Origin of the sequence: Pseudovibrio exalbescens (assembly GCF_028737195.1) — a bacterium.
GTDB lineage: Bacteria > Pseudomonadota > Alphaproteobacteria > Rhizobiales > Stappiaceae > Pseudovibrio > Pseudovibrio zosterae.
This window is the reverse complement of the sequence record NZ_JAQZAJ010000006.1, coordinates 230449-324680: the sequence shown is the minus strand read 5'-3', so window position 1 is coordinate 324680 and position 94232 is coordinate 230449. Positions and strand designations below refer to the sequence as shown.

Below are 94232 nucleotides of genomic sequence, written 5' to 3'. Positions count from 1 at the left end.
TGAACCTAGATGTCCGATTTCGGACATTTCAGGAAGGACATCAGAACGATGAAGTGATCAATAAATTTCACAAAACCTAGCAGGTTTTACCTATTATTTCACAGAGGGATGAGCCTCTGCGGAATCCGCCATTTCCCACCTAACTATCTAGAATACCTATGTAAAATATCAGCCATCACCGAGATACATGAGAGGGGCATCAGGATTAACGCCAATCAGCTTTCGAAAAACAACATAGCTCTGTGCATATTTTGTCAATTTTGGCCCGGGAATTGGTCCATGACTGGAATTCATGGCGCACTCTGCTAGTCTCAATATGGGATTTCGGCACGCTTTTCGGGAGGAATCATGGAGGCCAAACAGGAAACGATACTGTCGCTACGGCACAGTACGGGTCATGACAAATCTCGATTCTCCCAGATAAACGTTGCTTTTCTCTCTTGTTTGCCGTGAGGCATCCAGAACAAAGGCCTACCTCAGATTGCAGAGCGATCGACTTGCCCTTTCAAATCTGCCACCCGAATGGGCAAAAACAACTAATCTACCCGCCAAAGTGATCATGATTGTCATTTTCTGTTCTTTTTCTGGAACATTCTTGACTTTTTATGTATGAAATGGACAGATATATGTATTAGCTCTGATAGATTGCGTTCATTTATCGACTTACTGTGACCGACGAATGAAGCCAACTTGGCGGGTCATTGCATCTGGAGGAGATGCCAGACCATTGGGGCGCTCTACGTCATTGATCCGCTGAGCCCATGGAGGAATAGAATGTCTGTAGAAAGACCCCGCATTGGTGTTGTAGCTCTGGGGCGCCCAACATTCGATGTGCCGTTTGCGGAAGAAATTCTCGCCAAAGCCTGGAAGACGCTTGAAGGCATCAACGCTGAACTGATTGGCCAGCCGGAACTCCTTTTCGACGCCGACGCCGTACGTGGCACGCTCCCTGCCCTAAAAGAACAGCAGCTCGACATGCTGCTCCTTCTGCAGGTTACCTTTACCGATGCGACCATGACAGTTGAGCTGGGCAAGGAAATTGATGCCCCCCTCGTCATGTGGTCGTTCCCTGAAGCGCGCACAGGCGGCCGTTTGCGCCTGAACTCCTTCTGCGGTGTGAACCTCGCAAGCCACGCGCTGAGCCGCAACGATCTGAGCATCGACTATGTTCACGCAGACGCGGACAGCGAAGCAGCCAAGGAAGAACTTTCCATCTTCGCCCGCGCTGGTGCAATCGCAAACGATCTGCGTGGCACCAAGTTGAAGCTCGTTGGCCAGCATCCAGACGGCTTCGACGCCTGTAACTTCAACGAAGAAGAACTTAAGTCCAAGTTCGGCGTTGAGGTAGACCGGATCCCGGTAATCGACTTCATCAACGAAGTTAAAGAGCTTCCTGACGAAGTAGCGGATGCCCCATATGAGCGCCGCGCAAAGGACTTCCCGAACCTTGCCGAGCTGGATCAGGACGCAACGCGCAAGACCCTGAAGGTTTACTCCAAGCTTCGCGCCGAAGCCGACGAGAAGGGGTACAAGGGCATCGCCGTTCGTTGCTGGCCTGACTTCTTCACCGAATACGGTTGTGCAGCCTGTGGTGCTCTGGCTCTGCTGAATGAAGACCGCACCCCTGCTGGCTGTGAAGCCGACATGATGGGTGTTGTCACCTCCCTGACCCTGCAACATGCTGCTGGCGGCAGCGTGTTCAACACCGACCTGGTGGACGTGAACACCGAAGACGACACCGTTGTATTCTGGCACTGCGGTCAGGCCCCCATCGACATGGCGGACACTGATCAGCCAATTCAGGGCACAATTCACTCAAACCGCAAGCTGCCACTGCTTTCTGAGTTCGCTCTGAAGCCTGGACGCATCACCATGGCCCGCTTTAGCCAAGGCCACGGCAAAATGCGCCTGCTGCTTGCAGGTGGCGAAATGATCAAGGCACCACTGGCTTTCTCCGGCACAGCGGGTACCGCAAAGCTGGACGTTCCGGTCAAGCAGTTCCTTGACACCATGATCAATGAAGGTCTGGAACACCACACCGCTCTGACTTACGGCGAACACCGCCCGGTTATGCGCGCTGTCGCCAAACGCCTTGGTATTGAGGTCGTTGAACTGACCTAATCCAGTGCGCGATGGGGAGCGATATTAATTTTGGCTCTGTCTGCTCCCCATCCCGTTGGCTTGGATTTCTAAAACAAGGAAATCTTACAATGTTAGAAGCCATTGAAAACGGGCTTAACAAGATCAACGAACCACTGGGCAAGCTCGGGAGCTGGATCGGGGGAAGCCTGCTGGTCATCATGACCCTTATCGTGCTGCTGCAGGTGCTGTTCCGCTACATACTGAACATGCCACTCAGCTGGACCGATGAGACCTCGCGTTTCATGATGATTTACATGACATACCTGTGTCTGCCGCTCATTTACTTGCAGGATAAAAACATTGCCATGACCTTCCTGATCGATGGTCTGAACGGCAAACGGGTGAAACATCTTCTGATGTTGTTCATCCATATCCTCGCAATCGCCGCTTTCCTCGTCTGGATCAAGTTTGGTTACGACTTCTACCTGAGAGGACAGAGCAACGCGGACAGCTTGCCAATCAAGATGTACGTCATCTATGCAATCCCGCCGCTCATGATGTCTGTGACGATCCTGTCAGCCATCCAGAAAATCATCAGCGAGCTTCGGTTGTTCGTGTACTTCCACTCACTCGATGAAAAGCCTGCGGCTTGATTGGTGCATGCGGACAATAAGGTAGAAACAACATGGTCTCTCCAATCTTTGCCCTCTACTTTCTGATCCTGCTGTTCGTCGGTGTCCCAGTGCTGTTCGCGCTTGGCCTCGCCCCAGCGATCGCCCTTTTCCAGGCAGATCAGATCCTCTTCATGAACATGCTGTATCAGCGTCTCTACGCTGGTCTGGACAACTTCCTGCTGCTGGCTTTGCCTTTCTTCATGCTGGCAGGTGAGTTCATGGTGAACGGCGGTATCACAAACCGTATCATCACCTTCTCCCAGACAATGGTGCAGCACATGCGCGGCGGCCTTGGTCACGTTGTGATCATTGCATCCACCCTGTTCGGCGCCCTCACCGGTTCTGCTGTGGCGGCAACCTCCGCCATTGGCAATATGATGATCCCGGAAATGGAACGCTACAAGTACGACCGTACTTACGCAGCTGCTCTGACTGCTGCAGCGACCGTTCTCGGCACCATCATTCCGCCCTCCGGCATCATGCTCATCTATGCCTTCGTCATGAACACCTCTGTTGCAGCGATGTTCATGTCCGGTATCGTTCCCGGCCTGCTGCTCTGCGGCGCGCTGATGCTGGTAAACCGTTGGCAGATCGTGAAGTATCCTGACGTTGAGCAGTTCCCTCGTGCAACGCCTGCTGAACGCATGGCGGGTTTCAAGGTCGCGATCCTGCCACTGCTGACCCCCGTTATCATTCTGGGCGGCATCTATGGCGGCATCTTCACCCCAACAGAAGCGGCTGCAGTTGCCGTACTCTACGCCTTCATTCTGTCTGTATTTATCATGCAGATCCTGAAGATGAAGGACGTGTTCCCAATGTTCATTCGCATCGCAATCAACGCGGCTGCGATCCTGATCATTGTGGCAGCAGCCAGTGGTTTTGCCTCGGCAATCAGCCTGTCCGGTGTTGCGAAGGATATCACCACCTTCTTCTATTCCATCACCGACAACCCGTATCTTCTGTTCTTCATCATGAACATCTTCCTGTTCATCGTTGGCATGTTCCTGGATGCGGGCCCGGCAATTCTGATTTTTGCACCTATCCTGGCACCAATCATGACCAATCTGGGCATTGATCCGGTTCACTTCGGTGTGGTCATGGTGGCCAACCTGTCCATCGGCCTCGCAACTCCACCAATGGGACTGGTGTTGTTCGTTGCCTCTGGTGTGTCAGGCGTGCCGCTTCAGAAGATCTCCAAAGCAATCATTCCATTCCTGATTGCAGAGTTCCTGGTGATCTTCCTGATTTCGTTCTTCCCAGTTCTTGTCATCGGTCTCCCTCAGATGCTGGGCATGATGTAAGGCGGGATTTCTCGGAGGAAGCTGGCGCTCAACCTGTTCAGCAAGCGCCAGCCACTCCACATATTACTTGGAGGTAAGTATGAAACTCAAAGCACTTGGTCTCTCTCTTCTGACCTCAGTTTTTCTTGCTGCGGGAGCACAGGCAGCAGATTACAAACTGACAGTGCCACACGTAACGAACATCGACAGCTATAACCACCAGTCGCTGCTCGTGTTCAAGAACTTCGTTGAATCCCGCTCCAACGGCGCGATTGAAGTCGAAATCTACCCGTCTGGTCAGCTCTGCTCCACGGCTCGTGAGTGTCTTGCTGGTGTACAGGCTGGCATGTTCGACTACTTCCAGACCACCATTCCAGAGCTCGCCAATTATTGGGCTCCAATGGGCGCATTCGACCTGCCTTACATGCTCCGCGATGACCGCGTTGCAGAGTGCGTATACGACAACGAAGACTTCCTGGCTGACATCCGCACAAACATTCTGGAAGAAACCCAGAACCTGCGCGTGATGATGGTTTCCAACTCCGGCGGTTGGCGTAACTTTGCAACCACCAAGACCCAGATCAAGTCACCTGACGATGTAAAGGGTCTGAAGCTGCGTACCGTTCCAGCTCCAATCCAGCAGGAACTGGTTAAGGCTCTCGGTGGCGCGCCTACCCCAATCTCTTGGCCAGAAGTTTACACCGCACTGTCTACCGGCGTTGTGGATGGTACAAAGAACGGTATCGTGGACATCACCACAATGAAGTTCGAGGAATCCCTGAAATACATCGTGCTCGACGGTCACGCATACATGGGTGGCGTCTGGGTCATGAACAACGAAAAGTTCAACGGCTTCCCAGAAGAACTTCAGCGCGTTGTAATTGACGGCGTACAGGCACAGAACCAGTTCCTGCGCTCCTATCCAAAGTGGAAAGAATTCGACGCTTACGAAGTATTCCGCAAGGCTGGTGGTACTGTTTACACCCCAACTGCAGAAGAAAAGAAGGCTTTCCAGGAAGCAACCGCACCAGTGCGTGAATTCTTTGCTAATGCAAGTGGTGAAGAAGGCCAGGTATGGCTCGCTCGCTTTGAAGATGAAATCAAGGCTTGTGAAACTTCTATCGAAGCAGACTACGCGACTGCTGCGAAGTAATGATCAAGAAGGGTGGGTTAAACCCACCCTTCACTTCTGAACAAGAAACCAGTGCTGCTTGAATACTTAGCGCACTATTCACCGATTTTCGGCTCGCCGCAGCTCGAACACGTTACGGTACACACTCATGCAAATCGAAAAACTCGAGGCCGGCTTCGTGCTTTCGCACAAGGGTCAGGTCATCCTTCGTCATAGCTTCGACAATCCTACTCTGTTCCTCGGCGCGGGCTCTGCGAACTTTGATATGTATCGCGGTAACTTCGACATTACCGACTACGTGATCGAACGCCTGCCAATGCGCGCCTTTACTATCGAAGAAGCAGCGGGCAAGGCCATCATTAATTTCAGCGCTGAGGGTCAGGACTACATCGTCTTTACCGCTGAAGAGACCGCTGAAGGCCGTTTGAAGATCGCATTCACCAGCAAAAAGCCGGAAATGAACCGCTTCTGGCTGCGCATTGCCGCAAGCGCTGAAGAGAAGGTGTATGGCTGTGGTGAACAGCTGACCTACTTCAATTTGCGTGGTCATAACTTCCCGCTGTGGACCTCCGAGCCAGGCGTTGGCCGCAACAAGGATACGTATGTCACATGGCAGGCGGACGTTAAGGACCGCGCCGGTGGTGACTACTACAACACCAACTATCCGCAGCCGACCTACGTCTCCAGCGACAAGTACTTTGCGCATCTGCAAACAACGGCTTATGCGGATTTCGACTTCCGTCACGCTGACTTCCACGAGCTTCAAGCCTGGGACATTCCAGAGTATCTGCTCGTTGGCAAAGAAGACACATTTGCTGAACTGGTCACCAACATTTGCGGCGTTTTCGGCAACCAGCCGGAGCTTCCAGACTGGGTTCTGGACGGTGTGATCCTCGGCATTCAGGGTGGTACCGACATCACCATCGAGAAGGTCAACCGCGCAAAGGAAGCTGGTGTTAAGGTCGCCGGCGCCTGGTGTCAGGACTGGCAGGGCATCAAGATGACCTCCTTCGGCAAGCGCTTGCAGTGGGACTGGCAGTGGAACAAAGATCTGTATCCAGGTCTCGACACCAAGATCCACGAGCTGAAGAAGGAAGGCGTTCGCTTCCTCGGGTACATCAACCCTTACGTTCTGGAGGACTTCCCGCTCTACAATGAAGCCAAGGAAAAAGGCTTCCTTGCCACAAAGGAAGACGGCAGCAAGTACGTTGTTGACTTTGGCGAGTTCTATTGCGGTGTTGTCGACTTCACCAACCCGGACGCTTTCGAATGGTACAAGGGCGTCATCAAGAAGAACATGATCGACTTCGGTCTGGACGGCTGGATGGCTGACTTTGGCGAATACTTGCCAACCGACTGTTACCTGTCCAACGGCAAATCCGCCGAGATCGAGCATAACAACTGGCCGACCCGCTGGGCACAGTGTAACCACGAAGCGATCGAGGAAGCAGGCAAGACCAACGACATCCTGTTCTTCATGCGTGCAGGTTACACCGGCATTCAGGGCTACTGCCACACCCTTTGGGGCGGTGACCAGTGTGTGAACTGGAACATTGACGATGGTATGCCATCCGTCATCAACGCAGCTCTGTCCTCCGGTTTGATGGGCAACGGCATCCACCATTCCGATATCGGCGGCTACACCACCTTGCACGGCATGAAGCGTGATCGTGAGCTGTTCATGCGTTGGGCTGAATTTTCTGCGTTCACGCCAATCATGCGCTCGCACGAAGGCAACCGCCCGGGCGACAACCATCAGTTCGACAGTGACGATGAAACCCTCGCGCATCTGGCAGCGATGACCCGCATCTTCACTCACCTGAAACCGTACATCAAGGCAGCTTCAAAGGAGAATGCTGAAACCGGTATGCCTGTGCAGCGTCCGCTGTTCATGCACTATGAGGACGATGCTGAATCCTATGATGTGATGTACGAGTACCTGTTCGGCCGGGACCTGCTGGTGGCTCCGGTTTACGAGCAGGGTGCAACCACGCGTAAGCTGTACCTCCCAGCCGACGAATGGGTGCACGTATGGAGCGGCGAAACCTTTACAGGCGGTTGGGTTGAAGTGAACGCCCCAATCGGTCAGCCACCAGTGTTCTATCGCAAGAACAGCGCTGACGTGGCGCTCCTTTCCAAGATCGCTGAAGCGGCTGACTATCAAGCCTAATCTTCCGAGCGATGTTTCAGAGCAAAAGAACCCGTTCTTCTTTCGAAGGACGGGTTTTTTGTTGTTTGAAACCTGAGCGTTTTTGGGAGGTCATCCCCTACGAGCGCGTTATTCCTCGGCGGTCCGGCCGGCTTTCATTCGCGCTGATATCAGCTTCATCAGCTTGCCGTTTCTTGGAAGTTTGTCGGCTGTTCCCATATCCATGCGCCAGTAAAAGTGACCGGCTTTCAGATCAGTCGGCAGCTCATAATCCATGCCTTCCCACTCATCTTCGCGAAACGCATAGAACGCCCAATGGCCTTCATGGGCATCGACGGCTTCCATCACATCCTCAAGATAAGTCGCGCAATCCTGCCACTGGCGCATACAGCCAAACTCAGCGGCCACAATGCGGTTCGCGCTCACCTGGTTCCTTTTTGCCCAATCGAAGGCCATGGAGATGTGCTGTTTGACAAGCTCTCTGTCCCAGGTAACCCATTGTCCGTCGTATTTTGTCACCGTACCGGGATAGCGATTTGGATCCTGACGCTTGAGGTTGGGCGCGCTCGTGGCATCATATGGCTCATACATGTGGAATGCATAAAGCACCTTGTCATCCATAAGCTTGGATGGCCAAGCGGCAAGGTTGCGCGGATTGGCGTAGTAGCCGGAATCCACCATGATGGGCGTCTCCTTGTCCACGCGGCGAATGCTTTTGATCACATTCTCATAAAAGCCGGGCAGATGCCGTGCCGACCCCACATTCTCGATTATGAACCCGCGCGCTTCTTCCAAACGGCCATTCTCCGTAACCCCGGCGGTCTTTTCAGGAGCAGGTTCATTGAGAATGTTGTAGGCGGCTATCGCAGGGTGGTCCTTCAACTCTGCCGCAAGGTCCTGCCAGAACTGCGCGCTTTGCTCCCAGTATTGAGTGTCAGACCACAACCGATCATCAAACTTCCCTCCGTTCTGCTGTGTCCAACGGGCGCCCGGCAAAGACAAAGGCACCAAGACCACCTTCATGCGCTCTTGATGGGCTGCGTCCAGCACATCCTTCAGCACTTTGAGGTCAGCTTTGACAAGGCCCGTATACTTGTCCGCGTTACCAATGAGGAAGTCACGTTTCGCCCCCTGCCATTTACTAAAAGTAAGGCGCACCCACGTCGCGCCGGTTTTCTTGAGCGCGCGGAAGTAATTGGCATCCGGGGGAGATGCATTAAAGCTGTTGCCGCCATGCTGGGGCGTATCCCAGAACGACATGAGCGGAGCCGCGGCGGCAGGTGTCAACATAACAGCGCACGCCAGAACAACTGTTGTACTGGCGACTTTGAGTGAATGTGTTGCAGCCCACATATCAACTCCAATCGAAATTAAGGTGAAAAGATGTTCCCTACGTCATGCTGCAACTTTATGGCGCAATTGTGCATGCTGCACAAGAACGTTGTTCTAGTTCTTTGGGCCCCTTTCCCTAAATGCCTTTGAGGGTGTCCTGCAGACTGCCGGTTGGAGTTACAATGTCATTGATCCGCCAACCAAATGGCAGCTTCTTGAGTTCATAACGCAACGCATACCGACTGTCGAAGTTCTGAAAAAAGACCTCAACCACGGCTGTGTCGCCGTCAATTTGGGCAGGTGTCAGCCGCAGGTTGGAGATCTGTATGTCGTTGCCCGGGACAATCGGGTTGAAGAACAGGCCCGGTGCCCCGTAAAGCAAATCGCCGCGTTGCTCAGCATAGGCGATCAAATTCAAAACGCGCGGCGTGAACCAGCTCTCGCGCAGCGGTTCGTCAAAAACCTCCGTCTTCGGTTCTTCCTCACCATAGATGGTGGCCAACATTTCGTCCGGGCCGGGTGACCCTTCTTTTTCCTTGGCGAGCGCGCGTTCAGCCGTGTCAAGCAGGTTCAAAAGCTCCTCCGACACCTCACCTTCAAAGGCTACATCCTCCAGCGCCGCATACTTTTCCAGTGCCTCTCTGGTCATGGGGCCCAACTTGCCATCAACTGGGCCAACCTCATATCCAAGGTGTTTCAAAATGCGCTGCGCCGCGAAGATCCGCAGACCTTCCTCGGTAAAAGGGGAGCTGGGCGGCGCGGAGGGCGTGCAAAGGCCCAAGTCCTCGTAGGTCTTGAGCGTCGGCGCGTACTGGAAACGGCTGTTTGTCCAACTGTCAACAATTGCACCGACACCCACATCTGCACCGCAACCGCTCACACACGCCTCACCGGTGGCAGAACGAAACAGAATGCCGTTCTCATCCTCAGTAAGCTCATACTTGCAAGCAAGGTCGTCGTAGCGCCAAATTCCGTCCTCGGACTTATTCATCTCGCCAAGCACCGAGCAGTTCAGCCCGTTCTCGAACCAGATATCATAGCCAAAGCTTCGGGCGTTTTCTTCAGGCTCTCCAAGAATGAAGGTCGCATCAGTCTCAAGCGGCGACACACAATCTTCTGTCACCTCCGCTGAGCAAAGCGTGGCCCCCTCCTTTGCTGCGTCTGCGCCAAACACGCGGGCATCACAAAAGATTGCACCGCGCCCTGCTTCAGGCTCAGGTATCAAACGATCTGCCTTTTGCGCAGCCGCCGCCGATGTAACCAGCGCCAGCAACATTGACAGCGCAAGATGGTTCGCCTTCAGTCCCGTCATGCCAATTTCCTTTGGCGTTCTCGTTTTCCGGTTCAGGCGGCCGTCCACCTCCCGCGCTTTGTGCGCCGGTTCTACTGAGGAACAGCCGCCGAGAGTTTACATAGAACCAAAATCCGAGACGAGAACAAATCCAACAGTTCTGAGGGACACATAGTCAAAGTAAACGAGACCTACACTGTGAGGTGGCGTTTCACCTCCGGAAGGTCCAGATCACTTCCAGGTCCAGAGTGAACAATCTCCCCCCGGTCGAGAATGTAGGCGGCATCTGCCAGTTCACGGCAAAAGTCCAGATACTGCTCGACAAGCAGGATGGTCAGCCCCTCACTTTTCAAGGCACTGATCGCACGCCCGATATCCTTGATGATCGAAGGCTGAATCCCTTCCGTGGGCTCATCGAGCACCAAAAGACGGGGCCGTGTTACCAAGGCCCGGCCGATGGCCAGTTGTTGCTGCTGCCCACCCGAAAGGTCACCGCCCCGACGAGAGAGCATGTCTGCAAGCACCGGAAAAAGCTCGAACACCTTTTCCGGAATGAAGCGGTCCTTGCGGGGCAGGCGCGCAAATCCTGTTTCAAGGTTCTCTCGCACGCTCAGAAGGGGGAAGATTTCTCGCCCCTGAGGCACATAAGCGATGCCTCTGCCTGCACGGTCATAAGGCTTGGTGGCACCAAGCCGTACGCCGTCTATGCAGATCCTGCCAGACTTGATGGCTTGATGGCCGGTGATAGCCTGCAAGAGCGATGTCTTACCCACGCCATTGCGACCAAGCACGCAAGTGATGCTGCCCGGTTCCGCATGCATGGTCACCCCATTGAGGGCGCGTGCGGCGCCGTAATAAAGATCAACGCCTTCTACATCCAGTGTCAGCATGGCCTCACCTTCCCAAATAGCTTTCAATGACCTTCGGATCGGCCGCCACGTGGGCCAGACTTCCCTCCGAAAGCACCGCGCCTTCGGCCAGGCAGGTCACCTTTACATCAAGGTCGCGAATAAAGCTCATGTCATGCTCCACCACGATTACAGAGTGGTTCCGGGAGATCTCGCGAAGCAGCTTGGCCGTCTCCACGGTCTCTGCATCCGTCATGCCTGCCACCGGTTCATCAACCAGAAGCAGCTTTGGGTCTTGCGCCAGCAGCATCCCAATCTCCAGCCACTGCTTCTGGCCATGAGACAAGTCCGCCGCCAACGCATCCTTGCGGTGTTCAAGCCGGATGATCTCAAGAATATCCGCGATGGAATTGCGCTCTTGCGCATCTTCTTGGTGAAACAGGGCAGAGAAGACACCGCGCTTGCCCTTCATGGACAGCACCAGATTGTCCATGACCGTGTGGCTTTCAAACACAGTGGGTTTTTGAAACTTGCGCCCGATGCCGAGGTTGGCGATGGCCGCCTCATCATGCTTGGTCAGGTCCGTATCGCCTTCAAAAAACACGGAGCCTTCGTCAGGGCGTGTCTTGCCGGTGATGATGTCCATCATGGTGGTCTTACCCGCTCCGTTCGGACCGATGATGGCGCGCATTTCGCCTTTCTCGATCACCATGGAGAGATTGTTGATCGCCTTGAAGCCATCAAAGCTCACCGACACCCCGTCCAGATAAAGCAGAGGTTTGCGTTCTTTCAGGCTCATTCGGCAGCCTCCGGTTTTGCAGGAAGGGGCTTGTCCGCATTCTTGCGCGGCATCTTTGAAGCAAGGCCTTTCAGTTGGCCCAAAAGACCAATCACGCCCTTTGGCATGAACAGGGTCACAATGACGAACAAGCCGCCGAGTGCGAACAGCCAGAGATCCGGGAACGCAGCGGTGAAGTAGCTTTTCCCGCCGCTGACAAGAAACGCGCCAATAATCGGGCCGATCAGGGTTCCACGCCCGCCAACGGCGGTCCAGATCACCACATCAATGGAGTTTGCCGGGGCAAATTCACCCGGATTGATGATCCCGACCTGCGGGACATAAAGCGCACCTGCAAGGCCCGCAATCATGGCGGACAGCACAAAGGCGAACAGCTTCACATGTTCCACGCGGTATCCCAAAAAGCGGGTCCGGCTTTCGGCATCCCGCACCGCAATCATCACCTTGCCCAGCTTGGAGCGCACGATCAAAGAGCACAACACCAGCGTCCCTGCCAGCGCCAAGGCCGAGAGCGCAAAGAGAACCGCCCGTGTGCCGCTCGATTGCAAAGAAAAGCCAAGGATATCCTTGAAATCCGTCAGACCGTTGTTGCCACCGAACCCCATATCATTTCGGAAAAACGCAAGCAGAAGAGCGTAAGTCATGGCCTGTGTGATAATGGAGAGGTAAACCCCGGTCACGCGAGAGCGGAAAGCCAACCAGCCAAGCACAAACGCCAACACCGCTGGCACCACAACCACCATAACCATGGCGAACCAGAATTGGTCAAAGCCATACCAGAACCATGGCAATTTTTCCCAGTTCAGGAAAACCATGAAGTCTGGAAGAACCGGGTTGGCATAAACCCCGCGATCTCCAATCTGGCGCATGAGATACATGCCCATGGCATAGCCGCCGAGCGCAAAGAACGCGCCGTGACCCAACGAGAGAATGCCGCAATACCCCCAGACCAGATCCAGCGCCAAAGCCAACATGGCATAGCACAGGTACTTGCCGAGCAGCCCAACAAGATAGTCCGGCACGTGAAGCGGGTGGCCGTCCGGCACCACCAGGTTTAACAGTGGCACCAGAACAGCAAACACCATCAGGGCAACGGCAACCCAAAACGCTCGTTTATCAAGCGCTTGAAACAGATAGCGGGAAATCATAGGTCCACCGCCCTTCCCTTCAGCGCGAACAGGCCGCGCGGTTTCTTCTGAATGAAGAGGATGATGAAGACCAACACCAGAATTTTTGCCAGAACCGCACCTGCGTATGGCTCAAGGAACTTGTTGGCAACGCCCAGTGTCATGGCCCCCACAAGCGTCCCCCACAAGTTCCCGACCCCGCCAAACACCACAACCATGAAGCTGTCGATGATGTAGGTCTGGCCCAAGTTTGGGGAGACGTTCGAGATTTGAGAAAGTGCGACGCCAGCCATGCCAGCAATGCCGGACCCCAGCGCAAACGTCCTGGCGTCCACCCACGGTGTGCGAATGCCCATGGACGCTGCCATGCGCCGGTTCTGGGTGACCGCGCGCATCTGCAAGCCGAAGTGTGTGCGCTTGAGCACCATGAGAAGGACCACGAACACCACCAGTGCGAACACCAAAATCCACAAACGGTTGGCCGTCAGCGCAAGTCCGCCAATCTCGAAAGCACCAGACATCCAATCTGGATTGCCCACTTCCTTGTTGGTGGGCCCGAAAATCGTCCGCACGGCTTGCTGCAAAATCAGCGAGACGCCCCAGGTTGCAAGTAGTGTCTCCAGCGGCCGACCATAGAGAAAGCGGATAATTCCCCGCTCCATGGCAAGGCCCACGCCTCCCGCAACAAGGAACGCCAGAGGCAGCGCGAACAGCAGAGAGAACTCAAAGAAGCCCGGAAAAGATTTGCGGATCACCTCCTGCACCACAAAGGTGGTGTAGGCGCCCAGCATCACCATCTCGCCGTGAGCCATGTTGATGACACCCATCACGCCAAAGGTAATGGCAAGACCAATCGCCGCCAGCAGCAAAACCGAGCCGAGAGACAGGCCATACCAAACATTCTCCACCGCATCCCACATGGCGAGGGACTTTTCGATAGATTGAATGGCAAGCGCCGCGGCTTCGCTTTCAGCTGCCGTTTTCGCTTGCGGCAGGAAACTGGAAACAAGAGCCAAAGCCTCTTGATCCCCTTGCGCTTTGAACTTGCCAAGCGCTTCAAGCCGTTCCGCTTCACTCGCTTTGACGTTCTTTAGCGTGATGGCCGCAATGGCGCGCTCCTGTGCGTCTTTGACGGTTTCATCAGTTTCTGCCGCTACGGCTGCCTTCAGCAGAGGAAGGGCCTCCAAGTCCTGGGATTTGTAAAGCGCATTCGCAGCTTCCAGACGCGTACCCGCATCGTGGCTCTGGACAGTCAGCCCAGCCACGGCGCCGCGGACCAAGCGCCGCAACTTGTTGTTTACTTTCACCTTCTTCAAGGATCGACTGCCAACGACCTCGCCCTCCTCCAAACTCAGCGGATCGAGCAGCTGAAGCCCGCCTTCCGCTTTGCGGGTGATGAACACGGTCTTATCTGACTTTTTGAAGTAAACATCCCCAGCGGCAAGCGCCTCCAGAAACGGGACCACTTGCGCATCACCCGTTGCGGCCAATGCCTCAATGTGGTTGCCCCTGTCTTTCAGTTTGGCGCTGGCCAGCGCGCTGATCGTCGCCTCGAGCGACGTGTCCGATGCTTTGCCATGCCCCGTCGATGCAACGGCGGCAAGGAAACTCAACAGCACAGCCACGGCCAGCTTTCTCAATTGCCTCATGTGTATCCCCGGTCCTTGCGAGCATGAATGCCAGCGGAAGCGGGCCTCTCGCCTCCGCTGGCTGTTCGTTTTGAGCTGTTGTTAGTTGGTGGCAGAGCCACCGCACTGACCGGTTTCAACGTTGAAGTTGCCGCAGGAGAACGGCTTGCGCCAATCGGAGATGAGCTTGGCGGATTCCGGCAGGAAGTCAGACCAGGCATCGCCAGCCACAAGACCATCGGTCTCAGCCACGATATCAAACTGGCCGTCTTCCTGAATCTCCCCGATCAAAACTGGCTTGGTGATGTGATGGTTCGGCATCATGGCGGAATAGCCACCTGAAAGGTTCGGGACGGCAACGCCTATGATTTCGTCAATTACCGTGTCGACATCTGTCGTTCCGGCCTTTTCAACCGCCTTCACCCACATGTTGAAGCCGATGTAATGCGCTTCCATCGGGTCGTTGGTGACGCGGTCTTCGTCGCCGATAAAGGCCTTCCAGGTTTCAATGAACTCGGCGTTGATCTCCGTATCAACGGATTGGAAATAGTTCCAAGCTGCCAAGTGACCAACCAGCGGCTCGGTGTCGAGGCCCGCAAGTTCTTCTTCGCCCACGGAAAACGCCACAACCGGAATATCTTCAGCAGAGATCCCTTGGTTTGCCAGTTCCTTGTAGAACGGCACGTTCGCGTCGCCATTGATGGTGGACACAACGGCTGTCTTCTTGCCAGCGGTCCCGAAGGCCTTGATGTCTGACACAATGGTCTGCCAGTCACTGTGGCCGAAAGGGGTGTAGTTGATCAGGATGTCTTCGTCAGCAACCCCTTTGGCCTTCAGATAGGCTTCAAGGATCTTGTTGGTCGTGCGCGGGTATACATAATCCGTTCCCGCAAGCACCCAGCGCTCCACCTCTTCGTTTTCAAGCAGATAGTCGACGGCCGGAATGGCCTGCTGATTTGGCGCTGCGCCGGTGTAGAACACGTTGCGCTGGCTTTCTTCGCCTTCATACTGCACCGGATAGAACAGGATGCCATTCAGCTCCTCAAAAACCGGCAGAACCGACTTGCGAGAAACTGAGGTCCAGTTGCCAAAGACAGCAGCAACCTCATGCACTTCAAGCAACTCACGCGCCTTTTCAGCAAACAACGGCCAATCGGAAGCTGGATCAACAACAACAGGTTCCAGCTGCTTGCCCAGAAGTCCACCCTTCTTGTTCTGCTCTTCAATGAGCATCAGCATCACGTCTTTCAACGTGGTTTCGGAAATCGCCATGGTCCCCGACAACGAATGCAAGATACCCACCTTAATGGTTTCTTCTGCATGCGACGCCGTTGTCATAACGGCTGAGGCCATAAGACCGAACAAGGCAGCAGACGCGACCTTCTTGCTGTGTTGAAACATTCCCACCTCCGGTTGATTGGAGGCGGCCCCTAAGGGAGAGCGCGGGGCCGCCTCGTTTGCGCTCGCCAACATTTCGAGCGTTGAATGCAACGCAAGCGGTGTGCCAAACCGGATAAATCAACCTAAGGTCGTCTGTAGTTCCTTGAATTTGTGAAGAAATTTCCAAGTAAAGTCGTGAGGCACCTAAAAATGTGCACGCTACAACAAAGAGTAATAAGACTAAATAATATGCAACTATTTGACGTGACTGTTTTTTAATCAGTCAATCTTCAGCCCAGTCTTTCTATCCAACTGCGCATATAAAAACCCCGGAGACCTGAGGCCTCCGGGGTCATGAAAATCAGATCAGCGCAGCGCCGATTAGAAGTTCTTGTAGACTTCTGCAATGCCGAGGAAGTCAGCAGCTTTCAAGGAAGCACCACCGACCAGCGCGCCGTTGACGTTAGGCAGTGCCAGCAGTTCAGCGGCGTTGGAAGGCTTCACAGAACCACCATAAAGCAGGCGGATCTTGGAACCATCTTCACCAAAGCGCTCTTCAAGGCTCTTGCGCAGGGCTGCATGCACTTCCGCAACGTCATCAGCGGTTGGCGTCTTGCCGGTACCGATCGCCCAGATTGGCTCATAGGCTACAACGGTGTTTTCGCTGTTGGAGGCGTCTGGCAGGCTCTTGGTAACCTGCTCGGTCACAACTGCGATTGTTTCGCCAGCTTCACGCTGCTCCAGGCTTTCACCGATGCAAACAACGGCAATAATGCCTGCGCGCCATGCGGCCTCTGCCTTCGCAGCAACATCCGCGTCGGTTTCGCCGTAGCCTTCGCGGCGCTCGGAGTGTCCAACGAGTACATATGTACCGCCAGCATCAGCAACCATTTCAGCGGAGATATCACCCGTAAACGCACCAGAAACGGCGCTGTGGCAGTTCTGCGCACCAACTGCGATGTTCTTAACTTCAGCGAACTTGGCAAGCAGTACAGCAGGAGGGCACACCAGCATGTCGATTTTCTCGGCAAGCGCAGCATCGTAGCCAGCTGCAATCTTGGAGAACTCTTCAAAGGACTCAAGAGCCCCGTTCATCTTCCAGTTACCAGCAACAAGTGGACGGACAGTCATTCTGGATTCTCTCCTGTAATCAAGGGTCCGGTTGAACCGGGGCACTCTGCCCGGGATGTGGTCAAGACCCGGGAATCGTTCAGGTCGCAGTATACGCGAGGAGCGACCATAGGCCTTTAGTTTAATCGGTTGAATCAACAGGCGCGAGACAAAGTCTACCCAATGGGAAGACCCGCGACATTTCAACTCAAGTCTATCCCCTGCAAACCGGAGGAAAAAGCGAAAGGCCCCGGACTTTTCCGAGGCCTTTCAATAGCTTATTTAAAGTCAGCAGCTTTGCCGGAGGAGCCGAAGATACGGATCTTTTCGATCACTTTTTCCTTCATCACTTCCTCACCGCGGCCCATAGAAGTCGCCAATACGAATTCTTCCGGATCCTTCGCCCAGATTTCCTGAACCCCGTAAGTGAAGGCCTGACGCAGCTCGGTGTCCACATTCACCTTGGCAACGCCAAGACGGATCGCTTCCTGAACCTGCTCATCCGGCACACCAGAACCGCCATGCAGAACCAGAGGCTTCTTGACGATTTCTTTGATCTCTTTGATGCGCTCGAAAGCCAGCTTCGGCTCGGACTTGTAAACGCCGTGCGCGGTACCGACAGAAATCGCCAGATAGTCAACGGTCGTGCGGCTGGCAAATTCCTGAGCTTCCTCAACGGTGGTGATCATCGCGTCTGCTTCATCAACGGTGATGTCATCTTCGGTACCGCCGATCTTACCGATCTCGCCTTCACAGCCAACGCCTAGAGCGTGCGCGACATCTGCAACAGCCTTGGTAATGCGAACGTTGTCTTCAAATGCGTAGCCGGAACCATCGAACATGAGAGAATGGAAGCCCGCGCGTGCGGCTGCCATGGTCTGCTCAAACTGACGGCTGTGATCGAGGTGGATACAAACCGGCGCAGTAATGTCGCGCATGAAGGTATCAATCATGTCCTTCATTTCCTGCAGACCCATGACAGAAATCACCTTCTGACCAACCTGGATCATGATTGGTGCCTGTTCTTCTTGAGCACCCTTCAGGATAGCGCGGATTGTCTCAGCGTTGTGTGCACTGAACGCGCCAATGGAATAACCATTCTCCCAAGCGCGCTGGATCATTTCTTTACCGGATACGTAAGCCATGTTGTTTCCTCGAACTGGGCTCCTAATGAACTTCCATAGAGTGGGGGGTGCCCGCCACCATCGTTCATTTTGGGTTGAGACACCCCGATCTGTTTCTTGTGTTGTTGCGTTCAACACTACCGCATTATGATCATTATCGAAAGCCTATATGATCATATATGAGCATTTAATGACACAAAAACACATTAATCTCCGTATTTCTACCAGAGATGAAGATTCTTGATGATCAACATCGCGCCCACCACCAGCAGCAAGCTATGAATGATGCCGTGATAGTTGATCTTGTATTTGTGCAAGAGGTGGTATGCGAACATGCCCACGGTCATGCCCACGATGAAAGCTGGCATCGCATAAGCGACGCGCTCCATCACATAAGCGTCGATCAGCCCCTTGCTCCAAAAGCCCGCAATCGCGCCAACCATCTGAAGCATGAAGAAGAACACCAAAGTGGACTTGGTCTGATCAGCGGTCCAAGGCTGCATGGATGTGTAGGCAATGACCGGCGGGCCCGGCTCCCCAACGCTGGCACCAAGAGCACCGGAGAAAAAGCCCGTACCAAGGGTGATTGGCGGCGAGGTTTTCTTGAAAAGTGGCGCCTTGGAAAACAGGGAATACAGGCTGGAAGCAATCAGCACGACACCCATCGTGATCAAGATCGCTTCGGCTGGCATGCGCTTCAAAAGGTCAGCCCCCAGAAACGAGCCTGGAAGAGAACCGACAAAAAGGATCAAACCGGTCTTCCATTGCACATGCTCGCGCATTTTCCAGACCAACGGAAAGGTCACGAGCCAGCCGAAGATACCGGCAATGGGCACAGCTGCTTTTACGTCAATTGCCATCGACAAAAGCGGCACGCTGACCAGCGCAAGACCAAAACCGGTCAAGCCCTGCGTAAAGCTGCCCAATGCGATGATCGCAGAGACGATGAGTATTTCGATATACATGATGGGTTCTCAAAACAGCGGCCCCGCCCGACTTACGGAGCCGCTTTCTTGTTGCCTGAATGATCAGCGAGTACCAAACCGGTGAATGGTCTTGTGCTCGTAGATCTCGCCTGGATTCAGACGTGGTGATGGGAAGTGCGCCTTGTTCGGGCTATCCGGGAAGCCTTGTGTTTCAAGGCACAGGCCGCCGAATGCTTCGTACTTGTAACCGTTGCGGCCAAACCAAGGTTTGTTGGAAAGCTTGAAGCCATTGTAGAACTGGATTGCTGGCTGGGTGGTCAGAACGGTCATGAAGCGACCAGATTCTGGATCATACAAATCAGCCGCGAAGGTGTATTCGCCTTCTTTCTTCGCGCCGTTCAGAATGAAGTTGAAGTCGAACGCACCGCCTTCAACCTTTTCCATGTTGTCGCCAATCTTGGCCGCAGTGCGGAAGTCCAGACCGGTGTCAGCTAGCTTCAGAATTTCCCCTGTCGGGATCATATTCTCAGCAACCGGGGTGTAGAAGTCTGCACCCAGTGTCAGCTGGTGGCCCGCCACGCTGCCGCTGTCATGACCGGCGAGGTTGTAGTAGCTGTGGTTGACGAGGTTGATCACCGTTGGCTTGTCGGTGTGCGCACGGAAGTTGTAGTGCAGCTGATTCTCTTCATCCAAGCCAATGGTGTGGGTCACATCCAGCGTGCCGGGATAGCCGGATTCGCCATCCACTGAGATACGATGGAAGTGAACAAGGATCGCGTCCTCGGTTTCTTCCAGATCATACCCCCAAACGTATTTGTCGAAACCCTTGGAGCCGCCGTGCAGGTGCTGAACAGTTGGCGGTTCGTTGGTTTCCAGCTGGTAGGTGTAGTCGTCCAGGCTGAACTTGCCGTCTTGGACGCGGTTGGCGAAGCGACCCGCAATTGCACCGAAGAACGGATGGCCAGCGAGGTACTTTTCAAGGGACTCATAACCGAGAACCACATCTGCCGCCTTGCCATCACGGCCAGGCACCTCGATGGAGGTTACGATACAGCCGTAGTTTGTAACGCTGACCTTCATGCCGTTTTTGTTGGACAGAGTGATGAGATCGACAACCTTGCCGTCAACCTCACCGAATTTCACGATGGTCTTTTCCATGGTGTTCGCTCCCTGTGCGCCTTACTTGGCTTTTGTTTCCAAGCCAGACAGCTGACGCAGCTGTTCCAGAACGGCTGTCCAGTCCTGACGACCGCGACCAGCAGAACGGCTGATGTTGTAAAGCTCACGAGAAGCAGCACCCATTGGCATTGGAACGCCAACCTGGTTTGCCAGATCCATTGCGATACCAAGATCCTTGTGCGCCAGATCGATCATGAACGCAGGATCGAGGTTGCCAGCCAGAACCTTGTTTGGCCATGTGGTGGTGAAATGGCCTTTGCCAGCCGGTGTTCCGCTCATCACAGACATGGCCGTATCGAAGTCGAGGCCAATCTTTTCTGCCAGAGCAATTGCCTCAGCTGACAGCGCGTTGAGCGCGATACTCATGTAATTGTTGATGATTTTTACGCGAATGCCTTTGCCGGGGCCGCCCGCATCTACAGTGTCAGAACCCATCAGATCAAACAGAGGCTGTGCCTTGGCGATCTGCTCCTTCGTGCCACCTGCGAGGATCAGCAGCGTACCGGCGATTGCATGGTCGGAGGTGCGGCCCACCGGCGCTTCCATCATTTCGACGCCCAGCTTTGCAAGGTCAGCAATGAGGGCATCGGTTTCCAGCGGATGAATGGTCGACATGTCAATAACCAGCGCATCCTTGGCAAGACGGGACACAACACCCTCTGCACCGAGCAGCACGTCACGCACAAGCGCCCCGTTAGGCAGCATGGTAATCACGAAGTCTGCGCCTTCTGCGGTCTCTGCAGGGGATGCACATGCATCCGCGCCCTGTGCACCAAGAGCAGCCACGGCTTCTTTATTGATGTCAAAAACCTTCAGGGCGTGGCCTCCCTTGATCAGGTTGGCAGCCATTGCGGCACCCATCTGACCCAGACCAACAAAACCAACAGTCGCCATACCAAGTCCTCGCTTGTGATCGTTTATGTTCGTTATCCAACATTAGACCCGATCACAGGCATAATTCAACACATTCTGATTGTTTTTTGGCGATTTTGATGGTATTTTTTCATCAAATGAGTGTTTATCCGTCAGTATTTGTATGTATTTTCGGCAAAACGACGCTCCCAAAGTCAGAAAAGGTAAGTCAATGACGATCGCATGCGTGGGGATCACCGTTCTCGACCGAGTGTTCCGAGTCTCTCAACTACCAACAACAGGCGGCAAGTTTGTTGCGAAAGACTATTTTGAAGTTGGCGGCGGGCCTGCAGCTACTGCGGCGGTCGCAATCAGCAAACTTGGTACACCGGTTGAGTTCATTGGCCGCGTAGGAAGCGATGACGTTGCGCAGACGATGCTTCGGGAGTTCACCAGCTACGGTGTTGGCCATTCTCACGTAAAGCAATTCGAGAATGCAGCCTCCTCGTTCTCCGCAATTTTGGTGGACGATGCCGGTGAGCGGATGATCATCAATTACCAATCCGCCCAACTGAGTCGTGATCCTGAGTGGCTCAAAAAGATCAGTTTCGAACAATTCCAATCAGTGTTGTGTGACGTGCGCTGGATACCGGGCGCCAAGTATGCACTAGAGCAAGCTAAGTCCCTTGGGATTCCAAGTGTTTTGGACGCTGACATTACACCGGAAGACATCACCGAACTGGTCGAATTGGCCGATCATGTTGCATTTTCCGAACCCGGATTGGCGAAATTCTCACAGGTTGATGATCCTTTAGAGGGATTGCGCATTGCTCAAACGAAAACCAATGGTAAAGTCTATGTAACTGTTGGCTCAAAAGGCTGCTACTGGCTGGAAAATGGCGAGCTTTGCCATCAACCGGGCTTCAAGGTTGATGTTGTCGACACCACCGGTGCTGGCGATGTGTTCCATGGTGCCTTTGCTCTGGCTGTCGCGGACAAGATGGATGCACGTGCTGCTGTCACTTTCTCCAGCGCCGTTGCCGCTTTGAAGTGCACCAAGCTTGGCGGCCGTGAAGGCGTGCCGGACCGGAGCACCGCTGAGGCGTTCATCAAGGCCAACACCTAAGAAATCACAGGGAGCTTCCCGCCATTGCAATTGATCTGGCACTTGGGCACCCTGTTCAGACTTGGAACAAAGACAGATGCCGGATGCCGTGATTGTAGGGAACCTTCGCCACGAAAAGCTGATCAAAGAGGTCAATGAGAAGGGATATGTCAGCGTTGAGGAGCTCGCCGAGCTGCTTGATGTGTCAGCCCAGACCATTCGCCGTGACATCAAGAAGCTGAGCGAGCAAAAGCTTGTTGTCCGCCATCACGGTGGCGCAGGCCGCAGCTCCAGCGTGGTGAATCTGGATTACGCTGTCCGTCAGGTTTCGGAAACGGAAGAAAAGGAAGCGATTGGCGCGGCCATTGCTGAGCAGATCCCGGACAATTCTTCCGTTTTCATTTCAATTGGCACCACAACCGAGATCATCGCGAAGCACCTCTTGAAGAAACAAGGCTTGCGCGTGATCACAAACAGCCTGCGCGTTGCCAATGTTCTCTACCAGAAGGCAGACTTCAACGTCATGGTGCCGGGCGGCAAGCTACGCAGCACCAATGGCGGCATCGTTGGCTCAACCGCGCTGGAGTTTGTCAACCATTTCCGCGTGGACTACCTGATCACCAGCTGTGGTTCCATTGATACCGACGGAACCCTTTTGGACTATGATTTCAATGAGGTCGTAGTGGTTCAAAGCATGATGAGGACAGCACGCAACGTGTTCATCGCGGCTGACTCCACCAAGTTCAGCACCACCGCTGCGGTGGAAGTGGGCCACATCAAGGATGCCACCGCGCTGTTCACGGACGCCACACCGCCAGCGGACATCAACATGCAGCTCAACCAGCACGGCGTGAAACTCGTTATCGTTCGCTAGGCGCACTCTCCATTTGTCAAAAAAAACCGCCGACGCATGTACGGCGGTTTTTCTTTTTTGAGCGAAACAATCACGCTTGGCTTGGCGCATCCTCTGATATCGGCCGGATCAGCACCTTGTCGATAGCCCGGCCATTCATGGCAGTCACTTCAAACTCCAGCGCACCGGCCTTAACCCGCTGCCCAACCTCCGGCAGGTGGCCAAGTTGCCACAGAATGTAGCCTGCCAGCGTTGCATACCGATCCGCGGCGTCCGACAGATCCACCTCAAGGGCATGAGAGATCTTGCGAATGTCAATCCAGCCGCTCACCAGCCACGACCCGTCGTCGTTCTTCTGCATCAGCAGCTGCTCTTCGTCTTCCTCCGGAAAGTCACCCGCGATCACTTCAAGAATATCGATTGGGGTGATGAGCCCCTCCATCTCGCCGTATTCGTCCACCACAACGGCCATTTGCAGCGGAGAGTTGCGCAGCTGTTCCATCAAACGCAGCACAGAGACGCTTTCATGCACGACCAAGGGTTGGCGCAAGGAGCGCTCGTAGTTGATCTCTCCATCCTCCAGAAGATCCCGCAGCAAGTCTTTGGCAAGTGCAACACCGAGGAATTCATCTAGCCGGCCGCGTGCGATTGGGTAACGGGTGTGGCCTCCCTCAAGGATCTTGCGGCGAATTTCGTCCTTGGGTGCAGTGACATCCAGCCATTCCACTTCAATGCGCGGCGTCACCGCAGAGATGGCCGGACGGTCCGCAAGTGTCAGAACGCCCTCGATCATCTCCTTTTCCTCCGAAGAGAACAGGTTGTTTTCCGCCGCGCGTTCCGCGATCAAGTCCGCGCTTCCGCCAAGAACCAGCTCCTCTCGCCCGCCGCCAAGCAGGCGCAGAACCGCCCCCGCCGTACGCTGGCGCAGGTCGCCTTGTGTTACCAGGCGATCTCTGTTGCGCCGCGCAACCTGATTGAGCGCCTCGATCAGGATGGAAAAACCAATCGCGGCATAGAGGTAGCCCTTCGGGATATAGAAGCCGAAGCCTTCAACCACCAACGAAAAGCCAATCATCATCAAGAAGCCAAGACACAGGATCACCACGGTCGGATGACGGGAAACGAAGTCCATCAAGGGTTTTGCCGCAAGCATCATGACGCCGATGGCAATTGTCACCGCGATCATCATCACGGAGAGTTCATCCATCATGCCAACAGCCGTAATCACGCTATCCAGCGAGAAGATTGCATCTAGCACCACGATCTGAACGATCACTTGCCAGAACACGGCGTGGCCCAGTTTGCCCTCACTTTTTTGAGTGATGCCTTCCAGGCGCTCGTGCAGCTCCTTTGTTCCTTTGAACAACAAGAACAAGCCGCCTAACAGCAGGATCAGGTCACGTCCGGAAAAGTCCATGCCAAACACAGAGAACAGCGGTGCCGTGAGCGTTACCAGCCAAGCGATCGATGTGAGCAACAGAAGGCGCATGATAAGGGCCAGAGACAGACCAATCAGGCGCGCTTTGTCGCGCTGATGAGGTGGCAGTTTGTCGGCCAAAATCGCGATGAACACGAGGTTGTCGATACCCAAAACAATTTCGAGTAACACAAGCGTTGCCAGACCTGCCCAGATAGCCGGGTCTGACATCCATTCAAACATCATATGTGTGTGTTCGGCGCGTTTTGGCGCTACCGCTCCTTTTCGTTGAATAGAGAGATAATGCTGATGCGAAGATGTGACAACGTGGTCACGTTCCGGCTAGAAATGCTCAGTTTCATCTAAAGTTGCAAACAGTTTCTGTTGGCACGACCCGTTAATCACACTCTGTTCCTTGATATAGGTAGAGCGCGTTTGTTTTCATCAGCCCCTTTGAGATGCAAAGAGCCGCCAAAAAATTCAAGGCCGTGGTCTTCCCAATATCGTCTGTCTTGCAAAACTTACTCAAAAGCGCCCTACTATAACTCTGAGATCACGCCGCTGTTCAGCATAGCCGGGTAAGGAGTTTTGTTCCATGAGCCGCATTCGTATTGCCGTTGTGGGCCTTGGCATGGCCGCCCGCCCTCATTTTTTAGCCCTCACCGCTTTACAAGACGAAGTGGAGCTGGCGGGCGTTTACAGCCGCACGCTGGAGACCACAGAGGCGCGAGCTGCCCGACTGGGGTGCAAAGCCTACACCAGCCCGCAGGCAATCGCTGAAGACCCGACGGTTGACGCAGTGCTGCTGCTCACGCCCCCGAACCAGCGGGTCGAACTGGTGAAGCTGTTCGCTGCGGCGGGAAAACACATCCTCTGCGAAAAGCCCCTAGAACGGGATTTGGAGGCGGCCCGGCAGATCGTTAAAATCTGCCACAAGACCAAGGTCAAGTTGGGCGTTGTTTTCCAGAACCGGTTCAAACCGGGGGCGCTGCACCTCAAGAAACTCATGGATGAGAACGCACTGGGAGATCTTGCTTTGGTCCGCGCGACGGTGCCGTGGTGGCGAGATCAGGCGTACTATGATGAGCCGGGTCGCGGCACCTATGAGCGCGATGGCGGCGGCGTTTTGATCACGCAGGCCATCCATCTTCTCGACATCATGTTGGATACCATCGGACCGGTCGCCCACGTTCAGGCCTTGTGCGGCACCAGCCGACTGCATGACTTGGAAGCGGAAGACTTTTGCAGCGCGGGCTTTGAGTTTGAAGGCGGTGCCCTCGGCAACCTTTTGGCGACCACGGCGACCTTCCCCAGCCAGCCGGAAAGCCTGATCATTGACGGCACCAAGGGAACAGCGCTGCTTCAAGGAGAACAGCTTGTTTTGCATTGGCGAGATGGCATCGAAGAGCGCATTGGCAACCCACCTGAGACCGGTGACGGAACCGACCCCATGGATTTTTCGAGCGCTTGGCACGAAGCCCTCATAAAAGACTTCGCCGGGGCAATCCGTGAAGACCGATCACCCAATGCTTCAGGTGGGGCGGCACTGGAAGTTCATGCCCTCATAGCCGCACTCACTGAATCATCCGAGAAAGGGACAAAACTCACGGTGCCCTCGACAGGCTTCTACAACAAGCGCCTTAGTCCTTGACTTTTCACCACATTCTTTGACTTGGGGGTGCGACGTCTTGCCCAAAACACAAAAAAAGCAGCCAAGCTGCTTTTTTAGTAAAGAGGTCGATGTCAGCTGCGGGCGCTGCTTCTTATATTTACCCTGACCACGTGCATAATTTTCTACGTTCTTGATGGGCGATCAGTTGATTTACCCTAGTATTACCTTAGTGATGATGCAAGTAAAATCTGGATAACTGAGCATTTGCATAAACTATAGGCATTACTATCGCTCACAGTTTACCGGCTCTTAACATTTGCCTCTGCGTTATTTTTGCCCGTATACACACTAAGGAAATCGTTTTCTCTGCGGCATAAGGTGCAATGCGTAGTTGAGTTCTCCAGTAAATACCGTAGTCCCCCTCTGTTAAATTGAGGTCGCGCAAGTATGCTGTGGTCTATTCAATATCTGGCACGACCGCCCCACCCCATAGGGAGAATCAACGATGCTGAAAGACAAACAGATCAATTACATAGAGTTGCCCGCAAGCGACCTTTACGCCATCAAGACGTTCTACGGCACCGTGTTCGGCTGGACCTTCAAGGATTTTGGCGAAGAGTATGCCGCCTTTAACGACGGCACCATGTATGGTGGCTTCTATCACGCCGACCTGAAATCTTCCTCACAAGAGGGGGCCGCGCTCGTGGTGCTCTATGCTGAGCAGCTGGAAGACATGCTGGAGCAGGTCCAGACACACGGCGGCACCATTGTGAAAGAGATCTTCTCTTTCCCGGGCGGACGCCGCTTCCATTTTGCAGACCCTTGCGGAAATGAACTGGCCATCTGGTCAGAAAAGTAACACCTGCCCTCAACCCGAACCGGTGGCCGCCTTTTCAGCGGCCACAAGTGTCATCAGCGATGCAGCACCCAGAATGGCAAATCCCATAACGATTGGGGTCAGGCTGTTATCGTAGAATGAACCGATAATCATCGACAAAAACAGACCAATAAAGGTGGAGACGCTGCCAACCATCGTGGCCGCGGTTCCTGCCACATGGCCAAGGGGCTCCATGGCCAACGCATTCAGATTGCCAAAAAGCAGAGGCAAAAAGAAAAAGGTCAACGTCAAGTAGACCATGAAGGTCCACAGTGGCGGCTGCCCGCCCAAAAGCATGACAGGCCCCAAAAACAGCATGGATATTACCACCACGCCGGAGAGCGCCACCTTGCACAGCAGCTGCATTCCAAAGCGGCGCACGATGCGACCATTCACAACCGAAGCTGCGCCAAAAACCAGCGCCAACGATGAGAAGTAAAGCGGGAACAACTCGTTGATGCCATAGATGCCGCTGAAAATCGGCTGAGCGGTCGCCAAATAGGTCATGAAGCTCGCAAAAATCAGTCCAGTCCCGACGGTATAAAGCATGGTCGGTCGGCACCTGGCGATTTCCAAGGCCGCCTGCCCGATGGCGCGCGGCGAAATGGGGCGGCGATGCTCAGGGGCCAAGGTCTCGGGCTGACGAAGCGCAAGCCACAGCGTCGCCACAGAAGCCTGCACCAGCATGGCATAAAAGATCGTCGGCCAATGGGCCACCATGAGGGTAATCTGGCCCATCATTGGTGCAACAGCTGGAACAGCAATGAATACCGCCATCACAAAGGACGTAATTCGCGCCATCTCGCGGCCCGAGTATTGATCGCGGATCAAGGCCACAATCACAACTTTCGGTGCCGCAGCGCCCGCCCCTTGCAAGAAGCGTCCCGCCAGCAGCATTGGCAGGCTTGTTGCCTGAGAGGCCAGCAAAGCCCCCGCCACAAAGATGCCCATGCCGATGTAGATGGCAGGTTTGCGGCCAATTCGATCGGATACCGGCCCAAAAACCAGCTGTCCGACCGACATACCCAGAAACACAAAGGTTACAAGAAACTGCAGGTGGTTTTGATCGGCCACATTCAGATCAGTCGCAATATAGGGAAACGCCGGCAAAATCGCGTCTACGGAAAGAGCAACAAGCGACGTAAGCAACGCCATCAGCGCAACGAATTCAGCAGTGCCAAGGGGCCTGCCTTGAGAGAGTACAGCCTGTGTCATGAAAACTCTTGTGGCGTGACCTACGTAATAGGACGGTTGCACACCCTATCCCGTCTTTGAAGGCAAGATCAAGACGCTGTTTACCAGCCAAAAGCCGTGCAATGGTGCCATCGGGCTCATCGCTGAGCACACCTCAATGGTGCACAGTGCACGGCAACAGGTGTCGCCGCCGCAGGACCATCAACAGTGATTGAATATCTCAGCCTTAACCCAAGTAAATTCTCTTTTATTGCAGATTTGTGAAAAAGACCGCCGCGGGCCTTCTTAATAGATCCAGTATATTCTTTGACACGCAAAATAAACTGATGCGGACCGTATCAGGCGCTTAAACGCATCACCACTAATAAACATGACGCATACGGCAACCTTACTGAATTACGAGCAATACTTGGAGTTTTCATAAAACTGGTTGTTTTACTTAGTTTCCCAAGGTAGCTTATTTTTAAAGACAAGTGATTAAACGCCCATTTCAACCTTGAGTAAGGGAGTTTGGTTCATGGAGACTCTGGAAAGAGCATTACTGTGCACTGAGAATTTTTCTATCGATCGCGTGTCCCACACGCGTGATTGGTATCTGGTCGGTGACCTCTGTATGGGGCACCTCTACATTGAAGAAACAACAACCAACTCCATGTGTTCCGGCAGCGGTGCCGGTTACAGCCTAACCCGCGCTCATTCTGTTATGGAGATACTTAACCGCTCCCCCATGGACGAGGTAAAGTCCGCGCTTGAAAGCCGCCTTTTTGACGTCTTTCGGGAGAGCGCCTGACAGTATTCACTGGCCCCATCGCGCCACACAATAGAAGGGCAGCGCAAGTCAAAGATGCGCTGCCTCACCATCCTCCGATGCAGGGGCTACCACTCCGCGATGGAACCATCCTCATGACGCCAGATCGGGTTCTTCCAGTTGCTGGCATCCTTGGAGCGCTCTTCAACAAACGCCTCGTTGATCTCCACACCGAGACCCGGCTTTTCAAGCAGCGGCAAATAGCCATCAACGATCTGAAGCGGTGAAGGATCGACCATGTAGTCGAGCACGTCGTTTTCCTTGTTGTAGTGGATCCCCATGCTTTGCTCCTGGATGAACGCATTGTGGGAGACGAAATCCACCGTCAAACAGGCAGCCAGCGCAATTGGCCCAAGAGGACAATGGGGCGCCAGCGCCACATCATAGGCTTCCGCCATTGTCGCGATCTTTCGCGCTTCGGTAATGCCGCCGCAATGCGACAGGTCCGGTTGCAGTACATCTACATATCCGCGCTCCAACACACCCCGGAACTCATAGCGAGAGAACATGCGCTCGCCCGTTGCAATCGGGTAGGAGACGTTTCCGGCGATCTCTGGCAAGGCGTGCAAGTGTTCCGCAAGCACGGGCTCTTCCACAAACATGGGGCGGAACGGCTCCAGCTCCTTCATAAGAATTTTGGCCATTGGCTTGTGCACGCGGCCATGGAAATCCACTGCAATGCCAACGCCCATGCCCACCGCTTCACGGGCTTCGGCGATACGCGCCACCGCATCATCAACCTTTTCATAGCTGTCTATGATCGCCATTTCCGGGGTGCCGTTCATCTTGAACGCCGTGAAACCTATCTCGACCACTTCCTTCGCCTGACGGCCAATCTCGTTGGGGCGATCCCCTCCGATCCAGCAGTACATGCGCATCTTGTCTCGCACAGCCCCGCCCAGCAGCTCGTGTACGGGCACACCGAGCGCCTTGCCTTTAATGTCCCAAAGCGCCTGATCAATGCCTGCGATTGCACTCATCAAGATCGGGCCACCACGGTAAAAACCACCGCGATAGAGCATTTGCCAGATGTCTTCCACACGGCGTGGATCCTTGCCAATGATGTACTCGGAAAGCTCATGGACCGCAGCTTCCACCGTTGCGGCACGCCCTTCCAGCACGGGCTCCCCCCAGCCATGTACGCCTTCATCTGTTTCAATCTTCAAAAAGCACCAGCGAGGTGGCACGCGCCACGTCTTGATCCCAGTGATCTTCATTGGTCATCTCCCTGTTTGACTTGAAATTGAATTGCCGTCCCGCTCTTCAGGATTTCAGCCGGGCATGGCGCATCTCGCCAATGGCCTCCGCGGTAAGGGTGTCACCGAGATCGTTGGCGCTGCGCAGCAGGATCTTGCAGGAACACTCAAAGGCGGCCTGCACATCACGAAGTCGAATGGCCTCAACCAGCGCGCGGTGCAGCTCCAGGCTGGATGTCATATCGCTCTCGGCCTGCTGTGTGGTACGGCGAATACTGCTGAAAAAAGCCGGGCGCAGGCTCTTGGAAAACTGAAGCCAGATCAGGCTTTGCGATGCACGATACACCGCTTCGTGCAGGTCAATATCCCACTCGCCCAGACTGCGCCCTTGATAGCTCTTCTTGCCGCTATCATGGGCTTGGACCATGCCCTCCAGAGCCGTTTCCATGGCAGCAAGGTCGCTCGCTTTTGCCTTGAGCGCCGCTTCTGCGGAAACATAAGGCTCGGTTGTCACGCGAAAACGGAACATCTCGCGGGAAAACGGCAGACTGTCATCACTATAAGCTGCAATCCACGACGCTACGGTTGGGGCCAGTATCATCCAGTCTTCATAGGGCTGAACATAGGTTCCCTGTCCCGAAGTGCGGCTCACGATGCCATAGGAAACCAGCTCACCAAGGCAACTGCGGATGGTTGCGCGGCTTACGGCATACTGTGCGCACAACTCCAACTCTTTCGGCAGCAGACCACCCGGCTTGATGCTCCCGGAGAACAAAAGTTGAGCCAGGCGTTCAAGCACCTGCGCCTTGCGGTCTGAAGCTCCAGTACCAGCCATGAACAATCCTCCCGAGCAATGTCAACATAATCTATGTTATGTCTGACATAGGTTCAAGATGTATCGTTCCCGCCACCGAAAGGCCATCTGGCAGTCGTCCATTACGGCTCTGTCACGCTCCAATCATGCCCATGGAGCGCGCAGTTGCGATGGCCTCGGACCGGCGTTTGCAGCCCAGTTTTCTGTAGGTGTTCTTGAGGTGAAACTTGACCGTAGCCTCTGAAAGACCAAGCATATTCGCGGCGTACTTGTTGGAGGCCCCCTCGGCAACAATCATCAGGACGCGCCGTTCCATGCGGGTCAGCGGATCGGTCTCGTCCTTGCGCTCCGCCCGTGCGTTTTCATCGGCCTTGGTCAGCGAGTTGAGCGCGTCCTGCAGCTGGTCGCGAGACAAGATGAACGAGCGGATCTGGCGGTCATTGACCAACTCCTCAAGGAAAATGATATCCTCGTAGAGCGAGCCGATGGAGTCCGATCGCGCGGCATCAGAAAGCAATTGCAGGAACACCGTCGACGCCAGCGTTGTGTTCTTCTGTCTGCGTGCCACAAATGCCTTGACCGAGGTCAGCATGCGGGCCTGATTGCGCGTCACCTCGTAATTGCCCAAGAACATGTCGAGCTGCTCCAGCAGCTCCGTTTTCTTTGGCCGCTCAAAGGCAATCTGGCGCATCCACGTAAGTGCCACCGAAATTTCGTTGGCATCTGTCAACTTGGCCAGTTCCTGCTTGGCGCTTTCAACCCACTGCCGGGTGATCCGCCCCTGAATGGCCTCAAGATGCTGCTCGGCTTCAATCCAGCGCCCGTTGTCTTGCAGCAGTTCCACGCGGCGCATGATCATGGTGAAGCGGAAATGCGGTGCCTGCCAGTGGTTGACGCGCCACCCTTCCAGGAAACTGCGCGCTGGCCCCATGCCGCGATGGCGGTTCAGGACCTGCGCGCCAAAGTAGACGGCAGAATCCGCAAGGCTAGGCCACATCTCGCCAATGGCAAAGGCTTCCATGTCCCGATCGATGAACGTCAAGAGCGGCTGCGGGTCGCCCCGTTCATAGGCAATGCATCCCTTCACCAAGCGGTTGAACCGGCGCTCGGTTTCGGCTTCCATACCCATGCTTTCGAGCAGCTTTTCCGCCTCTTCCTGCATGGCGGCCGCCCGCGGAATCTCCCCTTCCTTCAGCGCAATGTTGCACTGGTAGATGCGCACACTCACCATCAGCAGGGGCACTTCCGCCTGCTCGTAGTGATAAATCGCCCACTTGGCGATCTTCTCAGCCTCTTCCATCTCTCCCGTTCGCATGTGCAGCTCCATCATCGAGTGATAAAAGCTGCCGCGAGAGAAATGGTCCGTGCTCGGAATTTCGCGGATCAAACCATCCAGCAAATGAACGGTTTCCTCTGAGACCATCTGGTCTTCATAGGTCGCCAGAATAAGGCGGACAGAGCGCAGCAGCACGGAGAACTGCTGTGTGGCCCTGAACGCCGTGCTCAAGTCCGCATAGTCCTCGCCGAAGGCATCACTCATGATTTTCATGGCGCGACCGCTATCGCCTGCCTTCGCCGCAGCCAGTGCGCGGCTGGAGATCACCGCCTCGCTGCCATTGTCCGCTGCAAAGCCGCGCAGGACATCGGCAAATGCCTGCCGCCCATAGCGAAACAGAAAGAACGGCCCCCCGTGACGCGCAAACAGACGCGTTGCTTCTTCCTCACGCCCGGCCAATTGCAACTCGCATATGGCCTGCGGTACCATCTTGTTTTCATAGAGCAAGGAAGAGGTGACAAGGCGAACCGGGGTTTCCTCATGCTCCTTGATGCGCAACCCGACCGCGACGCGGGCCGCGTCAACAAGGCGCGGCAAGGCCCAGCACAGCTTGTCGCCGCGGGAGGTAATCAGTGGCTGAAAGTGCCGCTTCACTTCAAAGACCCGGTCTTTCAAAGCAGCGTCGCAGCTCAGCCCATCCTCGTGCTCCAGCACAAGACGCAGAACTGCCAGCTCCTCAAGGCTCGCCTGCTGCAAAAAGTAGGTCAGGAGAAACGAGACCGCCCGCTGTTCAGTCAGCGCACTGTCCTCCAACACGGCACGGATAAGCCACGGCCATCCGCGCGTATCGGCATAGAGCTGCTCCGCCTGTTCTTCCGGCAAGATCTCGCCCAGCTCTGCCCTGGACAAACAAAGGTCCTGCCACGAAAACACCCGCGCCGTCCCAAAGAGCACAAGCTTGTCGCACCAAGGCTGGTTCCAGTTGGGCCGGCGCGTCAAAATGCACTTTTCAAGCTGCTCATCCAGCACGCTGCGCGCCTGCACCTCCCCCATGAGAGTGCGCATATCGCAGATCGCCGCTTGGTGGTTTTTGCCAAGGCGATAGCTTGGCGCCAACGTCAACTCAACGTTCAGGCGTTCAGCTAGTCGCTGAACCAGCGTCGTCTTGCCACTTCCTGCGGGCGCTTCAATCACCGCGACAGGTTCCGGCGCGGCGATGATTTCTTCAATCAAAGCCGCGTGTTTTTCGTCAAGACGCACCCAAATCCGGTCGCGCTGGTCAGCAGGCAAGGCAAGCAACAGATCACTCATTCTTTGCAGGTTTCCTGCATATATGGTCATATTACGCAGAAAACCGGCAGATGTTTCCGTCAGGCTTCCAAAGCTTTCTTGCCCGACAAAAGCAAGTACCGCTTTTTCCTCGGGTTTCCTTCAATATGAGGGGATCGTAGCCTGACACAATAACAGGAAACCCGAGGGCACACTTGGTCATTGGTACTAGGCATTTCGCAGTCGCATGCTTCCTTTGTCTGCTGGCAGGCTGCCAGACGGATGAAGAAAGGCTGCCCAAGGCTTTCTCAACCGAGGTCGCAATCCCGCCGGGCGGCTATCTGCTCACAGTCGCCACCAATCCAATTGGCGCGCGCTGTCATCTGGCCGGACAGCCCAACACCCTTTTCATCGAGCCGACACCGGGCTACATGGTCGTCCCACCAGGCTATGAGAACAACGATCTCGTTTGCGCAGCGCAAGGCTACACCACTTTTCGCGGGGAATGGATCTCGCAGCCCTATCCAGCCACCAACAAAATCTTGATAGAGGTTCTGCTAAGCCCCGATGCCTAGCAAAAAGCCAGAGCGCGTGGCTCTGGCTTCAAGGGTCATCTAGGCCGCCGCGACGGGGTAATCGGTATAGCCCTTTTCATCACCGCCATAGAATGTGGCATGCGCATCATAGCCCACAGGCGTGAGTGCAATCCCGTTTCGCAGACGGTCAACAAAGTCCGGATTGGTAATGAACGGCTGACCGAATGCCACCAAATCCGCGTGGTTCTTGTCCAACAGCGCCTGCGCCTTTTCCTGTGTCAGCTTGCCTGCAACCATGATTGGGGCAGGATAGATCTTGCGCACCTCTTCGCGAAAGCTCTCCGGCACCTCGGTATAGTTGGAGATGTTCTCGCTGAAATGGATGTATGCCAGCTTGAGCGGTGCCATTTTTTCCAGCGCCTTCAGTGTCAGGTCAACAATCTCGTCATCAGGTTCGCCAAAGCCCTCCGTCACAAACGGAGAGAGGCGAATAGCCGTCTTGTCGGCACCAATTGCTCTCGCCACCGCCTCAACCGCCTCCAGCATGAAGCGCATGCGGTTCTCCTGAGTGCCTCCATAGGCATCTTCGCGGTGGTTGCTCGCCTTGCGAAGAAACTGGTCGATCAGGTAGCCATGGGCACCGTGAAGCTCCACGCCATCGAAACCCGCCGCAACGGCGTTCTTCGCCCCTTGCACAAAATCGGCAATCGTCCGCTCAATGTCTCTGCCGGTCATGGCCCGCGGAACGCCGGTTTCAATCATGCCGTAACCGCCTTCAGGAAGAGGCCCGAACACCTTGTCTTCGTCTTTCAGCGCCGAGGGCGCCACAGGCTGCGTGCCAGCAATGGTCTCATGAGAGCGACGGCCCACATGCCAAAGCTGAACAAAGATCTTGCCGCCTTTTTCATGGACTGCGGAAGTCACCTTCTTCCAGCCCTCGATCTGCTCAGGCGTATAGATGCCGGGCGTCATGGAATAGCCCCGCGCAACCGCTGAAATTGGTGTCCCCTCAGAAATGATGAGGCCCGCACTTGCGCGCTGTGCGTAGTAGGTGGCCATCATGTCATTGGGCCGATCGCCAGGCTGCGACGTGCGCGAGCGGGTCATTGGGGCCATGGCGATACGATTGGAGACCTCAAAGCCTCCATGGCTAAAACGTTCAAACAACATTTGGAAACTCCTTGCGCGGCACCGCCTCAATGAGCGGGAGGTGAAGCGGTGCCGGGCGTCAGGTCAGGCAGAAAAAGTCGGATAGTCGATCAAGCCTTTGGCACCGCCACCGAACAAGGTGTTCGGATCATGGGTCGCAAGGCTCTGGTTGTTCTTGATGCGCTCTGGCAAATCCGGGTTCGCCACAAAGGGCCGCCCGAATGCGATCATATCCGCAAGACCGTCCTGAAGCGCTTGTTCCGCGCTTTGCGGTGTATAGCGGCCCGCATAAATCAGCACGCCCTTAAACGCCTCACGCAGAGCACGCTTGAATTCAATCGGCGTGTCCGGCGCATCATCCCAGTCAACCTCCGCAATATGCAGATAAACGATCCCACGCGCATTCAGGAGCTTGGCAGCCGCCGTATAGGTTTCAATCGGGTTGGCATCAACAGTGCCGTTCAGCGTGGTCAATGGCGCAAGCCGCACCCCGACGCGGTCTGCACCAATGGCGTCGATCATGGCGCTCACAACTTCATCCAGAAAGCGCAGCCGGTTTTCAAGGCTGCCGCCATATTCATCAGTGCGCGCATTGGATTCTGAATCGATAAACTGGTTGATCAGATAGCCGTTGGCTGCATGCAGCTCGATGCCGTCAAAACCTGCCTCAATGGCGTTAAGCGCGGCCTGACGGTACTCGCCAACCACCTCTTTAATCTCGTCAACGGTCATCTCACGCGGCTTGGCGGAGAGCACAAAGCCGGGTGCATCCGTTCCGTTGTCGACAAACACCTTGACCCCTTCCGCCTGAATGGCTGAGGAAGAAATCGGCTGCCGGCCGCCAATGTTGTCGGGGTGCGTCACCCGGCCCACATGCCACAGCTGGGCGAACATGGTCCCGCCCTTGGCATGCACCGCATCCGTCACAGTGCGCCAACCGGCTATCTGCTCCGGGGTATAGATGCCCGGCGTCCAGGCATAGCCCTTGCCCATCTCTGAGATCTGCGTCCCTTCGGAAACGATCAGGCCCGCAGAAGCTCTTTGCGCGTAGTATTGTGCCATCAGGTCATTGGCCACATCTCCCGGCTGGCTCGCGCGGGAACGTGTCATTGGCGGCATGACGATCCGATTTGTGAGCTCCCGATCGCCAAGTTTGATAGGGTTGAACAGTGCAGCGGTCATTTTCTTTAATCCTCTAGCGATTTGAGCGCACCCTACTCCCCGCAGATCGCTTGATTAAGAGGAGCGCAGACAAATCAGTTTTGCGCCTCACGCAAAAAAGCGGCACCGCCAACCCCCAATACGCAAAAGAACGCAGAACGCCGCGGCTTGTAGTCTCTCAGCCAAACCCTTTCGGGACGGCGATGTTTCGCCTCACTTCATGCCCGAGAAACCCACCCTTGTCGCAATTGCTTAATTTATAGGCACAGACTTACCATCCCGCAAAACAGGCCGCGTGCATCAGGCCATACTCACAACCCTGAATCCCTCGTAGATTCAGTGGGTTGAAGGGCTACCAACTCCGCATTCTAGTATTGGCACGTAGCTTGCTAAACCCACCGAGGACGAACGCAGATTGGGCACGTTTTGGCTGTGTTCGGCCAAGGGAGACCTTTAGATCAAAAGATTGGATAATAACCATGACCGCACATAACCTGGCAGAAAAGCCGACCCCCGTTGCGGGGCTGCAGCGCACTGCCGGTGTGGGTCGTATTGCGTTTAAACCTGCACCATCTGAAGATCCAACAACAAGCGCCACACGCCTTGAAACCCTCTATCAAGAGGGAGCCGCCAAGGTGCGCCTGCCCAAAGTCTATAGCGACATGGCCGAGGCTGTGCTCATCAACACCAGCGGCGGTTTGACAGGCGGCGACGTACTCGATTGGTCGGTAGAAGCCGGGGTCAACACCCGCTCCGTTCTGACAACTCAGGCCTGTGAGAAAATCTACAAGGCCAGTGAGGGGACAGCCAATGTCACCTCGTTCCTCTCTTTGGACAAGGGATCGGAACTACATTGGCTCCCGCAGGAAACCATCCTGTTTGACCGCGCTTCCCTCTCCCGCCAGATGCATGTTCACATGGCAGAGGATGCCCGTTTTCTTGCGGTGGAGGCCGTCATTTTAGGGCGAGACGCCATGGGTGAGCAGGTGGAAATGGCCCATTTCAGCGACCGCTGGCGCATTCATCGTGGTGGCAAGCTTGTTCATGCGGACGACCTTCTGTTCTCTGGCGAGGTTACAAAAATCGCGGCAGGCAACAGCACTCTAGCCAGCCAACGGGCGTTTGCCTCCGTTGTTTATTTAGGGCCTGAAGATCAAGAGGTGCTTGAGGCGCGGTGTGACGCGCTGCGGCCCAAAACACCAGACCTTTCCTTTGGCATCAGCACTTTCAACGGCAAGATCACAGCGCGGCTCACTGCCGCCACAGGGTTTGATCTGCGCCAGAAGCTGATCCCGTTTTTGCAGGGCCTGCGCCCCGAGCGCGCATTGCCCAAGCTTTGGAGTTTGTAAGGAGTCCCAATGAACCTCACCCCTCGGGAAAAGGACAAACTGCTTGTCGCCATGGCCGCCATGGTTGCCCGCGCTCGCCTGGAGCGCGGGGTCAAGCTCAACCATCCAGAAGCTGTTGCCATTGTGACAGACTATGTTGTTGAAGGTGCCCGCGACGGCCGCAGCGTAGCCGATCTTATGGAAGCCGGTGCCCATGTGATCACCCGTGATCAGGTAATGGAAGGCATTCCAGAGATGATCCATGACATTCAAGTGGAAGCCACTTTTCCAGATGGCGTCAAACTGGTCACCGTCCACGAGCCCATTCGGTGAATGGTGACACAACACGGCGCAAAAGGAGGAAAGTGCCATGCTGGAAATGAGACCCGGTTGTGAATGCTGCGATCGCGATTTGCCCGCCGACCAACAAGGCGCCTTCATCTGCACTTTTGAGTGCACATTTTGTGCGCACTGTAACGACAGTGTCCTGAAGGGCACCTGCCCCAACTGCGGCGGTGAGCTTGTCCCTCGCCCTGCGCGTCCAACCGCCTTGCTTGGCAAGTTTCCAGCCCAAACCCGACGAACTCTAAAGCCTGAGGGCTGCGCCGCCTGATCGATCGAACTCAAGAACAACATTAGCAGGAACGCGGGCATCCAAAATAACCCGTTCATACCTGTCCATCCCGAGGGGAACCCGATGAAAAAGCTTATAGCACTCACCGCAATAGCCACTCTCGCTGGCGTCACGACCGCTGCGGCCCATGCGGGCCATGAAAACACATCCAGCTTTGTTTCCGGCCTCCTGCACCCGCTCGGGGGGCTGGACCACATGCTCGCCATGATCGCGGTGGGCATCTGGGCCGCTCTTGTCGGCGGAAACCGCATCTACTGGTGGCCTGTCTCGTTTGTCGCTGCCATGCTGCTTGGCTTTGGGCTCGCAGCTGCGGGTGTTTCCATCCCGCTCATCGAGCCGGGAATCCTTGCGTCCGTTGTTATAACCGGTCTGTTGATTGCATTGGCTCTGAAGCTGCCATGCGCCGTTGGTTGCATCATCGTTGGCCTGTTTGCTCTGTTTCACGGGGCAGCTCACGGTCTTGAAGCGCCGGGCGGAAGCCTTGTTGGCTACGCCCTCGGCTTTTCCGTTGCCACCTCCTGTTTGCTTCTTGCCGGGCTTGGCTTTGGCACAGTGGCAACTGGCAAGGCTGGCAAGACGATCCTTCGGGTCGTTGGTGGCCTGTTCGCTGCTGGCGGTCTTGCGCTCGCGTTTACCGCATAAGGAGCCTTCATGATCCCCGGAGAAGTTATTGTCGCCAGTGGCGACATCACCCTCAACGAGGGCGTGGACAGCATCACGCTCAAGGTGGCCAACACTGGCGACCGTCCGGTTCAGGTGGGCAGTCATTATCACTTTGCCGAGGTAAATGCCGCCCTCACCTTTGACCGAAAGGCCGCACATGGAAAGCGCCTCGACATTGCCCCCGGCACTGCCGTGCGCTTTGAGCCTGGGCAGACCCGCGAAGTTCACTTGATCCCCGTTGGGGGCACGCAGACCATTCAGGGCTTCCAGATCAAACCAAGCGGAGGGGCGTGACCATGGCAACTTCCATTTCTCGCGCCGCCTACGCAGACATGTTCGGCCCCACCGTGGGCGACAAGGTCCGCCTTGCTGATACGGAGCTTTTCATCGAGGTGGAGAAGGATTTCACCACTTACGGTGAGGAGGTGAAGTTCGGCGGCGGCAAGGTCATCCGCGATGGCATGGGCCAGAGCCAGCTGTCCCGCGCCGAAGGAGCCGTCGATACGGTCATCACCAACGCCTTGGTGGTGGACCATTCCGGCATCTACAAAGCCGACATCGGCCTCAAAGACGGCCGCATTGCCGCCATTGGCAAGGCAGGCAATCCGGACATGCAGAGCGGCGTCGACATCATCATTGGTCCGGGAACGGAGGCCATTGCCGGAGAAGGAAAGATCCTGACAGCCGGCGGCATGGACGCGCACATTCACTACATCTGCCCCCAGCAGATCGAGGAGGCCCTGACCTCCGGCGTCACCACCATGCTTGGCGGCGGCACGGGTCCGGCCCATGGCACCTTGGCAACCACCTGCACGCCCGGCCCGTGGCACATCGCCCGGATGATTGAGGCGGCAGACGCCTTTCCCATGAACCTTGCGTTTGCGGGCAAGGGCAACGCTTCCCACCCCAAGGCGCTGGAGGAAATGGTGCTTGGCGGGGCCTGCGCGCTGAAGCTTCATGAGGATTGGGGAACCACCCCATCGGCCATCGATACCTGCCTCAGCGTGGCAGACAGCTGCGACGTTCAGGTGATGATCCATACGGACACGCTGAATGAAAGCGGCTTCGTCGAGAACACCATCGATGCCCTGAAGGGCCGCACCATTCATGCCTTCCATACGGAAGGTGCAGGCGGGGGGCATGCGCCGGACATCATCAAGGTTTGCGGCCTTTCAAACGTCCTGCCATCCTCCACCAACCCGACACGTCCTTACACCCGCAACACCATTGCCGAGCATCTGGACATGCTCATGGTCTGCCACCATCTGGACACCAACATTCCCGAGGACGTGGCCTTTGCCGAAAGCCGCATCCGCAAGGAAACCATCGCCGCTGAGGACATTCTGCACGACATGGGCGCGTTCTCCATCATCGCCTCGGACAGTCAGGCCATGGGCCGCGTGGGCGAAGTGCTGATCCGCACCTGGCAGACCGCCGACAAGATGAAGCGCCAGCGCGGCGCTCTTCCGGAAGAAACCGGCGACAACGACAACGTTCGCGTCAAGCGTTACATCGCCAAGTACACCATCAACCCCGCCATCGCCCACGGGCTGTCACGGGAGATCGGTTCCATCGAAGTGGACAAACGCGCCGACCTGGTGCTCTGGACACCGGCCTTCTTCGGCGTGAAGCCAGACATGGTACTTACCGGCGGCACCATCGCCATGGCCATGATGGGCGACCCAAATGCCTCCATTCCAACACCGCAGCCCGTTCACTACCGGCCCATGTTCGGAGCCTATGGCAAGAGCCTGACAAACTCCTCTGTCACCTTTGTCAGCAAGGCGGCTCTGGATGCGGGTCTCCCGGAAAAACTGGGCACCGCCAAACAGATGCTCGCGGTCGACAACACCCGGTCGGGCATTTCAAAAGCCTCCATGATCCACAACAGCGCCACGCCGCACGTGGAGGTAGACCCAGAAACCTATGAGGTTCGCGCAAACGGTGAGCTTCTCACCTGCGAACCGGCAGAAGTGGTTCCCATGGCGCAAAGGTATTTCTTGTTCTGATGTTTACTGCACATACATACAAACGCGCCGGAGCGTATTCTGGCGAAGTTCTGGGCACCGTCACACTCTCCCATGACGAACGCCATTTGCGCCGCAAGGTGCTCACCACCGATACAGGAGTGAAAGTCCTGTTCGAAGTAGCTGATGCCGTCTCGTTTGATGAGGGCGACGCCATTGAAACAGAAGGCGGCAAGTTCGTCGTGATAAAGGCCGCTGTGGAGCCGCTTTACGAAGTCAAAGCCCGCGACGCCCTGCACCATGCCCAACTATGCTGGCATCTGGGCAACCGGCACCTGCCCTCGCAGATCGAGCTGGACCGCATCGTGATCCTAAAGGATCACGTCATCAAGGAAATGCTCGAAGGCCTCGGCGCGACCATCACCGAAATTGAAGGAGCGTTCTCACCGGTCCGCGGCGCTTATCACAAGTCCAACCGCAGCAGCTCTCATTCACACAGTCACGGCCACAGTCACCATCATTCGCATGACCACAGCCATGACTGATCCAGATGGCCGAAGGGCGCTTTTGCGGCTGCTCACATGGCTGTCGCCCGCGTTCCCGATCGGCGCATTCTCCTACAGTCACGGCGTGGAAACTGCCATCAATGCGGGGGTTATTCAAAACGCAGAAACGGCCAAGGAGTGGCTGCAAGGCGTACTCAACCATGGTTCGGGCTGGAACGATCTGCTGGTATTGGGACAAAGCCATGCAGCTGCCACAGAAAACGACAGCGCCCGGCTGGCAGAGGTGAACAGCCTTTGCCTTGCCATGGCACCCAGTGCGGAACGCTATTTTGAAACCCAGCGGCAGGGCACAGCATTTCTGACCTATGCGCAGCCGTGGATCGGGCAGTCAGACCCCATGGCAGCAGCGGTTGGAAAGAGTGCCGCGCTACCTGTGGCGGTTGGGCTTGCAGCGGCGCGAACACACATCCTCCTTGAGGAGCTGAAACTTGGCTACCTGCAGAGCTTCACCAGCAATCTGGTCTCGGTGTGCCTGCGCCTTGTGCCCCTAGGCCAATCGGAGGGCGTGCAATTGCTCGCCGATCTGGAACAGACCTTCATCAACCTCACAGAGCGTTCACAGGGGGCCACTTTGGATGCTCTTGGGAGCGCTGCCATCCTGTCAGACATCGCCAGCATGGCGCATGAAACCGAACCTACAAGGATTTTTCGATCATGAGCGGATCATACGGACCTTTGCGCGTCGGCATTGGAGGGCCTGTTGGTTCAGGCAAAACCACGCTGACGGAAAAGCTTTGCCTTGCCTTTCGCGATCAGTTTTCCATCGCTGTTGTGACCAACGACATCTACACCCGCGAAGACGCCACCGCGTTGGTGCGTGCGCAGGCCCTGCCTGAAGACCGGGTGCTGGGGGTAGAGACCGGCGGCTGCCCGCACACCGCCATTCGCGAAGACGCTACCATCAATCTGCAGGCCATTGATCAACTCATAGAGCGGCACCCCGATCTGGACATGGTCTTCATAGAAAGCGGCGGCGACAACCTAGCGGCCACCTTCTCACCGGATCTTGCAGACATCACCCTCTATGTGATCTCCGTGGCGCAGGGCGAGGAGATCCCGCGCAAAGGAGGCCCCGGCATCGTGCGCTCTGACATGCTCATCATCAACAAAAAGGACCTTGCGCCTTATGTGGAAGTCGACCTTGGCGTCATGGTGCGGGATGCAAAGAAAATGCGCGCCAGCAAGCCGTTTTGCTTCACCGACCTGAAGCGCGGGGATGGGGTCGACGAGGTCGTGACCTTCCTCAAGGAAGTCGGCGGTCTGGTTGCAGTGACGGGGACCAACGATTGATGCTGAACCTCAAGAAACTTGGCAGCGCAGATTTGCCACGGGCATTGGAACCGCTCACTCAAACACTCCACGCAGCAGTTCACGCCGGTGCCAGCATCAGCTTCATCCTGCCGTTTACACCAGAAGCCGCCCGTCGCTTCTGGCAAGAAAAGGTCTTTCCCGGCGTTGAGGCGAACCGCTGTTTGTTGCTCTGCGCCTATTGGAAGGAAGAGCTGGCAGGCACCGTTCAGCTTGACATCGACATGCCGCCCAATCAGGCCCACAGGGCAGAAGTGGCCAAACTGATCGTGCATCCTTCCCACCGCCGCAAGGGTATTGCGCGCGCGCTCATGATCGCACTGGAAGAAGAAGCCCGCGCCCAAGGCAAGACCTTGATCACGCTGGACACCCGAACCGGGGATAGCGCCGAGCCGCTCTATGCATCCCTCGGCTATGAGACAGCAGGCAGCATCCCAAACTTCGCCAAAGCCCCGGACAGCGACCGCCTCGACGCAACAACGTTCATGTACAAGATTCTATCGCATGCTGGTTGAAACAAGAACAGTCGTGGCGAGAGTTCAAGCGCTGGAAGCCCGAGCGCCTAGCCTCCGGCTTTATATGCGTTGACGAAGTAACCAATGACACCTGCAAAGGTAGCTCCAAACAGCACCCCTGCAACGGCATCATGCCCTAAGTAGGCCAAACCGGCTCCAGTAGCCAAAATGATCAAAAGCGCAGCCAGTCCACCGGAATACGAGATTAATCGGAAACGATTATCAGCATCCTGTTGTCTCTTGTGAGAGCGCAAGTATTCTTCTTGCTCCAGTTCAGCCATCTTGATGATGCGCTCAACAAGGCCCGGGTGCACACGTTCATACTCTGCCAAAGTTTCGGGAGAAGGAAGCGGCCCAGAATGCATGCGGGTCTCTTCATGCTGAGCGAGGAGGATAGAACCATCCTCATGTTCAACCAACTTTTTCGCAAACTTCGATGCAAACTGCGCAATCTGTTTTTTGGGAATTGTGCTGTCTGCAGACTCCCTGGCCAAGACCTCCAGCGCGCGGGTTACGTCTTTGCGATCTGGTCGACGCGCTTCATCCATGTTTCAAGGCGCTCTTCATGGAACGCGTAGCCGACTGTAGATAACCACCAGTTCTACTCCAAGCTGCATTTAAGCTTGCGCCCCGCGCTAATGGCTTTCCACCAACCGGAGGAACAACAACCAATGAAGTAGAGAGAAAGCCAAGCGCTGCAGTTTTACCATCGACTGCACTCCGACAAACCGGTTTTTTCGTCTTTTTGCTCATAGCCTCCTCCTTTCATCTAACCCCACGATTGTCACAGACATCGCAAACAAGCGGATAACAAAATTATATTATTGTTCGCTGACGCCTGATGTCGTTGCGTCCAATAGAAAACCCATCGGCGCAACTCATCCCGTTCGCAACAATCAGCTACCTTACAGCGTACACAAGTCTCATCAAGCCCAAGATCTCCTGAAGCTTTTCATAACATTACTATTTGGGCAAGCTAGATCATCACCGCAATATGCTCATTGCTCCTTGAGCAATGTCACGCCCCACTCTCCATGACCAGCATGATGCGGGCATGAGGGCTTAGGGCCTCATAAAGGTGTGGCTCATCTCCGGGGAACGCGTAGTAATCGCCTTGCTGCAGCACCTCTTCAGCACCTTTTGGTCCGGCCCGCACCTCCCCTTCCATCACGATCAGGTGCTCCAGCGTTCCGCGTGGATGGGCCTTGTTGCATTGAGGCTTCCCAGCAGAAAGCGCCACCTGATAAATGTCGTGGCGTGTCTGCGGTGCGCAAGAAGCCAGAAGCACGGCTTGAAACGCTGAGCTTTCCGCCTCAATGCGCTTGCCCTCTCCGGCACGGATCAAAGTCGTTCGTGCCGGTGGCGCTTCAAACAAGAAGCTGAACGGAATGCCAAGGGCCGTCGCGATCGCCCACAAGGTCTCGACACTCGGGTTCCCACCGCCCGCTTCCAACTGCGACAGCGTTGATTTTGACAGTCCCGCTTTGGCAGCAAGCGCAGAAAGGGACAGGCCAGCCTTGGTTCGCTCGCGGGTAATCGCAGCGGCAATGGCCGCCGTCATGGCCTTTTTCGCGCTTTTGCTCATGTCCATTCTTCCAATCCCTAATAAAAGCGTCTGTTTGCAGCGGCCATCAGGCGTAAGTGCGTAGCGCCCAAATCGCCACGATGCCAATGGCCATGGTAGCGGGCAAACTGCGCGTAAAAAGCGCCACCATAACTGCAATTCCACTGGCGATCAGCTCAGCGCTCTCGCCTTTCACAGTAAACAGAGCCACCAGCGCCACAATCAGGCACCCGGGCAGCGCAGAAAGAAACCGTGCCCAAAAGCCTGTCTGCGGCAACCGCTGCCCCAGTGCCCAGCCACAGAAGCGAATGAGAAACGTCAGCGCAGCAAGCCCGACGATGACCAGCCATGTCTCGCTCATCTGCGCACTCCCGCCACTGTTGTTCCTGCCAGCGCTGCGACGATCAACACCCACGTCTCGCTCAAGACACCGGAATAAAGCCCAAGCACAACAACGGCCACCACGCATAGCCATGGCAACAGATCCTGCGGCCCGCGCCAGAGTGAGCGCGCAATCGCGATGAACGCCGCTGTGAAGGCAAAGTCGAGGCCCAACGCTTTGGGGGATGGAATGGACGTTGCCACAACGACGCCAGCCACGGTGGAAACCAACCAGATCAAAAGTAGTGCCAATCCGCCGCCAACCAGATACCAATAGCCCGAGGCACCACCGCGCTTTTGCCGCGCCAACATCATGGCCCAGTTCTCATCGGTGGTCAGATGCAGCCCAAGCACCAGTTGCCACAGTGGCCTTTGAGAAAAAACGTTGCTGACAGAAGCCGTAATCAGCAGCAACCGAAGGTTCAACGCAAGACCTGCAATGATTGCGGCCGCCGCCCCGGCACCGGCCATCAGACGCTCCACCGCCACAATCTGCGCCGATCCCGCAAACACGAATGTGCCCATGAAGCCAACTTCAAGGCTCGACAGCCCCGCTTGAGCGGCCAGTAGACCGAACGCCAAACCGTAGAAGCCAACGCCGACAGCAAGAGGCGTTATCTCGATAAACCCCTTCCGCGCCTCGCTGAAATCCGATTGTTCCAAAACCATAGGGGGCACTCCACTCAACAAATCGTTCGATAAAGTGCACACACGTTCGTTTTAATGTCAACATTGTTCGCTATGTCGTACGCGACATCAACTCAATACGATTGCCCCAAGGATCCTCTGTAAAGAAACGGTCATAGCCTTTCAGGTGCGCATCATGCTGCATCGGGTAACCACTCGCTGCCAACGCCTTCTGCAAAGTGCTGAGATCATCGCATAGAAACGCCGGGTGCGCTTTCAAGTCGGGCTGGAACCTCTCATCCGCGCCCAGATGTAGGTTCACCTTTCCTGCACGAAGCCAAAGCCCACCTCGTTCCTTCAGGACAAGCGGCTTTTCGACTTCTTCAAAGCCCAGAAGGTCAATGTAGAATTTGCGGGCGGCGTCCTCCTGATTTTCAGGGATCGCAATCTGCACATGGTCCAGCGCCAATATTGCCATATACTTGCCCTCCAAGCTGGCTAATATGATTATTGAATACATCAGTATACAATTTAGCCACAAAATGCAGGGAGGGACAGCCATGATCGCCGTTATTTTTGAGGTGGAGCCAGAGCCCGGCCAGAAAACAGCCTACATGGAGATTGCAAAGCTGCTGCGAGAGGAGCTGGAGCGGGTGGATGGTTTTTTGTCCGTCGAGAGGTTTCAAAGCCTCACCAACGAAAACAAAATTCTGTCCTTGTCCTTCTTTCGCGACGAAGCCGCCGTCAAGGAATGGCGGAACAAAACCGCCCACCGGATCTCGCAGGCCCGCGGGCGCAATGGCATTTTCAAGGGCTATCGTCTGCGGGTTGCTCATGTACTGCGCGACTACGGCATGACCGATCGGGCACAGGCTCCTGACGACAGCCTGCACTACCACGATCACATGTAGCACTCATACTCAAGTGATGACATTGGTCGGGTGCCCACGCTTGTAGTTCTCGATGTGCCCGATCAGCTGGTCCCACAGGGTTTGCATGGCCTCCTCAGAGGCCCACGCCACATGGGGCGTGATGATCACATTCGGGCGCTTAGCAATTTTCATGAGCGGATTGTCACTTGCAGGGGGCTCGCTGGTAAGCACGTCAAAACCGGCACCGGCAATCAGCCCTCTGTTCAGCGCCTCTACGAGGGCCGCCTCATCAACCAGCCCACCCCGCGCCGTATTGATCAACAGCGGGCGCTGCGCCATCTGCTCGAACTCAGCCAAGGAGATCAAACCTTCCGTTTCCGGGGTCAACGGACAATGCAGGCTCAATACATCACTCGTGGCCAGGACCTCTTCAAAGGGCAGATAGCCCGGCTTTGAAACTTGTCCCCCTTTCCTCCCGGCGTAGACGACTTCCATTCCAAGCGCCCTGCCGATGGCACCTGTCGCCTCCCCAAGCGCACCGCCGCCAATGATGCCAAGCCGAGAGCCAGACAGATCTTTGATGGGGTGAGTGAAAAAACAGAACTGTCCGGATTTTTGCCAGACCCCATCGATGACATCCTGCCGGTAGCCGACCAGATTGCGTCGCAGTGCAAAAATCAACGCAAAAACGTGCTCAGGAACCGTCTTTTGTGCATACCGACGCACATTCGACGCAACCGCACCATGAGCCCGGCACGCCGCTACATCGAGAATGTTATAGCCGGTTGCAGCTACGGCGATCATCTTGAGGTCAGGAAGGTGTTCGAGATGATCTGCGCGAATTGGCACCTTGTTGGTGATGGCAATCTCTGCCCCCTTCAACCGTTGGACGACCTGGTCCGGTGCTGTTTGCTCAAACTCCTCCCAAGAATGCGCAAAGGAAGGGTGATTAATTGTGACCGTTGGTCCAATTGTTCCCCTGTCCAGAAAGACAATCTTAGTCATCTTCGCAAATCCCCCATATTCGCCGGTATGCTCAACTGCGTCCAAGTGATACCCCCTTCGCCATGGAAAAGCCACGGCCCACTTTTAATCAGCAAGAAGAACACGTTAGCACACCGGCCAAGCACTGCCGCGCTGTGACAAAGCCCCCATACGACCACCCTCTCGCCCCCGAGGAGAAATGCCATGAGACACCCCCTCCCCTTGCTTTGCACTATGCTCCTCACACTTGGCGCACAAACGGGAACAAGTATGGCGCTGGAACCTTCCTTTGACTGCCAACAGGCCTCTGGCGAAGTTGAATCCATTATCTGTGAAGACGGCGAGCTGGCAGCGCTCGATCTGAAGCTGAGCGATCTTTGGAAGACAGTGGCTCAGCAGGAGCAAACGTTGGCCGCAAAAGGGGAAAAAGCCATTGTGAACCAGTGGCAAGCGACCCAGCGTGGGTGGATAAAGGGCCGAAACGACTGCTGGAAAGCAGAGGACATCAAAGCCTGCGTCCAGACTGCCTATGAAGATCGTCTCTCCACGCTTGAGGTGCTCTACAGCCTTGCACCTCTAGTGAACGCGGTCACTTATGCCTGTGACGGTGAACCGCCTCGGCGCATTTCTGCAAGCTTTTACAACTCGTTGAAGCCGGGTGTACGGTTGGAACGCGGCGAGGAAGTCACGGTGGGGCTGTTGCAAGTCTCCGGGTCCGGCGCGCGATATGTGGCCGACTTTGGCGTGCAGTTTTGGATCAAGGGCGACAATGCCTTGGTCAGCTGGCCGCAGGGCACCGAGTTTTCTTGTCACGTCCTTGATGAGGGATAAGTTTCGCCGCTAAAACAGCAAACGGTCCTTTTCTGGGGGAATAACTCCGGCGCCTTATCGCAGGCGATCCCATGTTGGCAGCCCCTCTGTTCAGGGCGCTCCGGCGTTTCAGGGCTGTATGGTGCGCCGATTTTGCTTCTGGGCATTCCTCCGCTTCAATCTGGATAAGCCTATACGCCACATTCGATAAATTGACATTATACGCCACACTGTATAATATGAATTTATATCGATCAGCGTATAGGACCGATCCATGAACGCGCCCGCCCGCACCCCAGAACAACTGGGAACAGTGATCAGGAATGCCCGAAAGGCCCAAAATCTTAGCCAAAATGCGCTTGCGCAACGTGTCGGCGTGCGTCAAGGCACCATATCTCAGATTGAAACCGGTCACGCCGCCTTGAGGTTGGAGACGCTGCTATCGGTCCTCGCAGCGCTGAATCTGGAGCTGCAGGTGGCGACCCGCTCAAAGGGCAGCATGGACGCCATTGAGGATCTGTTCTAATGGGCCGCAAACCTGCCTATAAGCCCTTGAAAGTGCTCTTGAACAACCGAATGGTTGGAACGCTCTACAAAGCAAAAAGCGGTTCTGTTTCATTCACTTACGATGCTGAATGGTTGGACTGGCCCCACCGTTTCGCCATCTCTTTGTCCCTTCCGCTGCGGCCTGACGCCTACACGGGCGAAGTGGTCACGGCGGTCTTTGAGAACTTGCTTCCAGATTCTGAACTCCTTCGCCGACAAGTGGCCGAGCGTGTGGGCGCGCGCGGCACCGATGCGTACAGTTTGCTGACCCAGATCGGCCGGGATTGCGTGGGAGCCCTACAGTTTTGGCCGGACACAGACCTGCCCCCCTCAGATACGACGCGCATCAATGGCTCGGCCCTATCGGAGGAGCAAATTGAACGTCTTCTCAATGGGTTGGCCCGCGTACCACTGGGCGTTTCCACCGAACAGGACTTCCGCATTTCAGTGGCCGGGGCACAAGAAAAGACGGCGCTATTGCGTCATGACGGCGTTTGGAAACAGCCTCATGGCACAACACCGACCACCCACATTCTCAAGCCAGCAATCGGGCATCTGCCCGGCGGCATTGATCTCACCACCAGCGTTGAAAACGAATATTACTGCCTGACGCTGCTTGAAAAGCTCGGTTTCCATGTGCCAGCTGTAGAAATACAGCATTTTGGCGAGCGAACCGCGTTGGTCATTGAGCGGTTCGACCGTCGCCACACCAAAGATGGCCGCCTTCTACGCTTGCCTCAGGAAGACTTCTGTCAGGCGCTATCTGTTCCACCCACTCTCAAGTATCAAGCAGAGGGCGGACCGGGCCTTGTCCAAATGCTGCGGCTTCTGAAGGGCAGCGACACGCCACGGGAAGATCAGCTCACGCTCATCAAGGCCCAGCTTGTGTTCTGGCTCATGGCTGCAACAGATGGACACGCCAAGAATTTCAGTGTGTTCCTCAGCCCAGGAGGCGGATATCGCCTTACCCCGATCTATGACGTGCTCAGCGCCCAGCCGAGCGTTGATGCTCGCATGATCGAGCGCAAACAGCTGAAGCTTGCGCTCTCGCTAGGGCGTTCAAACCACTATCGTTTCGACCGTATCAACGCGCGTCACTTCAAAGAAACGCTGAGGGCCGCCACCCTGCCCGAAGCCTTGTTCGAGGAAGCGCTTGAGCAGGTTGCAAATGCCCTGGAGGCAGCCCTCACAAATCAGGAAACTACTTTGCCCCGTCAGTTTCCCGGCGAAATTCATGAATCCATTTCACGCAACATGAAATCTCGACTGGCGGTTCTATTGGCTTCTTCCAATACTCAGAGCTTCTGAACCTTCAAGCACATCCAAATGAGGTCATTGGCCCAGTTTCCGCCCTTGAGTTCGCGCGACATACGTCGCAGTGCCTTTTGAAACCCAGCCTCCGGGATTGCATCCCGCACCAAACGCACCTGCTCAGAAGACAGCCCCTTGCGAATGCGCCCACCCGATGCATCCACCCAGTCGGCCTTTCGTACGGCGTTGATTACGTCAGCATTTGGACCGCGGTACCAGAACAACTTATGATGCCACTGGATGATGTCCCAGACCAGAATGTTGTCCAGATCCCAGCCAAACCGCCGACTATCACGGCCAAATCGCTCCAAAGACGGTTTGACGTAGTGTAAGGTCGCATGAGTCCACAGACCGATGTGATGATAAACCAGCGCCGCTTCAATCTCTGGTCGAAATGTCTCATCACCATCCAGAAAGTGCAGCGTATACGTCAGGTTGCGATAAATGTGGCCCCGATAGCCGTCATAGTCCTGACCCAAGACGCCTGCAAACGGCGCCAGAAGGTGCTCCACACTGTTGGAGTAATCGATGACCTCGATATCATCTGTAATCATGGTGAACAGCCTCTTAATTCGACTAGGCCGAGAATAGGAATCGATAGTTTACAGAACCGTGAATCATGAATTCAGTTTGATGATAGCCATGTTCACAGCACCGACATGTTGGAGAGCTAAAGGATTGCCAGCCAACGCTAAATCAATCTCAAAAAACTCGGAGCTCGTTGTGCCTAAACTGACGGCAATCAGCGGCGTGGGTGGCAAGTTGCCCGCTGCGTTTCTGATTCACCTCCAAGGGAAACAGATTCTTCTGGATCTGGGTGAAGGCCCAGAGCCGGGTGTTCTACCTAATTTTCACGGTGTCGATTCCATCGAGGCCGTGGTTCTCAGCCATGCCCACGTGGACCACGCAGGCGCGTTGTCGCTGCTCCCGCAGCTCGGCAACCCCAGCGTTTATGCCAGCGCTGCAACCTGGTCGTTTCTGCAAGACGCCCCTGTACCGGCCTCCAACCGGCACGTGTTGCCACTTGAAGGTGCAATAAGTGTGGGTGGTACGACACTCACCGTTGGCCAGGCGGGGCACGCCCCCGGTGGGCTTTGGCTGCATTTGGATGCGGGCGATGGGCTTCTCTACATGGGCGATCACAGCGTTGAATCCGCGCTTCTGCCATTCGACAGGCCGCCACGAGCAGAAGTGGTCATTGCCGATGCCTCTTATGGAGACCGAAACGACAGTCTTTGCGATCAAATCGAGGCCGTTGTAGAGGCCTCTCGTGGGGGCGCTGTTCTGTGCGTACCAACAGGCGGACGGGGCCCTGAGATGGCCTTGGCGCTCCACCAAGCGGGTCTTCCGGTAAAGCTCGACGCTCAAATCGCTAGCGAACTGCGCTACTTGAGCCGCCCCAACAGCGGGTTGATACGACCTGAAGCGCGGCAGTCGCTTGCGGCTCTTCTTCAGGCCCCCCTTGCCGAAACCAGCGCCAGCCCCCTAGACGTGATCGTGGCGACAGGGCCAAACGCAGACTATGGGCTGAGCCAAGCTCTGGCGAATGGGGAGACGAGCGGCTTTCGCTTCATCTTTACGGGTTTTGTGCCAAACAACTCTCGTGCCCGCCAATTGCTGGACGCCAAAAAGGCCCAATGGTTGCCCTGGAACGTACATCCTCGTATGAAGGACATCGTCGCGTTGGCAGATGAGACGCAGGCGCAAAAAGTGGTACCAGCGTTCCTTGAGAAGGATAAAGCCCCCAAACTCTTGGCCAAGCTCGGAGAGCGGCTATGTTGGGACCGTATAATTCCGCTGACCCCGGCAAGCGCGGACTGCCACAATGAGAGGACGCTTGATGTCTGACAACAGCCTGACAACCCCACTTTCCGACGAGAAGAAAGAGGACCTGACGCCTGTTGCCATTCCCGTCTACCATCTGAAGGGCTATCCGGCGATTTCCCTGTTCATCGGCAACAAGGTGGCCGCGAGTGATCCGGAACTGCTAATGCGGGAAGGCATCACATCCACAATGAACTTCGCCGTCAACGTGGAGATGCTTCCGCTCACGCTGCCGAACGGTGTAGCGGTGCGGCGCACACATATCGGCCTGATTGATGGTAACGGCAACACGGCCCACCATTTGCTCTCGGGTGTATTTGCGCTTGCGGGCGTTATTGGACAGGCCAGCCCTGGCAAAGACCACTACCCCCCTCACCGGCAGGGGAACGTGTTGATCCACTGCCGTGGCGGCCGTAGCCGGTCAGCCACTGTTCTTGCACTCTACCTGCATCTTTGCCAAGCCTCAGAATTCCCGAGCTTCGAGGTGGCGCTGGAGCATGTGCGTGCATGCCGTGGGCTGGACCAGACCTATCCCCTTCGCCCGATGATTGACCTGGCCCATACCGCACTGGAACTGCTGCCTGCACGAGAGATGTTCTGCTGCCCGGAACTGCGCGATTAATCTCGCGCAACGGTCACAGTCAGGCGTCCTTTACACCCAGCGCGCCAAGCGCCATCTGCGCCAGATCACGCGCAATCACATCACGGTCATCCTGCGTCTGATTTGGACGCGGGCTGTACCAGATCGAGGGGCTATTGAGCAGCGTAATCAAGCTATGCACGGTCAACGAAATCGGGCGCTCTGCAAAGACGCCTGACTTCATGCCCTTCCGCAGCACTTCCCGGAACAGGTTTTCATAGGCTGTACGCTTGTCGATGATCTCTTGAATCTGGCGACGCTCATCCGGCGTGGTTGAACGGTTGAAGAACACCCGAAAATCCTCCGAGACCACACGGTGGAAACTGTGGTGCCCCAAGATGAGCTGAACGTGGGTGAAGGCCATTTTCTTCATGGCTTCCAGCGGGTCGTCGATGCTGTCCACGATGGGCGCGATCTGATCGAACATCAGAGACACAGAGCGCATGCGCACGGCACAAAGAAGCTCTGACTTGGACCGGAAGTGATGGTAGATCCGACCTTTTGTGGCATGGAGATGCCGCGCAATATCGTCAATAGACACCGCGTCCGCACCATAATTTGCAAAGCAATCTGCCGCAGCTTCCAGAATTTCGAGCTGAGACTTATTCATTTCCGCAAGCATTCCTATCCCTCCAGACTTAAGGGCTTTCAAGTTCCGCCCCTCAGAGATGAACCTCTGAGGGTGTTTCGGTTAGATCCCGCGCCATGCTGCCCAGTAGGCGTAGCGCGGGTCCGAATTGGTCTATGGTCCCCGGGTTGGAAGCCGTGCCGTTTGCCGCCCTGTGCAAGATACCCTGCACGATGGCCGCAAGCCGAAACATGCTGAAGACCAGATAGAAGTTCCAATTGGTAACGCCAGACCACCCCCGGCGCTGGCAGTATTCGGCGACGTATTCCCGCTCGCTTGGCAGGCCTTGCGACGCCCTGTCTATGCCTGCAAGCCCCCGCAACATCCCCTTATTGGGCAGTCGCCACTGCATGCACTGATAGGCAAGATCTGCGAGCGGATGCCCCAAGGTAGACAGTTCCCAGTCCAGTACCCCGATGACCTCAGGCCGACCGGGTGCGAACATCAGATTGTCCAATCGGAAATCCCCATGAACCAGTGACACTTGCCCATCATCGGAAACCATATTGGCCTGTAACCACGCAATGACCGCTTCCAGGTCCGGTTGGGGGTCGGTCTCGCTGGCACGATACTGACGGACCCAACGATCGGTCTGACGCTCGAAATAGTTCCCCGGCTTGCCGTAATTCGCCAAACCGACGGCTTCCGGCTGCACTTCATGCAACGCGGCCAGGGTGCGGTTCATGGCTGAGAACAAAGGACGGCGGTCTTCGCGTTGCAGCTCTGGCAGCGCGGGATCCCAGAAAATCCGCCCATCCAGAAACTCCATTACAAAGAACTGCGCGCCAAGGGGCGATTGTTCACCAGAGAGGTGATAGGTACGCGGCACTGGCACATCCGTATTTTCCAGCGCGGACAGGACGCGGTATTCGCGGTCGACTTGATGGGCTGAGGCCAACAGATCGCCCGGCGGTTTGGCTCTGAGAACAAAGGTGCGCTCACCCGAAGTCACCTTGTAGGTGGGGTTTGACTGCCCGCCAGCGAACTTTTCAAAGCCGTCCAGCGTCGTGAAACCGGGCACATGGTCAGCCAGATAACGCTCCAGCTGCACCGCATCATAGCTATGCACTAGTCCTGCCATGGCCGCCCCCTCTCCGGCTGAGTGGTACCGAGACTAACCATTGCGTGGCGCCTTCATGATGTTCACGACATGATCGAAGGCGGAAGCCGACGAATAGGCCTGCGAGAGATCTGAAATGCGCTCAAACCGCGCTGCAATGCCTTCTGGTGTTCGATCCTCCTGCGCTAGGTGCAGACCCTGCGTTTCCACCATGCGCGCGACTGAATAGGACCCACCCGCCGCCATCATGACCGTCTTGTTGGGCGCCCCCTCAGAACACAGGAAAACCACCGCAGGAGCGATGTTTTCAGGGCTGAGCATGTCGACCACCGAGGGATCCATAAGGTTCTCTGTCATGCGCGTAACGGCCGTAGGCGCGATGCAGTTGGTATGGATGTTGTACTTCGCCCCTTCCAGCGCCAGCGTGTTCATGAGCCCCCACAGGCCTGCTTTTGCGGCACCGTAGTTCGCTTGCCCGAAGTTGCCACAAAGGCCGGAGGGAGACGTCGTCATGACCACGCGGCCATACCCCTGCTCCCGCATAAGCGGCCAAACTGCTTTGGTGCAAACCGCAGCGCCGGTAAGATGAACGGCAATGACCTTGTCCCAGTCAGCCATTTCCATTTTGTGAAAGGACTTGTCACGCAAGATGCCAGCGTTGTTGATGAGGATATCGACCCGACCGAAGGCATCGACAGCTGCCTTCACCATCGCCGCGACTTCATCAGCGTTGGAGACATCTGCGCCATTTGCAATCGCCTTAGCGCCCAGAGCCTCTATCTCCGCGCAGACGGCTTCGGCCGCGGAGGAAGAGCGGCCCTGCCCATCCACGGCACCGCCAAGGTCATTGACCACCACATTTGCGCCGCGCGCGGCAAGCGCCAATGCATAGGCGCGGCCCAGACCGCCACCTGCGCCTGTAATTACTGCTGTTTTTCCAGAAAAATCGAAAGTCATGAAATTGCCTCTTCAAAATAAATCAGGGTTAGCCAGTCACCAATCAGAGCAGGCGTCTCAGCGCCTTCAATTTCAATCTTGAAATGGTGGGAAAGCAAAACCCGCTCTTTGCCTTTGGGCGTTACCGATGAAAGCATGAACCAGCCACGAATGCGCTTGCCACTTGCGACCGGGCTCAAAAAACGAATTTTGTCAAAGCCATAGTTGACGCCCATGGATTGGCCGAGGAGACGCGGCAGGACTTCCATGGCCATCTTGCTCGCCAGTGAAAGACTGAGGAAACCATGTGCGATGGTTCCCCCAAAGGGAGTTTCCACTACCGCCCGTTCCGGATCCATATGAATGAATTGCGTGTCCATGGTGAGATGTCCGAAATTGGATATCATCTCTTGGTCCACCGTAATCCAACTGGATGGTTGCAGCTCGGCGCCTATGGTTTGTTTGAGTTGGTCGAGAGTTACGTTCATAGCCCCTCAACTCATATCAAACAGGCTCGTGCCCGTTGCCACGTGAATGCCACCACACAGAGGCAGCACGGCGCCGGTTACATATGACCCCGCTTTGCTGCACAAGAACAACGCAGCACCGCCAACATCTTCAGGCCTTCCAATGCGGCCAAGCGGGACATTCTCTCCCACTCGCGCTGCTTTTTGCTCTGTGCCCGTAGCAAAGCGCGTCATTTTCGACTGAAACGGACCCGGTGCAAAGGCATTGACCGTAATGCGATCAGCTGCCAACTCCTTAGCCAGGATTTGGGTCAGATGGTGTACCGCAGCCTTTGAGGCCGCGTAGGAATATGCGCCATCGCCAATGGGGGTTGATCCCATGACCGACCCAAGATTGATAACGCGGGCAGGTTCATCCCCTGTTGCCGACGCCTTCAAAAGCGGCAAGAGGCAGCGCGTCAGGTGAAAAAGACCAGCAACATTAACGTCCATCACCTTCTGCCAGGCCTCGAAGGGAAACTTTTCGAGCCGCTCCCCCCATGTGACACCTGCATTGTTGACGAGTATATCCAACTTATCCGTACGACCGCGCACCTCCGCGACCAGAGCTTCAACGCTTTGCTCTGATGACACATCTGCTTGAAGCGCTTCGACAACGCCCCTTGGGTCTTCCCCATTGATGCGCTTCGCAGCCTCCTCAACCGCATCAAGCTTGCGAGAACAGATTAAAACCCGCGCCCCTCCATGAGCCAGCGCTGACGCAATCATGTATCCGATGCCAGTCCCACCACCGGTCACAAGGGCGACCTTTCCCGAGACACTGAACAGATCTTCAAGGTAACTCAAGTGATCCTCCTCCCAGATTGCCCCGTCAGGTTGTGGTTCAAGCTACCTGTAGTAATGCCACAGAAATTTCTGGCTTACATCAGAGGTCCAACTTACTTGACCTTCCGGGACATAAAAAACATACTCAGTAGTATGTTTGCGTATACCTCAGCTTGTAAAGGGGAAACTGGCGCAGCCTGACCATCCTTACGAGTAGGTTTCATCGAGCTTGGGAGAGACTTGAGACCGCTTCGCAGGACCATTTATTCATCGATTTCAGGGAGAAAAACATTATGCCAGCTGCCATGGATCTAGGTGCCAGTGACAAAGTTAAACCTTTGATTGCAATGATTTCCGAAATGATACAGGACGAGGTTCTTCCGCTTGAGCAAGAGTACTTCGATGAAGTGCCACGCGAAGGACGCTGGACCTTCACAGCAAGACAGACCGAAATCCTTGAGGGGCTAAAGGCAAAGGCCAGAGAGCGCGGCCTTTGGAACTTCTGGCTTACTGATTCGGAAAGAGGCTACGGACTGACCACCGTGGAGTATGCATACCTGGCAGAGGAGATGGGAAAGTCTCGGCTGGGCCCAGAAGTGTTCAACTGCAATGCGCCGGACACGGGCAATATGGAGGTTCTGGAACGCTATGGCACCCCTGCCCTCAAGGAGCGTTGGCTTACGCCCCTTCTAAATGGACAAATCCGCTCTGCATATCTGATGACAGAGCCGGATGTTGGCTCTTCTGACGCAACGAACTTGCGCATGTCCTGCATCCGAGATGGGGATAGCTATGTTTTAAACGGCGAGAAATGGTGGGCCTCCGGCGCCGGCGATCCCCGCTGCGCAGTTTACATTGTCATGGTCCATACACCGACGGACAGCGGAAAGCATCGGCAACATTCGATGATCGTTGTCCCGTCTGATACGCCGGGCATTACGAAGCTGAGGCCAATGGAGGTGTTCGGCCACGATGACGCGCCGCATGGACACATGCACATTCGATTTGAAGAGGTTCGTGTTCCAGCTGAAAACATGTTGTTGGAGGAAGGCGCTGGATTTGAAGTCGCTCAAGGGCGCCTTGGACCGGGCCGCATTCACCACTGCATGCGTGCAATTGGCCTGGCAGAAGCCGCTCTTGAGACCCTGTGCAAACGCGCCCTCACCCGCGAAGCATTTGGCAAGCCTCTGCACCAGCTTGGAGCAAACCACGACATTATTGCCGAATGCCGCATGGAAATTGAACAGGCACGGCTTCTCTGCCTCAAAGCTGCATGGATGATGGATCACGCAACACCCAAAGAAGCTGCCATTTGGATCAGCCATATCAAGGTAGTCGCACCGCGCATGGCACTGAAGGTTACGGATGAAGCCATGCAGCTGCTGGGTGCCAAGGGCATTAGCCAAGACACAACACTTGCGCAACAATGGACAAACCTTCGAACCCTTCGGTTTGCCGATGGACCGGACGCTGTACACCGACGCCAGATTGCTAGAGCGGAACTCCGAAAGCACACCCCTGAACGCATCTGATTGTCGGCAGCCTGCCGGTCTTCATCTTCAGGACCGGCAGGCATACTTCAACCTATTTGCTTGCTACCGCGCTCGCTGAGCCACAATATCAACGATCTTTCTCGTCACATCATAGGCTGCGCGGAACGCTGGCACTGGTAAAAACTCAAAGCGAGAGTGAAAGTTGTGCCCACCAGTGAAGTAGTTCGGCACAACCAAGCCCTTTTCAGCGAGGGCTGAACCATCCGTCCCGCCGCGCATGGCTATGGTTTTCGGCGCCACACCGACAGCTTCCATCGCCTCATAAATTTGCGCAATCGCGCGATGACTTGGCTTTACCGAGTTAGAAATGTTTCCATAGACATCTGTTAGTTTGCACGTGATGTTCGCCCGCGGATATTCAGCTTTGAGCTCTTCAACTGCAGCAAGGACAAACTCCTTTCGGCGCTTGAATTCGGACAGATCGTGATCCCGGATATTCATCTGAAGTTGACAGCTGTTCTGATTTCCAGAAACACCTCCGAACCACCAGAAACCTTCACGGCCCTCTGTTTCCTCGGGCGTCTGTTTTCTATCGAACTTAGCGATAAAATCTTGCGCCACCAGGATGGGGTTAACCAATACACCCTTCGCCGTCATTGGGTGGGCGGTCACGCCTTCGATAGTTACAGTGACTGATGCGGCATTGAATGTCTCGTAAACGACCTCTCCAATTTCTCCGCCGTCAATTGTGTACGCATACTCGACTGGGAAGTCAGATAGGTCCATTCGCTTTGATCCGACCAATCCGATTTCCTCGTCTGGAACAAATGCGATGTAGATATCTCCGTGAGGCTCTCCCGTCTCGGAAAGTTCTTTCAACAAAGTCATAATGATGGCTATCGCGGATTTGTTGTCGGCACCGAGCACACTCGTTCCATCTGAAAAGATGATCTCTTGGCCGACGTAGGGCGCCGCTTCCGGATGCTCCGCGGCTTTAAACCAAATGTTCTGTTCTGAATTCAGGCAAAGATCTCTACCAACATACGTCAGAATTTGCGGACGAACGTGAGGAGACAATGAAACGTCTACGGTATCCATATGCGCGCAAAACCCGACTTTATCAACGCCCTGAACAGTGCCGGGCAAATAGGCTGTAAGGATGCACTCCTCTGAGAGCCTGATATTTTTAAGCCCAATTGCTTTCAGCTCGACTTCGAGGCAACGAGCGATTTCCCATTGCCCAGATGAAGAGGGGGTTGTGTTGGCGCGCGGATCACTCTGGCTTGAGATCTTCAAGTATCGGAAGAAATTGGAAATGAGTTGCTTGTTAAGTTCGTCCGCCATATTTGCCCCTTGAATGTAGTTTCTGAAATGCATGGCCTAGCTATAAGCCATTCTGTATGGCTAGCAACAGCAGATCCGCGAGCAAGTTGACAGCTGTCAACGCGTAGATGGGAGTGCTGTCTTGGCCGAGACAGGTGAGGGCAGTTGACAGCTGTCAACACGCCTTTCACTAGGCCGATGTAGGTAGAACAAGGATGTCTATGGTTGTGCTACCCTTAAGGTGGAAGACACCGCAAGAGGGGAGGGCACATGCCAAAGAAAGCACCAGTTGAGCTGGACCTATACCTACCAATTGATCTGCCTGAAGACATAGCCATCTTGTTTTCAAAGTGCCAGGCAAAGCTTGGCCTGATCCCAAATGTGCTTGTTTCCTATGCCCACCGACCGGAGAAGCTTCGCGTATTCTCCCAATACTATAACGAGCTCATGCTCGGGGACTCAGGGCTTACGAAGAAAGAAAGAGAAATGATCGCCGTCGTGGTTTCATCTGCAAACGACTGCTGGTACTGCCAAGTTGCACATGGGGCCGCACTGCGCCAATACACCGGAGATCCAGTTTTGGGTGAAGCGATTACCCTAAATTATCGGTACGCAGATGTTACCGACCGACAACGGGCAATGCTCGATTTTGCCATGAAGTTAACAACGAAAAGCGCGGAACTTACCGCTCATGATCGCGACCTTCTCCGTAACTACGGCTTTTCAGAGGAAGATATCTGGGACATATGCGAGGTTGCGAGTTTCTTCAATATGAGCAATCGCTTGGCTTCCGCCACCGGTATGAAGCCAAACCATGAGTATCATTTCCAAGCCCGTGAGCGTGGGGCGGACAAAGCATCATAGCTCGTTCGCTTAGGGCCGGGCGCCTCGTCTCTACTAGGAATAAGAAGTTGACCTCGTGGGCGCGGTGTGACATTAATCGTCTATCGACGATATAGGAAGTAGCTAGAGTGTCAGACCAAGTTTGCTGTCCAACCATAGTTCCTGTGTTGGATCAACCATTGCTGGATCAAGAGCTGGCCACCTTATGCAAGGCGCTGTCCCATCCTGCGCGGGTGAAACTCATTCGCATAATGTTGGCGCAGAGCGGTTGTGTAGGGCAGGATCTGGTGTCCGCACTTGGGCTGGCGCAATCCACCGTATCTGAACATATCCGGATTTTGAAAGAAGCTGGTTTGGTAGACGCAGAGAACCAGCGACCCAAAGTGTGCTACTCCGTCAACGAGGCCAAGTTAAAGCGTTACCAACACCTTCTTGCGGATGCCTTAGGCTAAAAATTTGCCCATTTACATCGTCTATCGACGATTAATGGAGAGTGACATGTCTCTATTTGAAAGATACCTGACCGTATGGGTCGCGCTGGCCATGGTGAGCGGTGTAGCCGCAAACGCCATGCTTCCCAGTTTGTTCGCCTGGATCGCCGCTACTGAGATCTACGGTATCAACCTCGTGATTACCATTCTCATATGGCTCATGATCTATCCGATGATGATTGCGGTGAAATTCACGGAGGTCAGAAACTGCTTTCGCCAGCCGCAAGGGCTGATGATCACAATCATAATGAACTGGTTGATCAAGCCATTCAGCATGGCGTTGCTGGCAATCGTCTTCATGCGCTTTGTGTATGCAGGTCTCATCGAAACGGAAACCGCAGACGCCTACATCGCTGGAATGATTTTGCTTGGGGTTGCACCGTGTACAGCAATGGTGTTCGTCTGGAGTTACCTTACAAAAGGCAATCCTGGATATACCGTAACCCAGGTCGCTGTGAATGATTTGATCATGCTTTTCGCATTTGCTCCAATCACGGCACTGCTTCTTGGCCTCTCCGAAATCTTTGTTCCTTGGGATCTCCTGATAATCTCTGTTTTCCTGTTTGTGGTTCTGCCGCTCGGGGCAGGGGTGCTAACACGACAGTTGTTAAAAACGGAAGCCGCAATCCAAAGGTTCACAGTGAGCCTGAAGCCTCTTTCCATCTTCGGATTGGTCGCGACCGTGTTTATCCTGTTCGGACTGCAAGCCGATAACATTCTTAGCAACCCAACCGACATCGTACTGATCGCAATACCGCTGATCATTCAAACAGTCCTAATTTTCTACCTTACTTACAAGTGGATGGAGCGTTGGCGCCAACCGCATAACATCGCCGCGCCCGGCGCAATGATCGGTGCCTCCAATTTCTTCGAGTTGGCCGTGGCTGTAGCCATTGCTCTTTTTGGTGTGCATTCGGGAGCAGCATTGGCCACCATCGTTGGTGTTCTTGTTGAAGTGCCTTTGATGCTTGCACTTGTCCGCTATGCCAACCGAACACGAACTTCATACGATCTTGCTGTCGGTGATAACAGCGAAGTGACTGCAAAATACTAGCAAGGGCAGGGGAGGGGACCTCCCGGAAAAAATCCAGACAGAGAGTTAAATTATGGCTCTCTGTCTGGATTTTTTATTGGGCCTTAGAAGCTATGCTGTCGTAATCAGCGTCTTCGGACAGCGTATCTGCTCTCAGAATTTTTGAAGCCCACGGACCGCGGCTTTCAAAAATGGTATCACATAAAATTCCAGCTTCGGCTCTGTAGCTCTTGTGTGCCAAACCGATCCGCAGGAAATCTATATCGGGCTTCCTGCCCCGTAAGACGACTTGACCGGCTTCGCAGAAAGACGAAGCAGGGATCAAGCATTCGCATTCGTAAGGCCGGACCGCGCGGCAGCGAGCCAATTGCATACCCGGCAAACTGCCTTTGCCCTTAACGTTCCCAGGACTAAACCTGACACCCAGACACACCAAGTGGGAAGCTAAAGATCCAAAATCGGCTTAAATCCGAGTTCATGCGAGTTTGCACCATACCAATGCCTGGCATGCCAACCCTTAGCTCTCAGCCAGTCCGTAAAGCGATTTATGCAGCAGCAACTTTCCATCAATTGCTCGGTCAATACAGGCGCGGAAATAGCCACCAGGGCTGGAAATCGCTTCCGGATCGCGCAAGGCTTTCTCGGCAGTCACCGCAAGAACTGTCGCCGCCATCTTGTCGCCAACCCTAGAGACGGCGGAGTTCCAGCCACTTAAAGACAAGCCAACTAGCAGACATGTTTGCTCGGCCGACGCAACCAGCCTTGCCCAGCTTGTAAACTTCACCCCAAGGGTTTCTTGAAGGTTCGCCGTTGCCAACTCAACCAAGCCAATGGAGACTGCTGAGAGTTGCGGGTTCAGCTCTCCCTGTTGGCTAACGCCAGTAAAGCCAACAGCGGATCCTTCTTTTAGCGGAGATCGTGAGGCGGCACGCAGTTTGCTGATTTGCTCCTTTTCAGGAGCATTATCGCCGGAGGCGTTGGTTTCGATGTCATCGGCGTGAGCCGATGTCCTTTTTTTACTATCTATAGAGTTTTGAGGGTTTGTATTATTATATGGAGTGACAGTGATGTCACCCTCGGGTGGCATTTCTTTAAAAATCCCATCACTTCCATCTGTTGCCAATGCCTCCAAGAGCTGCTCATAAAGGCTTTGCAGGATCTCTGCCCTCTCCAGGACATGGCATGGCCGAGACATGGCTTCTGCCAAGGACTGGGCAAACTCTATCGCCAGATTGGCATCACCAACGCCCAGATCCAGCATGTCCTGAATAGCACGGGACAACCGGTTTACACTGCGCTTGGCCTCTTGCTCCGCTTTCAACCGGGCAGCGAACTCTGCCGCAATTCTCTTGAGTTCCGCAACACGTTGGCGTGCAGGAGAGAAGTCCAGGCCATAGCCCCGATCAATTTCGCCAGTGGTGTCATTGCGATAGATAAACCGCCGGCCTGTGGAACTGTCCCGGTAGGCAAGCACGCCAGCCTCGACGAGCTTCTTAAGGCATCTGACAACCGTGCGTTTGGAACGGCACACATATTCCGCAAGTTTCTCATTTGAGATCGCAACGAGAGGCCGGCGGTCAGTCTTCCAGTCATCTGCCTTGGTCAGGCCAATGAGAATATCGAGTACATGGTAGGTCGTTCCATCAATCCCGAGGGCAGGGGCCGACTTCTTCAACGCGAGCGCAACCTCAGCCTTGGTCGTTTCAACAATGTCATTGGCCATAGCCAGCCGCTGAGAGGCCAACATACCGGGAGTAAGCTTCCTAAACGAAGCAACTGCATGAGTTCGCATGACAGATCCATTCACGGAAGCAAATGCAACCGCGTCCTGACGGATAAACCGTGGGGATAATGGGAATCAAACCGGCTGAAAGGCGCACTTAGTCCTTTCAAGGGATATTCGTCCCTTGATTCGCGCCGCCACATTGTCGTAGGATGCTCTTGCTAAGGATGATCCTGACCAGGTGGCTCACCTGTTTGGGTTATAGATTTAGGTCTTGCTGATTGCCGTCAGCAAGGCCTTTTCTATTTCTGGCCTACCTCATCACTGACCCTCCTCCCCATGCTCTTCCTCGAACTGCCGAACCAGCTCCTCCATTCGCTCCATCAAATAGGACGCCAGAAGAGGGTGGGCGCGGTGATCAACGGTGAAGCTGGTCGCTTTAGGTCCTTGCTTGAAAGCAACGCGTTTTTCGCCAAACCACCCTTTGCGCGATGACGAGGAGACATCCGTTATCGGTGACGTTTGCGCCTTGCTCTGCTCAGATGGCGTTTGAGCCTCCGACGGGGTTTCGCTCAACGCTTCCAAAATGGAGATGAAACGCTCATCGCTATCCAGTTCCCCAAAAGCCTCGGAGGCAAACAACCACTCTACGGCCTTCTGATGACCTGGGCTCAGCGACCCATCCTCATGGAAGTAACCAGCGAGTTCTTCCCAGCGCGGGCGGCCAATCTTGGGTGCGGGACCAATACGAACAAGGAAGTCCTCCGGCATGGTTGCCGCTAGCTTTCGGTACTTCGAGACAAGTGATTTGTCCTTGTTGATGGCCTTGCAGATAACGGATTGCGGATAGTCCGAGGAAAGGCGCAGCACGAAAAGGCAGGTTTCTATGAAACTCAGATCCTTGCGCTCATGGTTTTCCTGACCCTGAGCAATCAAAAGTTCTTCATCAGTGAGTTCGCGGACAACCCCTCGCACCGGCATTCCCAGTTCACGGCAGGCCCGCCAACGACGGTGGCCATAAGCGATCTGGAAACTATCGGCTTCAGAAGGGTGCGGACGCACCAAGATCGGAACTTGTTGCCCTGTCTCTTTGATTGATGCTTTCAGCGCTTCAAAGGCAGGGTCATGCTCCACAACCATTCGATCCGGAACAAAAGAGGGCTGTACCTTCGCCGTATCCAACTCGACGACAGCAACAGACGTCGAAAGCTTGCCCGTAAGCTCATCGACCTCAACGCGCAGCTTGTCGCGTTCATCACGGATAAGATTAATCTCAGCAGCACCGATGGCACCAGAAGAAAGGCGAGGGCGCGCTGAGGCACCGGCGGCCACCATGCCAGCCATGCCTCCGCCGCCAAAAAGGTTATCTAGCGCATTCTTCCGGTCTTTGGCTTTGCTCATAGCTTGCGACCCCATGAAGTTCTCATCAGCTCTTCAATCTCGCTGTTAACGGTATCAATGCTTTCCAGCGCACGCTTCAACGTCTCGCGACCAATTGCGCCCGGTTCCAGCTCATAAAGAGACTTTTTCTCAAGACCCGCATTCGCCACTGCAGTGGACTCCAGTGCAGGTGCGGTCAAAACGTCTTCTCCGAACAGTGCCCGCAGCAAACCAACAACGCGCGTTTGAGGGCTGTCGTTCGGATTATGGCGCGTGACCAAGAAACGCATCCAGTCAAGGCTCATCTCACCGCCATTGTTTTCAATAACGGCCATCAAATCGGAAGACATGCCAAGAAACTGGTTGCAGCTCGCCAAATCAAGCATCTGAGGGTGAAGTGTAATCAAAAGGCCTGTCGCGGCGAAAAGGGCTCCGAGCGTAAGGAAGCCAAGTTGCGGAGGACAATCAATCACAACAACATCGTAGCGATCGTTAACTTCCATGAGCACGTTTTTCACGCGACGGAAGAAAATATCATCCCCCGTAGAGGCGCCAGATGCAATTGCAGAAGGAACTATATGTTCAAACTCTGCCAGTTCCAGATTGGCGGGAACGAGATCCAGATTGTCAAAATAAGTGGGACGAATGACTTCCGATAACGGACGACGCTCGTCATCATAGCGCAGAGCGCCGAAAATGGTGCAGTTCGGCTCCACATCAAACTCGGGCTGGATGCCGAACATGGCGGAAAGGGAGGCCTGCGGATCCAGATCGATGGCAAGCACCCGATACCCGCGCAACGCCAGATAGTGCGCAAGGTGTGTGCTGGTGGTTGTCTTGGCTGAACCTCCCTTGAAGTTCGCGCAAGCCACAACCTGCAACGGCTCACCTTCGCGGCGATAGGGCAGGATGTTTACCGCTTCATCACCACGTTTGCGGGCGGCCAAAACCTGACGAATCTCATTGATCTGCTCTAGAGTGTAACTCCTGCGCCCGTTTGCTAGACGCGTGGGGCTGGGCCCCTCACCATCCAGGTCGAGCTGGCGAATTGTAGACTCAGAAACGCCAATCAAACGCGCCACATCGACGGAAGAAAAAGAGCGCAGCTTTTTATGCGCTTCTGGAGGATACAACTCCTGACGCAAACGATGGAGCTGACCCGAAAGGATCTGCGAATAGCGGGAAATCTTCTCCGACGGCGTTTCGTCGCGAGTAAGAGTAGTATTGCCGTATTGCACGTGTCTCAGCCCCCAAACGGAAAGTTGGCTCAAAAAGCCTCCATATGCGTCTGGAGAGTACTAGAGCCACTTATGAGTGCAATCCCTTTTTGGTTAATGCACTTTAACTTTTCGGTGGGTTTATGGGGTTCGCTGCGGAATTATCTTTATTTAACAATTTATTAGGCGACATCGCATCGTTTCACCAGAAACGTGCAAAACCGCACGGAACCGCAGAATTCTTGCCAAAGAACGGTGTCGCGAGAGTGACTTAGCTTTCCTTGCTCAAAAAAATCGAATCTTACACACGTACTGGACGCTTGAAACATATGCCTCTGCAGATGATGCTCATTTGTGAAATATATTAAGTAGAAAACATCTTAAGATACAACCAAGTGACCTGCACCCCTGTGACTTGCATCACCCTTTTATCGTTTGTGTAGAATCTTTCACGTCTTTCACAACTGGCACCTACTGCAGGGTGCGACCGATTGTGCATTACCAAGCGTTTACATCAATTTCGTATGGCCGACACCAGCGGTTTTGGTAGTTTCCATTAGGCACTTCGTGCCCTGTGATCATTCACAGACTTTCCCAAAACGGCCCATCCTCTGATGCAAGGGTCTATGACACAAAATGGTAACGGACCACCTGAAGATGCGTGACCTCTCACCACTCGCTTCCCCGGCGCTCGCGCCGGAACGGCGCAGCACTCCCGGCTCTCTGATCGACAGCGCACAGGCATACCTGCGTGAGGACATTTTGACGGGACAATTGGTGCCAGGACAGCGTCTGAAAATCAAAGAGCTCAGCGAAAGCCTAGGTATTGGGCCTACGCCGCTCCGGGAAGCCCTTTCAAAGCTTGCTTCAAACGGCCTGGTGCAAAGTGAAAGCCACAAGGGCTTCTTTGTCCCAACCGTTTCAGAGCAGGAACTGGAAGATCTTCTGACACAACGCATGACGATTGAAACGGCGGCTCTTGCTGCCTCGATCGAGAGTGGCGACAAGGCTTGGGAAGACCGTGTCGTTACAACCTTTAATCAGCTCACAGAAGTTGAAACAAACCCATCTCCTGACCCTCGTCGACAGTGGCTCCGTTGGGAGAATGCAAACCATAATTTTCACCGCGCATTGGTCGGCGGCAGCGAGTCCAAATGGGCTCCAATGCTGCTGGAAATTCTATACGATCAAACAGAACGCTACCGCGGCTTGAAGTACCCGGACCTGAGTTACACTGCACAAGCCAGTGAGGATCATCGGGCAATAAAAGAAGCCGCGCTTGCACGTGATGTTGAAGCTGCCGTTGGCTTGTTGAAAGACCACATCGGCCGGATGAAGTTCCCTCTCATTGACTGAGGGTGGATACAATGAAACCCTTTCGGGGCAAATAATTCAGGGTTTCGAGGGCGCCATTGGCGCCCTTTTCCGTTAATTAGGGGGGTACGCTAGACCTAAGCTACCTCACTGGGGCCTTCGTTATACACTTGAAGCTCTTTCAACAACCTGTCGAGTTTGACCTGAGGGTTGAGTTCGCGGTCCAGAACATGGGCCAGCATGGCCTCGACGGAGGCTTCAAGTTCACTTTCTGTTGCAGTAACCCCGCCATGAAACACATAGGGACTGAGGTAGACTGCCTTAGCCAACAAGAAAGTCTGCTGGAATGGCTTCAAAAACTCGTCCATCGAGAAGTTGTTGTAGCCTCCCGCATGATAGCTGACCTCTGGTCCACCTGTTGAGGTTAAAATCAAGGCCTCCTTGCCAGCCAGCTTGTCGCCATCGGGGCCGTAGGCAAAGCCGTATGAAAGCACTTGGTCGATATATGCCTTCATGATGGCTGGCGCAGAATACCAATACCACGGAAATTGAAGTATAATTCTATCGTGACCTAATAAAAAGCTCTGCTCCCTATCAATATCGAATTGATAATTCGGCCCTACCACGACTTCGGAAAGAAGGCGCTGTGTTACACCTTTTTCTTTTGCAAAAGCTTTATGCCAAAGACTGTTGATTTTTGAATTCGCAATATCTGGGTGTGCATTTAACACAAGCGTTCTCATTGGACTTTTCTACCTCACAAGTGATCGAACCAACGTTCAACACAAGAGGTAACGCCGCCTCTTTATTCGATAAAGTCCTGTATTTTGACTTCATTAGTGTATAATATACACCAATGAGACTTCCCCTGACCCATTTGGAGATCTTCTCCGCCATTGCCAAGCTGGGTTCTTTGCGAGCGGCCGCGGAGCATCTTGGATTGAAAGCTTCCACCGTCAGCCATCAACTGAAGAAACTGGAAGAGGATATGGGCGTTGCTTTGTTTGTGAGAACAACCCGTTCCATCCAGTTAACAGAGGCTGGACGGGCTTTACACGAAGGCACGCAGCCCGCCTTTGAGCAACTCTCTGCGGCCCTCCAGGAGGCCCTGAGGACGGGGAAAGGTGCGCGAGGCGCACTGCGCATCAGCCTGCCGGAGCTGGCCTATCAGCTGATCCTAAAGCCCATCCTCCCCCAGTTCATGGAGGCCTTCCCAGAAATTGAGTTGGAGTTTAATTTTTCTGATGGTCTTGCAGATGTTATCGGCGAAGGATTTCACGCTGGCATCAGGTTTGGCGATCTAATCCAGCAGGATATGGTTGCCATTCCGCTTACCGGTCCCCTGAAGACCAGTGTGGTTGCCGCCCCTTCATATTTGAAGACCACTTTCGTACCCGACCATCCTCGCGAGCTTCTTGGGCACAACTGCTTGCGTTATCGCTACCAGACATCGCGAAAGTTCGCCGATTGGGACTTTAAAACGGACGGAGGCCGCATTACCGCAAATGTGAGCGGCAATATGGTGACAAACAGTTTGCCTGTGCTGCTTGAGCAAGCGCGATCAGGTGTCGGTCTTGCCTACATGCCACGCGCCTTGACGAGCGCGGACCAAAAGAATGGCACCCTTGTTGAACTCCTCAAGGAATTCAGCATAGATCTCGCGGCACTGCACCTGTACTTTCCAAAGGAATACCGCAGCATCACACCACTGCGGTCCTTCATAGATTTCCTCAAGCCTCTCAGGCTTCCCGATCGTGACCAAGTCCACCCGTCATAACCAAGTGCGTCCCGAAGACAGGCCCGCAAGTTCACAAAGATCAGCTGTTTGCATCTCCCTTGGGCGGTGGTAGCCAACCATCATCAGCCTGTCTCGCGACCTCGTTGTTATCCAGCTTCATGACATCCAAGAGCTGCTCTCCGCGTGATTTGATTGTGTCAAGGTAGTGTTGATCAACGCCCTCGGTGATCCATCGATCACGAAGCTGGTCCAAGGTTTCCAAATCATGCGAACGAAACGCCCGTGACTTCCGCTCTGCAAGAAAAGGATGCAGACCCAATAGCACAAGTGCCTTTCGCCCCATGGTTATGGAGCTTTCAAACAGCTCCCGTTCGGCAACATGAGCCCCTGCGATCTCAAGCTCGTAAACATGATGCCGATCGAAAGCTCGTGCAACGATTTTCAAATGCGGATAAGTCTTGGCAACATGCTCCACCATCAGGGTTTGTTGGTCGCGGTTATCAATTGCAGCGACAAACAGCTTTGCTTCTTCCAGGCCTGCGGCGTGGAGAAGGTCAGGGCGGGACGCGTCTCCGTAAAAGGTCTTGATGCCTACGCGGCCAAGGGCTTCGATCTCTTGAGGATCATGGTCAAGAACGATGACCTTGTAGCCTGAGCTCATGAGAAGCCGGGCCACGACCTGGCCATATCGCCCAACACCGGCCACAACCACGGGACCCGTTTCGTCAATGATGTCGGCTTTTCGCTCATTTTTCTCGACCAAACGCGGTGCGATAACCCTGTCATGCAATATGAACAGCGCGGGTGTGATGAGCATTGTAATGGCCACAACGAGCGTCAGCATCTTGGCAAGGTCTGGAGGGATTGCGCCTGCGCTTAATGCAAAGCCAAATAAAACAAACGCAAACTCACCAGCCTGAGCCAGCCCCAGCGAAAAAAGCCATCTGTCAGCTGTTGGCAACCTGAAGCCCACAGCGAGTATGTAAAGCACAATAAATTTAAGTGATAGAATGCCAAACGCGAGCCCGAAGATTGTTCCAGGCGCACCAAAAAGCAGCTCGAAGTCTACGCCCGCTCCCACAGAAATGAAGAAGAGGCCAAGTAGCAACCCCTTGAACGGATCAATATCACTTTCGAGCTCATGTCTGTATTCACTATCCGACAATACGACCCCGGCGAGGAATGTCCCCAGTGCCGGCGAAAGGCCTACGGCCTCCATGAGCAAAGCAATTCCTATCACCAACAACAGAGCGGCTGCCGTAAAGATCTCCCGCAACTTTGCCTCTGCTATGAAGCGGAAAACTGGCCGTATCAAGTAGCGCCCAGTGCCGATAATCGCGGCAATTACAACAAGAATAACGAGTGCTTGGAGCCATCCGGGCAAAGCTGAAAGCACATTGTGCCCCGTCTGCGCTGTGTGGCTGCCATCTCCACCCAGAGCGTGAGAGACGGCCAGCAATGGCAATATTGCTAGCATCGGGATGACGGCAATATCTTGAAAAAGCAGCACGGAGAAAGACGACTGTCCCCCGACTGTCTTCATCTGCCCCTTTTCATTGAGTGTTTGTAGGACAATCGCAGTTGACGAAAGTGCGAGCGTCATACCAATGGCAAGCGCAGTTTGCCATGGAAGCGAAAAGGCAACGCCGAGCCCCCCGATTAGCGCTGTACTCAGGAGCACTTGAAGCCCGCCGAGCCCCAAGAGCTTGGCACGCATCTTCCAAAGCATGGCAGGTTGAAGCTCAAGTCCAACGAGGAACAACATCATTACAACACCGAACTCGGCGAAGTGTTTTACTTTTTCGGTTTCAGAGCCCACGACCCCCAACAACGGGCCAATAACAATGCCTGCGATCAGATACCCTAGAACGGAACCAAGACCCAAACGCTTGGCAATCGGAACCGCGATGACTGCAGCGACCAAATAAACAAAGGCATCTTGCAGCAGGCTCATGATGCTGCCTCCGAATCATCTGGAAGTAGTATGTTATCCAGATCTTCGGCTAGACTGTTGCCCCGTTCCGCCCGCTCGAGATCCACACGGTCATTAACGAGCGCAACCAAGAGCCGGTGGTAGTCAGCCAGATGTTTTTCCAGCCGTCCATCCTCACGCGCATGTCCGGACGCATAGATTTCAAATGGAGGAAGAAACCGCATTTTGCACAAGCGGGCAGTTTCTTCGAAAGGTGCCAGCAGGTCTCGCAGTTCACGCCGATAAGCCCCATCGTGACGATAAGCCGAACGGCTGGCTCCGCAAGTCACTGCATTGAAAAAGAGTTTCCCGGCGAGAGCTGTACCGTGAGAGCCATAAGCGAAACCGTGTTCCAGCACGAGATCTTGCCATTCCTTTAGAAGTGCAGGTACGGAATACCAATAGAGTGGATGTTGGAATGCCACAATGTCATGGTCGAGCAATCTCTGTTGCTCTTTTTCTACACTAATATCAAAGGTTGGGTATTCGGCGTAAAGGTCGACGAGCGTGACACCATCAAGGGAACGGGCGATGGCTGACATCGGGAGATTCATCTCAGAGCGGTCATTGCGCGGATGCCCGTATAGAATGAGAACCTTTTTCATCTCTGGTTTTCCGTGCCATTGGTTTTGGCAAAATATTTAAATTTCTCGATATTTCGCAGGCACTACCATGAGCGCAAGTGCTTGGCAACAACGTGATCGTCAATGCTGTTACGTCGCATGTTAAGCGGCAAATGATTCAGATCAGCTGTTTCCTGTTTATAGTCAGCTATCGATTCGCTCGCAAAAAATCGATAACCAATAATCTTCAATGTGATCGGACTACCGCAGGCAAGCGCATAGCTGCATTGAACGACCTGTGGAGCACTGCATCATTTCCCCAGCAAAGCACAGATGCTTTCTTAATGGTTATTAATTTTTCATAGCATTCCTGTTGTTTATCGTGGTGAATTGAGCCATCAAACCAGCTTGCTGACGCTAGTGGATGAAGCCCCACGTCTTTTTTGCAAAAGCTATTAGCGGATGCGCTTAGCGGAAAATCAAAGCTGGTATTTAAAGAGTTTAGATTGGCACAACCTAGTGGGATTATGCCGACAAACCTCCGACCGGTGGCGCGGTCTGACATTGCTGTGAATTAAAGCGGGTTAAAAAGTGATTGAAATTGTTGGTTGGTCCCTGCGAGTACCCGGTGGTTCAAACAAGTCTGAACTCTGGTCACTCTTAAAAAACGGTGCGTGTTCGGTTACCCAAATACCGCAGGACCGCTGGAATTCTTTTCGCTATTACCATCCAAGGTACTCTGAAGCTGGCAAGACCTACACATTTGCGGCCGGGGTTCTGGATGATCTTTGGGGTTTCGACCCAACTCTGTTCGGCATTTCGCCTCGTGAAGCAGAGCAAATGGATCCCCAACAGCGTCTGCTATTGGAACTTACGTGGGAAGCCATCGAAGATGCTGGCGTCGCGCCATCTTCCCTAGCGGGTGAAAATGTTGGTGTGTTTGTCGGCACCTCCGCTCTGGATTATGGTGCGGAGAGCCTGTTTGATCCCAGCGTCGCTACCGGCCATTTCATGACAGGCAATACCCTGTCCATTATCGCGAACCGCCTCTCTTACATTTTCGATTTCAAAGGCCCCAGCTTCGCGGTCGATACTGCGTGCTCCTCTTCACTGGTGGCTATGAATGAAGCCGTCAACGCTCTGAACTCCGGGCGCATCGACACGGCCGTGGTCGCAGGCGTAAACGTCCTCGCAAGCCCCTTCCCATTCGTTGGCTTCGCGCAAGCAACAATGCTGTCACCAGATGGTCTGTGTAAGGCTTTTGATGCCGATGGAAAAGGATATGTGCGGGCCGAAGGCGGGTTAGTTTTTGTTCTGCGTCGAAGCGACGCCGCTCGCTGGAAAGGCCAAAAATCGCATGCTGATATTGTCGGCGTGGATGTGAATTCAGATGGCCGCACTGTTGGCATGTCGTTGCCATCCGAGGATTACCAGGCCGAGCTCCTTGCAAGAATTTATGAAGAGAATGGCATCAAGCCCACAGACCTTGCTTTTATCGAGGCACATGGAACCGGTACACGGGTAGGGGACCCAGCAGAAGCAGGCTCGATCGGCCGCGTTTTGGGGCAAGCGCGCACTACTCCTTTGCCCATTGGCTCCATAAAAACAAACATTGGTCACTTGGAACCCGCATCGGGCTTGGCTGGTGTCGCCAAGTCGATACTCGCGCTGCAAAACAACTATCTTCCAGCTAGCCTGCACTTTGATACACCGAATCCAGATATTGATTTTGCCGGTCTCAATCTATCTGTTGCCTCAGAAGGCCTCGCCCTGACAGCGGGCAAAAAGCGACGGTATGCAGGCGTAAACTCCTTCGGTTTTGGTGGCACCAATGCCCATGTCATTCTAAGCGACCCCTCTGCCCCCCCTTTGGAGAGTGAAGGTCCTTGTCAGGCCAGCATCTTGATGTTGTCAGCGCAAACAAAAGACGCGCTTCGCGACCTTGCCTCATCCTATGCGGAGCGGCTGCAGTCGACAAACACAACAGACCTCAACGTATTCAAAGCCGCTGCCTACCATCGCCGGCAGTCACTTTCAGAAAAGCTGATGGTTCTTGGGAATGATACGAAGAGCATCATTTCCTCACTGAAGACTTTTGCTGAGGATGAGAAGGCAGACAACGTAATCCATGCAACTAGCGAAAGCGCCACAGGAAAGTGTGCATTCGCATTTGCAGGAAATGGCGCGCAGTGGGCAGGCATGGGCGTCAACGCCTATGAACGCAATTCTGCTTTCGCCAGCACTTTCGACAGGGTTGATGCGTATTTTCGCCCCCTGGCAGGCTGGTCTCTCCGCGAAGCACTTACAGACCCGCAATTGGAGGCACGGCTTAAGCAAACAAGTGTAGCACAACCTCTCCTGTTCGCCGTTCAGGTAGCCCTTTGCGATGCCCTGGCGGCATACGGTTTGAAACCAGACATGGTGTTCGGGCACAGTATTGGTGAAGTCGCCGCGGCTGCAGTAGCTCAGTGTCTGCCTTTGGAAGAAGCGGTGTGTCTGGTCTACAATCGTTCTATTCATCAGGAGAAAGTAGCCGGTAGCGGCACAATGGCTGCTCTGGTACTACCAGCGGACAAAGCCGAGGCCGCAATCCGTGAAAGTGGCTTGAAAAGTCTGGAAGTCGCGGCCATTAACAGCCCGAAATCAGTAACTATTTCTGGCTCTTACGAAGATGTGGACGCTTTTGCAAAGTTTGCTAAGTCAAAACGCTACGTACTTCGTAAAGTCGCTCTCGACTATCCATTTCACAGCTCGTTGATTGAACCTGTAGAGGCGCCATTTAGAGCTTCAATGCAGGCGCTCAACCCTGCTACGGCGTCGGTCACATTCTACTCAACGGTCACCGGCGACGCAATTACTGGCACCGATCTTACCGTTGACTATTGGTGGCAGAACCTTCGCAACACCGTACGCTTTTCAGAGGCAGCTGACAGCATCCTGCGCGATGGAGCCACACTGTTTATAGAAATTGGCCCAAAACCAATTTTGCAGGGATACCTGCGTCAGGTCTCAAGTGAGGCCGCGGTATCTGCTAAGATTATCGACACACTCCAGACAACCGACTCAGAAGCGGCAGACCCAATACTGGAAATCGTTGCCAACGCGTTGGCAAACGGCGCCGTTGTCGATGAGCAATCTCTGTTCGGCGCGAATCCATCCTCGCCTGTAGAGCTCCCAACTTACACCTTCCAGCACAAACGTTTTCGGTTTCAGAGCACTGGCGAGAGCAATATCGAACTCTTCCGTGGAGGCGATCACGATCTCCTTGGTTGGAGAACCGATGGAGAAAGTACCGTCTGGACGACGCACTTGGATACCAAGGTCGTCCTGTTTCTGGCGGACCATGTGGTCAACGGGCAGGATATTTTCCCTGGTGCCGGTTATGTCGAGATGATGCTCGCAGCTGGACGACATGTCTACGGGCAAGATGAGATTGAAGTTCAAACAGTCGACTTGCTCCAGGCAATGCATTTTAGCGAGGAGTACCTCACAGAAGTTCAGACACGCGTCTTCCCAGAAACCGGGACTGTGGAGATCTACAGCAGACGTCGTTTGAGCGATGATGCTTGGATGCTGAACGCAACTGGCCGCGTTTATCGTGCAGTGCCAGCTGAACCAAAAAGACCACAGGATCACCAACGTCCTGCAGAGTTAATTGCTTCTGGAGAGGAAATTTACGCACGCGCCCGTAGACACGGCCTGGAATTTGGCCCTCACTTCCAGCGCGCGCAGATTATTTCAAAGCTTGCACAAGGACGTTATCGCGTACAACTCAGTACACTAGAAGAAAGCGGATTTGATCGCGGCAATTACAACATTCACCCGGCTGAGCTGGATGGCTGCTTCCACGGCCTTCTGGCGCTATTTGAAGCGCTCAGCGACCACGACAGCGCTGGCAAAGCCTACATTCCCATCCACTTTGCTTCCATTCGACAGGTGAAGTCAGGTGGATCGCCAGAACTGGTAGATATTCGCGTCAAACGCGTATCACCACGATCTATACATGCAGATTTCCTGATTTATGATGGAGACGGCGATCTTCTCTGCAGTATCGTTGGGGGTCGTTTCAGAGCGACTGAGCTCGGTCGACGTGACAATCCTGCGGATCTTGTTTATCGGTTTGAGCCCAAGCACCTCCCGCTGCGTACCTATGCCGTACCAGCAGAACAAGCCAAGCATCTGACCATTGGTGCTCTCGAAACCGTTCTCTCGCGGGGAAATTCTACCCTTTCTCTGGAAGATCGAGAGCGTGAAAGTCAGTTGCTTCTTGAAGCAGCTGCGCAACGCACTGCGTATGATGCAATTCGTCAACTAGCCGATAACAATGGCACTGTTGATCTCTCTAGCATTCCAATTGAAAACAAGACATTCGCTCGTCAGCTCATTCAGATCCTAATCGAGAGTGAAGCTGTTTCACAGACCGACGATGATTGTTTTGAACTTCAGGATGATTTCGATCTGCCTGAATACGATGTGCTTATCCGTAGCGTCATGCACGACAATCCTGACGAAGTGGCCAGTGCTTCTTTGTTGACGTACGCCCGCCGGGGGTTGTCCAATCTGGGAGTGCCGCCGCAATCACCGGAGGAAGAGCCATCTGCAGCCCTCTTGGACCACTTTTGGTTCTCATCACCGGGAGCGCTGGCTCGTACGGCCACAGCTGAAGCTTGGATCGTACCCTTCCTGAATGCTTGGCAAGGTGGGGATCCGCTTCGCATACTTGACCTGGCAGGCTCCGGATTGAGTTTGGCTCGCTTCATATCGAACCGGGTAGATTCAAGTCTCCTATCGATAGTTATCGCCGAGCCTGATCACAAAAGCGCTGCCCGTCTACAAGCGACGGTAGAAGCCGGTGCAGACATTGAAGTTTGCGATGTATCCGAAGGATGGGGAGAAGTGCTTGATGGTCGCAAATTTGATCTGATCATCTCCACCGGTAGGCTTCATCATTTCAGCGCGGCCAAAAACCCGCTCAACAAGCTTGCAGAAGCGTTGGCGGTAAATGGCCGTTTTGTTGCAGTGGAAGGTGCCTCAGAAACCCTTCAAGATGTTGTTTTCGGGAAAAAACCGCATTGGTTCGAAAACAGCGTTTCGCCCGACTTTCCGATGGGGCCAATGATGAGTGCTCAGGGCTGGGCAATGCACCTACGCACTAATGGCTTTGCCGAGATCGAAGCTTCTCAAAAAGTCATCAGCGGAGCCAATCTGTCATTTGTAACCGCAACAAAGGTTGAGCTATCTTCCTCATCTGACACTACAAATACGGAACATGAACCGGAAACCTGGCTAATTCTGTCAGGGGGCACGCACGGTGAACTCGAAACTGCATGCGCTCTTTTAAATGGGGCTCTGGCCAAGGGCATCTCAGCTAAGCACTTGGTAAGTGATGGCAACGCTTTTGATGCGAAGGCCGAAGAGCATTGGGATGCACTGCTTTCTGAGATGGGCACCACAGGCCATACACGCATCATTGATCTGTTTGGTTCGATGGCAATTGACCATACAGCTAAAGATCAAATCGCTGAACGTGCTCTGGTTTACATGGCGCTGGCCAAAGCAAGTAAAGGACGGCAGGTTCAATGCGTTTTGGTCGCAAGTGGCGGGCCTACTGTTCCATCACCGGCGCACATCTCACCAGTGCAAAGCGCCATATGGGCATTTGGTAGAACGCTTGCAAATGAGGCCCCCGAACTGAAACCTACGCTGATTGATGTTGATTTCAGGAAAGAGGCAAAGACGATTGCGGCACAAATTCTGACAGCGATTGGCGAGCTCGGCGATGAGCGCGAAGCATCGCTAAACAACAACAGTTTGGTTGTACCAAGAGCGGTCAGGGGCTTTTCCAAGAAGTCGTGGCAGCCAGCAAAAACCATGGCTTTGTCTTTTGATCGGCCAGGATCTCTGGACAATTTGCAATGGCACTCTTTTGAGCGAAGAGAACCTGAAGCGAACGAGGTGGAGATTGAAGTGGCAGCTACGGGGCTGAACTTCAGAGATGTAATGTGGACCCTCGGCATGTTGCCGGAAGAGGCATTGGAAGACGGCTACGGCGGCCCGTCTCTCGGCCTTGAAGTCTCCGGTCACGTGACGCGGGTGGGCAGCGCTGTAACCAGTGTGAAGCCAGGAGATCAGGTTATTGCATTCTCATCTGGAGGGTTTGCAACTCACATTTCCGTACCAGAATTTTCTGTTGCCCCTATACCTGAAGGCCAGGACCTTGTTGCAGCAGCCAGTGTACCCGTAGCCTTTTTGACTGCCTACTATTCGTTGATCCACTTGGGTCACCTTCGTGAAGATCAATGGGTATTGATTCATGGTGGTGCCGGTGGTGTAGGACTAGCAGCGCTCCAGATTGCAAAATGGGCAGGAGCTCAAGTAATTGCGACCGCCGGTTCAAACGAAAAGCGGGATCTTTTGAAGATTCTCGGCGCGGATCATGTTCTTGACTCCAGATCGCTTCAGTTCTCACGGGAAGTTATGGAAATTACCAGTGGCGAAGGTGTGCACGCGGTACTTAACTCTCTTGCAGGGGAGGCCATGGAGCGCAGCCTTCAAACGGTTCGCCCCTTTGGATGTTTCCTTGAACTGGGCAAACGAGATTACTATGCCAATACCAAGATAGGGCTGCGCCCTTTCCGTAGAAACCTCTCCTACTTCGGCATCGATCTCGATCAAATCCTTTTGTTTGATCAGGACTTAACCGGCAGGCTGATCAAGGAAGTGTTCGAGCTATTGGCGGACGGCACATTCACTCCACTACCGCACCGTCGGTTTGAGGCAAGAAGTGTGCAAGATGCCTTCCGTCTCATGCAGCGCTCAGGCCACATTGGCAAGATTCTGGTTGTTCCACCACAGAGCAATGAGATCCTGGTACCACCGCAAAGAAAGCCCATCCAGTTTTCTTCGGCAGGGTCTCACTTGGTAATTGGGGGGCTCGGCGGGTTCGGCGGAGAAATCGCTACCTGGCTGGCAGATAACGGCGCACGGGAAATCGTTCTAACAAGCCGCAGTGGTGTTGTAAGCGACGAGCATGAACGCGTAATTGCCAACCTTGGTTCGCGCGGTGTCTCTGTCAAAGTCAAATCGTGCGACGTAACTGATCGTTCGGCCCTGGCAAATCTGCTTGAGTCCCTTCGAAAGCAGGGCCCTATCAAGAGTATCATTCATTCGGCGATGGTGCTTGACGATGGTATTCTTACACAACTTGATGAAGAGCGTTTCAAGAAAGTTCTTTCTCCAAAAGTGGAGGGAGCCCAACTGCTGGACGAGCTGACCCGCAACGATCCCTTGGAACAGTTCATTCTGTTTTCTTCAGCAACAACAATGATCGGGAACCCCGGCCAATCCCACTATGTGGCAGCAAATGGCTTTTTGGAGGGCATCGCTCGGAAACGTCGGCAGGCAGGTCTCCCAGGAATAGCCGTAGGGTGGGGAGCAATCGGCGATGTCGGCTTTCTGGCAAGAAATGCAGATGTCTCCGACAAGCTCTCCCGTCATTTGGGATCTGCAACGATCCGTGCGCGGGAGGGGCTTGATATTCTTCTGACCGCGCTTTCACAGGACGACGGCGCGCCGGATGGCGCAGTTGTCCATGTTGGACGTTTCGATTGGCCCTCTGCTTTTTCTTCGCTGCCGCTCCTGAAAACACCGACATTCACCAAGCTGTCGGAACAATTCAGTACAGCAGGCGACAGTCACGATCAGGTGGATATCCACCAGATGATTTCTGGCAAAACTGAGAAGGAAGCGATTGAGATCATTTCAGCTCTGCTCGCTGGAGAGATTGGGCGCATCCTGCGGCTACCCACAGACGAAATCAGTTCGACGAAACCGCTTGCTGAGTTTGGCATGGACTCACTCATGGGCCTCGAGTTGCGAATGGGAATTCAACAAAAGTTTGGTGTCGAGATCCCACTGGTATCGATCACTGGCGGCACGAACATTGAGGACTTTGCAGCGCAAATTCTGAAGCGCGTTGGAGGCGAGAGCGAAACGCAATCGGCATTCGATTCAACCCATGAGAACCTTGCCGGTCAGCATGTGGATGCGTCTTTGAGTGAAGAACAGAAGACGGCACTACGTAAAGCACTGGAAGACCAGGAAAACAAGGTGGCGAGCATTCTGCAATGAGCACACATAAAGCACCAAAATTGCTGAGCACGAGCGAACGCGCAGCCGCTTTAGCAGCTGTGCGGCGAAAAAAAGCGACGTCATCGAATGACTCTGCAATCTTCAAGGCGGCAGAGCCACGGAAACGCAAAGCGCCTTCCTTCTCCTCTTTACCTGGTTTTCAGGAAATGCGTATTCAGAGGGCCGCTGCAGATCTTTTGGGCGTAGATAACCCGTTTTTCCGTGCGCACGATGCCCGGGCTGCAGCGACAACGCTCATAGATGGGCAAGAGTACTTGAATTTTGCAAGCTATGACTATGTTGGCCTTAATGGGCATCCGGAAGTGGTTGCAGCGGCAAAGCAGGCAGCAGACCACTATGGCCTATCTGCAAGCGCGAGCCGAGTTGTAGCCGGGGAAAGACCAATCCATTCAGAACTTGAGGCAAAGCTCGCTCGGCTTCATGGCGTCGAGGATGCCGTTGCATTTGTCAGCGGCCACGCGACAAACGTTTCGGCAATCGGTCAGCTGATGCAGCCCAATGACCTGATCCTTCACGACGCCTACATTCACAACAGTATTGTAACGGGTGCAAAGCTTGCAGGCGCCGTTCGTCAAGCATTTCCTCACAATGATCTTGAGGCGCTGGAAAATCTGCTTGCATCTCGAGCCCATAACCATGAACGCGTTCTTATCGTCGTTGAGGGCGTATACTCCATGGATGGAGACTACCCGAACCTGAAGCGCCTTATCGACATTAAGGAGCGATACGGCGCGTGGCTCATGGTAGATGAAGCCCACTCCATAGGTATTCTTGGAGAAAAGGGACGGGGGCTAGCGGAGCACTTCCACGAAGACCCTAAAAAGGTCGATATTTGGATGGGAACCTTCTCCAAAACCCTGGCCAGCTGCGGTGGGTACATTGCGGGCTCCAAGGACATGGTGGAATACCTCAAGTTTACCGCATCAGGCTTTGTTTTCAGCGTTGGTTTGTCACCTGTTCTTGCTGCTGGTGTCTCAAAGGCCATCGATGTTATGGAGCGTGAACCAGAACGCGTTGTCATGGCACAAGCCAACGGCGCATACTTTCTCGCCGAGGCGAAAACAGCAGGACTGGATACAGGTGTCAGCCAAGGCTGTGCAGTTGTGCCAATCATGATTGGTGACTCACTCAAAGCCACGGTCATTGCTGCCAAGCTTTTGGAAGAAGGCGTCAATGTGCTTCCAATCATCTATCCGGCGGTTCCTGAAAAGGCGTCGCGCCTTCGCTTTTTCATTACAAGCGAGCATAGTAAAGATCAGTTAGACACTGCGATCCGCGCTCTTCGAAAGACACTGGATGACTATGACGCCAATCCAATATCCATCGAGCATTTAGCAACCATGATGGCTGGTTAAAAACTAGCGTTCGTAATTGAACCGTTTCCCGGCCTTCTTGCGCAGCTTCCAAGGAAGCAGGTAGCCCAGCCTAATACTTAACGCCAGCAGGGCGGGGAACGGGTAGAACGGCTTCCTTTTTTCGACTGCCCATCTAACTTTCTTGGCGGCTGCCGATGCTGAAAGTTCTAGCGGGCGCCAGCTCTTGTAAAGATCCGCCATCGGGGTCTTGATGTATCCGGGGCAGACCACTGAAACGAAGACGCCGTAGTCATCCAGATACTCGCGCATCGCTTCGCCATAGGCGATGATACCCGCTTTAGATGCACCATAGGCTGGCCCATCCTTAATAGGCTGCATGCCCGCCAGAGAGCTTATAAGTACGATTGTTCCTTTACCGGCTTTTTGCATATGCGGGGCCACGGTCGTAACCACGTTTACGACGCCGCCAAGATTTGTATTGATTTGCGCTAAGGCGACCTCTGCTGATTCAATCGAGCCATCCTCAGAATGACTACCGGTAACTCCTGCATTCGCAATGACCAAATCTATGCCGCCCTCGGACAAAATTGGCGCTAGCGCCTTGCGAACAGACTCGGTCTCACTCACATCAGCGATACAAGACCAAGTTTTCGCTCCCCTTTTTTCACAGAGCGTGCAAACCTCCGACAACCTTTTGCTGCTCCGTGCCATGAGCACTAAATCAACATCCTGTTCAGCAAATTCCAACGCTATGGCTTTCCCCAAGCCTGAGCTCGCCCCCGTAATTAGTACGCGCATGGATTGCGTCCTTTTCGATCCCGACTCATACCAAGGCTACTTGCCGTCCGCTCCCTTAAGAAAGCCGCCCTCACGTATGATCTCAACCTGTTTTACACCGCTATTTCAAACTAATTATTTTTAACCAGTCACTTATTGTAAATACTGGCACGGTATCCTATCAAAACGTAGTTTTCGGTGTACTGATTCAGGGGCTAGCCGCGCAAATCGGCCTATATTGGAATGGTTTTGATTAAAACGATGTTCTCAACACTCAGAGATGTCTCTCCAAGCCTCTTAGGCAGTCTTCTCGTTTTGCTTGGCGCTTTAGGCCTTTCAGGATGTAGTTTCGTCCCAGGTACTGGCCCGATGTCTCAAGAAATAGTTGAGCAGTCTCGAGAAGTGGAACCTGAAGCATTCCAATTTGAACTTATACCTCTCAACGAGAGAACAATGGCTCATATCCTTGCACATCAACGCAGTGGATTAGGGGCGAAGTTTTCAAGTGCCAAATGGGCGCCACGGCATATTGTCGGCATTGGTGACGTTGTCTCAGTGGTCGTTTGGGAAAAAGGAGGCGACAGGCTGTTCTCAGACGGGCAGATGGGTACGAAAACCGAGCTTGGTCCGTTTATGGTAAGCCAAGAAGGGACAATAACAGTTCCGTACATCGGAAAAGTTCACGCCTCCGGGAAATCCGTGTCTCATCTTCAAGAGGCAATTCAACTCGCCCTTGAAGGGCAGGCTACAAATCCTCAGGTAATTGTTACGCTTAAGAGCAACACCAGCAGCTTGGTAACACTCAACGGCGACGTGCGCCAGCCCGGGCAAGTCCCTTTGGCTCTTCATGGTGAGCGCCTGCTCGATGTACTCGCCCGCGCTGGCGGAAGTGCTACACCCGCGAGCGAAACTTACGTTACTTTCATTCGCGGCCAGAAGCGCGCGGAGCAATTGTTGAAAACCGTATATGAGCGCCAAGTCGAGAATGTGTATGTTCGACCTGGTGATCAGATCATTTTAAGCCACAACCCTCAAACTTTCACGGCTTTTGGTGCCGTTTCTAAAGTTGGAGAATACCCAATACAGGCAGGTGAAGTGTCTTTGATTGAAGCTCTCGGTCGTGTCGGAGGTCTCTCAGAGAATTCTGCTGACCGCTTGGGTATGTTCGTGTTTAGATATGAAGACGCAGACCTCGTGCGCGAACTGCAGCCTGATGTTCGGACAAAAGATGGCAGTATGATCCCCGTTGTATATCGCATCGACATGAGACAGACCGGCTCGTATTTCTTGGCACAGCAATTTAATGTGCAAAACAGTGATATTTTATACGTCTCCAACTCATATGGCGCAGAGCTGACCAAATTTGCACGTATTCTAAGTACAACTGCAGGCGTAGTGCGCTCGACCACTGTTATAAGCTTTTAGGCCCCCAAGGACCGTGTGCCTAATTTCTAAAAACAGGAGCATTTGCAGGATGCCGTGGGTATTTGATGCAATTGCAACAACTGTTGGGTTTAATTTTTAACACTCTCGGTGCAGTAATATGAAGACCTTCGTGATTAGCGATGGAATATAGAAGTCCATTGGAGGCGAGAAAATAGTGAACGCGGAACAAGCAAAGGCTGCTCCTTCTCCCGCCACCGCTGCAGAACCCAAAGAAACCCCAAAGCCGGTTCCACAGGCTGTTGCTTCTAATGTTGATCAAAAGACGAGCACATCACAAAAAGAAACCGGAAATACGGATCTTGGTGCCCCGGCCAAGGACACGCCGCCCCCACCTTCACGGAAGGGCGGCTCAGTAATTCCGCTTCCTATCAGGGGGAAACCAGACGCCCAAAAGGCTGTTAAAGAGTCAATCCGCTTCTTTTCAATGGCGGGCCTTCGACCTCAACAGAAACGACGTCGCCTACTTTGGTTGTCATTTTTGGTTTGTGTGGTCATTCCGGCGTTTCTGGGGAGCGTCTATTTTCTTTTTATTGCTTCAGACCGGTATGTCGCGAAAGCAGGATTTTCCATCAGAAGCTTGGACGGCCCATCTGTTGGTGGAGATCTCCTTGGGGCATTCACTGGCCTTGCCTCTACTGGATCGACGACAACTGATTCCTATATGGTCATGGACTACCTACATAGTCGGGAAATTGTAGAGCGGCTCTCGAAAGATATGGGTATTCGGGAGAAATATTCCGCCGACAATGTGGATTTCTTCTACCGACTAGACGCAGCCCTTCCTATCGAAGATTTGGTAAACTACTGGGAGTGGATGATCTCCGCTAGCTTCGACACTCATTCATCTATCATCAATTTTGAAGTAGAAGCGTTTACACCGCAAGATGCTGAACGAGCTGGTCGGCTCATTTTGGGATACATTTCTGAACTGGTGAATGATATTTCCGAGCAGGCCCGACAAGATACTGTACGGTTTGCTGAGGAAGAAGTATCTCGTGCAGAGCTTCGGTTGAGGATGATTAGAAATCGCATGTCTGAGTTCAGAGAGACCGAAAATGCGATTGATCCATCACTTAACGCGGAGGTCCAAGTTCAACTAATTGCCCGTTTGCAAGAACAGTTGACCGATACTCGCGCGCGCCTGGCCACTCTGGAAGGCACTATTGATGAGAGCTCGCCGACTTTGAGGCAACTGCGCCGCCAAGAAAAAGCCATTCTCGGCCAGCTTCAGCAACGTCAAAATGAAATTGGCGGCGGGGGCCAATTTGAAGATAGCTCACTTCCGAACGCAGATCGCCTCTCGCCACTCTCTTCGATGATTGCCAGCTACGAAGAATTGGAACTGGAAAATCAGTTTGCACAGAAGGCCTACGTTGCAGCGCTTGCATCATTGGAACAATCTCGTGCGGAAGCTGATCGTCTCCAGCGGTATCTCGCTGTCTTTGAAAGGCCAGCAACTCCAGAACAAGCCATCTATCCCCGTAGAATAACCAACACTCTCCTCTTGATTGTTGGATTGATTATCGTTTGGTCCATTGGCACTCTGATGGTCTACTCGGTAAGAGACCATCTTCGATAACTGCACACGAATTGGCTGCAATGGAGAACGTTCTTCTAATCCAAACGAGAGTAGTCGGCGCTCTGGTACTACGAGAGACCCGCACGACTTTTGGCAACTCCCAACTCGGTTACTTCTGGGCCATTGCGAATCCAGCGTTAGGCATTGCCGTGTTGGTTGGTCTTTTCTCGATGATTGGGCGCGTTCCGCCCTATGGAGATAGTCTAGCGCTGTTCTTTGCAACCGGTTTCTTGACGTTTGAGCTTTATAAAAAGCTATCGAGTTCACTTATGAGTGTTTTTGATAGTACTCGTGGCTTGCTTTCTTATCCACTAGTAGTCGAAATTGATGTGGTATTGGCACGAGCTCTACTGATCGTTGCAACCTACCTTTTTATAATGCTCATATTCTACGGCTCCCTGATTGTTCTAGGTCTTGCGAGTTATCCAAGGAACGCTGACCAGATAGCAATGGCTGTTCTTGCTACCTCATTGCTCGGGATTGGAGCTGGATTAGTAAACGCCGTCATTATGAGGCTTTGGGCTACTTGGAAGCAAATTGAGGGCATTCTGAGTAAGCCACTGTTTTTCATATCGGGCATATTTTTTATTCCTTCGGCATTCCCTTCGTCACTTGTTGACTTAATCTCATGGAACCCTGTTCTGCATTGCATAGAATGGGTGCGAGAAGGATATTATCCGAATTACAACAGTGTGGTACTCGATAAGCCATACCTTCTGTCAATCACCTTAGTACTTCTATTGGTGGGATTAGGGGCAGAACGACTATATCGAAAGAAGCGCATTTAGAATGATAGAGTTTCAGAACGTATCGAAGACTTATCACCTAAAGGGCGTTACCAAAGTTATTCTTGACGATGTTTCATTTCGATTTCCCAAAGGTCGTAATGTAGCCATTCTAGGCCACAACGGTGCTGGCAAATCAACGATGATGCGACTCTTGGCCGGCGCAGAACTACCCGACTCCGGAGCCATTCGTCGTCACGTTAAGGTGTCTTGGCCTCTTGGATTTGGCGGCGGCTTTAATGGTGACATGACGGGTATGGAAAACATCCGTTTTGTTGCGCGCATGTATGGTGAAGACACGGAGCGTGTCATTGAGTTCGTTGAAGACTTTTCCGAGCTGGGAAAGTCACTCACTCTGCCGATCAAAACTTACTCAAGCGGCATGAAGGCGAGACTGGCATTCGGTGTAAGTATGGCTATCGATTTTCGCTACTACTTGATTGATGAAGTCACAGCTGTAGGCGATGCCCGCTTTAAGCGCAAATGTGACGAAGTGTTTGAACAAAAACTGGAACGATCGAATATTGTGATGATTTCCCATAGTATGGGCGCGATCAAAAAGCTTTGCGATATGGGCTGTGTTCTAAACAATGGAAGGCTGCACTTCCATGACAGCGTCGATGAGGCGATTGAGCACCACAATCATAATCAAAGTACCTAAAGTAAAAGAAAATATAGATTGGCGTACATTTGACATTGTCCCGCAAGAGTTTTCTTTTCCTGCAATCCCATCCTTCTCGTTTCGGGCGAACTCTATACGACCACATGAGCAGGACCGGCCATAATTGCTCGATTGTAAACCTGTCACTAGGTGATTGGTGGTTTAGGATGGGAACACCCTCGCACAACTATTGGGGGCGACTGCGTTCCTGGCGAGAATATCTGGAACGTCTGGTGGACCTGCATCAAATAACGGACATAGTTTACTACGCTGACCGGCGACCGTATCACCGAATAGCACAGGCCATTGCACGTGAACGGGGAATAAACGCTTACGCCTATGAGTTTGGTTATCTGAGACCCGATTGGATAACACTTGAGAAATGGGGTATGGGAGCTTATTCGCATTTCCCCGATGATCCTCAAAAAATTCGCAGCCTTGCAGCTAATGTTCAGGTTGAATGGCCTAGCGACCGTTATCCGCACCCCTTTATTCAAGAAGCCACATCAGAGGTCGTTTATAATCTAATCCCTGTATTTTTCCCTTATCTCTATCCATTTTACGAAAGAGACAGGTACTACCACCCAATAAAAGATTACTTTAGCTATATTCCGCGCCTGGCACGGTCAACAAAGTCAGAAACAATGGCGGACCAAATAGTTGAAGAACTAACCGCGTCAAACCGGCCCTATTTTGTGGTGCCTCTACAGATGCAAAGCGACTATCAAATTCGTCATCATTCGCCTTATGTACATCTCTCCGAGATGATAGATGAGGTAATGCAAAGCTTTAAGCACTACGCTCACAAAGATGCTCTCTTAGTATTCAAAATACACCCATTTGATAACAACTGCGAAAACTGGCCGAAGGTTATATCAGGGCTTGCTAGCCACTATGGGTGCCGTGAGCGCATACGCGTTCTCGATGGGGGAAACCTCCATCAGTTGCTGGCACATTCACAGGGCACGGTTTTGGTGAACTCAACAACAGGTTTGCAGGCGCTCAACTTGGGGATCCCCGTCAAGACGCTCGGAATTGCGATCTACGATATAGAAGGACTGACATGCCAGCTGCCCCTAGATAAATTCTGGAACAACGCAACGAAACCAGATCCAGCGCTTAACCAGGACCTACGAAAACTGCTCGCGGCCAGCATACAGGTTCATGGTAGCTTTTTTACTCCAGCCGGACGTGAGGCAGCCGCAGAAGAGTTCACAGATCGCCTTGTGAATGGCACGGTCAACAGCCATGGCGCATACGAAGAGATACCCCCGCGCCTTGAAAGAGCTCGAAAGATAGGGGTACCCATACCAGACGATAGCTATTGGAGCGATAAATGCTGAGCCACCAGCCAGCCAAGTCCATACTCTTTTTGCAGGGACCGCTCTCAGACTACTTTTCTCAGATTGCGTCTTTTTTGAAGGCTGAAGGACATCAAGTCCACCGAATAAATTTTTGCGGTAATGATCGCATTGACTGGCATCACGATGGCGCAGAGGATTTCACAGATCCACCTTCAAGCTGGGAGGACTTCTTGTCATCCTTTTTAGACAGGACAGAAGTCAACGCTATTGTTTTGCACGGCGACCGGCGATTTTACCATCAGATTGCGAGCAAAGTTGCACGGGAGCGGGGGATAGAAGTCTATGCGACCGAACTCGGCTATCTCAGGCCCGATTACATGACAATCGAGAAGTCAGCATGCTCTGCTTGCTCACACTTCCCAACTGATCCTGCAGCTATCTTTGAAATTGCCGCCAAGGTGCCCGAGGTGCGCAATGGTACGATTTACTCTGGCTCCATGCTGTCTCAGGTCATGCAGGAATTGCGATTTACGTTTTTTAATACCCTGTTTCATCGCAGCTTTCCGCACTATCTCAATCACCGCTTAGAGCGCTGGACGACAGTATACGCGGGGTGGCTACAAGGCCAGTTGAGCAAAAAGCGACGTGCCAAGGAAGCCCTTAAGCGACAGAACACCCTTATAGGTGCAAATGAAAAGTACTATCTAGTGGCGCTGCAGTTGGAAGGGGATTTTCAGATAAGAGATCACTCGCCTTTCAATGGGATGGGCGATGCTATCAAGTACATTGCACAGTCGTTCGCAAGGTGCGCGCCTAAAGATGCAAAGCTGATTTTAAAAACCCATCCTTTAGAGTTCAGGCGCGCAAAACTGCGCGACGCAGTCGAAGCTATTTCTCAAGAACTAGAGATACCGGCCCGACTAGAACTCATCGATGGCGGCGATCTGACGTCTCTTTGCAAAAATTCACAAGGCTTCGTTACGGTCAACAGCTCTGCTGGTTTAGATGCGCTCAAAGCTGGAACCCCCACTATGGCGGTAATGCCCACTATCTATGATGTCCCGGGGCTAACCTTTCAGGGTTCCTTAAACAACTTTTGGGCCATGGGCACCAGACCAGATCCCACGCTTTTCGCCGCGTTTGTTCGCGCCCTTGCCGGAACGATACAGGTCCGCGGGACCCTTTATAACAAGGCAGGGAGACGTCAGGCTGCAAAGGAGACTGCAGCGAAGATTTCAATGGGCACAGTCAATTCGCCAGGGGCGTTTATCCCCATTCCCCCACGGTTACACAAGGCGGAGAAGAACGGCGTAACTTACCCCTTGGCTTCCCAACGGGTTTCGGTTTAGATCTCCCGACATTCTGGGCAACGGTAATCAAATGAGCAAAAATCCTCTCGGGGCTGGGGAGGGTATCAAGCGCGTGGTCGTGTGTTCAAAGTCCAGCGTCTATACCCATACAGTACTCAAAAAGCTGCAGGTTGAACCGAGCATTCAACTTGTCGGTCTTGTCGCATCAAGTCGTCTGATGAAGAAGGGCGAACGTGGATGGCGAGGGGTCTGGCATCTAGTTCGGCGAACAGGCGTTCTCTACGCTGGATATCTGGGGGTTGTCACGACCCCATGGTTACGGCTGCCTCACGTCCCAAAATGGTTTGGTATGGACCGGTGGGCACAACTACTCGCATGCCCCCTTCATCAAACAGAAGATGTGAACTCAAGAGAGACGCAAGAGTTCTTAGAGCGAGCTAAACCTGACGTGGTTCTTTCTGTTCATTTCAATCAAATTTTCTCGGCTGATGCGCTGGAAAACAAAAACTACGATGTTTTGAATATCCATCCTGGCATACTTCCGGGCAACAGGGGAGTGGACCCCGTGTTCTTCGGCTTGCTGCGCCGAGAGTCAAATTTCGGGGTCACACTTCACCGAATAGAAGAAAAGATCGATGCTGGAGAAGTCATCTCGACTGCCAGCAAAGCTCCTCAACGGCGCGCACTCTTTAGTACAAATCTGGACCTCTTCGAAGAAGGCGGAGAACTCTTCAAAGCACACATAAAGAACGAACCGAGCATAAAGCTCCAGCCAAATGGTGCAGCCGAGCCGTCTGGCAGATATGACAGTTGGCCTTCCTCAAAGATGGTATGGCGGTTTTTATTCTCCGGAAACCGTCTCTAGGAAAGCCCATCCCTTCCAGCTCAGGCTCAATATTTCCCACAACCGGGCGGGCAGAAATAGGCGGCTTGCGCGTTAAGGTATTGATCAAACGGTGCAATATCTTCCGCTGCCAAGCGCTCCCATTCCACTTCTGACTGTTTGGCCTGTGTAGAGAGGTCTGCCTCTCGCACTTCGTCCATCGGGATTACCTTGAAGTGCGAACTTTGCGCCTCGGAGATTGCAGAGATAAAGGCCTGATGAGATCCATATTCGCGCACCTTTTCAAGAACCTGCGCAGATGGCGTCAATTCAGGGTTTTCAATCTTTGCGAGCTGCGCTGCTACAGAAGCGCCAAAAGCCTCGCCGCCATGAACCTCATCAAACAGAACCGCCATGTCCTGAAGACCTTTGAACAGCTCCCTCGCGGCTTCTACCAATGTGGTTTGCTGCTCGTAACCCGGTAGTTGCAACCCCGGCTCTCGTCCTCTTTCGGCAACAACAGCCGTGCGCTGAGCATATGCCTTTCGCTCCTCAGCGTTAATGCTTGGGCTGTCCGCGAAGGCCATAAAGGTCAGGAACAGGTTCAAGAAGTTCGCCTGTTCATCGTCTATGCCTACCGGCAGAAACGGATTAATATCAATCGAGCGCAGCTCCACGTACTCAACGCCTCGTCGACATAGAGCCGTGATCGGCCTCTCATCCCCAAGCGCGTTTCGCTTCGGTCGCACAGAACCGTACAGCTCGTTTTCGAGTTGCAGCTGATGGGTGTTCATCTGCTTGTAGGTATCACCCTCCACAACCCCAATCTGCTCGTAAAGGCTTTCGGAGGTCCCCAGCGCAGCGCGCAGGCCGTCCAAATAGTCTTCCATATTGTTGAAGCGAATATCCAATTTGCCTTGGACCACGCTGGTGTAGCCAATATCGCTCATTCGTAGCGACGTAGCATACGGGCCATACAGAGTATCGTGCCCCATCGCACTCAAGCGCTCAGAGCCTTCGGGTAGGTAGCTGATGTCAACGGCAGGTGAGGCACCAAACAAATAGAGCAATAGCCAACCGTGGCGTTGAAGATTTCGTATCAGTGCCAGATACCCGTCGCTGCGGAAGTCCTGAAGAGATACGCCGACGCCCATTCGCACATGCATGCATTGCCACAACTCTTCAGGTAGCGAAAAGTTGTAGTGAATGCCGGAGATCGTCTGCATCCGCTTGCCGTAGCGATTTGCCAACCCCTTGCGATAGAGGGTCTTGATGCGCGCAGCATTGCATTCGCCATAGCTGGCGATAGGTATTTCGTCATCACTGCTGATTACGGGCGGCATACTCGCATTCCAGAAATACTCACCGGCCTCCAAACGCTGCGCCGTAAATGCATGGAGGTCCTTCAGAAAGCGAATGCCTGCTGACATGTCACTCACTGCAGGCGTGATGAACTCTAACTGAGCCTCTGAAAAATCCGTGGTGATATGCTTGTTTGTAAGAGCTTTCCCGACGTTAGGTGGATGTTCGGTTTGAGCAATGTGGCCATTAGATGCCACTCTCAGAGACTCTTTCTCTATGCCCACGCGGATTTTTTTCAGGTTGTTGCGCACAGTATCACAACATAATCCCATCCACTTATTCTGCGCCAAGGTCGTCATTGCAAAGCTTTCTTCAAGATCTTCAAGCACCAAAAAAGGTGTCTCAGGCCAGTTCCGTTGTTTTTTGCTGCTCAATGGCGTCAACGACCATATGCAGATTTTGACTGAAGTGCCCGGCGAATTCTATAGGGAGCGATTTCATGATCTTTGCCAATCGATCACTTTGATATCTAGAAATCGTATCAACGCTGTCCTGCCCCAGCTGAGTCAATTCCAGGCGCTTGATACGGGCGTCGACCTCATCCGGCGCAACTTTCAGAAAGCCGCGTTGTTCCAGTCTTTTCACAATGCGAGACGCGCCACTCTTGGAGACACCAACAGTATGACAGATGGCTTGGGTGGGACAGGAAGGGGCTTGCTGTATACCGCGCAGCGTCAAAAACTCTACAAAGGACAGCCCGGGGAGTTCCGGAGCTGCGGTACACTGCGTACTAAAATGCCAAGCAAGCGCAAGAAGTTGACTATAGATTTCATCGGAGGTGCCCTCCGTTCTGTATTCCATGCCACATCACCACAGGCTCGTAATCATTAGAATTGATTTCGGGCATTCAGTTGTACATGTCAACCATCTCGATTGAAGCGGCAGTCACAAGTGAGAGATATCTTCTTGAGCAGACCAATTTGTGGTTCCGCGACCACACCTCTAGCCGTTTGCTGGCAAGCCTCAGCATCAGGCCCGCGAAGTGCTCGAAAACAATGCTAACGGGCACTCGGAAGCGTCTAAAACATGTTTTATCAACCCCCATCAGGGCAAGGCCAATTGCATGAGGAAGAATTACGAGGAGAACAATGTGGGTTGCCGTTGGCACCCATGTGGTTGTTGTGCCTGTAGCCAAGCCGTCGGGATCAGCAATGACATCATGTATTCTGCGCCGCCAACCTTTTGTGCTATAATGAGTTTCAATCTCAAGCTTGGCCGGAAAAGCCCATTGGCGTGACCCTGTGTGTAAGATCACCGGCTGGTGCCGATCTGGGAAAACGTTTGTTTTACCCTGACCGCAGATCGCCACCCATCAAATCAGGTGGCTTTGAGGAAACTTCAATTTCCCTCTAAGGAAATGTTAGCGAAGTGCCATGGAAATGACATGGGACGCGATTAGAAAGCGGGTCGTCCTCGCGTTGTTTGAGTAACCGACAAATGCGTTGAACTCAAAAACAGCCAATCACGCAGCGGTATACGTTTGAGTACCAAGTTCTGTTTTGGAAAGAACAGCAGTATATCAGTGCTGTGATGTTTCTCAGAGGTCTGAACGGTAAAGAGCCGCGTAGATGAGAAAACACCAACCGAAAGGTCGATACGGGAGTGACATGAAAACGGTTGTAGAAGGTACAATTAAACACTGGCCGGTTTCTGTAATGGCAGAACAACTGGAAAGTGGTGATGGGGTGAGCATTTACTGTTCACCGGAAGAAACACACGAAGGCCGTGTAACGCCCAAGAAGGTTGTAGACCTATGCCTTCGCAGCGACGGTGAATATTTCTCAATGGCTATGGCTATGAAGCGCCTCCGAGAAAATGGTTTCCGCATTGCCATCGACTGATCAGCTTGATCAGTGAATGACTTGCGTTGTAGCCCTCAAGCGATGCTTGGGGGCTTTTGGTTTTTATAAGCAATGGGCTTGAAATCCGATCGTTTTGCCGGTTCTCTCTGAGCACAATCCACCTCAAGCCCGAGACGTCCAACTCCCATGAGCGAAGCACCTGAGCCTTCAAACCCGCCCTTGGATTTCACGAGAGCGCTGGAACATGCTTTGAACGCAGCCGAGCAAAAACCGCTGCAAACGGACCATTGTCCAATAGAGCAATCGTTAGGCAGGGTCGTCGCGTCCGATCAAAGAGCTAGGAGCGACCTACCAGCTTTTGATAACTCGGCCATGGATGGCTTCGCGCTCCCAGTAGGTGCGGCAAGATCCAAGCCGCCACATCAGCTCAAGGTGATCGGAACCATCGCTGCAGGCGCTCAAGAGGGCGCGGGGCATCCGGTATCTGGCGAGTGTTTGCGCATCTTCACAGGTGCGCCGGTGCCGCCTTGGTGTGAAAGTGTCGTCCCAGTGGAAGCCTGTGACGTTGAGGGCGATACAATCACAATCAAGGAACACGTCTCACCTGGTGCCAACATCCGGTGCAAAGGCGAGTATCTGAAACCCGGCGACATCTTAATTACCAAAGGAACCCCTTTGGAGCCCCGGCATATCGGCCAACTTGTCGCAAACGGCTTTTCAGCGATAGAGGTCTACCAGCCTTTGAGGGTCGCCATTTTTTCGACTGGTGACGAACTTGCTACAGCCAAGCAAGCAACAGCACAAGCACAGATCCATGACAGCAATAGACCCATGCTCATTGCCTATGCCAAGGCGATGGGTGCACAGGTCGTTGATCTGGGGATTCTTGGCGATGATGCGCAAGCAACTACCGCCTTGTTTGAAAAGGCCAAGGACAAGCATGACCTACTGATATCATCCGGTGCGGTGTCAGTTGGCCCACGGGACTTCATCAAGGACGCTGTGATAGCGGCCGGCGGCACAATTGAGAGTTGGCGTGTGGCGATCAAACCCGGAAAACCGATCCTGTTTGCCCGCTTGGGACAGTTGGCCTACACCGGTTTGCCCGGCAATCCTTTGGCAGCCCTTATCGGGTTTGAGTTCTTTGTCCGCCCGCAAATACAAAAAATGAGCGGAGCGGCTTCACCCGG

The 94232-nt window shown here is 53.9% G+C and carries 86 protein-coding genes (1 of these 86 running past the window's edge); 44 read left to right on the top strand and 42 right to left on the bottom strand.

Annotated features, from left to right (window positions below; genetic code table 11):
• Nucleotides 1-774 precede the first annotated feature (774 nt).
• The 5 genes from PUV47_RS17345 (at nucleotide 775) to PUV47_RS17325 (ending at nucleotide 7338) form a co-directional block, all read left to right on the top strand.
• The gene (locus tag PUV47_RS17345; RefSeq protein ID WP_274219850.1) at nucleotides 775-2121 is read left to right on the top strand and encodes an L-fucose/L-arabinose isomerase family protein; all 1347 of its coding nucleotides are present in this window, start codon (nucleotides 775-777) and stop codon (nucleotides 2119-2121) included.
• Nucleotides 2122-2210: 89 nt separating this feature from the next.
• Nucleotides 2211-2735 (top strand): TRAP transporter small permease, encoded by a 525-nt coding sequence (locus PUV47_RS17340; RefSeq protein WP_274219849.1) that lies wholly within the window; start codon nucleotides 2211-2213, stop codon nucleotides 2733-2735.
• A 32-nt stretch (nucleotides 2736-2767) separates the two neighbouring features.
• Nucleotides 2768-4057 carry a TRAP transporter large permease gene (locus PUV47_RS17335; RefSeq protein ID WP_274219848.1) on the top strand — a complete coding sequence of 430 codons (1290 nt, stop codon included), beginning with the start codon at nucleotides 2768-2770 and terminating at the stop codon, nucleotides 4055-4057.
• 79 nt (nucleotides 4058-4136) lie between these two features.
• Complete coding sequence (dctP, locus tag PUV47_RS17330; protein WP_274219847.1) at nucleotides 4137-5189, top strand: TRAP transporter substrate-binding protein DctP; 1053 nt, start codon at nucleotides 4137-4139, stop codon at nucleotides 5187-5189.
• A gap of 127 nt (nucleotides 5190-5316) precedes the next feature.
• On the top strand, nucleotides 5317-7338 hold the full coding sequence (locus tag PUV47_RS17325; protein ID WP_274219846.1) for an alpha-glucosidase: 2022 nt from the start codon (nucleotides 5317-5319) through the stop codon (nucleotides 7336-7338).
• A 108-nt stretch (nucleotides 7339-7446) separates the two neighbouring features.
• On the opposite strand, the gene PUV47_RS17320 is transcribed toward PUV47_RS17325, so the two are convergent.
• The 12 genes from PUV47_RS17320 to yihU form a co-directional block, all read right to left on the bottom strand.
• On the bottom strand, nucleotides 7447-8607 hold the full coding sequence (locus tag PUV47_RS17320; protein WP_274219845.1) for a glycoside hydrolase family 5 protein: 1161 nt from the start codon (nucleotides 8605-8607) through the stop codon (nucleotides 7447-7449).
• Nucleotides 8608-8785: 178 nt separating this feature from the next.
• Entirely contained in the window at nucleotides 8786-9961 is a 1176-nt protein-coding gene (locus tag PUV47_RS17315) for a peptidoglycan-binding domain-containing protein (protein ID WP_274219844.1), read from the bottom strand.
• A 170-nt stretch (nucleotides 9962-10131) separates the two neighbouring features.
• The gene (gene urtE / locus PUV47_RS17310; protein ID WP_274219843.1) at nucleotides 10132-10830 is read right to left on the bottom strand and encodes an urea ABC transporter ATP-binding subunit UrtE; all 699 of its coding nucleotides are present in this window, start codon (nucleotides 10828-10830) and stop codon (nucleotides 10132-10134) included.
• A gap of 4 nt (nucleotides 10831-10834) precedes the next feature.
• Nucleotides 10835-11587 carry an urea ABC transporter ATP-binding protein UrtD gene (gene urtD / locus PUV47_RS17305; RefSeq protein ID WP_274219842.1) on the bottom strand — a complete coding sequence of 251 codons (753 nt, stop codon included), beginning with the start codon at nucleotides 11585-11587 and terminating at the stop codon, nucleotides 10835-10837.
• Nucleotides 11584-12735 (bottom strand): urea ABC transporter permease subunit UrtC, encoded by a 1152-nt coding sequence (urtC, locus tag PUV47_RS17300; RefSeq protein ID WP_274219841.1) that lies wholly within the window; start codon nucleotides 12733-12735, stop codon nucleotides 11584-11586. Before urtC ends, urtD begins: the two co-directional genes overlap by 4 nt.
• Nucleotides 12732-14363 (bottom strand): urea ABC transporter permease subunit UrtB, encoded by a 1632-nt coding sequence (urtB, locus tag PUV47_RS17295; RefSeq protein WP_274219840.1) that lies wholly within the window; start codon nucleotides 14361-14363, stop codon nucleotides 12732-12734. Before urtB ends, urtC begins: the two co-directional genes overlap by 4 nt.
• A gap of 81 nt (nucleotides 14364-14444) precedes the next feature.
• Nucleotides 14445-15695: an urea ABC transporter substrate-binding protein gene (gene urtA / locus PUV47_RS17290; protein ID WP_274219860.1), complete on the bottom strand. Its 1251-nt coding sequence runs from the start codon at nucleotides 15693-15695 to the stop codon at nucleotides 14445-14447.
• A gap of 408 nt (nucleotides 15696-16103) precedes the next feature.
• Complete coding sequence (gene tpiA, locus PUV47_RS17285) at nucleotides 16104-16853, bottom strand: triose-phosphate isomerase (RefSeq protein WP_274219839.1); 750 nt, start codon at nucleotides 16851-16853, stop codon at nucleotides 16104-16106.
• A gap of 257 nt (nucleotides 16854-17110) precedes the next feature.
• Nucleotides 17111-17977, bottom strand: coding sequence for a class II fructose-bisphosphate aldolase (locus PUV47_RS17280; RefSeq protein WP_274219838.1), 867 nt, complete (start codon nucleotides 17975-17977; stop codon nucleotides 17111-17113).
• 200 nt (nucleotides 17978-18177) lie between these two features.
• Entirely contained in the window at nucleotides 18178-18921 is a 744-nt protein-coding gene (locus PUV47_RS17275) for a sulfite exporter TauE/SafE family protein (RefSeq protein WP_274219837.1), read from the bottom strand.
• Nucleotides 18922-18984: 63 nt separating this feature from the next.
• Nucleotides 18985-20040: an aldose epimerase family protein gene (locus PUV47_RS17270; protein ID WP_274219836.1), complete on the bottom strand. Its 1056-nt coding sequence runs from the start codon at nucleotides 20038-20040 to the stop codon at nucleotides 18985-18987.
• Nucleotides 20041-20061: 21 nt separating this feature from the next.
• Nucleotides 20062-20982: a sulfolactaldehyde 3-reductase gene (gene yihU / locus PUV47_RS17265; protein WP_337994509.1), complete on the bottom strand. Its 921-nt coding sequence runs from the start codon at nucleotides 20980-20982 to the stop codon at nucleotides 20062-20064.
• A gap of 52 nt (nucleotides 20983-21034) precedes the next feature.
• Between yihU and PUV47_RS17260 the strand changes: the two genes are divergently transcribed.
• A complete protein-coding gene (locus PUV47_RS17260; RefSeq protein ID WP_274219834.1) occupies nucleotides 21035-22039 on the top strand; it encodes a sugar kinase in 1005 nt (334 codons plus the stop codon).
• 76 nt (nucleotides 22040-22115) lie between these two features.
• Nucleotides 22116-22892: a DeoR/GlpR family DNA-binding transcription regulator gene (locus PUV47_RS17255; RefSeq protein WP_274219833.1), complete on the top strand. Its 777-nt coding sequence runs from the start codon at nucleotides 22116-22118 to the stop codon at nucleotides 22890-22892.
• Between the two features lie 70 nt (nucleotides 22893-22962).
• Here the strand turns inward: PUV47_RS17255 and PUV47_RS17250 are convergent, their stop codons facing one another.
• On the bottom strand, nucleotides 22963-24534 hold the full coding sequence (locus PUV47_RS17250; RefSeq protein WP_274219832.1) for a TerC family protein: 1572 nt from the start codon (nucleotides 24532-24534) through the stop codon (nucleotides 22963-22965).
• Between the two features lie 349 nt (nucleotides 24535-24883).
• Between PUV47_RS17250 and PUV47_RS17245 the strand changes: the two genes are divergently transcribed.
• Both PUV47_RS17245 and PUV47_RS17240 read left to right on the top strand, forming a co-directional pair.
• Nucleotides 24884-25939, top strand: coding sequence for a Gfo/Idh/MocA family protein (locus tag PUV47_RS17245; RefSeq protein WP_274219831.1), 1056 nt, complete (start codon nucleotides 24884-24886; stop codon nucleotides 25937-25939).
• A gap of 466 nt (nucleotides 25940-26405) precedes the next feature.
• Nucleotides 26406-26759 (top strand): VOC family protein, encoded by a 354-nt coding sequence (locus PUV47_RS17240; protein ID WP_274219830.1) that lies wholly within the window; start codon nucleotides 26406-26408, stop codon nucleotides 26757-26759.
• A gap of 9 nt (nucleotides 26760-26768) precedes the next feature.
• On the opposite strand, the gene PUV47_RS17235 is transcribed toward PUV47_RS17240, so the two are convergent.
• Nucleotides 26769-27992, bottom strand: coding sequence for a multidrug effflux MFS transporter (locus PUV47_RS17235; RefSeq protein ID WP_274219829.1), 1224 nt, complete (start codon nucleotides 27990-27992; stop codon nucleotides 26769-26771).
• 496 nt (nucleotides 27993-28488) lie between these two features.
• Here PUV47_RS17235 and PUV47_RS17230 point away from each other — a divergent pair, with 496 nt between their 5' ends.
• Nucleotides 28489-28761, top strand: coding sequence for a hypothetical protein (locus PUV47_RS17230; RefSeq protein ID WP_274219828.1), 273 nt, complete (start codon nucleotides 28489-28491; stop codon nucleotides 28759-28761).
• Between the two features lie 86 nt (nucleotides 28762-28847).
• Here the strand turns inward: PUV47_RS17230 and dgoD are convergent, their stop codons facing one another.
• The 3 genes from dgoD to PUV47_RS17215 form a co-directional block, all read right to left on the bottom strand.
• Nucleotides 28848-29996, bottom strand: coding sequence for a galactonate dehydratase (gene dgoD, locus PUV47_RS17225; RefSeq protein ID WP_274219827.1), 1149 nt, complete (start codon nucleotides 29994-29996; stop codon nucleotides 28848-28850).
• A 46-nt stretch (nucleotides 29997-30042) separates the two neighbouring features.
• Nucleotides 30043-30810 (bottom strand): FadR/GntR family transcriptional regulator, encoded by a 768-nt coding sequence (locus PUV47_RS17220; RefSeq protein ID WP_274219826.1) that lies wholly within the window; start codon nucleotides 30808-30810, stop codon nucleotides 30043-30045.
• Nucleotides 30811-30922: 112 nt separating this feature from the next.
• Nucleotides 30923-33376 carry a LuxR C-terminal-related transcriptional regulator gene (locus PUV47_RS17215; RefSeq protein ID WP_274219825.1) on the bottom strand — a complete coding sequence of 818 codons (2454 nt, stop codon included), beginning with the start codon at nucleotides 33374-33376 and terminating at the stop codon, nucleotides 30923-30925.
• A gap of 173 nt (nucleotides 33377-33549) precedes the next feature.
• Between PUV47_RS17215 and PUV47_RS17210 the strand changes: the two genes are divergently transcribed.
• Nucleotides 33550-33909: a hypothetical protein gene (locus tag PUV47_RS17210; RefSeq protein WP_274219824.1), complete on the top strand. Its 360-nt coding sequence runs from the start codon at nucleotides 33550-33552 to the stop codon at nucleotides 33907-33909.
• Nucleotides 33910-33948: 39 nt separating this feature from the next.
• On the opposite strand, the gene PUV47_RS17205 is transcribed toward PUV47_RS17210, so the two are convergent.
• Entirely contained in the window at nucleotides 33949-35040 is a 1092-nt protein-coding gene (locus PUV47_RS17205) for an alkene reductase (protein ID WP_274219823.1), read from the bottom strand.
• A 63-nt stretch (nucleotides 35041-35103) separates the two neighbouring features.
• On the bottom strand, nucleotides 35104-36201 hold the full coding sequence (locus PUV47_RS17200; protein ID WP_274219822.1) for an alkene reductase: 1098 nt from the start codon (nucleotides 36199-36201) through the stop codon (nucleotides 35104-35106).
• Nucleotides 36202-36659: 458 nt separating this feature from the next.
• Here PUV47_RS17200 and PUV47_RS17195 point away from each other — a divergent pair, with 458 nt between their 5' ends.
• The 10 genes from PUV47_RS17195 (at nucleotide 36660) to PUV47_RS17150 (ending at nucleotide 43161) form a co-directional block, all read left to right on the top strand.
• A complete protein-coding gene (locus PUV47_RS17195) occupies nucleotides 36660-37529 on the top strand; it encodes an urease accessory protein UreD (protein ID WP_274219821.1) in 870 nt (289 codons plus the stop codon).
• A 9-nt stretch (nucleotides 37530-37538) separates the two neighbouring features.
• A complete protein-coding gene (locus PUV47_RS17190; protein ID WP_274219820.1) occupies nucleotides 37539-37841 on the top strand; it encodes an urease subunit gamma in 303 nt (100 codons plus the stop codon).
• Nucleotides 37842-37878: 37 nt separating this feature from the next.
• The gene (locus PUV47_RS17185) at nucleotides 37879-38121 is read left to right on the top strand and encodes a DUF1272 domain-containing protein (RefSeq protein ID WP_274219819.1); all 243 of its coding nucleotides are present in this window, start codon (nucleotides 37879-37881) and stop codon (nucleotides 38119-38121) included.
• A gap of 84 nt (nucleotides 38122-38205) precedes the next feature.
• On the top strand, nucleotides 38206-38784 hold the full coding sequence (locus PUV47_RS17180; RefSeq protein ID WP_274219818.1) for a HupE/UreJ family protein: 579 nt from the start codon (nucleotides 38206-38208) through the stop codon (nucleotides 38782-38784).
• A 9-nt stretch (nucleotides 38785-38793) separates the two neighbouring features.
• Nucleotides 38794-39099 (top strand): urease subunit beta, encoded by a 306-nt coding sequence (locus PUV47_RS17175; protein WP_274219817.1) that lies wholly within the window; start codon nucleotides 38794-38796, stop codon nucleotides 39097-39099.
• Between the two features lie 2 nt (nucleotides 39100-39101).
• Entirely contained in the window at nucleotides 39102-40814 is a 1713-nt protein-coding gene (gene ureC, locus PUV47_RS17170) for an urease subunit alpha (RefSeq protein ID WP_274219816.1), read from the top strand.
• Nucleotides 40814-41317, top strand: a complete 504-nt coding sequence (locus PUV47_RS17165; protein ID WP_274219815.1) for an urease accessory protein UreE — start codon at nucleotides 40814-40816, stop codon at nucleotides 41315-41317. Before ureC ends, PUV47_RS17165 begins: the two co-directional genes overlap by 1 nt.
• Entirely contained in the window at nucleotides 41310-41996 is a 687-nt protein-coding gene (locus PUV47_RS17160; protein WP_274219814.1) for an urease accessory protein UreF, read from the top strand. Before PUV47_RS17165 ends, PUV47_RS17160 begins: the two co-directional genes overlap by 8 nt.
• Complete coding sequence (ureG, locus tag PUV47_RS17155) at nucleotides 41993-42628, top strand: urease accessory protein UreG (RefSeq protein WP_274219813.1); 636 nt, start codon at nucleotides 41993-41995, stop codon at nucleotides 42626-42628. The genes PUV47_RS17160 and ureG overlap by 4 nt, the downstream gene beginning before the upstream one ends.
• Nucleotides 42628-43161, top strand: a complete 534-nt coding sequence (locus PUV47_RS17150) for a GNAT family N-acetyltransferase (protein WP_274219812.1) — start codon at nucleotides 42628-42630, stop codon at nucleotides 43159-43161. The genes ureG and PUV47_RS17150 overlap by 1 nt, the downstream gene beginning before the upstream one ends.
• A gap of 47 nt (nucleotides 43162-43208) precedes the next feature.
• Here PUV47_RS17150 and PUV47_RS17145 read toward each other — a convergent pair whose 3' ends face one another.
• From PUV47_RS17145 to PUV47_RS17120, 6 genes are all read right to left on the bottom strand, one after another.
• Nucleotides 43209-43709, bottom strand: a complete 501-nt coding sequence (locus tag PUV47_RS17145; protein ID WP_274219811.1) for a DUF2335 domain-containing protein — start codon at nucleotides 43707-43709, stop codon at nucleotides 43209-43211.
• Entirely contained in the window at nucleotides 43702-43914 is a 213-nt protein-coding gene (locus PUV47_RS17140; protein ID WP_274219810.1) for a hypothetical protein, read from the bottom strand. Before PUV47_RS17140 ends, PUV47_RS17145 begins: the two co-directional genes overlap by 8 nt.
• A 265-nt stretch (nucleotides 43915-44179) precedes the next feature.
• Nucleotides 44180-44746, bottom strand: coding sequence for a helix-turn-helix domain-containing protein (locus PUV47_RS17135; protein WP_274219809.1), 567 nt, complete (start codon nucleotides 44744-44746; stop codon nucleotides 44180-44182).
• Between the two features lie 46 nt (nucleotides 44747-44792).
• Nucleotides 44793-45086: an AzlD domain-containing protein gene (locus PUV47_RS17130; protein WP_274219808.1), complete on the bottom strand. Its 294-nt coding sequence runs from the start codon at nucleotides 45084-45086 to the stop codon at nucleotides 44793-44795.
• The gene (locus tag PUV47_RS17125; protein WP_274219807.1) at nucleotides 45083-45775 is read right to left on the bottom strand and encodes an AzlC family ABC transporter permease; all 693 of its coding nucleotides are present in this window, start codon (nucleotides 45773-45775) and stop codon (nucleotides 45083-45085) included. The genes PUV47_RS17130 and PUV47_RS17125 overlap by 4 nt, the downstream gene beginning before the upstream one ends.
• Before the next feature lie 70 nt (nucleotides 45776-45845).
• Complete coding sequence (locus PUV47_RS17120) at nucleotides 45846-46211, bottom strand: VOC family protein (RefSeq protein ID WP_274219806.1); 366 nt, start codon at nucleotides 46209-46211, stop codon at nucleotides 45846-45848.
• Between the two features lie 82 nt (nucleotides 46212-46293).
• On the opposite strand from PUV47_RS17120, the gene PUV47_RS17115 reads away from it, so the two are divergent.
• On the top strand, nucleotides 46294-46644 hold the full coding sequence (locus PUV47_RS17115) for an antibiotic biosynthesis monooxygenase family protein (protein WP_274219805.1): 351 nt from the start codon (nucleotides 46294-46296) through the stop codon (nucleotides 46642-46644).
• A gap of 9 nt (nucleotides 46645-46653) precedes the next feature.
• Here PUV47_RS17115 and PUV47_RS17110 read toward each other — a convergent pair whose 3' ends face one another.
• Entirely contained in the window at nucleotides 46654-47610 is a 957-nt protein-coding gene (locus PUV47_RS17110; protein ID WP_274219804.1) for a D-2-hydroxyacid dehydrogenase, read from the bottom strand.
• A 183-nt stretch (nucleotides 47611-47793) separates the two neighbouring features.
• Here PUV47_RS17110 and PUV47_RS17105 point away from each other — a divergent pair, with 183 nt between their 5' ends.
• The 3 genes from PUV47_RS17105 (at nucleotide 47794) to PUV47_RS17095 (ending at nucleotide 50253) form a co-directional block, all read left to right on the top strand.
• The gene (locus PUV47_RS17105; protein ID WP_274219803.1) at nucleotides 47794-48420 is read left to right on the top strand and encodes an MliC family protein; all 627 of its coding nucleotides are present in this window, start codon (nucleotides 47794-47796) and stop codon (nucleotides 48418-48420) included.
• 253 nt (nucleotides 48421-48673) lie between these two features.
• Nucleotides 48674-48925: a helix-turn-helix domain-containing protein gene (locus tag PUV47_RS17100; RefSeq protein WP_274219802.1), complete on the top strand. Its 252-nt coding sequence runs from the start codon at nucleotides 48674-48676 to the stop codon at nucleotides 48923-48925.
• Nucleotides 48925-50253 carry a type II toxin-antitoxin system HipA family toxin gene (locus PUV47_RS17095; protein ID WP_274219801.1) on the top strand — a complete coding sequence of 443 codons (1329 nt, stop codon included), beginning with the start codon at nucleotides 48925-48927 and terminating at the stop codon, nucleotides 50251-50253. The genes PUV47_RS17100 and PUV47_RS17095 overlap by 1 nt, the downstream gene beginning before the upstream one ends.
• On the opposite strand, the gene PUV47_RS17090 is transcribed toward PUV47_RS17095, so the two are convergent.
• Entirely contained in the window at nucleotides 50241-50810 is a 570-nt protein-coding gene (locus PUV47_RS17090) for a hypothetical protein (protein ID WP_274219800.1), read from the bottom strand. The genes PUV47_RS17095 and PUV47_RS17090 overlap by 13 nt on opposite strands.
• Nucleotides 50811-50979: 169 nt before the next feature.
• Here PUV47_RS17090 and PUV47_RS17085 point away from each other — a divergent pair, with 169 nt between their 5' ends.
• Together PUV47_RS17085 and PUV47_RS17080 are read left to right on the top strand one after the other, a co-directional pair.
• On the top strand, nucleotides 50980-52104 hold the full coding sequence (locus PUV47_RS17085) for an MBL fold metallo-hydrolase (protein ID WP_274219799.1): 1125 nt from the start codon (nucleotides 50980-50982) through the stop codon (nucleotides 52102-52104).
• Entirely contained in the window at nucleotides 52097-52702 is a 606-nt protein-coding gene (locus PUV47_RS17080; RefSeq protein WP_274219798.1) for a dual specificity protein phosphatase family protein, read from the top strand. The genes PUV47_RS17085 and PUV47_RS17080 overlap by 8 nt, the downstream gene beginning before the upstream one ends.
• A gap of 19 nt (nucleotides 52703-52721) precedes the next feature.
• On the opposite strand, the gene PUV47_RS17075 is transcribed toward PUV47_RS17080, so the two are convergent.
• Genes PUV47_RS17075 through PUV47_RS17055 form a run of 5 tightly spaced genes read right to left on the bottom strand, consistent with a single transcriptional unit; the run spans nucleotide 52722 to nucleotide 56657 of the window.
• A complete protein-coding gene (locus tag PUV47_RS17075) occupies nucleotides 52722-53342 on the bottom strand; it encodes a TetR/AcrR family transcriptional regulator (RefSeq protein WP_274219797.1) in 621 nt (206 codons plus the stop codon).
• 40 nt (nucleotides 53343-53382) lie between these two features.
• The gene (locus tag PUV47_RS17070; RefSeq protein WP_274219796.1) at nucleotides 53383-54429 is read right to left on the bottom strand and encodes a phosphotransferase; all 1047 of its coding nucleotides are present in this window, start codon (nucleotides 54427-54429) and stop codon (nucleotides 53383-53385) included.
• 33 nt (nucleotides 54430-54462) lie between these two features.
• Nucleotides 54463-55365, bottom strand: a complete 903-nt coding sequence (locus tag PUV47_RS17065; RefSeq protein WP_274219795.1) for an SDR family NAD(P)-dependent oxidoreductase — start codon at nucleotides 55363-55365, stop codon at nucleotides 54463-54465.
• Nucleotides 55362-55832 (bottom strand): MaoC family dehydratase, encoded by a 471-nt coding sequence (locus PUV47_RS17060; RefSeq protein ID WP_274219794.1) that lies wholly within the window; start codon nucleotides 55830-55832, stop codon nucleotides 55362-55364. The genes PUV47_RS17065 and PUV47_RS17060 overlap by 4 nt, the downstream gene beginning before the upstream one ends.
• A 6-nt stretch (nucleotides 55833-55838) precedes the next feature.
• Nucleotides 55839-56657, bottom strand: a complete 819-nt coding sequence (locus PUV47_RS17055) for an SDR family oxidoreductase (RefSeq protein WP_274219793.1) — start codon at nucleotides 56655-56657, stop codon at nucleotides 55839-55841.
• Nucleotides 56658-56929: 272 nt separating this feature from the next.
• Here PUV47_RS17055 and PUV47_RS17050 point away from each other — a divergent pair, with 272 nt between their 5' ends.
• The gene (locus PUV47_RS17050) at nucleotides 56930-58168 is read left to right on the top strand and encodes an acyl-CoA dehydrogenase family protein (protein ID WP_425313782.1); all 1239 of its coding nucleotides are present in this window, start codon (nucleotides 56930-56932) and stop codon (nucleotides 58166-58168) included.
• Between the two features lie 63 nt (nucleotides 58169-58231).
• On the opposite strand, the gene pepT is transcribed toward PUV47_RS17050, so the two are convergent.
• On the bottom strand, nucleotides 58232-59473 hold the full coding sequence (gene pepT, locus PUV47_RS17045; RefSeq protein ID WP_274219792.1) for a peptidase T: 1242 nt from the start codon (nucleotides 59471-59473) through the stop codon (nucleotides 58232-58234).
• A gap of 249 nt (nucleotides 59474-59722) precedes the next feature.
• On the opposite strand from pepT, the gene PUV47_RS17040 reads away from it, so the two are divergent.
• The 3 genes from PUV47_RS17040 (at nucleotide 59723) to arsB (ending at nucleotide 61840) form a co-directional block, all read left to right on the top strand.
• Nucleotides 59723-60316 carry a peroxidase-related enzyme gene (locus PUV47_RS17040; RefSeq protein ID WP_274219791.1) on the top strand — a complete coding sequence of 198 codons (594 nt, stop codon included), beginning with the start codon at nucleotides 59723-59725 and terminating at the stop codon, nucleotides 60314-60316.
• Between the two features lie 107 nt (nucleotides 60317-60423).
• The gene (locus PUV47_RS17035) at nucleotides 60424-60747 is read left to right on the top strand and encodes an ArsR/SmtB family transcription factor (RefSeq protein WP_274219790.1); all 324 of its coding nucleotides are present in this window, start codon (nucleotides 60424-60426) and stop codon (nucleotides 60745-60747) included.
• 46 nt (nucleotides 60748-60793) lie between these two features.
• Nucleotides 60794-61840: an ACR3 family arsenite efflux transporter gene (gene arsB / locus PUV47_RS17030; protein ID WP_274219789.1), complete on the top strand. Its 1047-nt coding sequence runs from the start codon at nucleotides 60794-60796 to the stop codon at nucleotides 61838-61840.
• 496 nt (nucleotides 61841-62336) lie between these two features.
• Here the strand turns inward: arsB and repC are convergent, their stop codons facing one another.
• The 3 genes from repC to repA all read right to left on the bottom strand — a co-directional run bounded on the left by repC (nucleotide 62337) and on the right by repA (nucleotide 66160).
• Complete coding sequence (gene repC, locus PUV47_RS17025) at nucleotides 62337-63611, bottom strand: plasmid replication protein RepC (protein ID WP_274219788.1); 1275 nt, start codon at nucleotides 63609-63611, stop codon at nucleotides 62337-62339.
• 252 nt (nucleotides 63612-63863) lie between these two features.
• Nucleotides 63864-64943, bottom strand: coding sequence for a plasmid partitioning protein RepB (repB, locus tag PUV47_RS17020; protein ID WP_274219787.1), 1080 nt, complete (start codon nucleotides 64941-64943; stop codon nucleotides 63864-63866).
• Nucleotides 64940-66160 (bottom strand): plasmid partitioning protein RepA, encoded by a 1221-nt coding sequence (gene repA, locus PUV47_RS17015; protein ID WP_274219858.1) that lies wholly within the window; start codon nucleotides 66158-66160, stop codon nucleotides 64940-64942. Before repA ends, repB begins: the two co-directional genes overlap by 4 nt.
• Nucleotides 66161-66796: 636 nt before the next feature.
• On the opposite strand from repA, the gene PUV47_RS17010 reads away from it, so the two are divergent.
• Nucleotides 66797-67495 carry a GntR family transcriptional regulator gene (locus PUV47_RS17010; protein ID WP_274219786.1) on the top strand — a complete coding sequence of 233 codons (699 nt, stop codon included), beginning with the start codon at nucleotides 66797-66799 and terminating at the stop codon, nucleotides 67493-67495.
• 95 nt (nucleotides 67496-67590) lie between these two features.
• Here the strand turns inward: PUV47_RS17010 and PUV47_RS17005 are convergent, their stop codons facing one another.
• Complete coding sequence (locus PUV47_RS17005; RefSeq protein WP_274219785.1) at nucleotides 67591-68196, bottom strand: NAD(P)H-dependent oxidoreductase; 606 nt, start codon at nucleotides 68194-68196, stop codon at nucleotides 67591-67593.
• A 113-nt stretch (nucleotides 68197-68309) separates the two neighbouring features.
• On the opposite strand from PUV47_RS17005, the gene PUV47_RS17000 reads away from it, so the two are divergent.
• Nucleotides 68310-69230, top strand: a complete 921-nt coding sequence (locus tag PUV47_RS17000; protein ID WP_274219784.1) for a LysR family transcriptional regulator — start codon at nucleotides 68310-68312, stop codon at nucleotides 69228-69230.
• Between the two features lie 40 nt (nucleotides 69231-69270).
• Here the strand turns inward: PUV47_RS17000 and PUV47_RS16995 are convergent, their stop codons facing one another.
• Both PUV47_RS16995 and PUV47_RS16990 read right to left on the bottom strand, forming a co-directional pair.
• Entirely contained in the window at nucleotides 69271-71145 is a 1875-nt protein-coding gene (locus PUV47_RS16995; RefSeq protein ID WP_274219783.1) for a monovalent cation:proton antiporter-2 (CPA2) family protein, read from the bottom strand.
• The gene (locus PUV47_RS16990; protein ID WP_274219782.1) at nucleotides 71142-71768 is read right to left on the bottom strand and encodes an NAD(P)H-dependent oxidoreductase; all 627 of its coding nucleotides are present in this window, start codon (nucleotides 71766-71768) and stop codon (nucleotides 71142-71144) included. Before PUV47_RS16990 ends, PUV47_RS16995 begins: the two co-directional genes overlap by 4 nt.
• Before the next feature lie 549 nt (nucleotides 71769-72317).
• Between PUV47_RS16990 and PUV47_RS16985 the strand changes: the two genes are divergently transcribed.
• Nucleotides 72318-79856, top strand: a complete 7539-nt coding sequence (locus PUV47_RS16985; RefSeq protein ID WP_274219781.1) for a type I polyketide synthase — start codon at nucleotides 72318-72320, stop codon at nucleotides 79854-79856.
• Entirely contained in the window at nucleotides 79853-81232 is a 1380-nt protein-coding gene (locus PUV47_RS16980; protein WP_274219780.1) for an aminotransferase class I/II-fold pyridoxal phosphate-dependent enzyme, read from the top strand. Before PUV47_RS16985 ends, PUV47_RS16980 begins: the two co-directional genes overlap by 4 nt.
• Nucleotides 81233-81235: 3 nt before the next feature.
• Here PUV47_RS16980 and PUV47_RS16975 read toward each other — a convergent pair whose 3' ends face one another.
• Entirely contained in the window at nucleotides 81236-81991 is a 756-nt protein-coding gene (locus tag PUV47_RS16975; protein WP_274219779.1) for an SDR family NAD(P)-dependent oxidoreductase, read from the bottom strand.
• Nucleotides 81992-82339: 348 nt separating this feature from the next.
• Between PUV47_RS16975 and PUV47_RS16970 the strand changes: the two genes are divergently transcribed.
• From PUV47_RS16970 to PUV47_RS16940, 7 genes are all read left to right on the top strand, one after another.
• Nucleotides 82340-83395 carry a polysaccharide biosynthesis/export family protein gene (locus PUV47_RS16970; RefSeq protein WP_274219778.1) on the top strand — a complete coding sequence of 352 codons (1056 nt, stop codon included), beginning with the start codon at nucleotides 82340-82342 and terminating at the stop codon, nucleotides 83393-83395.
• 175 nt (nucleotides 83396-83570) lie between these two features.
• Nucleotides 83571-84995, top strand: coding sequence for a lipopolysaccharide biosynthesis protein (locus PUV47_RS16965; protein ID WP_274219777.1), 1425 nt, complete (start codon nucleotides 83571-83573; stop codon nucleotides 84993-84995).
• Nucleotides 84996-85015: 20 nt separating this feature from the next.
• Complete coding sequence (locus PUV47_RS16960; RefSeq protein WP_274219776.1) at nucleotides 85016-85783, top strand: ABC transporter permease; 768 nt, start codon at nucleotides 85016-85018, stop codon at nucleotides 85781-85783.
• A 1-nt stretch (nucleotide 85784) separates the two neighbouring features.
• Nucleotides 85785-86441, top strand: coding sequence for an ABC transporter ATP-binding protein (locus tag PUV47_RS16955; protein WP_274219775.1), 657 nt, complete (start codon nucleotides 85785-85787; stop codon nucleotides 86439-86441).
• 167 nt (nucleotides 86442-86608) lie between these two features.
• Nucleotides 86609-87784, top strand: coding sequence for a capsule biosynthesis protein (locus tag PUV47_RS16950; protein WP_274219774.1), 1176 nt, complete (start codon nucleotides 86609-86611; stop codon nucleotides 87782-87784).
• Complete coding sequence (locus PUV47_RS16945) at nucleotides 87778-89094, top strand: capsule biosynthesis protein (RefSeq protein WP_274219773.1); 1317 nt, start codon at nucleotides 87778-87780, stop codon at nucleotides 89092-89094. Before PUV47_RS16950 ends, PUV47_RS16945 begins: the two co-directional genes overlap by 7 nt.
• A 31-nt stretch (nucleotides 89095-89125) precedes the next feature.
• A complete protein-coding gene (locus PUV47_RS16940) occupies nucleotides 89126-89920 on the top strand; it encodes a formyltransferase family protein (protein WP_274219772.1) in 795 nt (264 codons plus the stop codon).
• Between the two features lie 26 nt (nucleotides 89921-89946).
• Here the strand turns inward: PUV47_RS16940 and gshA are convergent, their stop codons facing one another.
• Both gshA and PUV47_RS16930 read right to left on the bottom strand, forming a co-directional pair.
• The gene (gene gshA, locus PUV47_RS16935) at nucleotides 89947-91512 is read right to left on the bottom strand and encodes a glutamate--cysteine ligase (RefSeq protein WP_274219857.1); all 1566 of its coding nucleotides are present in this window, start codon (nucleotides 91510-91512) and stop codon (nucleotides 89947-89949) included.
• 70 nt (nucleotides 91513-91582) lie between these two features.
• On the bottom strand, nucleotides 91583-92041 hold the full coding sequence (locus PUV47_RS16930; protein ID WP_274219771.1) for a MarR family winged helix-turn-helix transcriptional regulator: 459 nt from the start codon (nucleotides 92039-92041) through the stop codon (nucleotides 91583-91585).
• An 806-nt stretch (nucleotides 92042-92847) separates the two neighbouring features.
• Here PUV47_RS16930 and PUV47_RS16925 point away from each other — a divergent pair.
• Together PUV47_RS16925 and glp are read left to right on the top strand one after the other, a co-directional pair.
• The gene (locus tag PUV47_RS16925) at nucleotides 92848-93081 is read left to right on the top strand and encodes a hypothetical protein (protein ID WP_274219770.1); all 234 of its coding nucleotides are present in this window, start codon (nucleotides 92848-92850) and stop codon (nucleotides 93079-93081) included.
• 147 nt (nucleotides 93082-93228) lie between these two features.
• A protein-coding gene (gene glp / locus PUV47_RS16920) for a gephyrin-like molybdotransferase Glp (RefSeq protein ID WP_274219769.1) crosses the window boundary here: on the top strand, nucleotides 93229-94232 show its 5' portion. Its footprint extends 277 nt past the window's final position; 1004 of the gene's 1281 nt are visible here — the first part of the coding sequence; its start codon is at nucleotides 93229-93231; its stop codon lies beyond the right edge, outside the window.

Excerpts from the sequence above, each read along its gene's own strand:
- PUV47_RS17345 (WP_274219850.1), top strand. The coding sequence starts at position 775 with ATGTCTGTAGAAAGACCCCGCATTGGTGTTGTAGCTCTGGGGCGCCCA.
- PUV47_RS17340 (WP_274219849.1), top strand. The coding sequence starts at position 2,211 with ATGTTAGAAGCCATTGAAAACGGGCTTAACAAGATCAACGAACCACTG.
- PUV47_RS17335 (WP_274219848.1), top strand. The coding sequence starts at position 2,768 with ATGGTCTCTCCAATCTTTGCCCTCTACTTTCTGATCCTGCTGTTCGTC.
- dctP (WP_274219847.1), top strand. The coding sequence starts at position 4,137 with ATGAAACTCAAAGCACTTGGTCTCTCTCTTCTGACCTCAGTTTTTCTT.
- PUV47_RS17325 (WP_274219846.1), top strand. The coding sequence starts at position 5,317 with ATGCAAATCGAAAAACTCGAGGCCGGCTTCGTGCTTTCGCACAAGGGT.
- PUV47_RS17320 (WP_274219845.1), bottom strand. The coding sequence starts at position 8,607 with ATGTTGACACCTGCCGCCGCGGCTCCGCTCATGTCGTTCTGGGATACG.
- PUV47_RS17315 (WP_274219844.1), bottom strand. The coding sequence starts at position 9,961 with ATGACGGGACTGAAGGCGAACCATCTTGCGCTGTCAATGTTGCTGGCG.
- urtE (WP_274219843.1), bottom strand. The coding sequence starts at position 10,830 with ATGCTGACACTGGATGTAGAAGGCGTTGATCTTTATTACGGCGCCGCA.
- urtD (WP_274219842.1), bottom strand. The coding sequence starts at position 11,587 with ATGAGCCTGAAAGAACGCAAACCTCTGCTTTATCTGGACGGGGTGTCG.
- urtC (WP_274219841.1), bottom strand. The coding sequence starts at position 12,735 with ATGATTTCCCGCTATCTGTTTCAAGCGCTTGATAAACGAGCGTTTTGG.
- urtB (WP_274219840.1), bottom strand. The coding sequence starts at position 14,363 with ATGAGGCAATTGAGAAAGCTGGCCGTGGCTGTGCTGTTGAGTTTCCTT.
- urtA (WP_274219860.1), bottom strand. The coding sequence starts at position 15,695 with ATGGCCTCAGCCGTTATGACAACGGCGTCGCATGCAGAAGAAACCATT.
- tpiA (WP_274219839.1), bottom strand. The coding sequence starts at position 16,853 with ATGACTGTCCGTCCACTTGTTGCTGGTAACTGGAAGATGAACGGGGCT.
- PUV47_RS17280 (WP_274219838.1), bottom strand. The coding sequence starts at position 17,977 with ATGGCTTACGTATCCGGTAAAGAAATGATCCAGCGCGCTTGGGAGAAT.
- PUV47_RS17275 (WP_274219837.1), bottom strand. The coding sequence starts at position 18,921 with ATGTATATCGAAATACTCATCGTCTCTGCGATCATCGCATTGGGCAGC.
- PUV47_RS17270 (WP_274219836.1), bottom strand. The coding sequence starts at position 20,040 with ATGGAAAAGACCATCGTGAAATTCGGTGAGGTTGACGGCAAGGTTGTC.
- PUV47_RS17255 (WP_274219833.1), top strand. The coding sequence starts at position 22,116 with ATGCCGGATGCCGTGATTGTAGGGAACCTTCGCCACGAAAAGCTGATC.
- PUV47_RS17250 (WP_274219832.1), bottom strand. The coding sequence starts at position 24,534 with ATGATGTTTGAATGGATGTCAGACCCGGCTATCTGGGCAGGTCTGGCA.
- PUV47_RS17245 (WP_274219831.1), top strand. The coding sequence starts at position 24,884 with ATGAGCCGCATTCGTATTGCCGTTGTGGGCCTTGGCATGGCCGCCCGC.
- PUV47_RS17240 (WP_274219830.1), top strand. The coding sequence starts at position 26,406 with ATGCTGAAAGACAAACAGATCAATTACATAGAGTTGCCCGCAAGCGAC.
- PUV47_RS17235 (WP_274219829.1), bottom strand. The coding sequence starts at position 27,992 with ATGACACAGGCTGTACTCTCTCAAGGCAGGCCCCTTGGCACTGCTGAA.
- PUV47_RS17230 (WP_274219828.1), top strand. The coding sequence starts at position 28,489 with ATGGAGACTCTGGAAAGAGCATTACTGTGCACTGAGAATTTTTCTATC.
- dgoD (WP_274219827.1), bottom strand. The coding sequence starts at position 29,996 with ATGAAGATCACTGGGATCAAGACGTGGCGCGTGCCACCTCGCTGGTGC.
- PUV47_RS17220 (WP_274219826.1), bottom strand. The coding sequence starts at position 30,810 with ATGGCTGGTACTGGAGCTTCAGACCGCAAGGCGCAGGTGCTTGAACGC.
- PUV47_RS17215 (WP_274219825.1), bottom strand. The coding sequence starts at position 33,376 with ATGAGTGATCTGTTGCTTGCCTTGCCTGCTGACCAGCGCGACCGGATT.
- PUV47_RS17205 (WP_274219823.1), bottom strand. The coding sequence starts at position 35,040 with ATGTTGTTTGAACGTTTTAGCCATGGAGGCTTTGAGGTCTCCAATCGT.
- PUV47_RS17200 (WP_274219822.1), bottom strand. The coding sequence starts at position 36,201 with ATGACCGCTGCACTGTTCAACCCTATCAAACTTGGCGATCGGGAGCTC.
- PUV47_RS17195 (WP_274219821.1), top strand. The coding sequence starts at position 36,660 with ATGACCGCACATAACCTGGCAGAAAAGCCGACCCCCGTTGCGGGGCTG.
- PUV47_RS17190 (WP_274219820.1), top strand. The coding sequence starts at position 37,539 with ATGAACCTCACCCCTCGGGAAAAGGACAAACTGCTTGTCGCCATGGCC.
- PUV47_RS17185 (WP_274219819.1), top strand. The coding sequence starts at position 37,879 with ATGCTGGAAATGAGACCCGGTTGTGAATGCTGCGATCGCGATTTGCCC.
- PUV47_RS17180 (WP_274219818.1), top strand. The coding sequence starts at position 38,206 with ATGAAAAAGCTTATAGCACTCACCGCAATAGCCACTCTCGCTGGCGTC.
- PUV47_RS17175 (WP_274219817.1), top strand. The coding sequence starts at position 38,794 with ATGATCCCCGGAGAAGTTATTGTCGCCAGTGGCGACATCACCCTCAAC.
- ureC (WP_274219816.1), top strand. The coding sequence starts at position 39,102 with ATGGCAACTTCCATTTCTCGCGCCGCCTACGCAGACATGTTCGGCCCC.
- PUV47_RS17165 (WP_274219815.1), top strand. The coding sequence starts at position 40,814 with ATGTTTACTGCACATACATACAAACGCGCCGGAGCGTATTCTGGCGAA.
- PUV47_RS17160 (WP_274219814.1), top strand. The coding sequence starts at position 41,310 with ATGACTGATCCAGATGGCCGAAGGGCGCTTTTGCGGCTGCTCACATGG.
- ureG (WP_274219813.1), top strand. The coding sequence starts at position 41,993 with ATGAGCGGATCATACGGACCTTTGCGCGTCGGCATTGGAGGGCCTGTT.
- PUV47_RS17150 (WP_274219812.1), top strand. The coding sequence starts at position 42,628 with ATGCTGAACCTCAAGAAACTTGGCAGCGCAGATTTGCCACGGGCATTG.
- PUV47_RS17145 (WP_274219811.1), bottom strand. The coding sequence starts at position 43,709 with ATGGATGAAGCGCGTCGACCAGATCGCAAAGACGTAACCCGCGCGCTG.
- PUV47_RS17140 (WP_274219810.1), bottom strand. The coding sequence starts at position 43,914 with ATGAGCAAAAAGACGAAAAAACCGGTTTGTCGGAGTGCAGTCGATGGT.
- PUV47_RS17135 (WP_274219809.1), bottom strand. The coding sequence starts at position 44,746 with ATGAGCAAAAGCGCGAAAAAGGCCATGACGGCGGCCATTGCCGCTGCG.
- PUV47_RS17130 (WP_274219808.1), bottom strand. The coding sequence starts at position 45,086 with ATGAGCGAGACATGGCTGGTCATCGTCGGGCTTGCTGCGCTGACGTTT.
- PUV47_RS17125 (WP_274219807.1), bottom strand. The coding sequence starts at position 45,775 with ATGGTTTTGGAACAATCGGATTTCAGCGAGGCGCGGAAGGGGTTTATC.
- PUV47_RS17120 (WP_274219806.1), bottom strand. The coding sequence starts at position 46,211 with ATGGCAATATTGGCGCTGGACCATGTGCAGATTGCGATCCCTGAAAAT.
- PUV47_RS17115 (WP_274219805.1), top strand. The coding sequence starts at position 46,294 with ATGATCGCCGTTATTTTTGAGGTGGAGCCAGAGCCCGGCCAGAAAACA.
- PUV47_RS17110 (WP_274219804.1), bottom strand. The coding sequence starts at position 47,610 with ATGACTAAGATTGTCTTTCTGGACAGGGGAACAATTGGACCAACGGTC.
- PUV47_RS17105 (WP_274219803.1), top strand. The coding sequence starts at position 47,794 with ATGAGACACCCCCTCCCCTTGCTTTGCACTATGCTCCTCACACTTGGC.
- PUV47_RS17100 (WP_274219802.1), top strand. The coding sequence starts at position 48,674 with ATGAACGCGCCCGCCCGCACCCCAGAACAACTGGGAACAGTGATCAGG.
- PUV47_RS17095 (WP_274219801.1), top strand. The coding sequence starts at position 48,925 with ATGGGCCGCAAACCTGCCTATAAGCCCTTGAAAGTGCTCTTGAACAAC.
- PUV47_RS17090 (WP_274219800.1), bottom strand. The coding sequence starts at position 50,810 with ATGATTACAGATGATATCGAGGTCATCGATTACTCCAACAGTGTGGAG.
- PUV47_RS17080 (WP_274219798.1), top strand. The coding sequence starts at position 52,097 with ATGTCTGACAACAGCCTGACAACCCCACTTTCCGACGAGAAGAAAGAG.
- PUV47_RS17075 (WP_274219797.1), bottom strand. The coding sequence starts at position 53,342 with ATGCTTGCGGAAATGAATAAGTCTCAGCTCGAAATTCTGGAAGCTGCG.
- PUV47_RS17070 (WP_274219796.1), bottom strand. The coding sequence starts at position 54,429 with ATGGCAGGACTAGTGCATAGCTATGATGCGGTGCAGCTGGAGCGTTAT.
- PUV47_RS17065 (WP_274219795.1), bottom strand. The coding sequence starts at position 55,365 with ATGACTTTCGATTTTTCTGGAAAAACAGCAGTAATTACAGGCGCAGGT.
- PUV47_RS17060 (WP_274219794.1), bottom strand. The coding sequence starts at position 55,832 with ATGAACGTAACTCTCGACCAACTCAAACAAACCATAGGCGCCGAGCTG.
- PUV47_RS17050 (WP_425313782.1), top strand. The coding sequence starts at position 56,930 with ATGCCAGCTGCCATGGATCTAGGTGCCAGTGACAAAGTTAAACCTTTG.
- pepT (WP_274219792.1), bottom strand. The coding sequence starts at position 59,473 with ATGGCGGACGAACTTAACAAGCAACTCATTTCCAATTTCTTCCGATAC.
- PUV47_RS17040 (WP_274219791.1), top strand. The coding sequence starts at position 59,723 with ATGCCAAAGAAAGCACCAGTTGAGCTGGACCTATACCTACCAATTGAT.
- arsB (WP_274219789.1), top strand. The coding sequence starts at position 60,794 with ATGTCTCTATTTGAAAGATACCTGACCGTATGGGTCGCGCTGGCCATG.
- repC (WP_274219788.1), bottom strand. The coding sequence starts at position 63,611 with ATGCGAACTCATGCAGTTGCTTCGTTTAGGAAGCTTACTCCCGGTATG.
- repB (WP_274219787.1), bottom strand. The coding sequence starts at position 64,943 with ATGAGCAAAGCCAAAGACCGGAAGAATGCGCTAGATAACCTTTTTGGC.
- PUV47_RS17010 (WP_274219786.1), top strand. The coding sequence starts at position 66,797 with ATGCGTGACCTCTCACCACTCGCTTCCCCGGCGCTCGCGCCGGAACGG.
- PUV47_RS17005 (WP_274219785.1), bottom strand. The coding sequence starts at position 68,196 with ATGAGAACGCTTGTGTTAAATGCACACCCAGATATTGCGAATTCAAAA.
- PUV47_RS17000 (WP_274219784.1), top strand. The coding sequence starts at position 68,310 with ATGAGACTTCCCCTGACCCATTTGGAGATCTTCTCCGCCATTGCCAAG.
- PUV47_RS16995 (WP_274219783.1), bottom strand. The coding sequence starts at position 71,145 with ATGAGCCTGCTGCAAGATGCCTTTGTTTATTTGGTCGCTGCAGTCATC.
- PUV47_RS16990 (WP_274219782.1), bottom strand. The coding sequence starts at position 71,768 with ATGAAAAAGGTTCTCATTCTATACGGGCATCCGCGCAATGACCGCTCT.
- PUV47_RS16980 (WP_274219780.1), top strand. The coding sequence starts at position 79,853 with ATGAGCACACATAAAGCACCAAAATTGCTGAGCACGAGCGAACGCGCA.
- PUV47_RS16975 (WP_274219779.1), bottom strand. The coding sequence starts at position 81,991 with ATGCGCGTACTAATTACGGGGGCGAGCTCAGGCTTGGGGAAAGCCATA.
- PUV47_RS16970 (WP_274219778.1), top strand. The coding sequence starts at position 82,340 with ATGTCTCAAGAAATAGTTGAGCAGTCTCGAGAAGTGGAACCTGAAGCA.
- PUV47_RS16960 (WP_274219776.1), top strand. The coding sequence starts at position 85,016 with ATGGAGAACGTTCTTCTAATCCAAACGAGAGTAGTCGGCGCTCTGGTA.
- PUV47_RS16955 (WP_274219775.1), top strand. The coding sequence starts at position 85,785 with ATGATAGAGTTTCAGAACGTATCGAAGACTTATCACCTAAAGGGCGTT.
- PUV47_RS16950 (WP_274219774.1), top strand. The coding sequence starts at position 86,609 with ATGGGAACACCCTCGCACAACTATTGGGGGCGACTGCGTTCCTGGCGA.
- PUV47_RS16945 (WP_274219773.1), top strand. The coding sequence starts at position 87,778 with ATGCTGAGCCACCAGCCAGCCAAGTCCATACTCTTTTTGCAGGGACCG.
- PUV47_RS16940 (WP_274219772.1), top strand. The coding sequence starts at position 89,126 with ATGAGCAAAAATCCTCTCGGGGCTGGGGAGGGTATCAAGCGCGTGGTC.
- gshA (WP_274219857.1), bottom strand. The coding sequence starts at position 91,512 with ATGGGATTATGTTGTGATACTGTGCGCAACAACCTGAAAAAAATCCGC.
- PUV47_RS16930 (WP_274219771.1), bottom strand. The coding sequence starts at position 92,041 with ATGGAATACAGAACGGAGGGCACCTCCGATGAAATCTATAGTCAACTT.
- PUV47_RS16925 (WP_274219770.1), top strand. The coding sequence starts at position 92,848 with ATGAAAACGGTTGTAGAAGGTACAATTAAACACTGGCCGGTTTCTGTA.